Source organism: Pseudomonas sp. S2_B10 (assembly GCF_054668425.1).
This window is the reverse complement of the sequence record NZ_CP162768.1, coordinates 5,312,676-5,424,179: the sequence shown is the minus strand read 5'-3', so window position 1 is coordinate 5,424,179 and position 111,504 is coordinate 5,312,676. Positions and strand designations below refer to the sequence as shown.

At 59.7% G+C, this 111,504-nt stretch carries 113 protein-coding genes and 1 pseudogene (1 of these 114 cut by a window edge); 55 read left to right on the top strand and 59 right to left on the bottom strand.

What is annotated here, in order from left to right; translation table 11 throughout:
- The 3 genes from AB4O45_RS24270 to AB4O45_RS24260 all read left to right on the top strand — a co-directional run.
- A protein-coding gene (locus AB4O45_RS24270; RefSeq protein ID WP_095179669.1) for a class I SAM-dependent methyltransferase crosses the window boundary here: on the top strand, positions 1-1,499 show its 3' portion. Its footprint begins 40 nt before the window's first position; the window shows 1,499 of its 1,539 coding nt (coding positions 41-1,539); the start codon falls outside the window, past its left edge; the stop codon is at positions 1,497-1,499.
- A 281-nt stretch (positions 1,500-1,780) separates the two neighbouring features.
- Positions 1,781-2,662 carry a manganese catalase family protein gene (locus tag AB4O45_RS24265; protein ID WP_041480494.1) on the top strand — a complete coding sequence of 294 codons (882 nt, stop codon included), beginning with the start codon at positions 1,781-1,783 and terminating at the stop codon, positions 2,660-2,662.
- A gap of 51 nt (positions 2,663-2,713) precedes the next feature.
- Positions 2,714-2,926: a hypothetical protein gene (locus AB4O45_RS24260; protein ID WP_252869279.1), complete on the top strand. Its 213-nt coding sequence runs from the start codon at positions 2,714-2,716 to the stop codon at positions 2,924-2,926.
- 73 nt (positions 2,927-2,999) lie between these two features.
- On the opposite strand, the gene AB4O45_RS24255 is transcribed toward AB4O45_RS24260, so the two are convergent.
- A complete protein-coding gene (locus AB4O45_RS24255; RefSeq protein ID WP_460093543.1) occupies positions 3,000-3,431 on the bottom strand; it encodes an HhH-GDP family DNA glycosylase in 432 nt (143 codons plus the stop codon).
- A 160-nt stretch (positions 3,432-3,591) separates the two neighbouring features.
- Between AB4O45_RS24255 and AB4O45_RS24250 the strand changes: the two genes are divergently transcribed.
- Complete coding sequence (locus tag AB4O45_RS24250; protein WP_406228870.1) at positions 3,592-5,163, top strand: sensor domain-containing diguanylate cyclase; 1,572 nt, start codon at positions 3,592-3,594, stop codon at positions 5,161-5,163.
- A gap of 10 nt (positions 5,164-5,173) precedes the next feature.
- Here the strand turns inward: AB4O45_RS24250 and AB4O45_RS24245 are convergent, their stop codons facing one another.
- Complete coding sequence (locus AB4O45_RS24245; RefSeq protein ID WP_056784956.1) at positions 5,174-6,268, bottom strand: GNAT family N-acetyltransferase/peptidase C39 family protein; 1,095 nt, start codon at positions 6,266-6,268, stop codon at positions 5,174-5,176.
- Between the two features lie 94 nt (positions 6,269-6,362).
- On the opposite strand from AB4O45_RS24245, the gene AB4O45_RS24240 reads away from it, so the two are divergent.
- Together AB4O45_RS24240 and AB4O45_RS24235 are read left to right on the top strand one after the other, a co-directional pair.
- A complete protein-coding gene (locus tag AB4O45_RS24240; protein ID WP_323621000.1) occupies positions 6,363-7,943 on the top strand; it encodes a RimK family protein in 1,581 nt (526 codons plus the stop codon).
- 3 nt (positions 7,944-7,946) lie between these two features.
- Positions 7,947-8,858: a magnesium transporter CorA family protein gene (locus AB4O45_RS24235; protein ID WP_150635616.1), complete on the top strand. Its 912-nt coding sequence runs from the start codon at positions 7,947-7,949 to the stop codon at positions 8,856-8,858.
- 42 nt (positions 8,859-8,900) lie between these two features.
- Here AB4O45_RS24235 and AB4O45_RS24230 read toward each other — a convergent pair whose 3' ends face one another.
- Positions 8,901-9,167: a hypothetical protein gene (locus AB4O45_RS24230; protein WP_460160665.1), complete on the bottom strand. Its 267-nt coding sequence runs from the start codon at positions 9,165-9,167 to the stop codon at positions 8,901-8,903.
- Between the two features lie 133 nt (positions 9,168-9,300).
- On the opposite strand from AB4O45_RS24230, the gene tspO reads away from it, so the two are divergent.
- Both tspO and AB4O45_RS24220 read left to right on the top strand, forming a co-directional pair.
- On the top strand, positions 9,301-9,744 hold the full coding sequence (tspO, locus tag AB4O45_RS24225) for a tryptophan-rich sensory protein TspO (protein ID WP_041480509.1): 444 nt from the start codon (positions 9,301-9,303) through the stop codon (positions 9,742-9,744).
- Positions 9,741-10,724, top strand: coding sequence for an alpha/beta hydrolase (locus AB4O45_RS24220; RefSeq protein ID WP_460160664.1), 984 nt, complete (start codon positions 9,741-9,743; stop codon positions 10,722-10,724). Before tspO ends, AB4O45_RS24220 begins: the two co-directional genes overlap by 4 nt.
- Here AB4O45_RS24220 and AB4O45_RS24215 read toward each other — a convergent pair.
- Positions 10,682-11,257, bottom strand: coding sequence for a TetR/AcrR family transcriptional regulator (locus tag AB4O45_RS24215; RefSeq protein WP_375123488.1), 576 nt, complete (start codon positions 11,255-11,257; stop codon positions 10,682-10,684). The genes AB4O45_RS24220 and AB4O45_RS24215 overlap by 43 nt on opposite strands.
- A 141-nt stretch (positions 11,258-11,398) precedes the next feature.
- Here AB4O45_RS24215 and AB4O45_RS24210 point away from each other — a divergent pair, with 141 nt between their 5' ends.
- Complete coding sequence (locus AB4O45_RS24210; protein ID WP_252887741.1) at positions 11,399-12,094, top strand: glutathione S-transferase; 696 nt, start codon at positions 11,399-11,401, stop codon at positions 12,092-12,094.
- Between the two features lie 48 nt (positions 12,095-12,142).
- Here the strand turns inward: AB4O45_RS24210 and AB4O45_RS24205 are convergent, their stop codons facing one another.
- Entirely contained in the window at positions 12,143-13,153 is a 1,011-nt protein-coding gene (locus AB4O45_RS24205; protein ID WP_056784940.1) for a zinc-dependent alcohol dehydrogenase family protein, read from the bottom strand.
- A 157-nt stretch (positions 13,154-13,310) separates the two neighbouring features.
- Here AB4O45_RS24205 and AB4O45_RS24200 point away from each other — a divergent pair, with 157 nt between their 5' ends.
- Entirely contained in the window at positions 13,311-14,225 is a 915-nt protein-coding gene (locus tag AB4O45_RS24200; protein WP_460160663.1) for a LysR family transcriptional regulator, read from the top strand.
- Between the two features lie 37 nt (positions 14,226-14,262).
- Here AB4O45_RS24200 and AB4O45_RS24195 read toward each other — a convergent pair whose 3' ends face one another.
- On the bottom strand, positions 14,263-14,655 hold the full coding sequence (locus AB4O45_RS24195) for a carboxymuconolactone decarboxylase family protein (protein ID WP_370593534.1): 393 nt from the start codon (positions 14,653-14,655) through the stop codon (positions 14,263-14,265).
- Between the two features lie 70 nt (positions 14,656-14,725).
- Positions 14,726-15,112 carry a MerR family transcriptional regulator gene (locus AB4O45_RS24190; protein WP_056784936.1) on the bottom strand — a complete coding sequence of 129 codons (387 nt, stop codon included), beginning with the start codon at positions 15,110-15,112 and terminating at the stop codon, positions 14,726-14,728.
- Positions 15,113-15,393: 281 nt separating this feature from the next.
- Between AB4O45_RS24190 and AB4O45_RS24185 the strand changes: the two genes are divergently transcribed.
- From AB4O45_RS24185 to AB4O45_RS24150, 8 genes are all read left to right on the top strand, one after another.
- Positions 15,394-15,750, top strand: a complete 357-nt coding sequence (locus tag AB4O45_RS24185; protein ID WP_056784934.1) for a metalloregulator ArsR/SmtB family transcription factor — start codon at positions 15,394-15,396, stop codon at positions 15,748-15,750.
- Positions 15,751-15,814: 64 nt separating this feature from the next.
- Entirely contained in the window at positions 15,815-16,285 is a 471-nt protein-coding gene (locus AB4O45_RS24180) for an arsenate reductase ArsC (protein WP_256808740.1), read from the top strand.
- A 46-nt stretch (positions 16,286-16,331) separates the two neighbouring features.
- Positions 16,332-17,045, top strand: coding sequence for an arsenical resistance protein ArsH (gene arsH, locus AB4O45_RS24175; protein ID WP_150635624.1), 714 nt, complete (start codon positions 16,332-16,334; stop codon positions 17,043-17,045).
- Positions 17,046-17,113: 68 nt separating this feature from the next.
- Positions 17,114-18,187 (top strand): ArsO family NAD(P)H-dependent flavin-containing monooxygenase, encoded by a 1,074-nt coding sequence (locus AB4O45_RS24170; RefSeq protein ID WP_460160662.1) that lies wholly within the window; start codon positions 17,114-17,116, stop codon positions 18,185-18,187.
- 211 nt (positions 18,188-18,398) lie between these two features.
- Positions 18,399-18,650, top strand: a complete 252-nt coding sequence (locus AB4O45_RS24165) for a hypothetical protein (RefSeq protein ID WP_056784925.1) — start codon at positions 18,399-18,401, stop codon at positions 18,648-18,650.
- Between the two features lie 189 nt (positions 18,651-18,839).
- A complete protein-coding gene (locus AB4O45_RS24160) occupies positions 18,840-19,664 on the top strand; it encodes an oxidoreductase (RefSeq protein WP_460160661.1) in 825 nt (274 codons plus the stop codon).
- Between the two features lie 232 nt (positions 19,665-19,896).
- A complete protein-coding gene (locus AB4O45_RS24155; protein WP_056784919.1) occupies positions 19,897-20,838 on the top strand; it encodes an AraC family transcriptional regulator in 942 nt (313 codons plus the stop codon).
- 119 nt (positions 20,839-20,957) lie between these two features.
- Entirely contained in the window at positions 20,958-21,371 is a 414-nt protein-coding gene (locus AB4O45_RS24150) for a PaaI family thioesterase (RefSeq protein ID WP_056784917.1), read from the top strand.
- A 69-nt stretch (positions 21,372-21,440) separates the two neighbouring features.
- On the opposite strand, the gene AB4O45_RS24145 is transcribed toward AB4O45_RS24150, so the two are convergent.
- Together AB4O45_RS24145 and AB4O45_RS24140 are read right to left on the bottom strand one after the other, a co-directional pair.
- A complete protein-coding gene (locus AB4O45_RS24145; protein ID WP_460160660.1) occupies positions 21,441-23,018 on the bottom strand; it encodes a GMC family oxidoreductase in 1,578 nt (525 codons plus the stop codon).
- A 26-nt stretch (positions 23,019-23,044) separates the two neighbouring features.
- A complete protein-coding gene (locus tag AB4O45_RS24140) occupies positions 23,045-23,818 on the bottom strand; it encodes an alpha/beta fold hydrolase (protein WP_460160659.1) in 774 nt (257 codons plus the stop codon).
- Between the two features lie 88 nt (positions 23,819-23,906).
- On the opposite strand from AB4O45_RS24140, the gene AB4O45_RS24135 reads away from it, so the two are divergent.
- A complete protein-coding gene (locus tag AB4O45_RS24135; protein WP_460160658.1) occupies positions 23,907-25,346 on the top strand; it encodes an HD domain-containing phosphohydrolase in 1,440 nt (479 codons plus the stop codon).
- 13 nt (positions 25,347-25,359) lie between these two features.
- Here the strand turns inward: AB4O45_RS24135 and AB4O45_RS24130 are convergent, their stop codons facing one another.
- Positions 25,360-26,259 (bottom strand): LysR family transcriptional regulator, encoded by a 900-nt coding sequence (locus tag AB4O45_RS24130; protein WP_076563309.1) that lies wholly within the window; start codon positions 26,257-26,259, stop codon positions 25,360-25,362.
- Between the two features lie 208 nt (positions 26,260-26,467).
- Here AB4O45_RS24130 and AB4O45_RS24125 point away from each other — a divergent pair, with 208 nt between their 5' ends.
- Positions 26,468-27,244, top strand: a complete 777-nt coding sequence (locus tag AB4O45_RS24125; protein WP_460160657.1) for an SDR family oxidoreductase — start codon at positions 26,468-26,470, stop codon at positions 27,242-27,244.
- Between the two features lie 48 nt (positions 27,245-27,292).
- On the opposite strand, the gene AB4O45_RS24120 is transcribed toward AB4O45_RS24125, so the two are convergent.
- The gene (locus AB4O45_RS24120; RefSeq protein ID WP_095179644.1) at positions 27,293-28,186 is read right to left on the bottom strand and encodes a LysR family transcriptional regulator; all 894 of its coding nucleotides are present in this window, start codon (positions 28,184-28,186) and stop codon (positions 27,293-27,295) included.
- A gap of 95 nt (positions 28,187-28,281) precedes the next feature.
- On the opposite strand from AB4O45_RS24120, the gene AB4O45_RS24115 reads away from it, so the two are divergent.
- Positions 28,282-29,448, top strand: a complete 1,167-nt coding sequence (locus tag AB4O45_RS24115; RefSeq protein ID WP_460160656.1) for an MFS transporter — start codon at positions 28,282-28,284, stop codon at positions 29,446-29,448.
- A gap of 12 nt (positions 29,449-29,460) precedes the next feature.
- On the opposite strand, the gene AB4O45_RS24110 is transcribed toward AB4O45_RS24115, so the two are convergent.
- The gene (locus AB4O45_RS24110) at positions 29,461-30,636 is read right to left on the bottom strand and encodes a XylR family transcriptional regulator (RefSeq protein WP_016774329.1); all 1,176 of its coding nucleotides are present in this window, start codon (positions 30,634-30,636) and stop codon (positions 29,461-29,463) included.
- A 289-nt stretch (positions 30,637-30,925) separates the two neighbouring features.
- Here AB4O45_RS24110 and xylA point away from each other — a divergent pair, with 289 nt between their 5' ends.
- From xylA to AB4O45_RS24090, 4 genes are all read left to right on the top strand, one after another.
- Positions 30,926-32,242, top strand: coding sequence for a xylose isomerase (xylA, locus tag AB4O45_RS24105; protein ID WP_460160655.1), 1,317 nt, complete (start codon positions 30,926-30,928; stop codon positions 32,240-32,242).
- Between the two features lie 147 nt (positions 32,243-32,389).
- Entirely contained in the window at positions 32,390-33,391 is a 1,002-nt protein-coding gene (xylF, locus tag AB4O45_RS24100; protein ID WP_016774327.1) for a D-xylose ABC transporter substrate-binding protein, read from the top strand.
- Positions 33,392-33,548: 157 nt separating this feature from the next.
- Entirely contained in the window at positions 33,549-35,105 is a 1,557-nt protein-coding gene (gene xylG, locus AB4O45_RS24095) for a D-xylose ABC transporter ATP-binding protein (RefSeq protein WP_039758957.1), read from the top strand.
- Entirely contained in the window at positions 35,106-36,242 is a 1,137-nt protein-coding gene (locus AB4O45_RS24090) for a sugar ABC transporter permease (protein ID WP_076563313.1), read from the top strand.
- A 168-nt stretch (positions 36,243-36,410) separates the two neighbouring features.
- Here the strand turns inward: AB4O45_RS24090 and AB4O45_RS24085 are convergent, their stop codons facing one another.
- Positions 36,411-37,493 (bottom strand): alkene reductase, encoded by a 1,083-nt coding sequence (locus tag AB4O45_RS24085; protein WP_406228845.1) that lies wholly within the window; start codon positions 37,491-37,493, stop codon positions 36,411-36,413.
- Between the two features lie 28 nt (positions 37,494-37,521).
- A complete protein-coding gene (locus tag AB4O45_RS24080) occupies positions 37,522-38,262 on the bottom strand; it encodes an SDR family oxidoreductase (RefSeq protein ID WP_056784894.1) in 741 nt (246 codons plus the stop codon).
- Positions 38,263-38,381: 119 nt separating this feature from the next.
- Between AB4O45_RS24080 and AB4O45_RS24075 the strand changes: the two genes are divergently transcribed.
- Entirely contained in the window at positions 38,382-39,326 is a 945-nt protein-coding gene (locus AB4O45_RS24075) for a LysR family transcriptional regulator (protein WP_256808770.1), read from the top strand.
- Positions 39,327-39,664: 338 nt separating this feature from the next.
- On the opposite strand, the gene dctA is transcribed toward AB4O45_RS24075, so the two are convergent.
- Together dctA and AB4O45_RS24065 are read right to left on the bottom strand one after the other, a co-directional pair.
- Positions 39,665-40,972, bottom strand: a complete 1,308-nt coding sequence (gene dctA, locus AB4O45_RS24070) for a C4-dicarboxylate transporter DctA (RefSeq protein WP_423661696.1) — start codon at positions 40,970-40,972, stop codon at positions 39,665-39,667.
- A 102-nt stretch (positions 40,973-41,074) separates the two neighbouring features.
- The gene (locus tag AB4O45_RS24065) at positions 41,075-42,244 is read right to left on the bottom strand and encodes a mandelate racemase/muconate lactonizing enzyme family protein (protein WP_024012582.1); all 1,170 of its coding nucleotides are present in this window, start codon (positions 42,242-42,244) and stop codon (positions 41,075-41,077) included.
- A gap of 98 nt (positions 42,245-42,342) precedes the next feature.
- Here AB4O45_RS24065 and AB4O45_RS24060 point away from each other — a divergent pair, with 98 nt between their 5' ends.
- Positions 42,343-43,218: a LysR family transcriptional regulator gene (locus AB4O45_RS24060; RefSeq protein WP_056784881.1), complete on the top strand. Its 876-nt coding sequence runs from the start codon at positions 42,343-42,345 to the stop codon at positions 43,216-43,218.
- 181 nt (positions 43,219-43,399) lie between these two features.
- Here AB4O45_RS24060 and AB4O45_RS24055 read toward each other — a convergent pair whose 3' ends face one another.
- Positions 43,400-44,368, bottom strand: coding sequence for an oxidoreductase (locus AB4O45_RS24055; protein WP_460160654.1), 969 nt, complete (start codon positions 44,366-44,368; stop codon positions 43,400-43,402).
- 88 nt (positions 44,369-44,456) lie between these two features.
- On the opposite strand from AB4O45_RS24055, the gene AB4O45_RS24050 reads away from it, so the two are divergent.
- Positions 44,457-45,377, top strand: coding sequence for an AraC family transcriptional regulator (locus AB4O45_RS24050; RefSeq protein WP_460160653.1), 921 nt, complete (start codon positions 44,457-44,459; stop codon positions 45,375-45,377).
- 51 nt (positions 45,378-45,428) lie between these two features.
- Complete coding sequence (locus AB4O45_RS24045; RefSeq protein ID WP_460160652.1) at positions 45,429-45,881, top strand: thiol-disulfide oxidoreductase DCC family protein; 453 nt, start codon at positions 45,429-45,431, stop codon at positions 45,879-45,881.
- Here the strand turns inward: AB4O45_RS24045 and AB4O45_RS24040 are convergent.
- Together AB4O45_RS24040 and AB4O45_RS24035 are read right to left on the bottom strand one after the other, a co-directional pair.
- Positions 45,864-46,361, bottom strand: a complete 498-nt coding sequence (locus AB4O45_RS24040) for a DUF2269 family protein (RefSeq protein WP_460160651.1) — start codon at positions 46,359-46,361, stop codon at positions 45,864-45,866. The genes AB4O45_RS24045 and AB4O45_RS24040 overlap by 18 nt on opposite strands.
- A gap of 1 nt (position 46,362) precedes the next feature.
- Positions 46,363-47,490, bottom strand: coding sequence for a saccharopine dehydrogenase family protein (locus AB4O45_RS24035; RefSeq protein WP_460160650.1), 1,128 nt, complete (start codon positions 47,488-47,490; stop codon positions 46,363-46,365).
- A gap of 169 nt (positions 47,491-47,659) precedes the next feature.
- Between AB4O45_RS24035 and AB4O45_RS24030 the strand changes: the two genes are divergently transcribed.
- Both AB4O45_RS24030 and AB4O45_RS24025 read left to right on the top strand, forming a co-directional pair.
- The gene (locus tag AB4O45_RS24030; RefSeq protein ID WP_041480553.1) at positions 47,660-47,875 is read left to right on the top strand and encodes a PLD nuclease N-terminal domain-containing protein; all 216 of its coding nucleotides are present in this window, start codon (positions 47,660-47,662) and stop codon (positions 47,873-47,875) included.
- A gap of 254 nt (positions 47,876-48,129) precedes the next feature.
- Entirely contained in the window at positions 48,130-48,606 is a 477-nt protein-coding gene (locus AB4O45_RS24025) for a hemerythrin domain-containing protein (protein ID WP_016774305.1), read from the top strand.
- Between the two features lie 373 nt (positions 48,607-48,979).
- Here AB4O45_RS24025 and AB4O45_RS24020 read toward each other — a convergent pair whose 3' ends face one another.
- The 3 genes from AB4O45_RS24020 to AB4O45_RS24010 form a co-directional block, all read right to left on the bottom strand.
- Entirely contained in the window at positions 48,980-49,906 is a 927-nt protein-coding gene (locus AB4O45_RS24020) for a LysR family transcriptional regulator (protein ID WP_460160649.1), read from the bottom strand.
- Positions 49,903-50,877, bottom strand: coding sequence for a quinone oxidoreductase family protein (locus AB4O45_RS24015; protein ID WP_460160648.1), 975 nt, complete (start codon positions 50,875-50,877; stop codon positions 49,903-49,905). The genes AB4O45_RS24020 and AB4O45_RS24015 overlap by 4 nt, the downstream gene beginning before the upstream one ends.
- A gap of 153 nt (positions 50,878-51,030) precedes the next feature.
- Complete coding sequence (locus AB4O45_RS24010; RefSeq protein ID WP_460160647.1) at positions 51,031-51,522, bottom strand: anti-virulence regulator CigR family protein; 492 nt, start codon at positions 51,520-51,522, stop codon at positions 51,031-51,033.
- Positions 51,523-51,650: 128 nt separating this feature from the next.
- On the opposite strand from AB4O45_RS24010, the gene AB4O45_RS24005 reads away from it, so the two are divergent.
- The gene (locus AB4O45_RS24005) at positions 51,651-51,809 is read left to right on the top strand and encodes a DUF2986 domain-containing protein (protein ID WP_081932631.1); all 159 of its coding nucleotides are present in this window, start codon (positions 51,651-51,653) and stop codon (positions 51,807-51,809) included.
- 1 nt (position 51,810) lies between these two features.
- Here AB4O45_RS24005 and AB4O45_RS24000 read toward each other — a convergent pair whose 3' ends face one another.
- The gene (locus AB4O45_RS24000) at positions 51,811-53,022 is read right to left on the bottom strand and encodes an MFS transporter (RefSeq protein WP_460160646.1); all 1,212 of its coding nucleotides are present in this window, start codon (positions 53,020-53,022) and stop codon (positions 51,811-51,813) included.
- A 131-nt stretch (positions 53,023-53,153) separates the two neighbouring features.
- On the opposite strand from AB4O45_RS24000, the gene AB4O45_RS23995 reads away from it, so the two are divergent.
- Positions 53,154-54,047: a LysR family transcriptional regulator gene (locus AB4O45_RS23995; protein ID WP_460160645.1), complete on the top strand. Its 894-nt coding sequence runs from the start codon at positions 53,154-53,156 to the stop codon at positions 54,045-54,047.
- A gap of 369 nt (positions 54,048-54,416) precedes the next feature.
- On the opposite strand, the gene AB4O45_RS23990 is transcribed toward AB4O45_RS23995, so the two are convergent.
- The 3 genes from AB4O45_RS23990 to AB4O45_RS23980 are packed head-to-tail and all read right to left on the bottom strand — an operon-like array spanning position 54,417 to position 56,304.
- On the bottom strand, positions 54,417-55,229 hold the full coding sequence (locus tag AB4O45_RS23990) for a DUF3618 domain-containing protein (protein ID WP_150635647.1): 813 nt from the start codon (positions 55,227-55,229) through the stop codon (positions 54,417-54,419).
- Positions 55,226-55,654, bottom strand: coding sequence for a phage holin family protein (locus tag AB4O45_RS23985; protein ID WP_052392217.1), 429 nt, complete (start codon positions 55,652-55,654; stop codon positions 55,226-55,228). The genes AB4O45_RS23990 and AB4O45_RS23985 overlap by 4 nt, the downstream gene beginning before the upstream one ends.
- Positions 55,654-56,304, bottom strand: a complete 651-nt coding sequence (locus AB4O45_RS23980) for a hypothetical protein (protein ID WP_460160644.1) — start codon at positions 56,302-56,304, stop codon at positions 55,654-55,656. Before AB4O45_RS23980 ends, AB4O45_RS23985 begins: the two co-directional genes overlap by 1 nt.
- Before the next feature lie 298 nt (positions 56,305-56,602).
- On the opposite strand from AB4O45_RS23980, the gene AB4O45_RS23975 reads away from it, so the two are divergent.
- A complete protein-coding gene (locus AB4O45_RS23975) occupies positions 56,603-58,459 on the top strand; it encodes an ABC transporter ATP-binding protein (protein WP_256808792.1) in 1,857 nt (618 codons plus the stop codon).
- Between the two features lie 39 nt (positions 58,460-58,498).
- Here AB4O45_RS23975 and AB4O45_RS23970 read toward each other — a convergent pair whose 3' ends face one another.
- From AB4O45_RS23970 to AB4O45_RS23920, 11 genes are all read right to left on the bottom strand, one after another.
- Positions 58,499-59,644 carry a sensor histidine kinase gene (locus tag AB4O45_RS23970; protein WP_256808794.1) on the bottom strand — a complete coding sequence of 382 codons (1,146 nt, stop codon included), beginning with the start codon at positions 59,642-59,644 and terminating at the stop codon, positions 58,499-58,501.
- 274 nt (positions 59,645-59,918) lie between these two features.
- Positions 59,919-60,620 (bottom strand): DUF695 domain-containing protein, encoded by a 702-nt coding sequence (locus AB4O45_RS23965; RefSeq protein WP_056784847.1) that lies wholly within the window; start codon positions 60,618-60,620, stop codon positions 59,919-59,921.
- Between the two features lie 164 nt (positions 60,621-60,784).
- Positions 60,785-61,126 (bottom strand): antibiotic biosynthesis monooxygenase family protein, encoded by a 342-nt coding sequence (locus AB4O45_RS23960; protein ID WP_150635651.1) that lies wholly within the window; start codon positions 61,124-61,126, stop codon positions 60,785-60,787.
- Positions 61,127-61,154: 28 nt separating this feature from the next.
- Entirely contained in the window at positions 61,155-62,129 is a 975-nt protein-coding gene (locus tag AB4O45_RS23955; protein WP_236169179.1) for a zinc-dependent alcohol dehydrogenase family protein, read from the bottom strand.
- A 62-nt stretch (positions 62,130-62,191) separates the two neighbouring features.
- Positions 62,192-62,494 (bottom strand): ArsR/SmtB family transcription factor, encoded by a 303-nt coding sequence (locus AB4O45_RS23950; protein ID WP_024012559.1) that lies wholly within the window; start codon positions 62,492-62,494, stop codon positions 62,192-62,194.
- A gap of 196 nt (positions 62,495-62,690) precedes the next feature.
- Positions 62,691-63,521, bottom strand: coding sequence for a hypothetical protein (locus AB4O45_RS23945; RefSeq protein ID WP_236169178.1), 831 nt, complete (start codon positions 63,519-63,521; stop codon positions 62,691-62,693).
- Between the two features lie 389 nt (positions 63,522-63,910).
- Positions 63,911-64,351, bottom strand: coding sequence for a hypothetical protein (locus tag AB4O45_RS23940; protein WP_236169177.1), 441 nt, complete (start codon positions 64,349-64,351; stop codon positions 63,911-63,913).
- Between the two features lie 189 nt (positions 64,352-64,540).
- Positions 64,541-65,302 (bottom strand): hypothetical protein, encoded by a 762-nt coding sequence (locus AB4O45_RS23935; RefSeq protein WP_236169176.1) that lies wholly within the window; start codon positions 65,300-65,302, stop codon positions 64,541-64,543.
- Between the two features lie 199 nt (positions 65,303-65,501).
- Positions 65,502-65,897 carry a nuclear transport factor 2 family protein gene (locus AB4O45_RS23930; RefSeq protein WP_236169175.1) on the bottom strand — a complete coding sequence of 132 codons (396 nt, stop codon included), beginning with the start codon at positions 65,895-65,897 and terminating at the stop codon, positions 65,502-65,504.
- A gap of 49 nt (positions 65,898-65,946) precedes the next feature.
- Positions 65,947-66,543, bottom strand: a complete 597-nt coding sequence (locus tag AB4O45_RS23925) for an NADPH-dependent F420 reductase (RefSeq protein ID WP_236169241.1) — start codon at positions 66,541-66,543, stop codon at positions 65,947-65,949.
- A 7-nt stretch (positions 66,544-66,550) separates the two neighbouring features.
- Positions 66,551-67,303, bottom strand: coding sequence for a 3-oxoacyl-ACP reductase family protein (locus AB4O45_RS23920; RefSeq protein ID WP_236169174.1), 753 nt, complete (start codon positions 67,301-67,303; stop codon positions 66,551-66,553).
- A gap of 112 nt (positions 67,304-67,415) precedes the next feature.
- On the opposite strand from AB4O45_RS23920, the gene AB4O45_RS23915 reads away from it, so the two are divergent.
- Together AB4O45_RS23915 and AB4O45_RS23910 are read left to right on the top strand one after the other, a co-directional pair.
- Positions 67,416-68,342, top strand: a complete 927-nt coding sequence (locus AB4O45_RS23915; protein ID WP_095179622.1) for a LysR family transcriptional regulator — start codon at positions 67,416-67,418, stop codon at positions 68,340-68,342.
- Positions 68,343-68,510: 168 nt separating this feature from the next.
- The gene (locus AB4O45_RS23910; protein ID WP_056784828.1) at positions 68,511-69,470 is read left to right on the top strand and encodes an EamA family transporter; all 960 of its coding nucleotides are present in this window, start codon (positions 68,511-68,513) and stop codon (positions 69,468-69,470) included.
- Between the two features lie 64 nt (positions 69,471-69,534).
- On the opposite strand, the gene AB4O45_RS23905 is transcribed toward AB4O45_RS23910, so the two are convergent.
- The 7 genes from AB4O45_RS23905 to AB4O45_RS23875 all read right to left on the bottom strand — a co-directional run bounded on the left by AB4O45_RS23905 (position 69,535) and on the right by AB4O45_RS23875 (position 75,136).
- Positions 69,535-69,825 carry a hypothetical protein gene (locus AB4O45_RS23905; protein WP_236169171.1) on the bottom strand — a complete coding sequence of 97 codons (291 nt, stop codon included), beginning with the start codon at positions 69,823-69,825 and terminating at the stop codon, positions 69,535-69,537.
- 80 nt (positions 69,826-69,905) lie between these two features.
- A complete protein-coding gene (locus tag AB4O45_RS23900) occupies positions 69,906-70,562 on the bottom strand; it encodes a DUF2931 family protein (protein WP_150635657.1) in 657 nt (218 codons plus the stop codon).
- Positions 70,562-72,103, bottom strand: a complete 1,542-nt coding sequence (locus tag AB4O45_RS23895) for a phospholipase effector Tle1 domain-containing protein (RefSeq protein WP_375123469.1) — start codon at positions 72,101-72,103, stop codon at positions 70,562-70,564. Before AB4O45_RS23895 ends, AB4O45_RS23900 begins: the two co-directional genes overlap by 1 nt.
- A 138-nt stretch (positions 72,104-72,241) precedes the next feature.
- Positions 72,242-72,601: a DUF6124 family protein gene (locus tag AB4O45_RS23890; protein ID WP_041480573.1), complete on the bottom strand. Its 360-nt coding sequence runs from the start codon at positions 72,599-72,601 to the stop codon at positions 72,242-72,244.
- A gap of 444 nt (positions 72,602-73,045) precedes the next feature.
- Entirely contained in the window at positions 73,046-73,453 is a 408-nt protein-coding gene (locus tag AB4O45_RS23885; RefSeq protein WP_460160643.1) for a hypothetical protein, read from the bottom strand.
- A 131-nt stretch (positions 73,454-73,584) separates the two neighbouring features.
- Positions 73,585-74,145, bottom strand: a complete 561-nt coding sequence (locus AB4O45_RS23880; protein WP_095179616.1) for a nucleotidyltransferase family protein — start codon at positions 74,143-74,145, stop codon at positions 73,585-73,587.
- 124 nt (positions 74,146-74,269) lie between these two features.
- On the bottom strand, positions 74,270-75,136 hold the full coding sequence (locus AB4O45_RS23875) for a LysR family transcriptional regulator (RefSeq protein ID WP_095179615.1): 867 nt from the start codon (positions 75,134-75,136) through the stop codon (positions 74,270-74,272).
- A 143-nt stretch (positions 75,137-75,279) separates the two neighbouring features.
- On the opposite strand from AB4O45_RS23875, the gene AB4O45_RS23870 reads away from it, so the two are divergent.
- Complete coding sequence (locus AB4O45_RS23870) at positions 75,280-76,254, top strand: hypothetical protein (RefSeq protein WP_095179614.1); 975 nt, start codon at positions 75,280-75,282, stop codon at positions 76,252-76,254.
- Between the two features lie 143 nt (positions 76,255-76,397).
- Positions 76,398-77,165, top strand: a complete 768-nt coding sequence (locus tag AB4O45_RS23865; protein ID WP_056784810.1) for a sulfite exporter TauE/SafE family protein — start codon at positions 76,398-76,400, stop codon at positions 77,163-77,165.
- Positions 77,166-77,177: 12 nt separating this feature from the next.
- On the opposite strand, the gene AB4O45_RS23860 is transcribed toward AB4O45_RS23865, so the two are convergent.
- Complete coding sequence (locus tag AB4O45_RS23860; RefSeq protein WP_095179613.1) at positions 77,178-78,122, bottom strand: GlxA family transcriptional regulator; 945 nt, start codon at positions 78,120-78,122, stop codon at positions 77,178-77,180.
- 116 nt (positions 78,123-78,238) lie between these two features.
- Here AB4O45_RS23860 and AB4O45_RS23855 point away from each other — a divergent pair, with 116 nt between their 5' ends.
- Positions 78,239-79,003, top strand: coding sequence for an SDR family oxidoreductase (locus AB4O45_RS23855; protein ID WP_460160642.1), 765 nt, complete (start codon positions 78,239-78,241; stop codon positions 79,001-79,003).
- A gap of 57 nt (positions 79,004-79,060) precedes the next feature.
- Here the strand turns inward: AB4O45_RS23855 and AB4O45_RS23850 are convergent, their stop codons facing one another.
- Complete coding sequence (locus AB4O45_RS23850; RefSeq protein ID WP_460160641.1) at positions 79,061-84,523, bottom strand: trifunctional serine/threonine-protein kinase/ATP-binding protein/sensor histidine kinase; 5,463 nt, start codon at positions 84,521-84,523, stop codon at positions 79,061-79,063.
- Positions 84,524-84,579: 56 nt separating this feature from the next.
- Positions 84,580-85,251 (bottom strand): response regulator transcription factor, encoded by a 672-nt coding sequence (locus AB4O45_RS23845; protein ID WP_056784803.1) that lies wholly within the window; start codon positions 85,249-85,251, stop codon positions 84,580-84,582.
- A gap of 199 nt (positions 85,252-85,450) precedes the next feature.
- On the opposite strand from AB4O45_RS23845, the gene AB4O45_RS23840 reads away from it, so the two are divergent.
- The 6 genes from AB4O45_RS23840 to AB4O45_RS23815 all read left to right on the top strand — a co-directional run bounded on the left by AB4O45_RS23840 (position 85,451) and on the right by AB4O45_RS23815 (position 90,025).
- Positions 85,451-86,455 (top strand): GlxA family transcriptional regulator, encoded by a 1,005-nt coding sequence (locus AB4O45_RS23840; protein WP_056784802.1) that lies wholly within the window; start codon positions 85,451-85,453, stop codon positions 86,453-86,455.
- Positions 86,456-86,551: 96 nt separating this feature from the next.
- Positions 86,552-86,908: a response regulator transcription factor gene (locus AB4O45_RS23835; protein ID WP_460160640.1), complete on the top strand. Its 357-nt coding sequence runs from the start codon at positions 86,552-86,554 to the stop codon at positions 86,906-86,908.
- 223 nt (positions 86,909-87,131) lie between these two features.
- Positions 87,132-88,334, top strand: a complete 1,203-nt coding sequence (locus AB4O45_RS23830; protein ID WP_095179611.1) for an NAD(P)/FAD-dependent oxidoreductase — start codon at positions 87,132-87,134, stop codon at positions 88,332-88,334.
- Positions 88,335-88,374: 40 nt separating this feature from the next.
- Positions 88,375-89,307 carry an MBL fold metallo-hydrolase gene (locus AB4O45_RS23825; protein ID WP_252877893.1) on the top strand — a complete coding sequence of 311 codons (933 nt, stop codon included), beginning with the start codon at positions 88,375-88,377 and terminating at the stop codon, positions 89,305-89,307.
- Between the two features lie 178 nt (positions 89,308-89,485).
- Positions 89,486-89,692: a hypothetical protein gene (locus AB4O45_RS23820; protein ID WP_370593551.1), complete on the top strand. Its 207-nt coding sequence runs from the start codon at positions 89,486-89,488 to the stop codon at positions 89,690-89,692.
- An 84-nt stretch (positions 89,693-89,776) separates the two neighbouring features.
- Positions 89,777-90,025, top strand: a complete 249-nt coding sequence (locus AB4O45_RS23815) for a DUF6555 family protein (protein ID WP_041480580.1) — start codon at positions 89,777-89,779, stop codon at positions 90,023-90,025.
- 169 nt (positions 90,026-90,194) lie between these two features.
- Here AB4O45_RS23815 and AB4O45_RS23810 read toward each other — a convergent pair whose 3' ends face one another.
- Both AB4O45_RS23810 and AB4O45_RS23805 read right to left on the bottom strand, forming a co-directional pair.
- A complete protein-coding gene (locus tag AB4O45_RS23810) occupies positions 90,195-90,704 on the bottom strand; it encodes a nucleoside deaminase (protein WP_041480581.1) in 510 nt (169 codons plus the stop codon).
- 33 nt (positions 90,705-90,737) lie between these two features.
- Entirely contained in the window at positions 90,738-92,078 is a 1,341-nt protein-coding gene (locus AB4O45_RS23805; protein WP_315435622.1) for a nucleobase:cation symporter-2 family protein, read from the bottom strand.
- Between the two features lie 202 nt (positions 92,079-92,280).
- Between AB4O45_RS23805 and AB4O45_RS23800 the strand changes: the two genes are divergently transcribed.
- Positions 92,281-93,195 carry a LysR family transcriptional regulator gene (locus AB4O45_RS23800; protein WP_256808833.1) on the top strand — a complete coding sequence of 305 codons (915 nt, stop codon included), beginning with the start codon at positions 92,281-92,283 and terminating at the stop codon, positions 93,193-93,195.
- Here the strand turns inward: AB4O45_RS23800 and AB4O45_RS23795 are convergent, their stop codons facing one another.
- Together AB4O45_RS23795 and AB4O45_RS23790 are read right to left on the bottom strand one after the other, a co-directional pair.
- The gene (locus AB4O45_RS23795; protein WP_150635660.1) at positions 93,196-93,621 is read right to left on the bottom strand and encodes a VOC family protein; all 426 of its coding nucleotides are present in this window, start codon (positions 93,619-93,621) and stop codon (positions 93,196-93,198) included. It lies immediately after the preceding gene.
- A gap of 170 nt (positions 93,622-93,791) precedes the next feature.
- Positions 93,792-94,244, bottom strand: a complete 453-nt coding sequence (locus AB4O45_RS23790) for a winged helix-turn-helix transcriptional regulator (RefSeq protein WP_252869232.1) — start codon at positions 94,242-94,244, stop codon at positions 93,792-93,794.
- 108 nt (positions 94,245-94,352) lie between these two features.
- Here AB4O45_RS23790 and AB4O45_RS23785 point away from each other — a divergent pair, with 108 nt between their 5' ends.
- Positions 94,353-95,579: an MFS transporter gene (locus AB4O45_RS23785; protein WP_315435620.1), complete on the top strand. Its 1,227-nt coding sequence runs from the start codon at positions 94,353-94,355 to the stop codon at positions 95,577-95,579.
- Positions 95,580-95,691: 112 nt separating this feature from the next.
- Here AB4O45_RS23785 and AB4O45_RS23780 read toward each other — a convergent pair whose 3' ends face one another.
- The 5 genes from AB4O45_RS23780 to AB4O45_RS23760 form a co-directional block, all read right to left on the bottom strand.
- Positions 95,692-95,838 (bottom strand): hypothetical protein, encoded by a 147-nt coding sequence (locus AB4O45_RS23780; RefSeq protein WP_177434183.1) that lies wholly within the window; start codon positions 95,836-95,838, stop codon positions 95,692-95,694.
- 108 nt (positions 95,839-95,946) lie between these two features.
- Positions 95,947-96,174, bottom strand: coding sequence for a PLD nuclease N-terminal domain-containing protein (locus AB4O45_RS23775; protein WP_024012535.1), 228 nt, complete (start codon positions 96,172-96,174; stop codon positions 95,947-95,949).
- Positions 96,175-96,260: 86 nt separating this feature from the next.
- The gene (locus tag AB4O45_RS23770; RefSeq protein ID WP_016774256.1) at positions 96,261-96,716 is read right to left on the bottom strand and encodes a DUF421 domain-containing protein; all 456 of its coding nucleotides are present in this window, start codon (positions 96,714-96,716) and stop codon (positions 96,261-96,263) included.
- A gap of 7 nt (positions 96,717-96,723) precedes the next feature.
- Complete coding sequence (locus AB4O45_RS23765; RefSeq protein WP_252869229.1) at positions 96,724-97,242, bottom strand: hypothetical protein; 519 nt, start codon at positions 97,240-97,242, stop codon at positions 96,724-96,726.
- A complete protein-coding gene (locus AB4O45_RS23760) occupies positions 97,239-97,748 on the bottom strand; it encodes a CinA family protein (RefSeq protein WP_150635663.1) in 510 nt (169 codons plus the stop codon). Before AB4O45_RS23760 ends, AB4O45_RS23765 begins: the two co-directional genes overlap by 4 nt.
- Before the next feature lie 165 nt (positions 97,749-97,913).
- On the opposite strand from AB4O45_RS23760, the gene AB4O45_RS23755 reads away from it, so the two are divergent.
- The gene (locus AB4O45_RS23755; protein WP_236169561.1) at positions 97,914-100,295 is read left to right on the top strand and encodes a DUF3772 domain-containing protein; all 2,382 of its coding nucleotides are present in this window, start codon (positions 97,914-97,916) and stop codon (positions 100,293-100,295) included.
- A gap of 5 nt (positions 100,296-100,300) precedes the next feature.
- Here AB4O45_RS23755 and AB4O45_RS23750 read toward each other — a convergent pair whose 3' ends face one another.
- Positions 100,301-101,314 (bottom strand): LacI family DNA-binding transcriptional regulator, encoded by a 1,014-nt coding sequence (locus AB4O45_RS23750; protein ID WP_095180279.1) that lies wholly within the window; start codon positions 101,312-101,314, stop codon positions 100,301-100,303.
- Positions 101,315-101,520: 206 nt separating this feature from the next.
- On the opposite strand from AB4O45_RS23750, the gene AB4O45_RS23745 reads away from it, so the two are divergent.
- Genes AB4O45_RS23745 through AB4O45_RS23735 form a run of 3 tightly spaced genes read left to right on the top strand, consistent with a single transcriptional unit; the run spans position 101,521 to position 105,037 of the window.
- Positions 101,521-102,684, top strand: a complete 1,164-nt coding sequence (locus AB4O45_RS23745; protein WP_460160639.1) for a Gfo/Idh/MocA family protein — start codon at positions 101,521-101,523, stop codon at positions 102,682-102,684.
- Positions 102,674-103,756 (top strand): sugar phosphate isomerase/epimerase family protein, encoded by a 1,083-nt coding sequence (locus tag AB4O45_RS23740; RefSeq protein ID WP_252883584.1) that lies wholly within the window; start codon positions 102,674-102,676, stop codon positions 103,754-103,756. The genes AB4O45_RS23745 and AB4O45_RS23740 overlap by 11 nt, the downstream gene beginning before the upstream one ends.
- A gap of 42 nt (positions 103,757-103,798) precedes the next feature.
- On the top strand, positions 103,799-105,037 hold the full coding sequence (locus AB4O45_RS23735) for a nucleoside permease (RefSeq protein WP_460160638.1): 1,239 nt from the start codon (positions 103,799-103,801) through the stop codon (positions 105,035-105,037).
- Between the two features lie 79 nt (positions 105,038-105,116).
- On the opposite strand, the gene AB4O45_RS23730 is transcribed toward AB4O45_RS23735, so the two are convergent.
- Positions 105,117-105,413: a hypothetical protein gene (locus AB4O45_RS23730; protein ID WP_056784752.1), complete on the bottom strand. Its 297-nt coding sequence runs from the start codon at positions 105,411-105,413 to the stop codon at positions 105,117-105,119.
- Positions 105,414-106,441: 1,028 nt separating this feature from the next.
- Between AB4O45_RS23730 and AB4O45_RS23725 the strand changes: the two genes are divergently transcribed.
- Both AB4O45_RS23725 and AB4O45_RS23720 read left to right on the top strand, forming a co-directional pair.
- Positions 106,442-107,278, top strand: coding sequence for an AraC family transcriptional regulator (locus tag AB4O45_RS23725; RefSeq protein WP_460160637.1), 837 nt, complete (start codon positions 106,442-106,444; stop codon positions 107,276-107,278).
- Between the two features lie 54 nt (positions 107,279-107,332).
- Positions 107,333-107,926, top strand: a complete 594-nt coding sequence (locus AB4O45_RS23720; protein ID WP_353188065.1) for a LysE family translocator — start codon at positions 107,333-107,335, stop codon at positions 107,924-107,926.
- Here AB4O45_RS23720 and AB4O45_RS23715 read toward each other — a convergent pair.
- Positions 107,923-108,693 carry an AraC family transcriptional regulator gene (locus AB4O45_RS23715; protein ID WP_110599539.1) on the bottom strand — a complete coding sequence of 257 codons (771 nt, stop codon included), beginning with the start codon at positions 108,691-108,693 and terminating at the stop codon, positions 107,923-107,925. The genes AB4O45_RS23720 and AB4O45_RS23715 overlap by 4 nt on opposite strands.
- Positions 108,694-108,914: 221 nt before the next feature.
- On the opposite strand from AB4O45_RS23715, the pseudogene AB4O45_RS23710 reads away from it, so the two are divergent.
- Positions 108,915-110,513 (top strand): annotated as a pseudogene (locus AB4O45_RS23710) (APC family permease); the annotation flags it as partial.
- Between the two features lie 48 nt (positions 110,514-110,561).
- The gene (locus tag AB4O45_RS23705) at positions 110,562-111,488 is read left to right on the top strand and encodes a 4-hydroxyproline epimerase (protein WP_256808854.1); all 927 of its coding nucleotides are present in this window, start codon (positions 110,562-110,564) and stop codon (positions 111,486-111,488) included.
- Positions 111,489-111,504: the final 16 nt, after the last annotated feature.

The following is a 111,504-nucleotide window of genomic DNA, read 5'->3' as shown; positions in this document are numbered from 1 at the left end:
GCTACACCTACAGCTATAGCCGGGAGATCAATCCGGTGTTCCTGCGTTACTGCCTGTTGTTGCGCGGGTTCGCCACGCTGGAAAGCAACGAAGGCGTGCACTGCGAACTGGGCTTCGGTCAGGGCGTGTCGATCAACATCCACGCCACCGCCAACCCGGGTTCGTTTGTCGGCACGGACTTTCACCCGGGTATGGCGGCCCATGCCATCGAACTCGCGACTGCCGCCAACAACGGCGCCCGCCTGTATGACGACAGTTTCGAACAGCTGCTCGCACGCAATGATCTGCCGCAGTTCGACAGCATCAGCCTGCATGGCATCTGGACCTGGGTCAGTCGCGACAATCAAAAATTGATCGTCGAATTCGCCCGCCGTCACCTGAAACCGGGCGGCATGCTTTACGTCAGCTACAACTGCTTCCCCGGCTGGTCGCCGTCGGCGCCGCTGCGCAATCTGTTCAGCCTGCACGATCGTTTCGCCAATGCATCGTCGCGCTCCGACCAGCGCATTGACGCCGCGCTGCAATTTTCCGAAGCACTGCTCGCGGCCAACCCGAAATACGCCGCGGCGGCGCCGAGTCTCGGCGCGCGGCTGCAGAGCATCAAGGGTCAGGATCGTCACTACGTCGCCCACGAGTATTTCAACCGTGACTGGAATTGCATGTACTTCGCCGACATGGTCGACGCGCTGGCCCCGGCCAAGCTCGACTACGCCACCACGGCAGTGCCGCTGGATTCGGTCGCCCCGCTCAACCTGAGCGCTGAAGGCATGGACTTTCTGGAAACCATCGAACATCCGATCATGCGCGAGCAAGCGCGGGACTACTTCGTCAACCAGCACTTCCGCCGCGACCTGTACGTGCGTGGCGCGACGCGCCTGTCCGCTGCCGAACGCCGCGCGAGGATGCTGCACAGCCGTTTCGTGCTGCTGCAACCCTGGGAAACCGTGGCGGGCTCGGTCAGTGGTCCCGCCGGCGAAGCGACGCTGCAACCGGAGATTTACGGCCCGGTGCTCGATGCACTGGCGGCACAGAACTATGCGGCCAAATCGATGCGCCAATTGCTGTCCGAGGCTGCGCTGGCTTACGACGACCTCGAACAAGCCCTGGCCGTGCTGATCGGTATGGGCGCTGTCGCTCCGTGCCAGAGCGAGGCCGCCGAGTCGCAGGTCAGCGGTCGCTGCGCCGCGCTCAATCTGCAACTGTGCAAACGCTCGCTGTACGGCGCCAACATCCAGACCCTGGCCAGCCCGGTCACTGGCGGTGGCGTGACGGTCAGCCGCTTCCAGCAGTTGTTCCTGATTTCGATCAAGCAAGGCAAACAGCAGCCAGCCGAGTGGGCGCAACTGGCGTGGAGTGTGATCAGCGAACAAGGTGAAGTGCTGGTAGAGAACGGCCAGCCGCTGCTCACTGCCGAAGCCAATATCGCCGCGCTGACCGCACAGGCGCAGGTCTTCGCCGAGCAGACGCTGGTGGTGCTGAGGGCGTTGAAGATCGCTTGATTGCCAACGAACCATTGTAGGAGCGAGCCTGCTCGCGATAGCGCTGGATCAGCCGCCAAATCGGTGACTGACGTACCGCATTCGCGAGCAGGCTCGCTCCCACATTGGTCGTGGAACAGGGTCAAGCCAACCGTCCTGTTTCCGGAACTTTCCGCCCTCTGCCGTCCGTCCAGCCGGCCTGCAATAAACGAAATTTCCGCTCCACCCACTCCTCACAACTATGCATGCGCTAACGCCCACCCGGGGAAAAAGCGCGATAGCCTGGTCTGAGGAAAATTTGAATGTTCATACATAACAAGCGACTTCAGTACACCGTTCGCGTGGCCGAGCCCAATCCGGGTCTGGCCAATCTGCTGTTGGAACAATTCGGGGGCGCCAATGGCGAACTGGCCGCAGCAGCGCGCTATTTCACCCAAGCCTTGGCTGAAGAAGATCCGGGGCGCAAAGACCTTCTGCTGGACATTGCCACCGAAGAATTGAGCCATCTGGAGGTGGTCGGCTCGATCATCGTCATGCTCAACAGAGGTGCCAAGGGTCAACTCGCCGAGGGCGTGCAAGAGGAAGGTGAGCTGTACCGTGCGCTGAATGGCGCCGGTAATGACTCGCACATCACCAGCCTGCTGTACGGCGCAGGCGCGCCTCTGGTCAATTCCGCTGGCGTACCGTGGACAGCGGCGTATGTAGATTCGATCACCGAACCTACTGCCGACTTCCGTTCGAACATCGCAGCCGAAGCGCGGGCGAAAATCCTCTACGAACGCTTGATCAACATCACCGATGATCCGGGCGTGAAAGAGGCGCTTGGCTTCTTGATGACGCGGGAAATCGCCCATCAGCAGTCCTTCGAAAAAGCCCTGCATTCGATCCAGCCGAACTTCCCGCAGGGCAAATTGCCTGGCATGCCGGAGTTCACCAACAAGTACTTCAACATGTCTGGCGAGCCTAATGTGCGCGGCCCCTGGAACGAGGGCGGTGCGTGGGAGTACGTGGAAAACCCAGAGCCTGCGGTCGACGGCGGCGACGGTCTGGCGACCGTCAGCCTTCCGGCCGAAGACGAACAGGTGCTGGAAGCGATGAAGACCCGTACAGCCTCTGACCCACTCAGCGAGCCGGTGACCGGTGCTGACCTGGGCTCCGGTTATGTACAAGGTAAAGATGTCTGAACCCGTCCGGCGGCCCCGGACCGGGGTCGCCACTTGCTCAAGGAAAACCACATGAAAAGCAGCAAAGTCCTGGCACTGACCTCTGAACATTTTCAACGTTTGATGGAGAAGGCATACGCCGGTTTTGAGCTGGACTGCAAACAGGCCTGTCGAGGATTGAAAGTCAGCATGGCGGTGAATGTATTCGGCTTGGGCACCCTTCTCCCGAATAATTTTGCCGATCAAGCCACAGTCCAGCAATCGGAGGTGGCAGCCATCCATTGACCGCGAACTGGCGGGAAGACTTGCTGCTCTGTGAGCCGAGTGTTGCCACCGTCTTCAATGCCGAACCGGGCCTTCAGAAAAGTACCGCCGCCGCTTCCCTCATGAAGATCTCGACGGTCTTCGGCCCTATCCCCTCGAACTCGGACAGGCGCTTCTCCAGCGCCTTACGGTCCGCGCTCGCGGCCACGATGTTACTGACCTTACCGTCGTACTCGGTATTGAGCTTGTTGGCCAACGCGAGCAGTCGCGACGCCGTGCTTTCGTCGTAACGAACGTAACGCGCCTGCCCCAGCATCGACACCAGTTGACGGTGCGTACACTGCGCGAGCTTTTGCGGGGTGTCTTGGTGATGCTGCTCTACTATGACTTGATACGCCTTGGCGGCAATGGCGCCCTGAATCCTTTTGCCCATCAGAAAACTCGCCAGCAGCCATTTGAACAGGCCGGTTTCGTTGGCATTGCGCAGGTCGATGTTCAATTCACCGGCCGTGATGATATCGCTCACAAGTCTCACCTCAAGGCGCGCTTCAATTACAGATGTTGACCCGGCACGGCTTTGAACGATCCAATCGCGACCGCCTGGCCAAGGCAGTAAATTGAATTCCAGGTGGAAAAGGATGGTCATCTTTCAAGAGATGAGAGATGACAAGCATAAGGACCCTCAGATGCTCGGTCGTAAGATGCCCAAAACCAAGGGGCATGACGCCGCAGAAACCGCTCCCATCAAAGCTGCCAGCGAGATAGCCGCTTTCCGCCTGACAGTCATCTTCATGCTGACGGTCATTCTGGCGTTTCTCGGCGTGGAGGGATGGCGAACCTGGCGTGACTATCATGCAGCCTTCTCGTCGGCGCGTGATTCGGTCACCAACCTCGCGCGGGCAACCGCGCAACATGCCGAAGACGCCATCCGCCAGGTCGATGTGTTGACCGCCGCCCTGGGCGAGCGCGTCGAAGGCGACGGTCTGCAGAACATCGACGTACCGCGCATCCACAACTTGCTGGTGCAGCAGGCCAAATTGATGCCGCAGTTGCATGGACTGTTTATCTACGGCCCGGACGGCAAATGGATCGTCACCGACAAGGAAATGATCCCGGACCCGGCGAACAATGCCGATCGCGACTACTTCCAGTATCACCGCGCCAACACCGATCGAAACGTGCGTATCGGTGATGTCGTCAAAAGCAAATCCACGGACGACCTGATCATTCCGATTTCCCGCCGCTTGAATAACCCGGACGGCTCCTTCGCCGGCGTGCTGCTTGGCACCATCAAAGTCAGTTACTTCGTCGATTATTACGGCGATTTCAAGATCGACGACAAGGGTGCCTTGGTGCTGGCGCTGCGCAACGGCACCATTCTCGTGCGTCGTCCCTTCATTGCATCGGTAATCGGTCAGAGCCTCGCCGACAGTGAGGTGTTCAAGAACTACCTGCCCTTTTCCAGTCAAGGGATCGCCGAGGTCCGAGCGGTCGTCGACGGCACCCAGCGTCTGTACGGTTACAGAGCTTTGAGCACCTATCCGTTGGTGGTCGAAACCGGCCTTTCCCGCGAATCGATCATTGCGCCGTGGCGCTGGGACCTGATCAAAACCGGTTTCGTGTTGATGTCGGTGATTACCGCGTTCACGGTCTTCGGATTGATCGTCTTGAGGCAGCTGCGCCAACGGATGGTGATGGAAAAGGATCTGCGCCGGGCACACCAGGCCATGAAGGACATGGCCTTGACCGACAGCCTGACTGGACTGGCCAACCGTCGGCGACTGGACACTGCCTTGATTGACGAAATTCGCCTGGCCAGACGCCAGGGTTCGTCGATCTCACTGATCATGATCGATGTCGATCACTTCAAGCTCTACAACGACAGCTATGGGCACGCGGCAGGTGATGATTGCCTGAGCGCTGTCGGACAGGCCATTGCGCAAGCAGTAAAACGACCGGGTGATCTCGCCGTGCGCTATGGCGGCGAGGAGTTTTCCGTGTTGCTGCCCAACACCGATATTCGCGGGGCGGCGCTTGTGGCTGAGGAAATTCTTGAGGCCATTCGATCCTTGCGGATGGAGCACAGAGCCCATCCGCTGGGTCACGTCACCGCCAGTGCAGGTATTGCGGTTGGCAAACCGGCCGAACATGAAGTGAGCCCCGCCACTCTTATCGAGTCGGCTGACAAAATGCTGTATGCCGCGAAGCAGAAAGGCAGGGATCGCTACTGTATCGGCGAGGAAGTGCTCGGCGCCTAGCCTCCGCTCTTCAACGGGAGCGCAGCATCACGGCTGCGCGAACCCGCTGTACGCCAAACACCGTCATGCGCAGGAATTCCTGGTGACTGACCGGCAAGTGCTGGCAGTCCAGGCCGCGCTTGAGTTTGCTGTGGTCAACATCAGGATCATGCAAGTAGACGAAGTCCTCGTCACACCCGGTGATGATGACCCAATGCGGCGCTTTCAAGCGGGTGAATCGGTAGCTGCTGATCAGCACCAGCGGTTTGTATCCGGCCGCCAACGCAGCGCCGATCTGCAGATAATCACCCAGCACCTGCTCGACTTGCGTGGCAGCCAGTTCCTGGGCAAACCCATCCTCGACCAGTTTCATGATCGACTTCTTCTCCGTGCTGCGTACGCCGTGAAGAAAAAGCGAGCCCGCGTGACTGACCTCAAGGCGCACATCGAAACCGCGCCGCCAGGCCGCCAGTGCGAGGCCCTGAGGACTGCAGCCACCGTGCCCCGCCGTCATGAAAATGGTGGTTGCCTCGCGCCACAGCTGGATTTCCTCCGCTCGGGTCATGGCACGGCTCGCGTCGATGGCAGACATGGCCATCAGCAGGCACGCGGCGCCGCAGGTGAACTCGGTGGTCTGCTGGTAATACGGCACTTGCCGGGCGGGGGCAGGTGTTTCGCGCAGGATGCGTTTCTCGTAGCGCAACGCCTCGCAGTGGTCTTCGTAGTAGTCCTCGACGCTGGCAAAGCGCTGATAGCCATTGGCTTCGTAGAGGCGGATGGCAGCGGTATTGTCAGCGCGCACCTCCAGGCGCAGCCATGCGCAGTTGCGCGCCAATGCGCAGGCCTGGGCCTGTTCCAGCAGACGCTGGCCAAGCTCATGTCCGCGCCATGCGGGGCTGACCGCAATCGAATACAGGCGTCCAAGTGAGGTGCCACGGTGAAAAAGCACCAGTGCGTAACCGCAAAGGATTGCGCCTGAGGTGACGACAATCAGCGCGGCATTGGCTCTACTGAGCATCCAGCTGAAGTTGCGCTGGTTCAACCGGTCGAGGGTAAAACACATCCGCTCCAATTCGACCAGATCGTCGATATCGTCAGTGGATGCAAAGCGAAAATCAAAAGACATGACCGCACCGTAAAGTTTGAGTAACGAACCGGGACAGACCGAAAGGCCCGTGATTTATTGAAGCGGCGTCTTCTTCAACAGGGATTCATTACTCATGTCAGCGGTGCAAGCCAACGTGAACGAAGTATTAGACAAAACCGAGCATTCGACAATCTCCCTCAGCGAGGAACCTCCCAGTATCAAGCCCTCGGGAAGTCGATTGCTCATACTGGTCGAACGCAAGGATGACTGGGCTGATTACCTGCCCAGCGAGAGCCTGATGCTGGCTCAGGATTACCTTGAACACAGCGATGATTTTCCTCATCGCACCCAGGTCATCAACCTCTGCCGCAATTACAAATACCTCGGTCAGGGCTATTACTGCTCATTGCTGGCCGAAGCGCGCGGACACAAGGTTTTCCCCTCGGTACGCACCGTCAGCGAGCTGGCGCGCAAAGCGCTTTACGGGGTCGGGCTGAATGATCTGGAGCGCACCCTGGAGCGGGCGCTGGCCAACCATCCATACGGCGAAACCGAAGCCTTCACGCTGTCGCTGTACTTCGGCAAGGCCTCGATCGAGCCGCTGCAAGAGATCGGCCGTCAGCTGTTCGAGGCGTTCCCCTGCCCTATCCTGCTGGTGGAATTCCGCCGTGGTGAGACCTGGCAGATCGCAGGCATCAAAGCCGGTGCACTGCACAAACTTCGCGATGAACAGCAGCATGTTTTCGCCGACGCACTGGACGCGTTCAATCGCAGAACGTGGCGTCAGCCCGCCTCCAAACGTGTGGCCCGCTACGACCTGGCCATCCTGCATGATCCTGACGAAGCCCTGCCGCCGTCTAACCCCGAGGCATTGCAGCGTTTCATCGCTGCGGGCGAACAGCTGGGTATCGATGTCGAGCTGATCGAGAAAAAGGACTACGCACGTCTCGCCGAATTCGACGCGCTGTTCATCCGCGAAACAACGCGAGTGGATGATCACACCTATCGGTTCGCGAAAAAGGCTGAAAGCGAAGGCCTTGTGGTGATTGACGATCCGTCGTCCATCCTGCGCTGCACCAACAAGGTTTATCTGGCCGATTTGCTGAAGCGTCGCGGGCTGGGCATGCCGGCAACGGAAATACTCTACAAGGATCGTCCGCAGGAACTCGAAAACGCAGGGCGTCGCCTCGGTTTTCCCTTGGTATTGAAAATCCCCGATGGCTGTTTTTCACGGGGTGTGATCAAGGTCGCCGATGCACAAGCGCTGGCCACGGCCGCGCAGGAGTTATTCGAACACTCGGTGCTGCTGCTGGCGCAGGAGTATTGCTACACCGAATACGATTGGCGCGTCGGGGTGCTCAATGGCGAAGCGCTGTATGCCTGCAGGTATTTCATGTCCAAGGGGCATTGGCAGATTTACAACCACAAGGCGCTGCCCGGCGAGATCAACGGAATGTGCGAGGCGGTGCCGGTCGAGCAAGCCCCGCCCGCAGTCGTGCAGCTCGCCGTACAGACGGCGCGGCTGATCGGCGACGGCCTCTACGGCGTCGACCTCAAGCAGGCGGGCGATCGGGTACTGGTGATCGAAGTGAACGACAACCCCAACCTCGACGCCGGCATCGAAGATGCGGTGCTGGGCGACGAATTGTACCGGCGCGTATTACAGGCTTTTACCCAAAGGCTTGAGCTCAAACACCGTGGCCAAGCGTGGTGAGCAATGATTGAAGGCTATTGCATTGATTGCGGCGCCCTGCACAGGACATCGCAGGACCAGGCGACTGTCTGGCTGTGTGTCGCCCCGGACGCAGCCGAGCAACTGGATTTGCACAGACGCCTGGGCATCGGCGCGCAAGCGATAGAGTCGTCGCTGGACCCTGATGAAGTCGCCCGCATCGAGGTCAAGCCAGATCACCTGTTCCTGATCTGGAAGCGCCCGGAAAGCTTCGACGGGCGCGCATTCAACGTCTCGTCGTTCGGAGTGGTGCTGAGCGAAAAACGCCTGGTGGTCATTTGCGCGAGCAACTCGCTGCTTTCGGGTCTTGAGCACGATGCGCAAATGACCGGGCCGCTGGACGTGCTGATGGCGTTACTCGCAGAAAGCGTTCACCACTATCTCGGGCATTTGCGCGTGGTCAAACAGATCGCTCGGGAGATCCAACAGCAATTCACCCGGGCGATGGACAATCAACAATTGGCGCAGATGTACAACCTGAGCGAAAGCCTCGTGTACTACGTCAATGCGATTCAAAGTAACGGAGCAGTGCTGACGCTGCTGCGCAACCACGGCCAGCGTCAGGGCTTCAGCGACAGTCAACTGGCTGCGCTGAACGATCTGATCGTGGAAAACGAACAAAGCTTTCAGCAGGCCAGAATTCACGCCAAGGTGTTCGCCAACCTCATCGAATCCCATGGCAACCTTGCCAACAACAGCATGAACCGGGCCCTGCGCAAGCTGACACTGATCAACGTCGTATTCCTTCCTTTGAACCTGATCGCCGGCATCGGTGGCATGTCGGAGTTCAGCATGATGACGTCCGGCGTCCCATGGTGGATGTCCTTTCCCGTGCTGATCGCCTGCATGGGCCTCGTGGGCGCGGGGATGGTGCTGGTATTGCGGCGCATGGCCTGAATTCAGAGCACATTCTGCTAACGCCTGCGCCGCATGCGGGCGTCAATTGGTGCGGCTGACCACCCGGATATGCGTAATCCCTACCCGCTCAGCCTGCTCGAGAATCTGCTCTGGCGTCGAATCCACCGTGGGCATGACCAGGCTGTTTTCGGCATCGCCCAGATGCAGTTCGAGCAGATGCATCGCCGCGTCGTGCTCGGCCAGTTGCGCTTCCTTGAGTTCGAGCAGATAAGTACGAGGCTCGCCGTTGAAACGGTATTCGATGTGATAGGTGTACATGATGTCGTCCGCGTCGGTGGGAAAAGGCACTGTTTATCCTGACGCAGCGGTCAGCTTTTAGTTCAACCTGACTGCCAAATTGCATTTGCGAACAAACTTTTTGCGCAGCGAAGCGTCCTCTTCTTAACTCTCCACAACAGCTGATCACAGCTAAGGACTGGCAATGACCTTTTTCATCTTCCTCTTGGCCTGCGCGGCGGCGGCAACCACTGGCGTGATGTTCAAACCCGGCCCGTGGTACGAATCGCTGACCAAACCCTCCTTCACCCCGCCCAACTGGGCCTTTCCCGTAGCGTGGACGATCATCTACCTGCTGCTGGCCTGGGCCGGTTATCGCCTGAGCCTGATTCCCGGCAGCCAAACGGTGCTGGCCTTGTGGGCCGCGCAAATCGCCCTGAACACGCTGTGGACGCCGGTGTTCTTCGGCGCGCATCAGGTGCTGGCGGCGCTGGTGATTCTGGCGGTGCTGTGGGTGGTGGTCGCGGTGATGGTCGTGCTCGCCCTGCAACTGGACGTGGTCACCGGACTGATTCTGTTCCCGTACCTGGCGTGGCTGTGCGTTGCGGCGGCGCTGAACTGCTCGATCCTGATGAAGAATCGCCTGTGAGCGACTTCCCATGGCCGCACGGCGAGCGCGAACTGGCACAGGTTCGCGCGTTCAACAAAAAGCTCGCCTGGCTGCCGCGTTTCAAGATCCGCAATCGCCTCACCCCACGGCTGATTCAGGCGTTGCTGCGGGCGGGTCAGCTCGGCGGCGACGGCAAGCTGCGCCAGCATGGGCTGACCGCCGAACGGAAGATCATCGACACGGTGCCCGTGCGCATCATCCGCCCCAAGGGCAAAGCCAGAGGCGTGGTGCTGGATTTCCATGGTGGCGGTTGGGTGATCGGCAATGCGCAGATGAACGACAACTTCAACATCGCCATCGTCAACACTTGCGACGTGGCGGTGCTGTCGGTGGATTATCGGCTGGCGGTGTCGACGCCAATCGAGGGCTTGCTGGAAGACTGTCTGCGCGCCACTCGCGGCATCTTGAACGATGGCGAATTTGCCGGACTGCCCGTGGTCGTCGTCGGTGAATCGGCCGGTGGGCATCTGGCGGCGGCCACCCTGCTCGCCCTCAAATCTTCGCCGCAACTGCTGCAACGGATCTGCGGCGCGCTGCTGTATTACGGCGTCTACGACCTGACCGGCACGCCCAGCGTGCGCGCCGCGCCAGCCGATACCTTGGTGCTCGACGGCCCCGGCATGGTCGAAGCGTTGCGCCTGCTCACGCCGGATATCAGCGACGAACAACGACGCCAGCCACCGCTGTCGCCGCTGTACGGCGATTTCAGCGGACTGCCACCAGCACTGCTGTTTGCCGGCGACCTCGATCCGCTGCTGGATGACTCGCGACTCATCGCTGAGCGCTGGCAGCAAGCGGCGCCGGTGGAGATGTACGTGCTGCCAGAGTGTCCGCATGGCTTCATTCACTTCCCGACCGCCACTGCTGACCATGTGCTGGCTTACAGCAGGCAGTGGATTTCGGCACGAGTGGCAAGCTACTCAGCGAAATCCGCCGAAATCAGCCCGGCGTTTTCGTAGCTGCCGATCAACTCATCAAACAACGCAATATCCCCTCGGCTGCGTGCAATCAACTGCGCACCGGCCACCGCCGCGTAAATCGCCCGCGCCCGCGCCTCGCAGCTGTCTTCGTCGGCAGCTCCTGCAGCGATCAACACCTGGGTCAGCCACTCGATGTTGACCTCTGCGAACTTCTTCACCTGGTCCTTCACCGGGTCTGGCAGATCCTGGTATTCGGCAGCCATGAAGCTGACCAGGCACAGCCGATTACCGTTCTCCAGCGAAGTGCGGAATATCGACGGGTACAGCTTCAGGGATTGATGCGGCTCGGGATTGGCCTCACGAATACCGTCCAGCGCCTTGGCCGCGTCTTGCCAGTAACGCTCGGCAACTGCCGCGCCGAGGTCGGCCTTGCTGGGAAAGTGATAGTAGATGCTGGCGTTCTTGATACCCACCACTTCACCGATGCTACGGAAGTTGATGCCGTTGTAGCCGTGGGTCTGCGCCGCTGTTTTGGCGGCGTCCAGAATAGCTTCGCGTGCGTTCACGCTCATGTCTGTGTCCTCGCTGACTATCGGTCAATGGGGCGGAGTGTACCCGCGAAAGATTTACCTGCCAATTGGCAGGTAGGGGATTGACAGGAATAAATTCTGGTCGCAGTCTTTGCCTACCAACTGACAGGCAGGGCAACTGAAATGACCGCTAACTCGACTCAAAACGACGCTCACTCCATTTCCGCATTGAAAATCTACGACTGGTACAACGGCCCCTACCCGGCGCGCGTGCGCATCGCCCTGGCGGAAAAATCGCTATTGGCCCGCACCGAATTCGTCTCGGTAAATCTGTGGAAAGGCGAACACAAGAACCCCGAGTTCTTGCGCTTGAACTACTCCGGAACGCTGCCAGTGCTGGAGCTGGAAGACGGCACGCTGCTCGCCGAATGCACGGCCATCACGCAATACCTGGACGTTCTCGATGGCAACCCTGTCCTCACCGGCCGCACACCGATTGAGCAAGGACGAATACACATGCTGACCAAACGTGCCGAGATCGAATTTCTCGATGCCGTCAGCGTGTATTTCCACCATGCAACCCCGGGACTCGGCCCGAAAGTGGAGCTGTACCAGAACGCTGAATGGGGCATGCGCATGCGGGACAAGGCTGTGCGCGGCATGCGCTATTTCGACAACTTGCTGCGTCAGCAGCCGTTCGTGGCCGGCACCAGTTTTTCCATGGCGGACATCGCCGTGTTGGGCGGGATGATCTTCTCGGCGCTGGTTGAGCTGGAAGTCCCGGAAGACTGCACGGCACTGCGCGAATGGCACGCGCGCATGCAGCAACGTCCGAGTGTGCAGCAATGGCGCGCGATGGTTGAGCGAGGCGAGCCGTAAAAAACCAGACCAGCAAAAAAGGCGCCTTGATCGGCGCCTTTTTCGTTGTCAGCCTACCTTGATCACAACCTTGCCAAACGCCCCCTTCGCCAGATGCTCATAGGCATCGCGCGCCTTTTCGAATGGATAGACATGGTCGATCACCGGCCGAATATCGTGCTCGGCGAGGAACACGTTCATCCGGTCGAACGATGAACGCGGTGCCACCGCAATGCCGCGAATGGTGGTCTGGCGGAAGATCAGCGGCATCAGGTTCAGCTCGACGGTCTGCCCTGTCAGAAAGCCAATCTGCGCTATCCGCCCCGAGGCCTTGGTCGCTGCTACCGACTGATTGATGCCATTGCCTCCCGCCACATCGAGCAGCAGGTCCACACCCTTGCCCTCGGTGAGTTTCAGCACCTCGTCCGCCCAGTTCGGCGTGCTGCGGTAGTTGATGCCGGCGACCGCGCCCAGACGTTTTACCGCGTGCAGGTTTTCATCGCTGCTTGAGGTAGCGATGACTTTGGCGCCCAGCGCGGTGGCGATCTGCACGGCGAAAATCGATACGCCGCCGGTACCCTGCACCAACACAGTCTGGCCCGGTTGAATAGCGCCGAAATCCACCAGCGCATACCACGCAGTCAGTGCGGCGATCGGCAGTGTCGCCGCCTCTTCATCGCTCATGTTGGCCGGCGCGCCGACGGCGCTGTCCTGATGAATGATCATGTACTCGGCGAGGCCACCGGGCAGCGGCGAACCGAAGCAATAATCCGGCTCGCTCGGCCCCGGCTCGCCATCCAACCAGCGCGAGTACAGATGTGAATTGACGCGGTCGCCAACCTTGAAACGAGTAACACCGGCGCCGATTGCAACTACGGTACCGGCGGCATCGCTCACCGGAATCAGCGGTTTCGGCACCAGGTGCGGCTCGTAGATACCGTCAACGATGGCCTTGTCACGAAAATTCAGCGAGACCGCGCCGACCTTGACCAGCAGCTCGCCAGCCTTGGGCTGCGGGGTTTGCGTCTCGCCCAGTTGCAGATTGTCGAGCCCGAAATCTTTCAGTAACCACGCTTTCATGATGTGTCTCCAAATGCATTATTGGCCGCAAACCCTCAGCGGGCTTGCCTTGGGGCAATGATTGGCTTTTACATCAGCGCAATAAATACTTGGAAACAGACATGATTGTTCTATTCTCAGGCAACAAATCCAGATACTGAAGCTCACCGGAAAAGTCATGGAATTACTGCAATCGATGCGCCTGTTCGCCCGACTGGCGGAGCTGGGCAGTTTCACCAAAGCCGCTGAGTCGCTGGACATCGGCCGGCCGCAGGTCACTCGCTATATTCAGGAACTGGAAACATCGCTGGGCGTGCGCCTCTTCCAGCGCACTACGAGGAAAGTCGCACTCACCGCCGAGGGTGAACTTTTCTATCAGCGGGTCCAGGAAATTCTGGCCGAGATCACCGCCGCCACCACAATGTTCGATCGCACCGGAGCCACGCTGTCCGGCCGCCTGCGCATCGACATTCCCACGGCGTTCGCGCAGCTGGAATTCATCAAAAGCCTGCGCGAATTCACCGACACCTACCCCGGCATCGATATGGTGCTGGGCGTCACCGATCGTGCGGTTGATCTGGTCGGCGAAGGCATCGACTGCGCGCTGCGCATCGGCGAGCTGCCCGACTCAACCCTGATCGCCCGCCCTATCGCCTTGGCGACCATGGTCACCTGCGCCGCGCCCGAATACCTGCGCGAGCACGGCACACCGGAAACGCTTGGAGATCTGGCGAACCATCAAGGCGTGAACTTTCTCTCGGGCCAGAACAACCGCACCTTGCCCTGGCAGTTTTCAGTTGAGGGCAAACAGAAATCCTACGTCAGCCGCCAAGGTATTACCGTCACCGAGTCGAACGCCTACGTGCAGTGTGGCGTGTCGGGCTTCGGCATTATTCAGGCACCGGGTATCGCGGTGGCAGAGCATCTGGCTAACGGTGCTCTGGTGGAAATTCTGCAACTGCTGCGCCCGCTGCCTCGGCCAGTGACGCTTTTGTACCCGAGCCGCACGCATTTGCCGGCGCAGGTGCAGGTGTTTATCGAATGGCTGCAGGTGCGGTTTGTGCAGTTGCATGGGGGGTGGGTGGTAGGTTGAATCTGGCTTTATCCCGCAGTTTCTGCAGCGTGCGCACCTAGGATTTAACACTGATCCCGCGAGCAGCAAAGACTTCACGCGCAGCCGTTATACCGTTCAAGGCGCTGGGAAATCCTGCGTATACGGTCATTTGCAAGATCACATCGACCACCGCCTCCGGTGTGCACCCGACGTTCAGGGCGCCGCCGATATGCACTTTCAGTTGTGGCTGTGCATTGCCCAGTGCGGTCAGTGCCGCAACGGTTGCCAGCTCACGAGTGCAGTGATCGAGCCCGGGGCGGGCGAAGACATCGCCGTAGGCAAAACTCAGAATCCAGTCCGCAAGCTCTGGAGCAGTATCCTTCAATGAATCAACCACTGCCTGACCAGGTCCGCCAGTAATCTGCGTCAGAGCGGCTTCTCCGCGCGCTCGACGATCAGTCATGTCCACGGGCGCTGCCACACTGGTCACGCTTGCGCCAATCAATGTGGCGGACAGCAAGCGGTTGAAACCGGGAAGTTTACGGATCATGGTGATGCTCCTTTTGCTCGAGTTGGTGATAGATCTGAATCTTGTTATCCAGAACCTCCAGGGACTGGCTCAACTGGCTGATCTGCGCTTGCACGTCCCGGCGATGCTGCTCGAGAAGCTCGCGGCGTTCTGCCAGGGTCGAGTCGCCTGATCGGCGCAGTTCGGCATACCGCAGCATTTGCTGGATCGGCATTCCGGTCGCCTTCAACCGGAGCAGAAACTCGGCCCACAGCACATCCTTCTCGGCGTACACCCGGTGGCCATTGCCACCGCGCCCAACCGGGTCGAACAGCCCGATGCGCTCGTAATAGCGGATCGTGTGAGCGCTCAAATCAAGGCGCTTGGCCAACTGTGAAATTGTCAGTTCTGGATTCATGTCATCACCGTAAAGGTTTGAGCGTGCTCTAAGTCAATGGCTATTTTCAATCAGTTGGAATCAGACAAATCGCGGGCACTATCCGCGCGGTCCGTCGCTATCAGTCTCGACGGTTCAACCCCTGTTATATTCGCTTTACCAGATATATGACTATGCGTATATTCGGTTATCCGTATCCATTGCTCGGCAATCATCCCGCCGCCTTTCACCCTACGCGTCACGACATCCGCAAGCGCATCAGGCTCTTCGTTTTGGTCAAGACACAAGCTTCTGGAGGATGTATGACAGAACCCATGACCCCCACCACTTTGTTCAAGTGTCTGGCCGATGACACCCGGGCCAAAATTTCCCTGCTTGTCGTGCGCGAAGGCGAGTTGTGTGTATGCGAGCTGACGGCAGCACTCGACCTCAGTCAGCCGAAGATTTCTCGCCACTTGGCGCTGCTGCGCTCCGCCGGTTTGCTGCTGGATCGTCGCCAGGGTCAATGGGTGTACTACCGGCTGAATCCTGATGTGCCCGCGTGGGTGGCAGCAGTTCTGAAGGAAGTGGCAGACGCCAATCAGCCATGGCTGGAAACCGAGGCCAAGCGCCTGTGCTGCATGAGCGACCGACCGATCAATCAGGCCATGTGCAGCTGATTCATGCCCACCGGATCAACCACCCTGGCACTGCGCCTCAGTTTCTGAATCAAGGAATCGTCTGATGAAAATCTTGTTCATGTGCACCCACAACAGCTGCCGCAGCATTCTGTCCGAGGCGCTTTTCAACCATTTGGCGCCCGAGGGCGTAGACGCTGTCAGCTCAGGCAGCTTTCCCAGTGGCCGGGTGAATCAACGGGCACTGCAAACGCTGGAGGCGGCGGGTATTTCCACAGTGGGCTTGAGCAGCAAGGCTTCGGATGCTTTTGAGGGCTCGCCTCCGGACATCGTGATCACAGTCTGTGATCGGGCTGCGGGAGAAGCATGCCCGATCTTTTTCGGCCCAGCCCTGAAGGCGCATTGGGGTCTGGCCGACCCGTCTGAGGCTAGCGGGTCGGAAGCCGAGATCACCGCAGCGTTTGAAAGCACACTGGCCAAAATCCAGGAACGCGTGAGTGCGTTTCTTGCACTGCCGCTCAAGACCATGAGCCCTGACCAACTGCAAGCTGAACTGAACCGCATCGGTTCGCTTTGAAGATCAACCGAGGCGCCCCCCTACAGGTGCCGCCGCAGGAGTTCATATGCAAGACACATTGCCGAACGTACACGCCGACCTGATCGACATTCCTACGCTGGAGCAGCTGTCTCCTCGTAATCCTTCGCCCCACAAACCTCGCATTTTGCTGCTATACGGATCGACGCGAGAGCGCTCGTTCAGTCGTCTGGTCACGCAAGAAGCGGCACGCCTGCTGAATGAGTTTGGCGCCGAAACCAGGATTTTTGATCCTGCGGGTCTGCCGCTGCCTGATGACGCACCCGACACGCATCCCAAAGTCGTGGAACTGCGCGAGCTGATGCAATGGTCCGAGGGTCAGGTGTGGTGCTCTCCTGAGCGTCACGGCTCCATGAGTGCCGTGTTCAAAGCGCAGATCGACTGGGTTCCGCTGGCGCTGGGCGCTGTACGACCTACGCAAGGCAAAACCCTCGCTGTGATGCAGGTCTGCGGCGGCTCGCAGTCATTCAACGTGGTCAATCAGTTGCGGGTACTTGGCCGCTGGATGCGGATGTTCACCATCCCGAACCAGTCTTCCGTGGCCAAGGCCTTCACAGAGTTCGATGAGGCCGGTCGTATGAAGCCTTCCGCCTACTACGATCGCCTGGTGGACGTGATGGAAGAATTGATGAAGTTCACGCTGCTCTTGCGCGATCGTCAGGATTACCTGGTCGACCGTTATTCCGAGCGCAAGGAATCCGCCGAAGAGCTGTCCAGACGAGTCAACCAGCGTTCCATTTGATGCCTGTGCGGGGCAACGGTATGGCCCGACCCCGATCTTTCACTCGTTGAGGCCTTTGCGCCGGGAGGATGCTGGTGAGTCAGAATTCGACACTTGATGTTGTGGTCATTGGTGGTGGCCAATCCGCGCTGACTGTCGCTTATTTTTTGAAGCGCACAGGCTTGTCTTACGTGCTGCTCGATGCCGAGCCGGGACCGGGAGGCGCCTGGCGGCATGGCTGGGATTCGCTGCGACTCTTCTCGCCGTCGGCATGGAGCTCGATTGCAGGCTGGCCGATGCCGGCCATAACCGAGGGGACGCCCGGGCGGGACGATGTTGTCGAATACCTGACTCAGTACGAGCGCCGGTATGACTTCCCCATCATCCGCTCCACGCGGGTGACCGGTGTCGAGAAGATCGAAGGCGGGTTGCGCGTTATCTCAAAGGACAATTACTGGGACGCCAAAGCGGTTATCAGTGCAACAGGCACCTGGAGCCGCCCGTTCGTACCGGACTATCCCGGCCAGGCGTTGTTTGCAGGCAGGCAGCTTCATTCCGCTCATTACGTCGGGCCGAACGGGTTTGCGGGTAAAAACGTCCTTGTCGTCGGTGGCGGCAACTCCGGCGCCCAGATTTACGCCGAGGTCTCCAAAGTGGCTCAGGCAACCTGGGTCACGCAACAGGCCCCAACGTTCTTACCTGATGAGGTGGATGGACGAGTCCTGTTCGAACGCGCTACTGCTCGACTGAAGGCGCAGCAGGATGGCGTGGAGCCTCAACAGCCCGTTGGAGGGCTGGGCGACATCGTCATGGTGCCGCCGGTGAAGGAAGCTCGCGAACGCGGTGTACTGAACGCAGTACGGCCGTTCACGCGTTTTACTTCGACGGGGGTTGTGTGGTCATCGGGCATCGAGACAAAGGTGGACGCTGTCATCTGGTGCACGGGTTTTGCTCCGGCGCTCGACCACCTGAACAGCCTGGGCGTTGTAGGCCGGGATGGCAAAGTGATTGTGGACGAAAGCCGAAGCGTTGCGATGCCCGAACTGTGGCTGGTGGGTTATGGCGACTGGACGGGGCTCGCTTCTGCCACATTGATCGGCGTAACCCGCACCGCCCGGGATGTAGTCAGGCAAGTGCAAAGCTATCTCACTGGCGGAACCTGATTGCTCGCGGCGCCGTGAAGCCATAAGGTCGCTAGCCTGTAAATCATCTTCAGCGAGCAGAATCAGGCAAGTCGCCAACAGTATCCGCCTAACGCCGACACCGCCCTGCCCCCTAATCTGAACCCATGCAGAACACACCACTGCAACGGGTTAACCAGATACGGATCTGAACGACCCGGACCTCAATCTCAACTTGACCGGAGTCACCGCCATGAAAACTGTAAGCCAACTGATCGCCGTCGCCACTTTCGCCCTCAGCGCCAGCGCATTCGCCGTACCGAGCAATCAGGAAGATCGTTTCTTCACCCAGGTCAACGAACCACAGCAGACTGTTGCTGCCGATGGCTCGGAACGTACGCCGCAGGGTCAGGCCATCGCTGCCGACGGCTCAGACCGCACCTCAATGGGCCAGGCCCTCGCCGCTGATGGATCAGACCGGACCCTAGGTCGTCGCGCAGCATAAGCGCGTGTCGCTGAAACAAGAAAAGTCCTGCAGGTTTGAAACCTGCAGGACTTTTCCGTTTTTTGAGGCAAGACCTGATCGAAAACCCTATTGATAGGAACAGGCAATACTCCGATCCGATTCGGCATCGTCCGCCAGCGTTATCCGCCCTAGCATGGCCTCTCCAATTGCCTGCTGGAGTACAGATCCATGAAGACTCTTTTCATCACCGGTGTCAGCAGCGGCTTCGGCCAGGCGCTGGCCAAGGAAGCACTTGCCCAGGGCCATAAGATCATCGGCACAGTGCGCAGCGAATCCGCGCTGGCAGCCTTCGAAGCGCTGTCGCCCGAACGCGCTCATGGGGTGGTGCTGGACGTTACCGATTTCGATGCCATCGATGGGGTGGTTGCGGCAGTGGAGGATCGCCACGGCCCGGTGGACGTGCTGGTCAACAACGCAGGTTATGGCCACGAGGGGATTTTTGAAGAGTCGTCGCTGCAGGAAATGCGCCGCCAGTTCGACGTCAACGTGTTCGGCGCGGTGGCGGTGGCCAAGGCGTTCGTCCCGTATTTTCGCCAGCGCCGCGCGGGGCATGTTCTTAATATCACGTCGATGGGGGGCCATATCACCATGCCCGGGATCGCGTATTACTGCGGCAGCAAGTTTGCGCTTGAGGGCATCTCCGACACCTTGAGCAAGGAGCTTGCGCCCTTCAATATTTTTGTCACCGCTGTGGCGCCGGGGTCATTTCGCACCGACTGGGCAGGCCGCTCGATGCAACGCACGCCGCGTAGCATCAGTGACTACGACGCAAGCTTCGATCCGGTGCGCAAGGCCCGGGAGGAGAAAAGCGGCCAGCAGCTGGGCGATCCGCAGAAAGCTGCACGGGTCATGCTGACCATCATCGACAGTCCAGATCCGCCGGCCCACCTGCTGCTTGGCAGTGACGCTCTGGCGTTGGTGCGCGACAAGTTGCAGCAGACGGCGGAGAGTATTGAGCAATGGGCAGCGCTTAGCCGTTCGACGGATGGCTGAAAGATCAAAAGCACCCTCACCCCAGCCCTCTCCCGGAGGGGAGAGGGAGCCGATCCGGGTGGATTCAACCCCCGCGTTCGGCACAATATTACAGGTCGGCGTAGTACCAGAAAGCACCACGGTCAGTCCCCTCTCCCCTCTGGGAGAGGGCTAGGGTGAGGGCTCTGTCTGACACTCCGCCAATCAGCCAGACAGGTTCGAACGCGCCTTTTCACAAGGAAACCCACAGCCCATGCCGAAACCGAAAGACCCAATCACCGCGCGCATGGTCCAGCTAATGAGCCAGCTCGCCCCGCTGGAGGGCTACAACCTGAGCCCGCTGGACGATGTACGTTTCCTGCGTTCCAACCGACCGCTGACCCGCACGCCGGTGCTGTATGAACCGGGCATCGTCATCCTCTGTCAGGGGCGCAAACGCGGCTATCTCGGCGATGAAATCTACGTCTACGACGCTCAGCACTATCTGGTGGTGTCGGTGCCGGTACCCTTCACCATGGAAACCTGCGCCAGCGAAGCCGAGCCGATGCTCGCGGTGTACGTGCGTCTGGATTTCGCCCTGGCTGGCGAGCTGATTCAGCAAGTGGATGAGCTGTGGGATTTCCCCACAGCGCAGCCGATGGGCATGTACGCCTCGCCTCTCGACGAACCGCTACGCCAATCGACCCTGCGCTTTCTTGAAGTGATGAGCAACGATGCCGACGCGCAAATCCTCGGCCCGGCGATGCTGCGCGAGCTCTACTACCGTATCCTCACCGGCGAACAAGGTGGCACCCTGCGCGCCGCCATTGCCCAACAAGGCCAGTTCGGCAAAGTGACCCGCGCCATCCACAAGATCCACAGTTGCTATCACCAGCATCTCGACGTAGAAACCCTGGCCGAGGAAGCGCAGATGAGTGTGCCGAATTTTCATCTGCACTTTCGCAAGGTTACCGATTCCTCGCCGATGCAGTATCTGAAGTCGACGCGGCTGCACCAGGCGCGATTGCTGATGCTGCGTAACGACCTGACCGCGGCAAAATCTGCGTTTCTGGTCGGTTACGAAAGCGCCTCGCAATTCAGCCGCGACTTCAAACGCCTCTTCGGCCGCACACCGCTAGCGGAAGTGGCGTGGATGAAAACGGCCTATGCGCTGCCGGCACCGACGAGTGCTTCGCCGTTTGTGTCGTCGCACTGATTTTCAGTGCCACGCTCCGCGCACTTATTGCAGCAAATTCCCCGTTCGCATAGTGCTTGCCCCCTCCTGCGTTTCCTCGCCCAATCATGCAGGTCAGCCACCTGCATCAGGATGGGATCATGAACACCACAGCCATTCCCGAAGGTTTTACTCCGTTCACCCGCAGCAGTCCGTTGCTGGATCTGCTCGGCCCGATCTACGCCAGGGGTCAGGGGCTGCACTTGGAACTGGGTTTACTGACCGACTCCCGCCACGCCAATGGCCGTGGCACTTTGCATGGCGGTGTATTGGCGACACTGGCGGACGTGGGCATGGGTTACGCCATGGCCTTTTCCAGCGATCCGCCGCAGCCGTTGATCACGGCGAGCATGACCCTGGATTATCTCGGCGCGGTGCAAATCAACGAGTGGCTCGAAGTGCGTCTTGAGCACTCCAGAAAGGGCCGCCAATTGGCGTTTGCTGGCGTCAGTCTGCACGTCGGTGAGCGAACGGTTGCGCGCGCCAGTGCCGTGTTCGCCGTGCCGATGAATTGAATCGACTGACTCGACTCATCGTCACATCTGGACGGCAGGCCGGGATTTGCCGCCCCGCCCGCACGGTCATTACCTTGAAGGCATTGTGTTCGCCATCGTCACCCCATACGCAGCCAGAAGCATATCCGCCGCCCGCTCACCAATAACGACACACGGCGCCATCGTGTTGCCAACGGTAATGCGCGGCATGATCGAGGCATCTGCAACGCGCAGCCCGTCGATCCCGTACACGCGTAATTGGTGGTCAACCACCGACAGCGCATCGCGGCCCATTTTTGCCGTGCACGACAGGTGCCAGTAGGTCACGGCCGAATTGCGGATGAACTGTTCCATAGCGCGACGCTCTCTGGGACCGGGCACGACTTCGCGCTTGATCAGCGCATTGAATGCCTGGCTGTTGCCGAGTGCGCGGCACAGTTCGATCGACGCATGGGCTGCGGCCATGTCCTCGGGCTCGCTCAGGGAGTTCGGCTCAATGATCGGTGCATCCAGCGGCCCAGCACCCGACAACCGCAAGCGCCCACGACTGGCCGGTCTGGCCAGCCCGGCGAACATGGTCCAGCCATGCTCCGGCGGCTCGATGGCGACCTCAGGCGGAGACGGTACCGCGAATGCCAACTGGCACTGCAACAGGTCCGGGGCTTCCAGGCGGCTGTCGCTTTTCCAGTACAAGGTGGTTTCGCATCCACTGCCAGCGACGGCCTGGGGTTTTCGATACTCCCACGTGCAAGCGAACGCCAGATGATCCTGCAAATTCTCGCCCACACCGGGTAGATGAACGACCGGTGCGATGCCGTGTTTTCGCAGTTCATCCGCCGGGCCGATGCCCGACTGCATGAGCACTTTCGGTGATTGCACCGCGCCCATGGACAGGATGACTTCTGCTGCGGCATGAAAGCAGCGCCGCTCGCCGGCAATCAACACTTCGACACCGACGGCCCGGGTGCCGACCAGCAAAACGCGAGTCACTAAGGCTCCGGTCAGCACCGTCAGGTCGGGACAATGCAACCTTGGCTGGATGTAGGCGTCGTAAACCGATTCGCGCTTGCCCTGTTTGATGCGCAGGTCGGTGACAGCGATCCCACCTGCGCCTTCCATCATCTCGCCATTGGGACTGTCGAATCGGGGGATGCCCAGATCGCTGGCCGCCTCCAGCGTTGCCCACGCAAGGGGTTGAGGCGTGGCCGGCTGTTCGACATGTACCGGCCCACCTGAACCACGCCGAGTGGCGTCCGGGCTGCCTTGCCAGTTTTCGATCCTGCGGTAGTAATCGAGAACCGATGCGTAGCCCCAGGCCGGGTCGCCAGACTCGGCAGCAAAATGCTCCCAATCGGCGCGATGGCCGCGCGACCAGACCATCACGTTGATGCTCGAACCTCCACCGAGCCCCTTGCCCATGCTCAGCGGGAGCCGTCGACCGTTGAGGCGTGGATCGGATTGCCCCTCGAATGCCCAGTCGCGCGCGGAGCCGAGGTTCAGCGGCCATTGCGCCGGTTCGGTCACCTCGGGGCCTGAGTAACGTTCGCCGGCTTCAATCAGCAGAACCCGTGCGCCTGACTGATCGGCAAGCCGCGCAGCGACCACGCAGCCCGACGTGCCGGCACCACAGACAATGAAATCGTAGTCGTGAGCGCTTCGAGGGTTCATACGCCCACTCTCCTTCGATGCCGCGATCACTGCTCAGCAACGCCGTGCACGGCCTTGAGAATCACCGCCGCGACTTGCGCCGGCTGCGACTGCTGCGGGACATGGCTGGACTTCACCTCGGCGAGGGTCGCACTGATGCGCTTGGCGGCAGACCGCTGGACGTCGGGATGAATCATCCGGTCTTCGGTAGCGAGCAGGTACCAGGACGGCTTGGTTTTCCAGGCCGAAACGGTGGTTTTATCTTCGAAAGCCGAGGCCTTGATCGGCCCTTGCGTGGCGGTCATGACGGCGGTCTGCGCGGCCGGCAGATCCTGAGCGAAATCCTTGGCCATGCCTTCAGCGGTGAGATAGAGGAAGCCGTTACCGTCGGCCTTGATCTGACTGATGCCCGGCGGCGTCGGCGCGCCTTTACCCTGTTCGCCACTGGTTTGCCCGGCGTCTGGCGCGAAGGCGGCGACATACACCAGAGCGCTGACTTTCTGGTCGCTGCCAGCCTCGGTGATCACCGTGCCACCCCAGGAGTGACCGACCAGCACCACCTTGCCCTGCTGGTTGTTCAGCGCGCGGCGCGTGGCGGCAACGTCGTCGGCCAGTGAGGTGAGCGGATTTTGCACAACGGTAACGGCCACGCCTTTGGCTTGCAGCAGTGGCACCACTTTGGCCCAGTCGGAACCGTCGGCGAAGGCGCCATGTACGATCAGCACCGAAGGCGTTGTATCCTGCGCGTGGCTGGCGCCGGCCATGAAGGTACTGGCCAGGGCAAAGGCGACGGTGGCGAATTTCGATTTGATTGTTTTCATTGGATGAGCTCCTGTTCGGGAGTTCAGAGTGTGCTGGCCGGCCTGCGATGTGGGCATCGGTCAATTATCCGACCCCGGGGCATTTTTCATGGATAGTGGCTTGCAACTGGACATCTCACTGGACGGCGCACTGGCAACCATCGCCCAGGTCGGTGACCTCAGCATGGGGCAACCGCTCGGTCACTCGCGGCGCGTTGCCGCTTTGGCGCGGATGCTCGCGCAGGCATGCCACGGCGCCGGTGAGCATCTGCAGGTTGCAGAGCAGATTGCCTTGCTGCGCTGGTCTGGGTGCACGGCCAACGCCGAAGGCTTTGCCGACCTGCTGGGTGACGACGTCGATGGTCGCCGCGCAATGCTCGATCTGACCTTGGGCAGTGAGCAGATGAACGCGGTGCATCAGGCAACCCCGCTGGCCGTGGTGCACTGTGAAGTGTCCGGTGCAATCGCCAAAACCCTCCAGCTCGGAACCGCCGTCGAAGCGGGCCTGTGTCGGGTGTTCGAAACCTACGACGGCACTGGCCGACCGCTCGGCGTTGCGCATGAACATATCCCAGAGGTCGCCTATCAGGTGGTCATGGCCGGTGATCTGGATATTCTCACTCGCGCTCACGGTCTGGACGCGGCGTTGCGCTGGATCAACGAGCAGTCGGATCGGCGCTATCCAGCGTCGCTGGTGTCGTTGCTGGTGGCCAATGCCAAGGCCTGGCTGGCGGATCTGGAAACGCCTTGCACAAAAGTTGAACCCGCGCCTGAGCAGCGTCGTGTCTCGCTGACTTTGGTCGGAGACGTCATTGACTTGAAGCTGCCATGGCTGGCCGGGCATTCGCGTCAGGTCGCGCATGTTGCCGTGGAAGCGGCACGCCTGTGGGGGCTGGGTGAGCCGGCTTTGGCAAACATTGGCAAGTCCGCGCTGATTTACGGTCTCGGCCGCGCAGCCGTTTCCAATCACCTATGGAATAGCCCGGGGTCGCTGCCCTACGGTGCGGCAGAGCGAGTGCGGCTGGTGCCTTACTGGACGCAACAGGCGCTCCGACCGGTTCCTGAACTGGTCGCGCCCGCCGAGATAGCCACCCACGCGTATGAACGGCTCGATGGCAGCGGCTATTTTCGCGGCGTGGCCGGTGATGCACTGAATGCCGAACATCGGCTGTTCGCCACCTCGGTCGCCTGGGTAGCGTTGAGGCAAGCCCGGCCATGGCGAGCAGCCCACGACGAAGCCGCAGCCGCCACGCTACTCAAACAGGATGCTGGTCGTGGCCTTTTCGATCACGATGTCTGCGAAGCGGTCATTGCCGCCGCCAGTGGCGAGCGCCGCCTGCGGCAACCCAAGCCTTCGCTGCTGACAGCCCGTGAGTGCCGCATTCTTCTGGAGATCAGCCGTGGCGCCAGCAACAAGCAAGTCGCGCAACTGTTGGCTATCAGTCCGAGCACGGTACGCACGCACATGGAAAGCATCTTTCGCAAATTGCAATGCTCGACCCGTGCAGCCGCCACTCTGAAGGGGCTGACACTGGGCTTGATCGCCTGAATACCGTGCCGGGTCAAGCCTGACTGGCGCGCGCCAACTCAATGAATGCCCTGGCGGCCGCAGAGGGATTGCGGCGGTTCGGGTAGTACAGGCACAACCTGTCTCGGGGCGGGGTCCAGTCCTTGAGTACCTGCACGAACTCGCCGCTGCGGATTTCGTCACGAACGTCCTGCTCCATGAAAAAGCCCAGCCCCATATCCGCCTGCACCGCCACCTTGACCACGCTCGATTCATCCAGGGTCAGCGGCCCGTTCACATCCAGACGAATGACTTCGCCGTCGCGCTCGAAATACCAAGGGAAAATCGCCCCGTTCGGCAGTCGTACGCGGATGCATCGATGCCCGGGCAGATCGGACGGCGAGCGCGGTTTGCCGTGTTGTGCAAAATACCCCGGCGAACCGACCACCGCGTAACGTTGCGGCGGGCCGACTGGCACCACAATCACATCGTTGGGCACCAGGCCTGCCGAGCGCACGCCGAAATCGAAGCCGTCAGCCACGATATCCACCAGCCGGCCTTCGGTCACAAGGTCAATGTGGACTTTCGGATGCTGCTGCAAAAACTCGATCACCAGTGGCAGCAGCGCCGAACGCGCAGCGCTGGCGAAGGCATTGATGCGCAGCGTTCCCGAGGGTCCGGCATTCTGCGATCGCACTGCATCCAGTGCCGCGCGCAAGTCGTGCAAGGCTGGCCCCACTTGCTCGAGAAACACCCTGCCCGCTTCGGTGATGGCGACGCTGCGGGTGGTGCGGTTGAACAGGCGCGATTCGAGGCGCGCTTCGAGTTGCGCAATGGTGTTGCTCAGCGCGGTGGTCGAAACGTCGAGATCAATGGCAGCCTGGCGGAACGACCCCCTGCGTGCCACCGCTATAACGGCATCCAGTTCATTAAGGGCTAAGCGATCCTGGGCCATGAATTGTCCTGTTTTCCGGGATGGGTCATTACGATTTGTCCCAGTTGAACAAACTATCTGCAGCGCAGCAAGATGACTCCAGACCATCAATCAGGAGTCAGGCAATGAACCTTCAACTTTCCAACGTCGTGCAAACGTATCTCACGGTCACCGACGAGAAAAAAATCTCCGACGCAATCCATCAATTCCTCGCGCTGGAGATCTCGCCATGCTGAATTCAGGATTGACTGGCAAACGGGTGCTCGTCACCGGCGGCACCAAGGGAATCGGCAAAGCAGTGGTCGAGTGGTTCCTGGCCGAGGACGCAAAGGTCATCACCTCGGCTCGGCAAGTGGACGTCAAAATGCCGGGCGCACTGCTGGTCGCGGCTGATCTTTCGACCCGGGAAGGTTGTGACGCACTCATCGCTGCGGTCGAACAGCAACTGGGCGGCGTCGACATAGTGATCCATGTCCTGGGTGGCTCGTCGGCCCCCGGTGGTGGTTTTGCGGCGCTGGACGAGGAACAGTGGCAACGCGAGCTCAACCTGAATCTGCTGCCGGCGGTGCGCCTTGATCGCGCCCTGCTGCCGGACATGCTCGAGCGTCGTAATGGCGTGGTGATCCATGTCACATCCATCCAGAGTAGGCTGCCACTGCCGGAATCAACGACGGCGTACGCGGCGGCCAAGGCTGCGCTGTCGACCTACAGCAAAAGCCTGTCGAAAGAAGTGTCACCCAAGGGGGTTCGCGTCGTGCGGGTCTCGCCGGGCTGGGTTGAAACCGAAGCGTCGGTGGCATTCGCCGAGCGACTCGCGCAGGAGGCAGGCACTGACTATCAAGGTGGCAAGGACATCATCATGCAGGCCCTGGGCGGTATCCCGCTCGGCCGCCCGTCGACGCCAGTTGAAGTGGCTGAGCTGATCGGGTTCCTGGCATCGCCGCGAGCAGCGTCGATCACCGGGAGTGAATTTGTGATCGACGGCGGCACCATCCCGACCATTTAGCCGCCAGTCTGCGGGTCATGGACGACCCGCAGAATCCGCACAGCACGTCTACATCCGATGCTGCTCCAGCAAAAAATCCACAAACAAGCGCACCCGCACCGGCATCGCCGCGCCGCCGACGAACACCGCATGAATCGGTTCCTCATCGCCCGGGTTGAACGCTTGCAGCAGCGGGATCAGCGCGCCGCACTGCAAGTCTTCCCTGACGGTGAACTCGCCAATCCGCGCAATTCCGGCGCCGAGTCTGGCGAACTGGGCCAGTGCTTCGCCGCTGCTGCATTCGATGTTGCCGCTGACTTTCAGCGAGAACTCCTTGCCGTCGCGGATGAACGGCCAGTTGGCTTCGGCGCGGCGGAAGTTGAAGCGCAGGCAGTTGTGCTTGAGCAGGTCTTCGGGTTGCTGAGGCGTGCCATGACGTTCCAGATAGTCGGGCGATGCCACGACCACCTGGCCGGTGTGGCCGAGCCGGCGCGCGGTCAACGGGCTGTCGGGCAGATGGCCGAAGCGTATGGCGACGTCCGCCTGGCCGGCGAGGATGTCAACGACTTCGTCGCCAAGGCTGAGGTCGACGACGATGTTCGGGTAGCGGGCGGTGAAGGCTGCGACCAGCGGCACAATGGTCAGCCGTCCATGGCCAAGGGCGGCACTGACGCGCAAGCGGCCCTTGGGTACGCCTTGATCGGTGATGGCCCCTTCCACTTCGTCCATGTCGGCGAGAATCCGCCGGGCACCGCGCAGGAAGGCCTCGCCCTCGGCGGTAAAAGTGAGTGCGCGGGTGGTGCGCAGCAGCAAGCGGGTACCAAGTCGTTGTTCCGCGCGGGCGATGATCCGACTGACCGCCGAAGGCGTCAGCCCCAGCGCACGCGCAGCTGCTGAGAGGCTGCCCTCCTGCGCCACAGTGACGAACACGCTCATTTCCCCTGACCTGCCGTTGAAGTCCATTCGTGCCTCTTGCGCAAAGGTGATTGCCAAAATCGCCATCTACCGCCTAAAAACGATGGATCGTAGCATTGGCAGCATAGATGAGGAGACTTTCCATGCGTATCAACCCACCACTTGTTGCACTCGCTGTCGGCGCCTTTGGCATCGGCGTCACCGAGTTCGCGCCGATGGGCATGTTGCCCGGCATTGCCGCCGATCTCGGCGTTTCCATTCCCGCTGCGGGGTTGCTGGTCAGTGCCTACGCCTTGGGCGTGCTGCTCGGCGCGCCGCTGATGACCCTGACCACTGGCAAGATCCCGCGGCGCTATCTGCTGATCGGGCTGATGGCGATTTTCACCCTGGGTAACCTGATGTCGGCGTTGGCCACCGATTACTCCAGCCTGATGGTCGCCAGGGTGATCACCTCGCTCAATCACGGCGCATTCTTCGGGGTTGGCTCGGTGGTGGCCGCCAGCGTGGTCGCGCCGGAAAAACGTGCCGGCGCAGTCGCGGCGATGTTCATGGGCCTGACCCTGGCGACCATTGGCGGTGTGCCGCTGGCAGCGTGGTTTGGTGAGCTGTTTGGCTGGCGCACGGCGTTCTGGGGCATTACCGGCCTCGGTGTGCTGACCATGATCGCCTTGTGGTTCGCCCTGCCCAATCTGAAAGCAGAGCAAGGCCCGGGTGCGCTGGCGGAAATACGGGTATTGGGCAGAGGTCCGGTGTTGGCCGCGCTGGCCCTGACCGTGGTCGGCTCGAGTGCGATGTTCACCGTATTCACTTACATCGCGCCGATTCTCAGCAGCGAGACCCATGCCTCCGCCGCGTTCATCACCGCCATGCTGGTACTGTTCGGCGTAGGCTTGACGCTGGGCAACATGTGGGGTGGCAAGGCTGCCGACCGTTCGATTGACCGCACCCTGATCGTGTCGCTGAGCGCATTGATTGTGGTGTTACTGGCGTTCACGGTGCTGATGCGCTGGCCGCTGCCGGCCGCCGTGGCGATTCTGATCTGGGGTATCGCCAGTTTCGCCCTGGTGCCACCGCTGCAAATGCGCGTGATGGAAGCGGCCAAGGATGCGCCCAACCTGGCTTCGGCGGTGAACATCGGTGCCTTCAATTTCGGTAACGCGATCGGCGCGGCGCTGGGTGGCGCGGTGATCAATGCCGGGCTGGGTTATCCGGCGATTTCCCTGGCCGGCGCGGCGATGGCTGGTCTGGGGTTGCTGATGGTGCTGACGTTCGCCTGGCGCTCCAGAGCCAGTGCCGCTGCGCTGGCGTAAGTCTTCGCAGCGCTACGCCCCGCCCTGCTGATACTCGCGGGGCGTGCAGCCGAACTCGCGACGGAACACCGTGTGCAGATATTGCGCAGACTTGAAGCCGCAGGCCTGGGCAATATCGGCAATCGCCGCATCGGTGTTCTTCAAACCGCTGGTAGCCGCCGCCAGTTTGAAACGCAAAATTTCGTCATGCACGCTGCAACCGCGCTCGGCGCGGAAATGCGCTTCCAGCGATGAGCGCGACACGCCGACATACGCCGCCACTTGCGCGGTCTTGATGCCCTGGCAGGCATATTGGCGGATGAACAGCAGCGCTTGCATGACGTACGGATTGCCCAGCGGTTGGTGCAGGCTCGACACCTGCACATTGACCGCATCAGGCGGAATCAGGATTTGCGTGCCGGTGGACGGCATGCCGTGGAGCATCTGGTGCAGCAATTGCGCGGCGGTGCGGCCCATGGTTTCGGTGCCCTGAATCACCGAACTCAGCGGTACGCGAGTCAGGCTGCGGGTCAGCGGGTCGTTGTCGATGCCGATCAGCGCGACCTGCTCCGGCACGGCAATGCCGGCCGTCAGGCAGGCTTGCAGCAACTGCCGAGCGCGGGCGTCGCTAACGGCGATGATGCCGATCGGTTTGGGCAGGCTGTGCAGCCAGGCGATCAGTTGCTCGACGGCACTGTCCCACAACGGTGCGCTGGTGCCCATGCCGCGATAGATCTCGGCGTGCAGGCCGTCGCGCTGCATCAGTTTGCGAAAAGCTTTTTCCCGCTCCTGCGCCCAGCGATTGGCCTGCGCTTCCGGCAGGCTGAAACAGGCAAAGCGCTGCAACCCCGCCTCGACCAGATGCGAATAAGCCAGAGTGATCAGTGCGTTGTTATCAGTGGCAACGTAGGGGATCGCTTTCGGATAGGCGCGCGCATCCTCGTAAGAACCGCCGACCGCCACCACCGGCAAATGAATGTCGGCCAGCGCCTCGCCAATCAGCGGATCGTCGAAGTCGGCAATGATGCCGTCACCCTGCCAGCGCTCGATGCCTTTCAAGCGGCAGAGAAAGTCCTCTTCCAGAAACAGGTCCCAGGAAGCGCGGGTGCTGCTCAGGTAGTTGCCGATGCCGCTGATGATTCCACGGTCGTAGATCTTGCTGCCGTTGAACAACAGGGCGATGCGGTGCACGGGCGGTAGGCTTTTCATTCAGTATCCGGATTTTGCGTAAAGCCATTCGCGAGCAGGCTCGCTCCCACACGGTTTTGTGCACGACACGAATCAAATGTGGGAGCGAGCCTGCTCGCGAAAGCGGCCTCAAATTGTTTTTGTACTGTTCCGGGCCGCCATGTTGCGGCGACGATGGACACAGACTAGGCCTGCGAGCGCTGAAGCTCAATACGCAAAATCGCACTCACGGTTGAGGCTTTTCATAATCAGCGGGCACGGGGGCGTTGCTAGTATCGAGACACCGCCAAGAACAACAAGGACAAGGTCCATGCAGTATTTCCCCAATATCGAGCCGGTTCGCTACGAAGGCCCGAACAGTGATTCGCCCCTCGCTTTTCGTCACTACGACGCCGACAAACTGATCCTCGGCAAACCCATGCGCGAACACCTGCGCATGGCCGCCTGCTACTGGCACACCTTCGTCTGGCCGGGCTCCGATGTGTTCGGCGCCGGCACCTTCAAACGCCCCTGGCAACGCAGCGGCGAGCCGATGCAACTGGCCATCGGCAAGGCTCAAGCCGCATTCGAGTTCTTCAGCAAACTGGGCATCGATTACTACTGCTTTCACGACACGGACGTCGCCCCCGAAGGCAACTCGCTGAAGGAGTACCGCGAACACTTCGCGCAAATGGTCGACCGCCTCGAACAGCATCAGGAACAAAGCGGCATCAAGTTGCTCTGGGGCACTGCCAACTGCTTCAGCAATCCACGTTTTGCCGCCGGTGCCGCGAGCAATCCCGATCCGGAAGTGTTCGCCTGCGCCGCTGCGCAAGTGTTCAGCGCAATGAACGCCACCCATCGCCTCAAAGGCTCCAACTACGTGCTGTGGGGCGGTCGTGAGGGCTACGAAACCCTGCTCAATACCGACCTGAAACGTGAGCGCGAACAACTCGGGCGCTTTATGCGCATGGTGGTCGAGCACAAGCACAAGATCGGTTTCACCGGTGACCTGCTGATCGAGCCCAAGCCCCAGGAGCCGACCAAGCACCAGTACGATTACGACAGCGCCACGGTGTTCGGCTTCCTTCAGCAGTACGGGCTGGAGAAGGAAATCAAGGTCAACATTGAGGCCAACCACGCGACCCTGGCCGGCCACAGCTTTCATCACGAAATCGCCACGGCCGCCTCGCTGGGAATTTTCGGCAGCATCGACGCCAACCGTGGCGATCCGCAGAACGGCTGGGACACCGACCAGTTCCCCAACAGCGTCGAAGAAATGACCCTGGCGACCTATGAAATCCTCAAGGCCGGCGGTTTCAAGAATGGCGGTTTCAATTTCGACTCCAAGGTGCGCCGGCAGAGCCTCGACGAGATCGACCTGTTCCACGGCCACGTCGGCGCCATTGACGTTCTGGCCCTGTCGCTGGAACGCGCCGCTGCGATGGTTGAGAACGATCAATTGCAAACCCTCAAGGACCAACGCTACGCCGGCTGGCGTCAGCCGTTCGGGCAAGCGGTGATGGCGGGCGACTTCAATCTCGAGTCGCTGGCCGAGCACGCGTTCACCAACGAACTGAACCCGCAAGCCGTCAGCGGCCGTCAGGAAATGCTCGAAAACATCGTCAACCGCTATCTCTATCGCTGATCGCCGAGACCCTCTGCCGACGCAACGACGCTGTGACAATTGCACGACAATTCTGTGCCTGCTGCGTCGGCAGATTCTCTACAGTTCTACCAGCCCGATTCATCGTCAGGCCGTGTCTTTCCAACAAAAATAAAAGGACGCACCACCATGAAGAACTTGAAACGTACGCTGTTGGCCAGTGCCCTGGCGTTGTTGGCCCTGCCGGTAATGGCCGACGCTACCCACCCGAAAATCGGTTTCTCCATTGACGATCTGCGTCTGGAACGCTGGTCTCGCGATCGCGATTACTTCGTCGCGGCGGCAGAAAAAATGGACGCCAAAGTCTTCGTGCAATCGGCCGACGCCAACGAGCAGAAGCAGATTTCGCAGATCGAAAACCTCATCTCTCGCGGCGTCGATGTGATCGTCATCGTGCCTTTCAACGCGACAGTGCTGACCAACGCCGTGGCCGAGGCGAAGAAAGCCGGAATCAAAGTGGTGTCTTACGACCGGCTGATTCTCAACGCCGATGTCGACGCCTATATCTCCTTCGATAACGAAAAGGTCGGCGAGATGCAGGCCGGCGGCGTGCTGAAAGCGGCGCCCAAGGGCAATTACTTCTTGCTGGGTGGCGCGCCCACCGACAACAACGCCAAGATCCTCCGTGAAGGCCAGATGAAGGTGCTGCAACCCGCCATCGACAAGGGCGATATCAAGATCGTTGGCCAGCAGTGGGTCAAGGAATGGAACCCGACCGAAGCGCTGAGCATTGTCGAAAATGCCCTGACCCGTAACAACAACAAAATCGACGGCATCGTCGCCTCCAACGACGCCACCGCCGGCGGCGCCATCCAGGCACTGGCCGCGCAGCAGCTGGCCGGCAAGGTGCCGATTTCCGGCCAGGACGCCGACCTCGCAGCAGTCAAACGCGTAATCGCCGGCACGCAAACCATGACCGTGTACAAACCGCTGAAACTCATCGCCTCCGAAGCGGCCAAGCTCTCGGTGCAACTGGCACGCAACGAAAAACCGGCCTACACCTCGCAGTACGACAACGGCAGCAAAAAGGTCGACACCATCCTGCTCACGCCAACGCCGTTGACCAAGGACAACATCGACTTGCTCGAACAGGACGGCTTCTACACCAAGGCGCAGATTGCCGGGCAGTGATCCGGTCGTAAATCTTGATCAGACCTGTGGGAGCGAGCCTGCTCGCGAAAGCGGAGTGTCAGTCAGTAAAGCTCTGTCTGAAAAGGCCCCTTCGCGAGCAGGCTCGCTCCCACACAGGTTCAGTGGTGTTTGAGTCCCTGGTATACGAGCCTTTTCCATGTCCGACTATCTGCTGCAAATGAACGGCATCGTCAAAACCTTCGGCGGTGTCAAAGCGCTCAACGGCATCGACATCAAGGTCCGGCCCGGCGAATGCGTGGGGCTGTGCGGCGAGAATGGTGCCGGCAAGTCGACGCTGATGAAGATCCTCTCGGCGGTCTATCCCCATGGCACCTGGGACGGTGAAATCCTCTGGGACGGGCAACCGCTCAGGGCGCAATCGATCAGCGAAACCGAAGCCGCCGGCATCGTCATCATCCATCAGGAACTGACGTTGGTTCCCGACCTGTCGGTGGCGGAAAACATCTTCATGGGCCATGAGCTGACGCTGCCCGGCGGGCGCATGAACTACCCGGCGATGATCCACCGTGCCGAAGCGTTGATGCGTGAATTGAAAGTGCCGGACATGAACGTGTCGCTGCCGGTTTCGCAGTATGGCGGCGGCTATCAGCAACTGGTGGAAATCGCCAAGGCCTTGAACAAACAGGCGCGTCTGCTGATTCTCGACGAACCCTCCTCGGCCCTGAGCCGCTCGGAAATCGAAGTGCTGCTGGACATCATCCGCGACCTCAAAGCCAAGGGCGTCGCCTGCGTCTACATCTCGCACAAACTCGATGAAGTCGCCGCCGTGTGCGACACCATTTCGGTGATCCGCGACGGCAAACACATCGCCACCACCGCCATGGCCGACATGGACATTCCACAGATCATCACGCAGATGGTCGGCCGCGAAATGAGCAACCTCTACCCCAGCGAGCCGCACGAGATTGGCGAGGTGATTTTCGAGGCGCGCCACATCACTTGCTACGACGTCGACAACCCCAAGCGTAAACGGGTCGATGACATTTCCTTCAGCCTCAAGCGCGGCGAGATTCTTGGCATTGCCGGGCTGGTCGGGGCCGGCCGCACCGAACTGGTCACCGCACTGTTCGGCGCCTACCCCGGCCGCCACGAGGGCGAAGTCTGGCTGGACGGCCAGCCAATCGACACGCGCACGCCGCTGAAAGCGATCCGCGCCGGCCTGTGCCTGGTGCCCGAAGATCGCAAGCGCCAGGGCATCATTCCGGATCTCGGTGTCGGTCAGAACATCACCCTCGCCGTGCTCGAGAGCTATTCGAAAATGACCCGCATCGATGCCGAAGCCGAGCTGGGCTGCATCGACCGGGAAATCTCCCGTCTGCATCTGAAGACCGCAAGTCCATCCCTGCCGATCACCAGCCTGTCGGGCGGTAACCAGCAGAAAGCCGTGCTGGCGAAAATGCTGCTGGCCAAACCGCGCGTACTGATTCTCGACGAGCCGACCCGAGGCGTGGACGTCGGCGCCAAGTACGAGATCTACAAATTGATGGGCGCGCTCGCCGCCGAAGGCGTGTCGATCATCATGGTTTCATCGGAACTGGCCGAAGTGCTCGGCGTCTCCGACCGCGTGCTGGTGATCGGCGAAGGCCAGTTGCGCGGCGATTTCGTCAACCATGAGCTGACCCAGGAACAGGTACTCGCCGCCGCCCTCAGCCAGCCGGGCAGCCATAACAATAATGATCGGAAAACCGCGTAAATGAATCAGGTCAAACAACTGTTCACCCGCTACAAGATGCTCGCGCTGGTATTTGCCGTGGTGCTGATCTGGCTGTTCTTCAGCTGGCAGACCGAAGGCGGTTTCCTCACCCCGCGCAATCTTTCCAACCTGCTGCGGCAGATGTCGATTACCGGAATCCTCGCCTGCGGCATGGTGCTGGTGATCATCAGCGGCGAGATCGATTTGTCGGTGGGTTCATTACTCGGTCTGCTCGGCGGCCTCGCGGCGATACTCGACGTGGTCTATCACATTCCGCTGCTGGCGAATCTCAGTCTGGTTGCCCTGTGCGGTCTGGTCATCGGGCTTGCCAACGGCTACATGGCGGCGTACTTGCGCATCCCCTCATTCATTGTCGGCCTCGGTGGCATGTTGGCGTTTCGCGGGATTTTGCTGGGGATCACCGGCGGCACCACCATCGCCCCGGTATCGCCGGAGCTGGTCTACGTCGGCCAGGGTTATCTGCCCCACGCGATCGGCACCGGCCTGGGTGTGCTGCTGTTTGTGCTGACGGTATTTCTGACCTGGAAACAACGACGCAATCGCGCCCTGCATGGCCTGGCGGCGCATTCGCTGGTACGTGATGTTGTGCGCGTGCTGGTAATCGGCGCGGTGCTGGCGGGTTTTGTTCAGACCCTCAACAGTTATGACGGTATTCCCGTGCCGGTGCTGCTGTTGCTGATTCTGCTCGGCGTGTTCAGTTACGTCACCAGCCAGACTGTGTTCGGCCGCCGGGTCTATTCGGTCGGCAGCAACATGGAAGCGACGCGCCTGTCAGGCATCAATGTGCAGGCGGTCAAGCTGTGGATTTTCGGCATCATGGGCGTGATGTGCGCCCTCGCCGGCGTGGTCAACACCGCACGCCTCGCCGCCGGCTCACCGTCCGCCGGCAGCATGGGCGAACTCGACGCCATCGCCGCCTGCTTCATCGGCGGCACCTCCATGCGCGGCGGCTCCGGCACCGTCTACGGCGCCCTCCTCGGCGCACTGGTGATCACCAGCCTGGATAACGGCATGTCGATGCTCGACGTGGATAGCTACTGGCAGATGATAGTCAAGGGCAGCATTCTGGTGTTGGCGGTCTGGGTGGATGTGAGTACGCGCACGGCGCGGCGTTGAAACGTTGCAGGTGAGTTGGTAAAACGCAAATGAGGCCTGATCACAGGCCTCACTTTTTCCTATCAACGGCGTGAACCGTCTCTTGCGACTGGCTTAAGCGTGCTTTTCCGGGTTCTGGCCAGCCCGTCAGGGCATCCACTGCCACGGCGGCTGGCACCGACGCTACATTCAAACGCCATCCACCGCCGGATAATCCCCATACCCTTCCCAACCCTGGCTGAACCAAGTGCTCATTTCGCTTTCCGCCAATGGCAACTGCCGAGCGAATCTCAGCGGCAGATCCGGATTGGCTATAAACGGCCGTCCAAACGCAATCGCATCGGCGAGCCCGGCATCCAGTTGCGCTTGTGCCCTGGCGAAACCGTAGTCCGAATTGAGGATCAGCACGCCTTTGAACACGTCGCGAATCATCCCGGCCAGTGGCGGGCGTTCGGACTTGCCGAAGGTGCCGTCCGGCGGTGGTTCGCGGACTTCCAGATGAGCGATGCTAATCGCTGACAGCACTTCGGCGGCGCGGATGAACAGCGCTTCGGGATCGCTGTCGCGGATGCCCTGCTCGTAGCTGCTTGGAGTCAAGCGCACGCCAGTGCGGTCGGCGCCGATGACTTCGGCGACCGCCTCGGTCACTTCCTTGAGCAAGCGGATACGGTTGTTGATCGAGCCGCCGTACGCATCGGTGCGAAAATTGTCGCTGTCGCGCAGGAACTGGTCGAGCAGATAGCCGTTGGCGGCGTGGATCTGCACGCCATCGAAACCCGCCTCGATTGCGTTGCGAGTGGCCTGACGAAAGTCTTCCAGCAGTGCGGGAATTTCTTCCAGCGGCAACGCACGCGCCGGTGTATACGGCTGCTTGCCGGCGTACGTATGCGCCTGTCCCGGCGCGGTGGTGACCGATGCGGAAACCGGCTGGCCGCCGCCAAGGAAACTCGGGTGCACGACCCGGCCCATGTGCCAGAGCTGCGCGATGATCCGGCCGCCAGCGCCATGCACGGCATCGGTGACCTTGCGCCAGCCGGCGACCTGTTCGGCCGACCAAATGCCTGTCGCATACGGCCAGCCCAGACCTTGCTGGCTGATGCCGATCGCTTCGGAAATGATCAGGCCGGCACTGGCGCGCTGGCGGTAATACTCGACCATCATCTCGGTCGGGACGTGCTCGCGAGTGCCGCGCGCGCGGGTCATCGGTGCCATCAGGATGCGGTTGGGCAAATCGAGCGCGCCGAGGCGCACGGAATCAAATAACGATGTCATGTTCAGGCTCTCAAAAAGGTGGGCAGGATCAAACCAGGCGTGCGCCGCCGTCGATGTTGAGCACGGCGCCGTTCATGAAGGTGTTGCTCATCAGGAAAACCACTGCCGCGCCCGCTTCTGCAGCTGTGCCGAGGCGATGCAGGGGCAGCACCTGCTCAAGAGAAGCGACAAATGCATCCCGCCCCTCGCCCAGTGCCTTGCCCAGAATCGGGGTGTTGATCGGGCCGGGCGAAAGCGTGTTGACTCGCACCGGTGCCAACTCAAGGGCCAGACCGCGAGCCAGTGCTTCCATGGCTGCCGAGGCGGCGGCGAGTACGGCGGTGCCGTAGGCATTCGGGCGATCAGCGAGAGAACCGGAGATAAACGTGATCGAGCCGTCTTTTGCCAGCCTGTCGCCAAGGACCCGAATCGCATTGATCGATGCCCAGATGCGTTCGTCGAACGCGCGGTGCAGATAATCGAGATCAGCCGCGCGCACGGTGCCAGCGACAAACGTGCCGGCGAGCAGAACGAGGTGATCGACCTGAAGGATATCGGCCAGTGCAGTATCGAGAGCCTGGCTATCGGTCACGTCGGCCGCGCGCCAGCCATCGAGCCCGTGCTCGCTGGCGGCCTGCTCGGCACGTGCAGCGTTCGAGCCGATGACGATGACCTTGGCGCCAGCGGCTTTCGCTTGCACCGCAGCGGCCAGGCCGATGCCGGAGGTGCCGCCGAAAATGACCACGGTTTTGTCGGTGAGTGTGGAAGGCAGGGTTTGGCTGATGTTCATGCTGAGTCTCCGTCTGGAACACCTGAATGGCGTTCGATGGGCAAAGACTACGTTTTGGAAGCCACATTGATAATTGGGCCAGAAGTCGCTTTACTAGTGCCATGAAGGCACAAATTGGATTGGATCGTTTAACCGGGCTCATCGCCTTTGCACGGGCGGCTTCGCTGGGCAGCTACACGGCTGCCGCTCGGGCACTGTCGGTGTCGCCGTCGGCCATCAGCAAAAGCGTGCAACGGCTCGAAGAGCATTTCGGCCTGATGCTGTTTACTCGCACCACGCGCTCGCTGGTACTCACCCCGGAGGGCCGTGATCTATACGAACGGGCGCTGCGGATTCTGCGCGAAGTCGAAGACATCGATCAGGCCGCCGTTGCTTCACGCGCTGAGCCATCGGGCGTATTGAAGGTCACCGCGCCGTTGCCGATTGGACTGAATATCCTCGCGCCGGCCCTGCCGAGATTTCGCGAGCAATATCCAAAGGTGACGATCGATCTACGACTCGGCGATCAGTATGCCGACCTCATCGAACAAGGCATCGACGTCGCGGTTCGGGTTGGCAATCTTGCGGATTCGCGACTGATTTCTCGCCCGCTGGGCCCGCATCGAATCGGTGCGTTCGCATCACCGGACTATCTGCAGCGCAAGGGTACTCCGCTTACGGCCGAGGATCTCGCCGAGCATGAGTGCGTGAATTTCCGCTATCAAAGCACCGGGCAGAGTTTGCGCTGGCCGTATCTAGCCGGTGACAGACAGTTGGAACTGGCACCCGACGCGGCCTTCACCGTTGATGCCAGCGATGCGGTCGCGGCGGTGCTGGCTGCCGGCGGCGGCATCGGTATTTCGCCGCACTACGTAGCGGCGGCGTATGTTCGTCGGGGCGAACTGGTCCCGGTGCTGCCACAGTTCACCGTCGAACGCTTCGCCATTACCGCGTTGTGGCCGGAGAGCCGTCGCGGTAGCCCGAATGTCAAAGCGTTCACGGCGTTTTTGCTTGAGTTGTTCCCTGCAACGCCGCCTTGGGATGAGGTCATCCAGACGTACGTAGAGGGTTCAGGTCCGGCCTGACGGTTCATAGCGAACGTTTTGCAATCCACTGCTTGTACTGTCCGGTGCGAAAGAACATCGCCAACTGTTGTGACAGCAATCGCGCAACCTACTGTGGAAACTGGCTTGCTCGCGAAAGCGCTCTGCCGGTCGCCATCCGTGTTGACCGTTCTGGCCCCTTCGCGAGCAAGCTCGCTCCCACAGGTTTTTTGGCATGGCTGGGGATTGGTGGCGTGCCAGCACCGACTGGTTTTCGTCAGTGCGCCAATTCTCATCGTCCCGCCCCCAGTCCATAACCTTTGAACTGACTTGAAACCTGTACGCGTCGGCAGGCCAATCAAGCGCTCACGTTGCCCGAATCACTTATGCACAAGCAGCGACTTGCGCGCTGCCTTGTCCTGCTTCATGGCGGCGATTTCCCGCTCGCACGCTTCGACATCGAAGGAGTTGTCCCACTTGGCAATGGCAATGGTGCCGATGCCGTTGCCGATCAGGTTGGTCACCGCTCGCGCCTCGTTGAGGAAGCGGTCGATGCCCAACAGCAACACCAGGCCCACCAGAGGTATGGAGTGAATGGTGGTGAGCGTGGCCGCCAGGGTCACGAACCCTGCTCCCGCCACCCCGGCCGAGCCCTTGGACGTGAGTAGAAATACGCCAAGCAGAATCATCTGATCCATGAAGGTCAGCGGCGTGTTGGTCGCCTGGGCGATGAAGATCGCCGCCATGGTCAGGTAAATGCAGGTGCCGTCCGCGTTGAAGGTGTAGCCCGTCGGCAGGACCATGCCGACCACGGATTTCTTGCAGCCGAGCTTTTCCAGTTTGACCATCATTCGCGGCAGTACCGCTTCGGTCGAACAGGTGCCCAGGGTGATCAGGATTTCATCTTTGAAATAACGCAGAAACTGCATCAGCGGCATGCCCGACCATCGCGCCACCGCGCCCAGTACCACGACGATGAAGATCAGCGTGGTGATGTACAGCGCGACCAGCAACTGCCCCAGCGACAGCAGAGTGCCGATGCCGTATTTGCCGATGGTGAATGCCATGCCGGCGCCCGCGCCCAACGGCGCCAGGCGCATGACCATCGCGACGATTTTGAACAGACCTTGCAGGAACAGATCGATGGTGTTGATCAGCGGTTTGCTGGTTTCGCCCATTTGCACCAAGGCGACGCCCATCAGCACCGACAACAGAATCACTTGCAGCATAACGCCATTGGAGAAAGCGCCGAGGAATGTGTGCGGAATGATATTGAGGAAGAATTCGACGAGGCCGCCCTGCTCGCTCGCCGCCTGGCTGTATTTGTTGACAGCGCTGCCATCGAGGGTGCCGGCGTTGATGTTCATGCCGGCGCCGGGCTTGACCACGTTGACTACGATCAGGCCGACCACCAGAGCGATGGTGGAAAGAATCTCGAAGTAGATCAGCGCTTTCACACCGATCCGTCCGACCTCCTTGATACTGCCCATCTTGGCGATACCGACCACCACCGTGCCGAAAATGATCGGCGCCAGAAGCATCTTGATCAGTTTGATGAAACCGTCGGCAAACGGCTGCAGCTTGGCGCCGATGTCCGGCACGAAGTACCCGATGGCAGCGCCGATGACGATGCCGATCAGCACTTGCACATAGAGCTGGCTGTACCAGCGTGATTTTGAAGTTTCCACGGAAGCACCTCATTTTATTGTTGTGGTGGGCATGTGGCTTTGGCGTCGAGGAAGACGCCCGAAGATGCGGCCTCGGAAATCGAGGCCGCAGATGAAACCGAATCAGCCCTCGCCCAGTTCGCGCATGACGGCATACAGCGCAGACTTGGCTTCGAAGCCGACGCCCGGAATATCCGGCAGCCCGACGTAGCCGTTTTCTACGCGGATGCCATCGGCAAAACCGCCGAAGGGCTGGAACACGTCCGGGTACGATTCGTTGCCGCCCAGGTGCAGACCAGCGGCGATGTTCAGCGACATCTGGTGACCGCCATGTGGCACCACGCGGCGCGAAGACCAACCCAGCTCTTCCATCACTTTCAGGGTGCGCATGTACTCGACGAGACCGTAGGACAGCGCGCAGTCGAATTGCAGGTAATCGCGGTCAGGACGCATGCCGCCGTGGCGCAACAGGTTGCGGGCGTCCTGGTGAGAGAACAGGTTTTCGCCGGTGGCCATCGGCAGTTCGTAGTGATTGGCCAGCTCGGCCTGGAGCGCATAATCCAGCGGGTCGCCGACTTCTTCGTACCAGAACAGGTTGTACTTCTTGATCGCTTCGGCGTACGCGATACCGGTCTGCAGATCGAAGCGGCCGTTGGCATCGACCGCCAGGCGCTGGCCGTCGCCCACCACTTCGAGCACCGCCTCAATGCGGCGGATATCTTCGTCCAGCGGCACCGCGCCGATCTTCATCTTGACCACGTCGTAGCCACGGTCCAGGTAGCTCTGCATTTCGGCCTTGAGTTTGCTCTGGTCCTTGCCTGGGTAGTAATAACCGCCCGCCGCATACACCCAGACTTTGTCATCGGCCACACCGTTGCGATAACGATCGGCGAGCAGGCGATACAGCGGCTTGCCTTCAATCTTCGCCACCGCATCCCACACCGCCATATCGATGGTGCCGACCGCTACTGAACGCTCGCCATGCCCGCCCGGTTTTTCGTTGGTCATCAGGGTTTTCCAGATGGCGAACGGATCGAGGTTATTGTTCTCGTGATCGATCAGGGTTTCCGGGTCGGCTTCAGTGATCCGCGCCAGAAAACGGTCGCGCATCAATGCGCCCTGGCCGTAGCGACCGTTAGAGTTGAAACCGTAACCGATGACCGGCTTACCATCGCGAATCACGTCGGTAATGACCGCGACGACCGAGCAGGTCATCTTCGAAAAGTCGATGTAGGCATTGGCGATCGGGGAAGCGATGGAGACGGTTTTTTCACGGATATCGACGATACGCATGACGGGTTCCTCTTGTTGTGGTGGGCCAACGTTATGCGTTGCGACGACACCCGCCCAATGCTATTAATGCCGCGCCCTATGCACAGGAGGCATTGCCCTTGGAACTGGTTTGGCTTGAGGATTTTTCAGCGCTGGCCGAATACGGCAGCTTTGTCCGGGCCGCCGAAGCGCGCCATGTGACGCAGCCGGCGTTCAGTCGCCGAGTGCGCTCGCTGGAGAACTGGATGGGCGTGGAATTGTTCGTGCGCACTCCGCAGGGCGCGACGCTGACCGAGGCCGGCAGGCAGATTTTGCCCAGCGCTCAGGAAGCGGCCAGACGCCTGTACCGCATGCGCTCCGAGGCTCAGGAAGTGGCTGGCATGGCGGCGAAAACCTTGCAGTTCGCTGCCACTCACTCGCTGTCATTCACCTTCTTCCCGCGCTGGTTGCGCAGTGCCGAAAGTGGCGCGCCGATCGATGCGGTTCGCCTGCATTCCGACAGCATGGCCGTGTGCGAACAGATGCTGATTCATGGCCAGGTGCAGTTCCTGCTATGCCATCGCCACCCCGACGTTCCGCCATTACTGGCGCCTGATCAGTTCATTGGCAAGAAGGTCGGCGAGGACGTACTTGTGCCGCTGGCGAGTGCTTCAGCCCAGTTCGGCACGTCGCCTGAAACCCTGCCCTATCTGGCCTACACCCACGAATCCGGCCTGGGCCGAATCGTCGCCCACAGGCTACACGGCAAGGCCGATTATCTGCATTTGAAACCGCTGTTCAGCAGCCATCTGGCGGCAGTGCTGATGTCGATGGCGCTGGAAAGCAAAGGCGTCGCCTGGCTGCCGAAAAGCCTGACCGAACAGGAAATGGCCGACGGGCGCCTGGTCAGGGCGCTGGATGACAGTTGGGACATTCCACTGGAAATACACCTGACTCGCCCGACCGCACCGATCAGCCCTTCGGCGGAGGAATTCTGGGCGAAGCTGGGAGAGTAACTCTATCGAGCAGCCCCTCACCCCAGCCCTCTCCCGAGGGAGAGGGAGCCGATTTGGGTGCTGTTCAAGAACTGAGTTCGACCCGGTATTTCAGGTCGGCGAATTTCTACTAAACACCTCGGTCAGTCCCCTCTCCCTCCGGGAGAGGGCTAGGGTGAGGGGCTTTGGGCCTTTGATTCGATTAGGCGACCGTCAGCCCCGTCCATTGCTCCGACAACCCCCAAAGTCGCTCAGCCAGCTCAGCATCCGCCGCCCATTTCGCAACACCCTTGCGGCCTGCTTCCGGTTCATTGACCGGCGCAACATTGCAGTCTTCGCAATACACGCCGCCCAAATCCGCAAGCAATGCACTGGTCGCACACCACAATCCCGTCGCGGCGCCCTGCTCCAGCGTTTTCAGACCGTTGTGGGCATCCAGCCGTGGCCGGCCCTGCTCATCCAGCGCATCGAATGCGGCAAGTTCCGCCGTGCTCAAGTGCCGTGCCAGATCCGTCAGAATCTGCCCCGGATGCAATGAGAACGCACGAACGCCATGACTGCGCCCGCGACGATCGAGCGCCATGGCGAACAAGGCATTGGCCGTTTTCGACTGACCATACGCGACCCATTTGTCATACGGCCGTTGCAGGAAATCAATGTCGTCAAAGTCGATCCCGGCAATCTGGTGCCCGCGCGATGACACTGACAGCACCCGCGCCTGTCCAGCTTTGACCAGCGCCGGCCAAAGGCCGCAGGTCAGGCGATAGTGGCCCAAGTGATTGGTCGCGAACTGGCTTTCATGGCCATCGGCATCGCGCAGCAACGGCGCGGCCATGACTCCGGCGCAGTTGATCAGTAATGACACTCGCTGACCCGCGCTGACCACGCTGTGGCTGAACGCCGCCACCGATTCAGCCTGCATGAGGTCCATGGGCAGCACGCGGACACCGTCAACACCCGCCAATGCCACCTCTGCCCGCTCCGTATCTCTGGCCGGCACAATGACCTGCGCTCCTGCCGCCGCGAGGCTTTTCACCGTCAGCAGACCCAGGCCGGAATAGCCGCCGGTGACCACCGCGAGCTGCCCGCGCAGATCGATGCCGGCCATGACTTCAGCCGCTGTGCTCGCGGCGTTGAACGGTGATTGCACAGGTTGTTGGAGCGTAGCCATGAGCCTTAATCCTGAGTGAGCTATCGAAGGCCTTCATTCTTGGCTAAGCTCTCGGGACAAACCAGTCTGATAAATCCAGGTTTCTGTCGTGATCATCCAAAATCCTGCTGGCGATCCGCTTTCTGCCGTATTGGCGCTCTCCGAGTTGCAAGCAGCCTGCTCGGTTCGCTTGCAAGCGGGAGGCGTCTGGGCGCTGCGATTTCAACCCATCGAACTGAAATTCAACGTGGTGCGACGAGGCGAATGCTGGTTGCGCATGCAGGGCTTGCCGGCGCAGTTGCTGCGGGCCAGCGACTGCTTTGTGGTGTCGCGCACGCCGTTTATTCTGGCCAGCGGCGCCGACGTCGAGGCGGTGAATGCAGCGGATGTTTTTGCCCATGACGGCGTCTCGGCGACGTTTGGCGTCGGCGAGGAAGTCGAGCTGCTGGGCGGCAGCGTGTCGCTATCGGGACCCGGCGCAACCGAACTGCTCGACGTGCTGCCGACCTCGCTGATCATTCGCGCCGAGGCCACAGGTGCCTCGTCGTTCGGTTGGCTGCTGGATGAACTGGAGCGCGAGTGGCCATCACACCAGGCCGGCTCGCAGGCGATGTGCAACGACCTGCTGCGGCTGATCTTCATCCATGCGCTGCGCCATCACATCAACAGCGCGGATGCCGAACAATTGTCCTGGCTGGGCGGGCTACGGGAACCGGCGATTGCCGGCGTCTTGCGCGCCGTTCACGCTGCCCCGGAAAAACCTTGGCGCCTGACGCAAATGGCCGAGATTGCCTGCATGTCGCGATCGGGTTTCGCCGCGTTATTCAAAACTTGCATGGGTGTAGCGCCGGTCGAATATGCCACGCGCTGGCGGATGCGCGTGGCCGCGTTTCGCTTGCGCAATGGCCGGGACACTGTGGCGACCATTGCTGCTTCACTGGGCTATCTGTCCGACGCGGCGTTTGGCGCGGCCTTCCGCCGCGTGCACGGCATATCGCCGGGCCAATACCGCCGCGATCCACTCCTGTAGCCCAATGATCAAGGTTATGATCGCGACAATTGCCGCCAGGGACATCCGCTGATGCCTGCCATGAAAACCCGCCCTACCCCCGCGCCATTGCTCAAGCCAGGCGAAACCGTGGTGCTGTTCGACGGTGTGTGCAAACTGTGCAACGGCTGGGCGCGCTTTCTGATTCGCCATGACCATCAACGCCATGTGCGTCTGGCGACCGTGCAATCGCCCGAAGGCCAGGCCTTGCTGGCGTGGGCCGGCTTGCCCCTGGATGAGTTCGACACCATGGCGGTGATCCGCGACCGCAATTATTGGGAGCGATCAGATGCATTCCTTGAAGTGGTCGGGCAACTGCCGATGCGCTGGCAGCCGTTGAAACTGCTGTGCATCTTCCCGCGTCGTCTGCGCGACTGGGCTTACGATCGGATCGCGCTGAACCGCTATCGGCTGTTCGGCAGGTACGACACTTGTCTGCTGCCAACAGCGGATGATGAAAGCCGCTTTCTAAAAGCCCACGGCTGACCCGACCAGTTGCACCGGTGTCATCTTCGTCACCATCATCAGCACGATGACAAACATCCCGGCGAACCCGGCGATGCCCATCCAGAACCACCAGCGGTAAGTGCTTGCAAAGCGATCATCCAGAGGCAGGCCACTCTCGCCCGCGCTCAGCGCCATCTTCTGCAGACGCTTTTGCAATACCAGTACAGGCAGCCACAGTGCGCCTACGCAGAAGAAAATGATCAGCGACGTCAGCAGCCACTCACTGCTCATCGAAAGCCCGGAAAGCCGCATCAGCAGATAGCCGGTAATGACCTGAACAATCCCTGCCGGCGTGGTGATCCACGTATCGAAACGCACCACCATCCTTGCGACATGGGCGATCACTTGCGGGTTGCCGCTGCGGCTGGCGGCGATCAGGTAGAGGTAGGAACCCATGCCGAATCCGAAGAGGAAAATCGCCGCGATTACATGCAGGTACTTCAGGCAGAGATAGAGCATCTCAACGCTGTCCATCGGAGAATTGAACCGACAGGCTCAAGTTGGCCGGATCGTTGATCGCCGCCAGATATTCCTCAACGCTGATTTCGCCAACACACGGCCGCGCGCCGGCCTGCGGCACATAACCCCGAGCCATTTTGGTTGCGAGGGCGACGGCGGCGCAGCTGGGGATTTCCGGGCCTTTGTCATTCAGTGCGGTGAGTTGCGCGGTCATGCTCAGCGGCTGGTCGTCAACCCCGATGCCTTGAACATCGATGTACATCGCGCTTTTGCCATCACCGAAGCGTTCGAACCACGTGCCCAGTCGATGCAGACGCGCCGCCCAGCGCACATGATCGCGCACCAGCCCGAAGCGCAAGGCTTTCGCCAGCAAGGCATTGGCGACGCCGCCGAGCTTCAGGCCGGCGCCAGCCTTGAAGCGCAGCGTCTGTGCGCCATAGCGGCGTGCGAAAATATCCATGTCAGGCACATCGACATTGGCCAGCACCCGCGTGCCCAGTTGCGGCATGCTGCGCAGGGTCAGATCGAGCCAACCCAATACTTCGTGATCCTGGCCGTTTTTCAACTGCCTGATCGGTTTGCCGGCATAAGCGAGCACGCCTTCGACCGTGGACAGCCCCGGCATTTTTGCCGAGGAAGAAATGCCATGCTCGATCGAGTCGATTCGCGCAAAACGTGAGCGCTGCTGATCGATGATCGCCGAAGACAAGGTCGGCACCGAACTGCAACCGCTGAGCACGGCCACACCAGCCTCCCTGGCGCGGGCGTCGAGCACATCAATGCCGTTGACGAAGGTGCGGCAGTCAGCCAGATCGCAATAATTCACACCGGCGCCGATGCAGCTTTCAGCAACTGCGTAGGATTGCCCCTGAAACGGCCCGCCGGTGTGCACCACCAACTGAACATTCAACTCTCGCAACGCCGCTTGAAAACCTGCGCCCATTGCATCGCCGCACCACCCTCCGCACGGACGGCCTGATTGCGCTTGCAGCTCAGCGACCTTGATTTGCAACTTGCGTGCATCGCGGCCCGACAACAGCAGTTCAATCTCTGGCATGAGCGCCAGATGCCGACACACGATACTGCCGAAATTGCCGTAACCACCGACAACCATCACCCTGAATGCCATTGCCCTGTCCCTGTTTCAGCCCAAACGTGGCGCAGAGGATATAGGCCGCAGCGGCGATCAGACATTTATTTTGCAACCGGGTATCACCCCGCCCGCTTGTCCAAGGCAAAAAGAATGAACCCAACGCCCCTATCGTCGCCTAACGCACAGACCATCAGGAGCTAAGCCTATGCAAATCGAAACCGTGTGGATCGTATTGGCGGTCATTCTTGTGCTGATCGAGCTTTGGGCCATCAATCGGGTGCGTAAAAGCGAAGGGAAATCCAGTAGTAAAGGCGTGTGGATCGTGCTGATCGTGTTCGTGCCGCTGTTCGGCCTGATCGCCTGGGCACTGGCGGGACCCAAGCATGTCGGTCGCATTTCGCCTTCCCAGGCTAACCGGTGACCCACGGGCGCAGGCCCGTCTCAAGTATCACCACAGCCCGGCTTTTGCCGGGCTTGTTATATGCAATGCCCGCCACGCGGATTTCTTGCAGGCTGCACGAAAGCATTGTGCCTGCTTCGATGCCAGCCCTTGATTTAGAAGGGTTGCGCTTGATCGGCGAGTTGGCATGAGTCCTGCGATAGCCTCTTCCTGAATACACAGCAGCGCGAAAAAGAACGCTGTGTTCAATCCGTGAAAAGCAGAGGCCTCAAAAAATGAATGCCATCGACCTTCTCAAAGCCGACCATGAAAAAGTAAAAGCCATCCTCAGCCAACTGAGTGAGTCCACCGACCGTGCGCTGAAAAAACGCGTCGAGTTACTGGGCAAACTGGAAATGGAAATCACCATCCACACCCGCCTCGAAGAAGAGATTCTCTACCCTGCGTTCAAGGAAGCCGGCAGCAAGGAAGAAGACATCATGTACTACGAAGCCAAGGAAGAGCACCGCACCGTGGATTCGCTGGTGCTGCCTGATTTGAAGGAAACCGATCCGGGCAGCCCGGAATTTGCCGGTCGGGTCAAAGTGGTCAAGGAGCTGCTGGAGCATCACATCGAAGAGGAAGAAGAGGAAATGTTCCCGAAAGCGCAGAAGCTTCTGGGTAAGGCGAAGCTCGAGGAGCTGGGCGCACAGATGGAAGCCATGAAGGCGAGCCACAAAAAGGAAATGGCGGCCAACAAAATCGCTGCGTAAAGCGCTGAAGACACGGAAGCCCGGCAGCAATGCCGGGCTTTTTTTGTGCGCCCAAACAGGCCCCGGCTCCCACATTGGATATACGTATGTCCGGCAATTCCTGAGCAAGCCACGAAACCTGTGGGAGCGAGCCTGCTCGCGAAGGCATCAGGTCAGCCACATCATCCATGACTGACACTGCGCTTTCGCGAGCAGGCTCGCTCCCACACTGGATATACGTATGTCCGGCAATTCCTGAGCAAGCCACGAAACCTGTGGGAGCGAGCCTGCTCGCGAAGGCGTCAGGTCAGCCACATCATCTATGACTGACACTGCGCGTTCGCGAGCAGGCTCGCTCCCACAGGGCCAGTGTCGGTCTTGAGGCAGGTTGTTATCAAACCGCCCAAGGTGGCCTGGGATCGAATTTAGTTTCAATCCACTCCTTGAACGCCACCACTGCGGCCGCCGGAAATCGCGATGACGGTCTGACCAGATAAACACCGCCCGCCGAATCCAGATGCCAGTCGGGCAGCACGTGAATCAGCCGCCCTGCCGCCAGATCGCGGCTCATCAGCCAGTCGCCGGCACCGAGTATGCCGGCGTCGGCGCGGGCGGCGGCGAGCAGGGATTCGCTGTCGCTGGCGGTCAGGTTGCCGTGGGGCGTGATGATCTGCACCTCGTTGCCGCGATGCAGGCGCCACAGCGGGAACGAGGCCAGCCCACTGAAGCGCAGGCAATTGTGCTGCAGCAGATCCTGTGGTGTCTGCGGCATGCCATGGGCCTCGATGTACGTCGGTGATGCGCAAAGAATCCGCCGATGGTCACTGAGCTTTTTCGCAATCAGCCGATTGTCCTCAAGCTCGCCGATGCGGATAGCCGCGTCGAAACCCTGCTCGATGATGTCGACCAGGCCTTCGCTGTAATCGGCGATTACCGAAACATGCGGATGAGCCTTGAGAAATTCCGGCAGCAGCGGTCCCAGCCACAAGCGCCCCATCGCCGCCGGCAACGCCAGGCGCAAGGTGCCGCGCACTTCGCTGGCGCCCTGCAACGCTTGTTGCTGCGCTTCGTTCATCAACTCGACGGCCGCGCGCAAGCGTTGTTCAAGTTGCAGGCCGGCCTCGGTGATGCGCACGTGTCGCGTCGAGCGCTCCACCAATCGCACGCCCAGTCGCTTTTCCATCGCCGCCAGGCGCTTGGAAACAATGGTCGGATGGCGCTGCAACAAACGCCCCGCCGCGACAAACGAGCCTTGCGCGGCGACGGCCAGGAAAGCAGCGATTTCATCGCTGTGCGGGTTGCTCAGAACATCCAGAATCATGGTTTTAAAATGATCGCCCCTGATGATCTGCCCGATTCAAGATCGGCGTGCGCTTGTGCCACGTCGGCCAATGAATAACGCGCGCGAATTTGCGGGGTGATGATACCGGCGGCCACTGCGGCCAGCACATCTTGTGCGCGCTCCTGATATTCGGCTGTCGTAGCAGTGTGCGCGGCCAGCGACGGACGGGTCAGGAACAGCGAGCCCTTGGCGTTCAGCGTGGCCATTTCCACCGCCGCCGGCGCGCCGGTCTGCGCGCCGAACGAGACCATCAATCCGCGTGGGCGCAAGCTGTCCAGCGAGGCCTGAAAAGACACCCGACCAATCGGGTCATACACCACATCGACCTTGCGCCCCTCGGTGATACGCACCACATCGGCGGCGAGAGTCTCGGCATCGAACACCAGCACTTCGTCACAGCCCGAAGCGCGAGCCTTGTCGACACTGGCCTGCTTCGACACCACACCAATCACCGTTGCGCCAAGGTGTTTGGCCCATGGCACCATGATTTCCCCCAGACCTCCCGCGACACCGTAAAGCAGCATCGTCGTGCCCGGCCCGACCGGGTAAGTCGCCTTCAACAGATACTGCGCGGTGATGCCTTTGAACAAAACCGCCGCCGCATCTTCGAACGACAACTCATCGGGGATCTTCACCAGCCGCTCTGCCGGAAACAGCCGCGCCGAGGCGTAACCGCCCAAGGGGCCGGTGGCGTAAGCGACCCGATCACCGACGCGCACGTTGCTCACACCGGCACCGACCGCCGCCACCCGACCCGCGCCTTCCAGCCCCAGCCCCGACGGCAACGCCACCGGTACCGCACCTTTGCGCTGGCTGACATCGAGGTAATTGACGCCCACCGCCGCTTGCTCCAGCCAGACCTCGCCGGACCCGGGGGTCTGTTCGCTGACAGTGTGCAGTTGCAGGACGTCCGGTGCGCCGGTTGCGGTGAAGCGAATTGCGTTGGCCATGGTCATCTCCATTCATTCGTTAGCCGTTGAGCTCAGTCTGAAAGCTCAGCATTCAACGAACAACCCAACCTGAATGCAGTTCATTGCTGCATCTGATGCAGCTATGCGTGAATAAAAAAGGAGCGGCAGGTGCTGCCACTCCTCTTTGCAGAATCAATCGAACGCGCCGTTGAGCACCTCGTAGATCAGCCCGGTAGCCAGCGCGACGAGGATCAGGTCGGTGCCAACCTGTTGCCATTCGTAGCCGTCATAGTGAGGCAAATGGCCGAGCAGCCGCCCGTCCAGCTTCTTGGCGATGCCCGGTGGCAGCGGTTTGCCCCGCGCCAGATTCTTCTGAGCGCCAGGCGGCAGCGCTGGCCCCGGATTCCAGTATTCGCCGCGATAGCCGTCGACGATGCCGAGAATATTGCCGCGATCAATGCTCGGAGCACCGCCGCCATTGCCAGAGTGTTGCTGGCCTTTATTGCCATTGCCCTGACCGCCCCCACCCTGTTTACCATGATCCTGCATGTTCTGCGGTTTGCCCTTGCCGTTGCCCTGGCCGCCCTGCCCCTTGCCATTGCCGGGGTCAGCCAGTGCCGTCGTGCTGCCGATTACCAGCGCGAGGCAAGACAACGCGACAATCAATCTGCGAGCTTTTCTCATGTGCGATTCCTTCGGTTGGGGGATGCTCTCGAGTATGGGCGAATGTGCTCAGCTTAGTGGATTTCTTCTTGCTGACCACTCGGCCTTGCGTCAGGATTCCCACCCTCTCCACCCCTGATCGAAAAATCATGAATCGTCAAAAGAAGCTGCAGCAGTTGTTCAAGGAAAAAGCCAAAAAGGCCAATGCCAAACTGGCGCCGAAAAAGCCCAAATACATCTGCAAGGCCGACCGCCTGAAGCTGGAAGCCGAAGCCGCGCAGGCTTCAGTGGAAAATACCGAGAGCTGAGTCAGGCTTTCTGCCGCGACGTCAGCCACGTCATCAGCGCCGCCAGCACCAGCAATGCCGCGCTGGCGAAGAAGGTCAGCCGATAGCCACTGCCGTCGAACAGCAGACCACCGACGGTCGACCCCGAAGCGATCGACAACTGCACCACCGCCACCATCAGCCCACCGCCGGTTTCGGCATCGTCAGGCAGCGTGCGCGCCAGCCAAGACCACCAGCCTACCGGCGCCGCCGTGGCGATCAATCCCCACAAGCCCAGCAACACGAACGTCGCGACCACTGAACTGCCCATCCCAATGAGCGCCACTGCGATCATCGCCATCAACAGCGGGATGGCGATCACCACGCGATACAGCCCCTTCTTCAACACGGAACCGATGACCACGGTGCCGATAAACCCGGCCACACCAATGACCAGCAGAATCATCGACAGCACCGAAACATCGACCCGGGTCACGGTTTCCAGAAACGGTCGCAGGTAAGTGAACAGCACAAACTGGCCCATGAAGAACAGGCCGGCGCCGAGCATGCCGAATGCCACCCGGCGGCTTTTGAACAACGCAAAGACATTGCCTGCGCTGGACTTGCGCGGCGCGGCCGGCAGCGCGGGCAAGCTGATCCACTGCCAGAGCAGCGCAATCAACGCCACCGGTATCAGGCAGAAAAACGCCCCGCGCCAGCCAATCACGCTGCCGAGATAACTGCCCAACGGCGCAGCCACGACGGTCGCCAGTGCATTGCCGCCGTTAAAAATTGCCAATGCCTTGGGCACGCTGGCGGAGGGCACCAGACGCATGGCCAACGCTGCCGACATCGACCAGAAGCCGCCGATTACCACGCCGATCAATGCGCGACCGATCATGTAAACCGTGTAGTTGGGCGCCAGGCCCACGACTAGCCCAGACGCACACATCAGCGCCGTCAACAGCACCAACAGGCGCTTGCGATCCATCGAACCGGCAAGCCTGGTGATCGTCAGGCTGGTCAGCACCGCGAACGCGCCGGAGATGGCGATGCCGTAGCCGGCCAGGCCTTCGCTGATGCGCAAGTCCGTGGCCATGGGCGTGAGTAGACTGACCGGCATGAATTCGGAGGCGATCAGCGCGAAGACACACAAGGTCATGGCGAACACGCCGCTCCAGTACGCCGGTTGCTCGCCGGCAGTGGACACGCCCATGGGCTGGTTTGTCGGGTTGTCGATTGCTTGGGCCGTCATGCAAAAACCTGTTTGGAAGAACAAATGGTCGAGGCACTTCTGCCCCGCTACTCAGGCTGCAAAGCTTGACGGATCGGGCTTAACTTGATTAGTAGCGGTAATCTTCATGTGCTTTTGAGAAAAATTCAGCAATGAGCAACGCCAAAGTCAATGACCTGCAGGCCTTTCTGGCGGTGGCCCAGGATCAAAGCTTCACCAAAGCCGCTGCTCGCCTCGGCGTCACGCCTTCTGCGTTGAGTCATACGGTCCGCGCGCTGGAGCAGCGTCTGGGTATCCGCTTGCTGGCTCGCACGACGCGCAATGTCTCGCCGACCGAGGCTGGCGAGCGCTTGATGCATTCGATTGCGCCGCTGTTCGAGCAGATCAGCGCCGAGCTCGAAGCCCTTGGCGAATTGCGCGACAAGCCCAGCGGCATCATTCGGATTTCCTGCACGGACGATCAGATTGAGTTGTGCATTCGGCCGATGCTTGCAAAGTTTTTGCAGGACTATCCGGACATCACCTTGGAGTTTTACGTCGATTATGGTTTCACCAATGTGGTCAAGGAGCGCTTCGATGCTGGTATCCGTCTCGGTGAGTCAATCAGCAAAGACATGATCGCCGTGCGCATCGGCCCGGACTGGCGCCTGGCCGTGGTCGCCTCGCCCGATTACTTCGCTCGTCACCCGGCACCCGCCACGCCGCATCAGTTGACGGAGCACACCTGCATCAACATCCGCCATCAACCGGCCGGCGCGATATACGCCTGGGAGTTTGCGCACAAGGGTCAGGATTTCAGCGTGAAGGTCGATGGGCAACTGGTGTTCAACAGCATCATGCACGTGCTCAATGCCGCCGTGGATGGCATCGGCGTGGCGTACGTGCCCGAGCAATTGGTCGCGCCGTATCTGGCGGACGGGCGACTGGTGGAGGTGCTGGAAGAGTGGTGCCCGACGTTTCAGGGCTATCACCTGTACTACCCGAACCGGCGCCAGGGCTCGGCAGCGTTTGCAGCGTTTGTCGAAGCACTGAAATACAACCGCTGACAAACGCAACTCTTCAATCCAAGCCAAATCCCTGTGGGAGCGGGCTTGCCCGCGAAGGCGTCGGCACATTCAACCTCATCATCGCCTGACCCAGTGCTTTCGCGAGCAAGCTCGCTCCCACAATGGTCCGGGGCAAGGCCAAAATCTTCAGCGCAACCAAAATCCCCGTGGGAGCGAGCCTGCTCGCGAAGGCGCCAGATCAGATACATCCACATTGAATGACACACCGCTTTCGCGAGCAGGCTCGCTCCCACAATGATCCGGGTCAAGGCTACGTTTTCACAGGCTGGCTCACCACAGCGGCAAACCGAATCACCGCCGCACAACGACGAAGGGAGGCCCATTAAAGACCTCCCTTATCTCTCCCCGTCAGGATGTACCCAGACCCTGCGACAGATCCGAAGAAGACGGCCGCGCCGGATCCGGTTTGGTCTCGACTTCGGTTTGTTCAGTGGTTCGGGTCACCGTGTCACGCACGGCTTCATAACCTTCCTGAGCTTTTTGCTTGGCTTTGTCGACCATGCCAGCGCTGGTGCGGCCCATGTAGCGCTGTTCAGTGGAGGTGGTCGGCAACGCCGCGCCGAGCAAGGCACCCAAAGCGACCCCAGCGGCAGCCACCATCAGCGGTTGCTCCTTGAGCAGGTGACTGAACTGCTGGCCAAGCACTTGCGAATTACGCGACAGTCGATCACTGGCGTCATGCATCGCATGGCTCAGATTTTCCTTCGCCGCACCGACGTTTTCCCCGAGGTGGCTGGCCTTGCCTTTCAGCGACTGGTAGCCGTCCTTCAGCGAGTCAGTGGTCGAATGCAAATGCGCGCGCGCACTGTCGATGCCGTCGGCCAAACCATCGGCCCATTCGCCGGCCTTGTCTTGGTCCGGGCCGCTGCGATAGGTCGGCTGCGGCACCGGTGGGCGATTCTGGCTGATCATCAGCCAGAGCAGGCCCACGGAAGTCAGCACCGCTGGCACGGGATTATTGCGCACGCTGGTGCCGAGATTGGTGAAGAATGTCGAGCCGTTGCTCTGCATCATCCCCCAGGCCTGATCGATCATCTGCCCGGGGGTGAACTTGCTCTCCAGTTGATCGACGATGTTGCCGATGCTCGCGCGCTGCGCATCGATTTCGCGCTCGATCTGCTCCGGGCTTTTTTCCGCTTCGATATCCAGTTCGCTTTTCATGAGACTTTCCTCCGCAGCGCTTCCTGATCCTTGTTCAAGGCGTCGAGGGTGCGATCAGGTTTGAAGTGAGATGGCTCGAATTGCTTTTTCCCGGATTGCAGCATGGCGAAGCCGATGATCATCACCACCACGCCGACGATCAGCGCGGCCAGCCATGGCGCCATGAACATGCTCAGGCCGTACACCGCCGACATCAGCAGAATGATGAAGCCGGCGAGGAACACGATCGCGCCGCCGGCCACCGCAGCGATGCCCGCCTTCAGCGTGCTGAGGCTGTTGTGCAGTTCGGCTTTTGCCAGTGCCAGTTCCTTGGTGAACAAGGCCGGTACCTCGCGGGACAGTTGCCGCAACAGGCCGACCACGGAGGCGTCATCCGTTTGGCCGAGGGGCCTTGCCCCGCTCAGATCAGATTCATCTCTGTTCATCACAGTTCTCCTTTGGCGTCGGGTGCGTGCGGTACGGAAGCCGCGGCAAAATCAGCGGGGTGATCGCTGTCACTGGGCGAGGTCGGCGTGATGCCGGTGGCCAGTCCCGGATTGGCGTGGGTCGACGACGGCATCGACGATTCATAGGGTCGCTGCGCGCCGTAATCGGCTGGCGGTGGCGTCGAGGTGGAGCCCGCCGCCGGATCGTATTCGGCACTGACCGTCGCTGCTGCAGAGGTGCCTGCTTTGAGAAACCGCGACAGGCCGAAACCGATGGCAATGCTGCCGGCGATGAACAATCCCGGATTGCTGCGCGCCAGATCCGCTGCATCGTGCAGTAACTGCTCGGCACTCTTGCCGCGCAGATTGCCCGCCAGCCCGGTCATGGAATCCGCCATGTCGGTCAGGTAGTCGGACATACCCAGCGTGTCCTTGTCCTGCAGCTCCGAGACAAAGCTTTTCGCCCCTTGCGCCAAGGCTTCGATCTGCTCGGCCGCCGTGTCGCGATACTGGCCGAATTGCGCATCGGCCTGCTGCCGCGCACCGCCCAGTGCTTCGCTGACGTTGTCCTTCAAATGATCAAAATTTTGCTCAGGCTTGCCGTTGGGATCACCTGATTCATACCCTGACCTGCTGTCTGAAGTATTCATGTCGCCCCTCGCCTTCTCACTGAAAACGCAAAAACGGAGCTACACGGCAACATTGCCTCGAGCCCCCACATAGGAGATGACGGAGCAGCTTGCGCGAGAGTTCAAACAGGTTGATGAGCGTGCAGCATCAGGTCTGGATCAGCGACGAAAGGTTGCGCTTGGCAGGATTGTGTTGAGCTTCTGCGCCGGTCTGCGGTCAAGACAAGGCACGGGGGGGCATCCAGATGATGGCAGTGAAACCCTCAACGCCGCCGATAGATGGCAGAATCCCCACACCCTGATCACTTCGGAGACCGCAATGCTTCGCCTGTTTGAAGAAAGGCTCGACCCCTTCCCGCCCGACGAGGCGCCGCCACCGCCAGTCGGCCTGATGCGTTTCTTGTGGGCCTGCACCCGGGGCGCGCGCGGTTACATCCTGGCCTTCGCCCTGCTCAGCGCCAGCGTGTCGATCTACGAGGCATGGCTGTTTTCGTTCCTCGGGCAAGTGGTGGATCTGCTCTCGACCTGGCAATCCGGCGGCGCTGCTGGTGATGAGGAAAGCCGCGTGTTGTGGGGCATCGGCATTGTGCTGGTGGTCAGCATCGGGCTGGTGGCGCTGCGCACGATGGTCCAGCACCAGATCCTCGCGATCAATCTGCCGCTGCGTCTGCGCTGGGACTTCCATCGGTTGATGCTGCGGCAAAGCTTGTCGTTTTTCTCCGACGAGTTCTCCGGCCGGGTCACGACCAAGGTCATGCAAACCGCGCTGTCGGTACGCGAGGTGCTGTTTACCCTGATCGAAATCCTCCCCGGCATCGGCGTGTACTTCATCGCGATCATTGCGCTGGCCGGTGGCTTTGCGCTGAAACTGATGCTGCCGTTCCTGGCGTGGATCGTTTTGTTCGGGCTGGCGATGGTGTATTTCGTCCCGCGTCTGGGCAAGGTCGGCCAGGAACAGGCCGATGCACGCTCCTCGATGACCGGGCGGATTGCCGATGCCTACACCAACATCACCACGGTCAAACTGTTCTCGCACTCCAAGCGTGAAGCGCATTTTGCCCGTGCGGCGATGGAAGATTTCAAGCTCACCGGGTTCCGCCAGATGCGTCTCGTCAGCCAGTTCGAGATCGTCAATCAGGCGCTGGTGGTCGCGCTGATTCTCGGTGCCGGCGGTTATGCGTTGTGGCTGTGGCATCAGGGCGAAGTCGGCACCGGCGCTGTCGCGGCGATCACCGCCATGGCGTTGCGCATCAACGGCATGTCGCACTGGATCATGTGGCAAATGACTTCGCTGTTCGAAAACATCGGTACCGTGCAGGACGGCATGGCCACCCTGACCAGCGGCCCGAAAGTCCAGGACGCGCCGGATGCCAAAGTGCTGGAGCCGGCCGGCGGCGAAGTGGTTTTCGACAATGTCAGCTTCAACTACAACGGCGAACGCCAGGTGCTCGACGGCTTGACTCTGCACATTCGCCCCGGCGAAAAAATCGGCCTGGTCGGCCGCTCCGGTGCAGGTAAATCGACGCTGATCAACCTGCTGCTGCGCTTCTACGACGTTGATCGCGGCGAGATCCGCATCGATGGGCAGAACATCGCCGAGGTCACCCAGGACAGCTTGCGCAGCGTGATCGGCATGGTCACCCAGGACACGTCACTGCTGCACCGCTCGATCCGCGACAACATCGCCTACGGACGCCCGGACGCCACCGACGAAGACATCCACCGCGCTGCGGTGAACGCCCAAGCCGATGATTTCATCAGCCAGTTGAGCGACAAGCAGGGCCACAGCGGTTACGACACGCTGGTCGGCGAACGCGGCATCAAGCTCTCCGGCGGCCAGCGCCAGCGCATCGCCATCGCCCGGGTAATGCTGAAGAACGCGCCGATCCTGCTGCTCGACGAAGCCACCAGCGCACTGGACTCGGAAGTCGAAGTCGCGATCCAGGAAAGCCTCGATGAAATGATGCAGGGCAAAACCGTGATCGCCATCGCCCACCGCTTGTCGACCATTGCGGCGATGGACCGGCTGATCGTCATGGACGAAGGCCGCATCATCGAGCAAGGCACCCACGCGCAATTGCTCGAGAAGAACGGCACTTATGCGCGGCTGTGGCAGCACCAGAGCGGCGGCTTCCTCGGTGAGGATCGCGGTTTGGTTGAGGTGATGGAGGAGTGATCAGGCTGGAGGGCCGGGGCCGGCTCTCCATCGATTGGCCTAGATGGAGACGGGGCTTTCGGCACCAACCGGAAGCTTTACGCGAAACACGGTTCCGCCGTCCAGGTCAGAGCTGACCTCAATCGAGCCGGCATGCGAGGCGACGATTTCCGAAGCGATAAACAGGCCTAGACCGAGCCCGGCAACCGGCCCGTGATCAACCACGGAGCGCTGCGAGAACCGCCCCATCGGGTTGAAGATGAACGGCAATACATCCTCCGGGATCGGTTCACCGCCGTTATGTACGGTGAACACCGCGCAATCCTCGCGGACCTGCAACTCGACCGAGACCGGAAACTTATTGTCGCCGTGGGTCACCGCATTGCTGATGATGTTGGAAAAGACCTGTTCCATCCTGGCGCCATCGAAGGCTCCCATCACCGCTTCCTTCACATCGAACCGCACGTTGGCCTGCGGATGAAAGGCGCGGATTTCCTCGATCACCCGCTCGCATACAGGGCTGAGATCGATCAGGGATTTTTTCACCGGAATTCCCGGCCCCATCTGGCAGCGCGTCAGATCCAGCAGGTCGCCAACGATCTCGCTGGCGCGCTGCACGCTGGCGTAGATCTGCCGGGCCACCTTGCTAGTGCGTGGGTCGGCAGTCTCTGTACGCCGCAACATATCCGCACCAAGCAGAATCGCCCCCAGTGGCGTGCGCAAGTCATGGCCGAGAATCCCCAGAAACACATTGCGCGACGCCTCGACGGCGCGTGAATAGCTGGCAATCGACTCGGCGAGCGCCTGATCGATGGCTTCGTGAAAGCGTGTCATGTCGTCGACATTCACTGATTTGCCATCCTTGACCTGGCGCAGCCACTGGCTAAGCACGCTGGTTCGCAGCGCGCGGTATTCGGAAACCATCTGATCGATGGTGAAACCGGCCATCAGCCGCGTCACGGCGTGGGTTTCCGCAGCCGTTTCTTCATCGTCGCGCGGCGCATGCCCCTGGGCCTTGGCAATTTGCTCGCTGATGGTCTGCTTGCTCCGCAGATCGATAACGATGGCGCGCAACATCTGCTCGGCGTGATCGCGCAGTGCGACGTTATCGAGTTCCGCACCAGGTGTCTCAATGGTGCGGGCGAAATCTTCCCAGGCCTGCAGTATCGGCTCTAGGTTTTCGAGAATGAAATCTGGCAGGCGCATGGCTGTAGTCCGCAGGGGAAATCCATCAACGCCAGCAACTGAGCCGGCGCAGATTTCGGAAAGGGAAATTCAGGAGTACAGAAAGTACGGCTGAGGGGATGCAGCCTACCACCAAAGCGCTGGGCTAACGTCGGAGGAAAATCGGTATGCTGAAGAGGTTGCGGTCGGCATGAGATGATCGCTGCGCCCGCAACGAACGCCTCTGAAGCGACTACGGCTACGGACTCCTTGCGATGAGAGAAGTCCGTTTGAAGAGGTTATCCGTTGAGAGTCTTCACTCCAGGCATCGCTTGGGCGTCAGTCGAGTTTGCTCGGTGTTCGGCACCTCAGCATTCACATCCGTCTGTTTACGGCTGCTGAACTCGATCGGATAGGGCCCGGTCTGCGCCAGAGCTGCCTGCACACGGCTGACAAAGGCCGCGTCGTCCAGGGTGTAGAAAACCCACACCTGACGCTTTCCGCCGGTGACCGTGCACCCCCACTTTGCGAACCCATCCGCCGTTACGGCCGCCTTAATCAGGCGGTCTACCCGCATCATCCGCGCGGATTCCTTTGAACTCGGCAGGAAGCGATCCGACACGTATTTCCAGCTGATGCGAGCCTTGTAAGGAAATGCCCGGGTATCCTTGAGATTCAGGTCGGAAGGCATGCGAAAACTCGCTGGCATTGGGTCGTCAGGAAAATCAGACGGTTGGAAATCGCTGTCGCCTGTCACGGCCACTTGCCGTTGCGGATTGTCAGCAGGATCATCACTGAGCAGTATTCTGAGCGCTTCAGCGCGGCGCTCTTCCCGCTCGCTCACGCATTTGTTGTAGGCCGTTGTATGCGCTGGACCGGAATCCAGACACGGATCGCGCTCCACCAATTTTGGAGAATGGGAGCGCGTGCAGCCGGACGTGATCAGGCTTGCCAGCACCAATAAAACAACGGCTGGCCAGATTTCAGGGCGCAGGGAAGCGTGGGGAATGACTTTCAAGTGGCCTTCCTTGGATGAGTTGCAGTACGAGACATATGGAAAACGGCGCATTTTGCCTGCCACCCCTGCTCCATGAACAGGCCGAGGCGGAATTAATGTGGCAATTCATCACAAGCAGTGCTCGACCAGCCACAGCCGCTTCTGACGAACAGCCACATACTCACTCAGAGGCCTACGCTGGCTCCGCTGTCCGATACGCCAAAGTCGCCCCCCGGAAAAGCACCACCCTCAATGTGATACACGCTCGGCTCTGCGGAAAAATAATCCTCCAACCCCAGCATGAACCGCTGGTGGTCTTCACTCTGCTCAAACCCCGGCGAGTGATCCTCAAGTGACTGCCAGCGCACGATCAGATTGAACTGCTCGGGAGTTTCAATACCTTGCGCCAGCAAGTGGCCGCCGTATCCCTTGGCGCGGGTCAGCAACGGTTCGACTTCGGCAAATGCCCGTCGAAAGGCTTCAGTCTGTTGCGGGTGAACGGGCAGGACTGCGATTTCATAAACCATGATGCTTCTCCAAAATCAGTGAGCAGATTCAGACGATGAGCGAAGGCTCGACGGCGATGGCGATTTTTCCCAGCAGACCGTTGTTGGCGCTCTCCAGTCGAGCGTGGGCGAGCGGGATGTCGGCGAGCGAATAGACGGCGCCCACATGTGGCCGCAACTGGCCGCGCTCGACCAACGCGCTCAATTCATCGAGCTTGCCGCGATTCTGCCGGGTGAAGACGAAGTGGTAGCTGGCGTTCTTGCCCCAGGCCTGGACGAGGTTTTGTGGCTGCGCGATGTCGACGATCGAGACCACGCGGCCAAGCTGAGCGAGCACGTCGGCGCTGCGGGACAGGGTATCGCCGCCGATGGTGTCGAACACCACATCAACGCCATGCCCGGCGGTTTCGCGCATGATCGCTTCGACGTAGTCCTCTTGGGTGTAATCGATCACCACGTCAGCGCCCAGGCTGCGGACGAAATCGGCGTTGGCCTCGCGCACGGTCGTAAAGACCTTGGCGCCCATGGCTTTGGCCACCTGAATCGCCACATGGCCGACGCCGCCCGCGCCGCCGTGGATCAGAATGCTTTCGCCAACGCGGAGCACGGCGCGCACGGTCAGCGCTTCCCAAACCGTACCGCCGACCAGACTCAGACTGGCCGCCTCGAGGTGGCTCAGTGACGCAGGCTTTCTGGCGATGATGCTTTCGGCTGCGACGTGGTACTCGGCATAGCTGCCCTGCCCGTCGAATATCTGCGGCGTGTACCAGACTTCGTCGCCCGGCGCGAAAGCGCTGACGCCCGGGCCGATGGCCTCAACCACACCCGACACGTCGTGACCGGTAATGGCTGGAAGCGGCACCAGGTCGGGATAGTCACCGCGGCGAACCTGGTAATCCAGCGGATTGATGGAAGTGGCGTGCACTCGGACCAGCACTTGGCCCGCTTGCGGAACCGGTTTGGGCACATCGTTGAGTTCGAACGAATCAGGGCCGCCGAAGGATTTCAAAATCATCGCTTTCATGGAAAACCTCGTATCGATAAAGAGGGATATCGAGAATTCTCGATATCCTGTAGTAAAAAAATTTACAGCTCTTTCCCTATGATCTCTGCAAGCGCGCTGATTGCTGCCTCATTGCGTTTGTAGTAGGTCCATTGACCGATGCGCCGCACCTCCACCAGCCCCACCCGCTGCAAAGTGGCCAGATAACTCGACACCGTCGACTGCGACAGGCCGATACCTTCCTGGATACTGCTGACGCAGACACCCTCAACGAGAACGTCACCCTCATCCTGCGGGGGGAAGTTCTTCACGGGATCCTTCAGGCCTTCAAGGATCTTGAGGCGCGTCGGGTTCGAGAGGGCTTTGAAGATTTCGATCAGTTCCATGCGCCGAGGATATCGAGATTATTCGATATGTCAATGCCCGCGTGCAAAGCGTCCAGATAATAGCGAGCAGTCACACCACCAGCCATCAGCAGTGACTACTCTATTCAGGACATGGGAAGCGCGCTGCCTTATCAGTCGAGACCAATGCGGTTCGCTAGTAAATTAAGAGGCCGTTAGCGTTAGGGCCAATGAGGCACTATTTACCATGATCGGTTGGAAGTCGCATCATCATTGACTCTGTAAGAAATATGAAAATTCGCTTTTTGAAACCGGTTTCGACCAACAGGTATGTGTCATTTACGTTCAAAAGCACATGAACCTGCCCTCGAAATCTCTCGCTCTCGAAATTAACCAAGTCTTCAGTCATCATTTTGTCAAATCGCAGCATTCCTGTATAAAAAGAAATTGCCACAACTGATCCAGCGAGCAAATAACTGTAGTCACGCATTAGCGACCTTCTAAGAGCGATTCTTTTTTTATCAAGGATTCGTTGAATCTGGGTTTTAGGGCGAATAAGTATACCGGACTTCAATATAGACGCTATAACCACACCAATGACACCCATCCATGTTAGTTGGCCGACAGTTGAAAAATCAAAATCCAGATATGCAAAATTGAACATGACAGTGAATATCAGAAAAAAGAAGACCCAGTAAATCAGCTTTTCTGCAATATTGGTTTCTCTGTGCATTTTTTTGGCAGGTTTAGCTAACCATTTGGGAAATCGTTTACTTGCCGCGATTGTTAACGCTGCTAGAGGAGCGAGTGCAGAATAGTAGAACTGAGAAATTGCAAAGGAAAAAACCTTAGTAACCATATAGCAAAACATCACATAGAAGGTGAATGTCGCTACAAAGCTCGTAACAAACCTCAGCGAGGCTACTGATACTATCTCAAACGGCACCTCTATAAGAAACCCAATGTAATGAACCGTACCCAATGAGAGAAACGCCATTACTGCCTTTAGCATTGAGATGAAGGTTTTATTTTTCGGTAACTTTGCGTGTGCCAAAATCTGTTTTAGCAATGGAAAATCTCTGCAGTCATGAACGTGGTAGGAAATTCGTTAAAAGCGTATTGGGGTTTTAAGCTTCCCTCAGTAGATAACCATTACAACATGGCCGCGCGGCCTTGAGCCATTACCTAGAGCGGTTGTTTTTCAGCAGCGGTTGGGGTTGGGGGTTGCGCTACTGGCGGTTCCGCATGCGCCGCTTTACCTGCAGGAACGCATCCTGGAAAGGGCTTTGCAGGATTGGAATGTCGGAGGCGGGCAGATTTTTTGTATTTTCTCCAGTCAGAAACTGTTACCGGCGAAGGCCCGGGCTTTGGTGCGGTTTCAGGGCAATTTCCGGCGCCGTGAGATCAATCAGCAATGATTGCCACTCGGAAATCGCCGGATGCACTTTCCAGTTTGAATTATCCGTGCAGAAACGGACTTAATACCGCACTTTGAATACTCATGATGAAGACCACGCTTATCGCCGCCTCCGCAACGGTCATGACCAAGACCATTCTAAACACCGCAAGCTTATGGTTTGACCAGGCATTGACTAGCAATGCCCAAATCCGCTTGGCACCACGCATGTCTTCCGTAGCAACCATAGCGCTTGCTTTGTTACCTTTGAACTCCTCGAGCGACTCTTCGAGAAAAGTCGACAAGTTCGCAATAAGCGATATAAAGAAAACCAACATGCACATCGCAAACGGTAGCGTCCGCTTTAAACCAGCGAGGCTGAGATCGAACTTTCCAAGATCTAATTTACTACCAGCCACTAATGCGATTGTCAGCATAATTATTTGCGGCGTGAGATTGCGCAGGAAATCCAACAACGGTTTACGACCAAGACCAAAGAACATGAATCCTCCTTAAAAATAGCCAGCCATTCTCTCAAAGAATAGAACTCGATGACCACCGATTACCATCAGTCCTTTTGCTAGTTTGACGAGCTGGGAAATAACGTCAAATATCAAAATCCAAACGCATATAAAATCGGGAGCGGACTGATGAAATATCCGCCCTTCGATCAAATCGTTATCGAGTAAATATCAGGACTCGACAAACTCCTTTTCAATCATGCATGCAATCAACCACACCAACGCCGCAGGCAGGATCCAAGTGAGCACGACAAGGACCAGAACCACAGCAACTTCCAGCGGACTTTGGCTCTGAAAAGAGTTTGAATATGATGAAAACATAGTTGCAGAGAACAAAAATAACCCCAAAACGACTTGAAAGAACAGAATTCCAAACGCGTTACCATGCTCCCGCAGATGTCTATATGAGTCCACGATACCCCCTTTCGCGCTCGATCGCTTGTCCGCCAGTTTTTCATAAAAGGCGTACAGGTCTGAGCTTCGCAAAAGACATTTGACTATTATAAAGAACTGCGCCAAAACCACAGCCACTGCCAGAAAAATCACGACAGCAAACCAAATTCTCAGCAGGGCACTCATTGCACTCAATGAGAGAAATGCAACTGGAATGATCGAGGTCAATCCCAAAAACCACACCACCGACTTGCTAGGGCGTTGCAATCGGAGTGTGGAGCGCTGAATAAGGAACCGGCCAGCGTGGAGAACTAAAATAGGTGCACTCGCCACATAAGAGAAAACCAACCCAGCCGCCAGGAAAATTCCGACCTGAATGAGATCGATGGGTTCTCCAGCTTTAACGAACACAAGACTTGAAATGGGTTGACTTTGTTGAACGAGCAAAAACAGAATCAACCCGCCTAAAACGGCGCCTACGCTATACCTAAGAGCGTAGAACTCCCAGAATCGTGATGAGCTTTCATCTTTTTGGTCCATTTGTTCCTCCTTGATTGGTGAAGACGTTCCAATAGCCCACAATAATGGCATTAAGCCGCTATACAGTAAACCCATGCGCGCGGCGCTCTGCCAAGCAAGTGATTACGTATCAGCATCTAAAAAAGCGAAATGCGAACGACATCAGTGAAGAACAGCCGCGCCTCTGCTCGCTAGCGATTCTGCGTAACATTCACGTTCATCAGTTTGAGGCATCCAGCAATACCCACAACCGCACGATTTTCCCTTCGCTGATTTCCGCCACGTCGACACCGCTGACAACAGTTGGCCCATCGCCCGGGCCCGCATGCCAGCGCAGGTAACCCAAGCCATGATGCCCAACCGCCGGCCCCTCCGGAACAAAAACGAAGTCCGGCCCGAACTGATCCAGCAACGCACCGGCCACTGCCGAAATCGCCGCTTGCCCGGTGACGATGCCAGCCGGTTCATACATCGTCGGTGCTTCTGCAAAAAGCTCCTGCACCGCCGCCAAGCGCCTTTGTGCATCGCGTTGGTTGAACACCCGCTGCAGATTGGCCCGTAGCAAGGCGTCGTAGTTTTCAACTTCATCAGTATTTCGCGAATCTGAGCCAGCCATTTTTGATTCCTCGATTTGTGTGTGAAGCCCGGTTGCCCGGGCTCAGCGATTAACCATGTTTGACCAGGTTCAAGGCTGGCAGCGGTCCGCCCGGAAACTGCGCAAGCATTCCCTGCTGCACACCGCCGAGATCGATGCCGTAAAAACCCAATTGATCAATCAGCTCTGCAACTTGGGTTTTGCTCGCGGCATCTTCACCGGAATAAAACAGCACACGCTTGCCGCCCTCGGCGGTGGGATCGCTCAGCAGAGCCGCGAGCAGGTGGTTGAAGGCCTTGACCACGTGCGCACCGGGCAGCATCTGCGCCACCACTTGCGAAGACGGCTGGCCGCCCAGATCGAAAGGCTTGAACAGCGGCGCTTCAATGGGGTTGTTGGCATCGATCACGATGCGCCCATCCCAAGGCCCGAGATCGCGCACCGCGTCAGGGATTTTCGACCAGTTCACCGCCAGAAAAACGATGTCCGCCTGGCTTGCTTGCTGAGCCGTCACCGCTTGTGCGAGTGGACCCAATTCGTCGACCAAACCGGCAAGGCTCTGCGGCCCGCGGCTGTTGGCCAGGCTGACCGGCAGGCCTGCGTTGACGAGCAACCGAGCGATGGCGGTGCCGATGGAGCCTGTACCAATGATGCTGATAGTCATGATGCTCTCCTTACGCGGTGAAGCCGCCGTCGACGATTAATTCTGCGCCGGTGACAAACCCTGCCTCTGCACTGGCCAGGTACGCCACCGCACTGGCGACATCCTTGCCCTCTCCGTACCGCCCCATGGCGATGTTCGGGCGTAGGAAGTCCGCAATAGGCCCGTCGGCCGGGTTCATGTCGCTGTCGGTCGGGCCGGGATGGACGGTGTTCACAGTGATGCCGCGCGGCCCCAGATCGCGCACCAGTCCACGACTGAAACCGGTCAGCGCACCTTTGCTCAGGGTGTAGACGGAGGCGGTAGCGAACGCAGCGTATTGCACCATCGAGCTGCCGATGTGAATGATGCGGCCGCCCTGCCCCATGTGTTTGAGCGCTTGCTGAGTGGCGACGAAGACGCCGGTCACGTTCACCGCAAGGATGCGTTGAAAGTCCTCAAAGACGATGTCCTCGGGGGCACCGAGCAGGCTGATACCAGCGTTGTTGACCAGAATGTCGATCTTGCCAAAACGCTGTGCAACCTCGGCAATCGCAGCACGTACAGCCTCGGGGTTGCCCGCATCGGCCGCCAGCGCCACAGCCTGGCCGCCCGCCGCAACGATTTCCTGCACGACCGCTGCGGCGCGATCTGGCGATGCGTTGTAGGTGATAGCGACGGTTGCGCCATCTGCCGCGAGCCGTTTGGCGATGGCTGCGCCGATGCTGCGTGAGCCACCGGTAACGATGGCGATTTTGCCGGTCAGTGGAAGCGTGGATGTGTTCATGGTCGAGCCTCTGGGTGGTTGAAGTTGATGAGGCTATGAGACGCTTTTTGATCTTCCACCAGTAGTGGAAGACAACTAGAATCACTTTCAATCATTAGTTGAAGGTGCGCGGATGGAAACGTTGGGTAATTTGCTCTCATTCGTGCGCAGCGCCGAGGCAGGAAGCTTCTCTGCGGCGGGGCGCCGCCTGGGCCTGACACCCGCGGCGGTCAGCCGCAATGTCGCGCAATTGGAGGCTAACCTCGGCGTACGCTTGTTTCAGCGCAGCACGCGCAAACTCACGCTGACCGAAGCGGGAGAACGCTTTCTGGCCAATGTCGGTTCAGGACTGGAAAGTGTTCAAGCGGCGATCGCCGATGTGGCCGGCAATGCCGGAGAGCCTTCCGGCACCCTGCGTCTAAGTGCGGCACCGGGTTTTGCCAGGGATTTCCTGCTGCCGCTGATGCCGGAATTTCTCAATCGATATCCCGCCGTGATCCCCGAATGGCATGTCGACAATCGCCAGGTCGATCTCATCGCGGACGGCTTTGATGCGGCTATCGGCGGCGGCATCGAACTCGCGCAAGGTGTGGTCGCCAGAGCCATCGCCCCGGCGCATCTGATTCTGGTGGCCTCGCGGGAGTATCTGTCGGGGCGCCCGCGCGTCCAGCGCATTGAAGAGCTGTCGACGCTGAATCACCTGGCCATGCGCTCGGTGCAGACCGGCAAGGTGCGCAGCTGGATGTTGCAAGGCCCCGACGGGCAACGAGCGCCCCTCGAGTTGACGCCGCGCCTGTTGGTCAACGATCCGCAAGCGCTGTGTCAGTGCGCGCGACTGGGGTTGGGGGTTGCGCTGTTGGCAGTTCCGGATGTTTTGCCTTATCTGCAGGACGGTACGCTGGAAAGGGTTTTGCCCGATTGGTATGTCGATGCAGGGCAGATCTATTTGTACTTTTCCAGCCAGAAACTATTGCCAGCAAAAACCCGGGCTTTTGTGGATTTTCTGGTCGGTCAGGCTCGAGAGGATGGGTGGGCAATTCGACTCGATGCTCGGGTTTAACGAGCAAGTTATACGACCTCTAAGATCTAAGCAGCACCACAACCAAGCGATTTTACAAGCCTTTCAAGCTTGCCGGCCCCGCTCGATTACGGTACAAATCTGGCAGTTGTACGACAACATAATAAAAACCTGAGCCACCCCGAGTGGCTATCATTTTTGAGATCTGCCATGTCCCGTCCTGAGTTTGCGCCAACCGTACCGCCGCCCTTCCCCCGTTATCTCGCCGTGATCATTCTGTTGTGCATGGGTTGTGCGTTCGCCGGCAACCACGTCGCGGCACGGGTCGCTTTTGATGATGGCGCGGGCGTGTTGCTGGCGATTCTGATGCGCTCGGGCGGGACCTTGCTGGTGCTTGCCATTCTCGTTCTGTGGCAGCGGCAAAGTCTGCGTCTGCCGGCGGGCGCGTGGCGTTGGCAGTTACTGTTGGGGCTGTTGATCACCGCGCAGAGCCTATGTCTGTATTCCGCCGTAGCACGGGTGCCGGTTGCTTTGGCGCTGCTGGTGGCCAACGTGTTTCCGATCCTGCTCGCCTTGCTGACCTGGGCGATGGGCGGCCCACGACCAAGCGCGCGCACCGCGATGTTGATGGGCTTGATTCTCGTGGGATTGGTGTTCGTACTGGACGTCCCCGGACGTCTGTCAGACAGCGCCAGCGTCGGTCCGGAATGGCTGCTGGGCGTCGCACTCGCCTTCTGCGCCGCCAGCGTATTCGCCTGCGCGCTGTGGATCACCGATCACAAACTGTCGCAAGTGCGCGGCTCGGTGCGCAGCCTGCTGACCATCTTCATCGTCTTCAGTAGCGTCAACCTGGCCGGCCTGACCGGCGCCCTCCCCGGCGGACTCAACCTCCCCGCCACCTCAACCGGCTGGCTGGCCCTTGCCACGCTCGTCGTGCTCTATGGGACCGGCTTCATTGTGTTGTTCATTTCCGTACCCAGGCTGGACATGCCACGCAACGCACCGGTGATGAACATTGAGCCATTGGCGACGTTGTTGATGGGCTGGATTGTGCTGGATCAGATGCTTAGCAGAGGACAGATCATCGGTGGCGTGATTGTGGTGAGCGGGATTGTTTTGCTGACGTATCGCAAAGCGGCGTTGAAGGTTGGGGTGAAGGCTGAGGTTTGAGGGGGTGTGGTGGCGGGACTCTTGGTTGGCGAGTCCTGCTTATCGCCCCCGGCTCGATACCGGATCAGCAAAATTGCAGGCTCTCGAGGTCTACCTTGGCATAGCTTCCTATTTCACCCTTGTAGAGATAAATCGCAGTTACCTCCAGCTCCGTTCGTAAGAATTCCGCCAGCGTTCTGAGTCTGGTGCTTGTGGTCATGGCAGGGCGTACAACCGTCGCGCCACCGGGTTGGTCATCGTAAGTTCTGACGAAAAACTGATCGACACCATCCAGAATCAGGTAATTGAAACCTCGATACTCATAGCCTGCGCCGTAGTCGACATCATCGAAACGGTCGACCTTTTCTATTCTCAAGACGCCGCCCCGCTAATTCGACTCAGCGAAATTGAAACGGTCTGGCGCCTGAAAAGTAGATGGCGCTCCATCCACGTCGTTTACCAGCTACCGTACGGGATGCCGAACTTATCAATGTATCGCTTGGCCTTTTCACTCACGGGATAGGCATACTGACCACCGTTCTTGCCCAACTCCGGCCCCAGCGGTTCCAACTCTGCTTGGGTGCGGGCGACTTTGATCGGGCGTCGACACTGATCTCTGACCCAGACCTGGACTATGCCACCTGGTGCGAGTCCCAAATACACAGAAGCCATGAAGCGCGCTGTCCTGTCGGGAGTTTCGGCGCAGCGCTGATGGGTAGATGTCACCATTACTCGTCTGGCTTCCTCAGGAAAATCCACCCAAGCCCGGTAGGTTTTTTGCTCGGGTATAGACTGCCAACGGACGAAAATTCGCTTGGGCAGATCTGCGCCAATAACCGGTTTCCCCGTACCTCCCACACCTACCCAACCGCGCGCGGATTCTTTGTCGTCATTTGGTTCAGCGCCGCTGGCGTTTCCTCCCCCGGCTCGCAGAAACGTTCGACCGTTGATGTCTTCCACTGAGCTGTCTTCGACCCAAACGTTCATGAAATTGGGCTTGATAAACGCCAGTTCCCACCAAGGATATTTGGGATCGTTTTCACCTGAATTGGAGCCTGTCGCGTGACAGCCGGTAAAGGCCAAAACGCCCAGTAGAGCCAAGAATATTCTCATTACCAAAGCTTCCAGTCAGCTACATGAGGATGCTGCATGCGAATGCCATTTTCCGTTGGTGAATTGATATAAACAGCTTTCAGGCCGCTGCCGTCCCGCCTTCCTTGCGGGTGATTCCAGTTGGCAGATGTGTGGATGTATTTCAATTGCAGCAATTTCTCCTCTTCAGCTGTGGTGCTGAAGTCACCGGCGATGAATCTTTCACAAAGCGGTTGCAGCTCCTGGGGAACGGCGTACTCGGGTCGTTCGGGAATATCGTGGAGAGGAACACCTTTTTCTTTGGCCAATTGATACATGACTCTCAAATAAACCCTTGAGAGTTTGCCACTGACCGGGCGTTTGAGCTGAAGCCCAGCGTATACACGTTTGTGTTTAGGCCCGAAACGATCTTGCGGATCGGGCGGCAAAGCAAGCGCGGGGGGCGTTACGATTTCCAACAGATCGGCAGGCCATCCTTTGGCGACCCATTGTTTTTTCACCATCGCGGCGTCCTGATAGATCGAAGTTGATTGAACGTCAGTGTTGCTCCATACATCAAGTCTCTGCATGGGACTGACCAATACGCATTCCTCGACTTCGTCGAGATAGCTACCACCGATATCCGAATGCACGCCCGGAAAAACATATTCTGGATAATCGGGATTGACATTGCTGAGGGCGAAATTGGCACGACATTCATCGCGCGCCACCAAGTGGACAACATCCTTGAAGAAGCGAGGGTCGAGATACAGTTTAATGCCCGGAGCAATGGGGCTTTGCACTCTACCGAAATTAGTGAAACCGGCAATAGACGGCACGGTGTCGAATAGACCGATGAAGCCCATTCGGATACTGCTGCCATATTGATCTAGAAAGGTGCGGCTGAAATCATGGGCGTAAGTGCTAAGCAGATCCCTTAACGGCCCCTGCTTGCCTCGTACAATTTCATTGCAGAAATGACGTGCCGCCGCTGCACCTCGACTGAATCCAAAAGTGTCAAAAGTTAGCGAGGCAATTTCACTGTTCGGATTTTCTTGCAGGGCGTCTTCAACAACCTGTTTGATGAACGTAAACGAAGTCTGCACCCTACCGGCTACTCCCGTCTCTCCACGTCCCGTGCTTTGACCGACGATACTGTCTTTCTCGTTGGATTGAGTACCGATGCCTTCGATATATAACGGGCGTGACACCTGTTTTATAGGCCCTTCTCCATCAGCAATCGGAGCCTCGTAATACAGATCGGCAAGTTTTTTGATATTCGTCGCGCCAGAGCCATAACTGCTGTCCGGATCTCCCATATAGGGCTGACAACTGGGAGGAATATCCTCAGGCGCAATCGGATGCTGAGCACCACACAACAACCCCGCAGCAGAGTTGTTCGCATTGTTGCCAGTGCCATCAAAGAAAACCCCGATCCTCAACGCAATGCCTATCTTCTCAGGCTCGCGCGCGGGCTCTTTCCCGTGCTTCTCATATTCGGCCCAGTGCTGGGCGTGCAGGTCGACGGGTTTGGCTTGTTCGTAGCGGTAGTTTTTCGGCGGGTTTGGAACGTAACCACTCAATCCTTGATTCCTTGTTCTGATCCTTGAAGAACGGCCCGAAGGGTGACAGTCGAGCCCGGGTGGTGCAAGCCGTGGCCGTGTGCCAGCCGTGGTGCGCCCGGGTGTTGCGACGAGGTTTTGCGCTCGTCGCATTGCGGGTTATTTGGCTATTTCGACTTTGTCCAAAGCCTGATTGACCGCGATTTCGCCGAGCATGACGACCTGGGCGATGCCTAGAAGGGTTTTGCGGCGCGGGTTGTCGAGCAGCGCGGCGAAGTCGTAGAGCATGGTGGTGGCCGAGCCGAGGGATTCGCTGGCGTTGGCCAGCAGGGATTCGGTGTCGTATTTCGGGTTGGCGAGGAACATCTGTTCCGGGGTGTTGGTGCTGGCCAGGATGTCTGCCGGGCCGAGGTAGTGATCGAGGGCGCGTTCGGCGGCTTCGTGTAGTTTTTTCGATGCACCGGATTCGTAGGGTGATGCGGGGTCGCTGGTTGGGGGATTGGGTGTGACTTTGAACATGGTGAAACTCCTGATTATTCGTCTGGAGCTGCCAACATCACTTGCAGATGATGGGTGGCAGCTGTGTGCGGGTCTGCAAGACCGGGAAATCAGGAACCCGGCAGACCCGAAGGTCTCCCGCACAAAGCCGCCATTGAGCGGACACGAACGAATGTCCTTTGGCAGGGGTATGCGACTGATTTCCGACGGGCTTGCAGACCCGATCACTGATGAGCAGTGACAGGAATCAAGTTACGGAGGGAACGGCAGACGCACAAGCCGGCGGATTCTGGCGTAGTCGTAGGGAATGGCGCAAGGCGTTGTAGCCGTTTGCTTAAGGCTGGAGTTACTGTTTAAACGGGCTGAGGGTGTTCTGTTTATGTGGCGGTGATGGGCCTGGCGTCATCGCGAGCAGGCTCAGTCCTACAAGGGCTTTGTGCTTAGGTTCCCGGCGATCCTTGCCTATCACGATCCTGAAATTTCCCGTCTAACCTGAAGAGCAATTACAGCGAAACCTTTACCAGTTCCGCGCTGGGAAACTGCATGGTTCTGAATTGAAGTTACATCTTCCCATCGCTCTACAGTTTCCACGCATTGGTGATCAATGTCGGTGTCGATTTCAAAGGCTATGAACCGTTCTGCCTGATTCAGGATCAAGCCATGCAGCCGTGGCATGCCGGGGAAATCGACTTCCAGTTCAAGTACCACGGTGCCCGCCCAGTCGATGCCCTGGCTTTCGCCATAACCAACCAAGGCGACGGGAAGACCGGCGTTAAGCCAGAATTTTGCGGTCGTCATCAGGCGATGGGCAGTCACAGCATTCTGCTCCTGCACATTCAACTGTCGCTTCTTAAGCAGCGGGTCAATCTCCATTTTGCTCCTCGGTCGTGTGCCGCTAGTTGTCCCTGGTACTTCAAAGCCTCAATCAAAAACCCGAGCGCTCTACGAAAGGTCGGGATGCATAAAGATTTCCTTATCGGTTTAAACGATCAATCGGGGCGGCATCAACCCTGCGTTACGAGCGTCAATTTCGGCCAGATCTCGAGCCATCTCTTCGACTGCAGGCGCTCCAGAAACACCACGTATTTATCACTTTCAAATCGGGCGGTTGGCCGCACTTTCAGCGCAAACAAATCCTCCAGCCCCAACGGCGCCGAAACCTCTATCGCACCATGCCGATCAAGCCTGACACCTACTGCCGTAGCAGTTTCCGGCCAGAACGTCATTGCATCCGCAGCCGCCCCATAAGGCGCATCGGCGTTCCGCTGGTGCATGCGTGCCTGGTTTTTCACCGACCACTTCAAGTCACTGCACAGTGCTGCAAGCTCGACCTCCACGGCCAAATCCGTTTGATCACCGGGACGTGTTCTGTCAAACCATATGACATCAATGTCCTCGGGCAACGGCGAAGGTTGGCGCTGATGCAGATGATCCCAAACCAGGCTGCGCACAAAACCTGCGGCAACCCAGCAGTCCGGCAAGTTGAGATCCCTGACTATGCGCAAGATGTGCATGCGGACGAGATCTTCAGCAATCAGATCCCGCAGTTGCGCTTCCAGATTCATTTATTTCAATCCAATGACCATGGTTGCGAGAGCCTATCAGTGGTCTCTGTAAGCGCTCGGTCCCTTGTGCTGAATGACGAGTGCAGGCGAACTTTGCAGGATAGGGCCAACTGCCGCCCACTTCTCAAACCTTGAACTCTTCCTTGAGCAAATCGGCAAACTTGTCTTTTGCGCGATGAGATTCAACGTGCCTGTTCCAGATAAAATAATTCTGCACAGGCTTTAAGTCATTGAAGAAGAATCCTTGAATACCGCCGAGCTGGCGGAACTGTTCAAACATGCCTCTGGGCACCAACGATATCCCGGCGCCTGAACTTACGCAGCCAAGGATGGTGCCATAACTGGCTATGCTTGTTATCGGATTGAAAACTTTGTACCGCTCCAGCCAGGTTACCAAAGCCTTTCTGTAGGGACATCCTTCAGGCCACATGAATAAATCCACACCGCGCAGGTCCTCTGGCTGGTTTATCACCCCCGCGGACGGCGAGGCAATCACCACTAGATCCTCTTCATAGATCTCCAGACTCTCGATGTCCGGATGTTCTGGCCTGACGGCAATTATTGCCCCGTCCAACGTGTAGTTGACCACTTCTGCGGATAATTGTGACCAATCGCCAGTGCTGAATTGCATTTGTACAGCCGGATAAAGTTGATGAAACCTGGATAGCACTTTGGGTAACCGGCCGGTAGCGGATGATTCTATGGCACCAATCCTGAGTTCTCCCGAAGGAGCTGACGACGGATCAAGCGCTCGTTGCGATTCTTCGCACAAAGACAGGATTTTGTTGGTATAGCCGAGAAAAAGCCGACCTGAAGGGCTGATGATCAATCCTCTGCCTTTCCTTATAAACAGGTCAACTCCAAGCTCACGTTCCAGAAGCTTGATGCGGTTGGTGATGTTGGACGGCACGCAGTGCAATCGCTCCGAGGCACGGACGATACTGCCCAGATCGGCTACTGCCTTGAACATGACCAGTTGCGAAAACTCCATGTAAACGCTCATTAAAAATGAATGATTTGGTCAGTATAAGTCACTTGTCGCAGGCCAACAAATCGGGCTAATTTCGCCGCTGCAAGGCAAGAAAGTGCGTTAAAACCAAACATTTCATAGGTCTTTAGGGAGAAGGACACATCATGAGCTCAGCATCGCCACAGAGTCGTTTGGAACCGCTTGAACATAAATCCATGCAAGAATTTGGCGAGACATTTATCCAGGCCCTGCCCAAGCACATACGCAACTTGAAAATTCCCGGACGTACCTTAGAAGAAAACCAACGGCGTCAACCGTTGCTGGCCTGCGTCGGCAACGTTGCTGAGATACAGGACGCCATGCTTGAGGTACTCAATCATTCCATCACGCAAGACGCGCAACTGGCGGCTGAAAGCGCATTCAGGGCGTTCCTCGAAAAGCCAGTAATAGACTCGTCGGTATTGAGCTTTTTCAATGGGTGGAATGAAACCCATAAAACCACCAGCCTTGTCTCGGCAAAAATCATCATGCGCCTGTCGGCGGATGCGATATCGGTATCTGCCGACAGACGTGAGGGTTACCACAATGTCATGGCGCATATGCATGAAGTGGCGAAAGATGATTTCGGTCTTGGACATCAGGGCCATGACGGAATGTACAACTACATGACTGCAGCTTTTGGTGCGTCAGCCTGGGTTGAAGAACAATTCAAAATTGCTGAATGCAATGACTTCGCGGACTTCCTATACAACACCGGGGTCGCCAAGCATAAAACGGCACTAAACTCGCAGGAACACAAATCTTCAATTATGGATGCGATGATGGTTTCAATCTCATCTGAACTGTGGAACGGTCGTGAATACAATTTCATCGCTCAATATATTGAAGCAAAGCTCCTCGCGGCCAATCCGTTCTTGAGGACAAACACGCAAAACCTGCGTAACGCCAAAGGCTACGTAATGGGGCACTCCGGAGAAGTTGAGAACAAACACGGATTGCATGCCTTGGCGGCCGCGCAAGCTTACGGTCAGACGGTAGGTCTGGAATTCAAGCCTGCGCGACTGAAGGGCATCATGCTCAATTACAATGAAAGAGTCGGCAATGCATTCTCCGCCATGCATCGGATTATGACCTGTTGATCTCTATGGATTAACGAAGCATGCCGATGAACTCTCATAATGTGAGCTTGGAGAATGATCGGCATGTTTTGACGATATTTAAACCAAACCACGAGCGACTCATGAACCTTCCGGCCAAATGACGTTCCGCAGGGATCTATCGCATGGATGTTGAACACGCTGTTCTTGCATTGGGTTTCTTCGCGTTTTGTGGTGGCCTGATAGACGCTGCGGTCGGTGGCGGGGGCCTGGTACAGGTGCCGGCACTTCTACATGCTCTACCCCAGTACAGCCTTGCCACCATTTTCGGCACCAACAAACTGGCCGTTCTGGCAGGCAATATTTCATCAATATCGGGTTACCTGAAGCGCATAAAAATTCGCTGGAATTTAATGCTTCCGACCATGCTCGCCGCTTTTTTATTTTCTTTTCTCGGAGCTCTCTCGGTATCCCTTGTTCCTAAAAGATTGATGGAGATCGTTGTCTTTTTCATATTGATAGTCATGGCTATCTACACGTTTATGGAAAAAAAACTTGGTTTGGCAGGCAAAGACCGCCACTTCGGAACGAAAGACATTTGCCTTGGAGTTTTCTTTGGCAGCCTGATCGGTTTCTACGATGGTGTCTTCGGCCCGGGCAGTGGCAGCCTGCTGCTGTTTATCTTCGTCAAGGTCTTTGGCTTTGATTTCCTCAATGCATCAGCCTCTGCAAAACTGGTCAACCTGGGGACGTTCAGCGCTGCGCTCATATTTTTTATCCCCTCCGGTAATGTCTTGTGGGCGATTGGCGGCATAGTTGCTTTATGCAATATGGCCGGTGCACTGACCGGTGTCTTTTTGGCATTACGTTATGGAAGCAGTTTCATCAGAGTTTTTTTCCTGATCCTGCTCGTATTCCTGATCGGCAGAATGGGGGTCAACATTTTTTCGTAGACCCTGGTCACGTCATACCATCCGCCGCGAATCGCGCCGCACCGCCTGCGGCGGCACGCCAAACCCGCGCATGAACACCTCGCGCATGTGCCGGCGGTCACGAAACCCGGTTTCTCTGGCGACCACATCCAGACTGTGACTGCTTTGCTCGATCAGCAAACGCGCTGCTTCCAGCCTTAGGCTCTCTATCGCCTTGGCTGGAGACTGGCCGGTTTCGGCGGTAAACACCCGGGTGAATTGCCGCGGACTCAGGTGCACCACCTCGGCCAGTTCTTCGACACTCAGCGGGCGATTGAGGTGCTTGCGCGCGTAATCCAGCGCACTCTGAATGCGATCGGATTTGGGTGACAGCGACAGCAATTCCGAGTGCTGCGACTGCCCGCCCGAGCGGCGCTGATGCATCACCAGCCGATGGGCCACCGAGCGCGCAATGTCGCTGCCCAGATCTTTTTCAACCATGCCCAACGCCATGTCGACACCAGCGGTCATGCCCGCCGACGTCCACACCGGGCCGTCGATAATAAAGATCCGGTCGTCTTCGACATTCACCGAGGGATGCATCCTGCGCAGCGCCGGGGCGAACGCCCAGTGCGTGGTCACGCGGCGATTATCCAGTACACCGGCCTGCGCCAGTACGAACGAGCCGGTGCAGATGCCGGCCACGCGGCGTGCGCCGTCGGCGAGCCCGCGCACGCTGTGCAGCACGTCAGCATCGGGCGGCGTCATCGGTGTCAGCGTTCCCGCCACCAGCCAACTGTCGGCCAGCCCCGCTTGCGTCAGCGGCAACGTATCGACGTGCAAGCCCAGCGAGGAGCTGACGATGCCGCCGGCCTGGGAAAAGTTCTGCACCTTGTACACGGCTTTGCCGGTGACGATGTTGGCGAACTCGAACACCGACTGGGTCGCCAGCGCCATGACCTGAAAACCTTCCGTGAGCAGATAGCCGACTCGATGCATGGTCGCGCTCCGTTTGTTGAATGTCCTGAAACACTACCACATACGTCATTCAGGTCGGAGCAGGTTTTCTCCATCATGGTTCACATGCCAATCAATCCACTTGCGGGACGCAGCTCATGAAACTTGAAGCCAACACGATCTTCATCACCGGCGGCACTTCCGGCATCGGCCGCGCACTGGCCGAGGCCCTGCATCAGCGCGGCAACAAGGTCATCATCGCTGGCCGTCGCCAGGCCCTGCTGGCAGAGATTGCCCAGGCCAACGCGGGCATCGATACCGTGCAGCTGGACATCAACGATGCGCAGCAGATCAACGACGTCGCCGCCGAAGTCATCCGCCGCCATCCGTCGTTGAACGTAATCATCAACAACGCCGGGATCATGCCCTTCGACAACGCGGGTTCCGGCGCCTACGACGATGAGCAGGCAGTAGGTCTGTTGCAGACCAACCTGCTCGGCCCGGTGCGCGTCAGCGCCGCGTTCGTCGAACACCTCAAGCGCCAGCCCGAGGCCTACATCATCAACAACAGCTCGGTGCTGGCCTACCTGCCGCTGGCGACCACGGCGCTGTATTCGGCGACCAAAGCGGCGATCCATTCCTACTCGCTGTCGCAACGTTTCATGCTGCGCGACACCAGCGTCAAGGTCCTGGAAATCGCGCCACCTTGGGTCGATACCGACCTGATCCACAAGAGCGGCGACGAGCGCGCCATGCCGCTGGACGAGTTCATCGAGGAAACCCTGATCAAGCTGGAAACCGCCACCACCGAAGTGCTGGTCGACCGAGTGCTGCCGCTGCGAGCCAACCAGGGCGCGAACGAGCACGGGTTGATCGAGCAGTTCAACCTGTCGCTGCTGGAAAATCCTATTCCGGTGGCCTGAACTCACCGACAGAAACATCCGGGCTCAATGCCCGGGTAGCCTGGCTGTTGATCATGTTCATTCACAACGCGGCAAGCCAAACACCACCCGCGCCCCCCTCGGCTCATTGCGCTCGGCCCACAATTTGCCGCCATGTCCTTCAATGATCGTGCGGCAAATCGACAGGCCCATGCCCAGCCCGGTGGATTTGGTTGTGAAGAACGCCGTGAACACTTGCTCCGCCCGCTCGCAGGCAAAGCCCGGCCCCGAATCGCTGACGCTGATGTGCACGTTATCGCCCAGCGCCTCACTGCGAATCAGCAGACGTCGCTGCCCCTCTGCCATGATCGTCATGGCTTCGAGGCTGTTGATGATCAGGTTGAGCAACACCTGTTGCAGTTCGACCCGGTCCGCCACTACGAAAGGCAAATCTGCCGCCAGCTCAACGCTGACTTCGGCGCCGTGCTTGAGCGCTTCGCCCCGGCTGAAACCGACCATTTCTTCAATCAGCAGATTGAGGCTGACAGGCTGACGCTGCGGTGGCGTTTTGTGAATCAGCGCGCGGATGCGCCCGAGTACGTCGGCGGCGCGGTTGCCGTCGAGAATGATATGCCGCAGGCCCTGCTCGACCTCGTTGATATTTGGTGGCTTTGCACCGAGCCAGCGCAACGCGGCATTAGCATGGGTCACCGTGGCGGCGATCGGCTGATTGACTTCGTGGGCAATCGATGCGGCCAACTGACCCATGGTTGCCACACGATTGGCGTGGGCCAGTTCCGTTTGCACCTGACGATAACGACGCTCGCCTTCGCGCACTTGCTCTTCAGCCAGCTTGCGTTCGCTGATATCCAGCACAAAGGCCAGGCCCTGTTGCTGACTCGCTTCGAAGGCAGCCAGACCGACAATCACCGGCAGCCGACTGCCGTCCTTGCGGATGTACTCCTTTTCGAATGGCTGGGCCCGGCCAGTGTGGATCGCCGTTGCCAGTGCAATATCGCTGTTAGCGCGCATCGCCGGCGGGGTCATGTCACGCCAATGGACACTGCCCGAAAGCAACTCATCACGGGTGTAACCGACCATGCGCAGGAACGCGTCATTGGCCTCGATGATTTCCCCTTCCACGCCCCAGACGATGATGCCGATGATGTTGGCGTCGACCAGCCGACGGATCTTCGCTTCTCGCTCGGCGAGGTCGCGGTACAGGCGCGCGTTGTCCAGCGAGATCGCTGCCTGCGACGCCACCAGGCGCAACACGGCGAGACGCGTCGGGCTGAACACCCCGGCGGACAGGTTGTTTTCCAGATACAGCGCCCCGGCGACCCGCGCCTGATTCATCAATGCCAGGCACAGGATCGAGCGCGCGCCTCGTTGCTGAACGTATGGATCAGCGGCGAACAGCGGATCGGCAACCGCGTCGTCCAGGCACAGGTTTTCGCCGGTGCGCAGCGTCTGGTAGAGCACTGACTCTGCCAGCGCCACCGTGTGCAGCGGCGCGTTGCACAGCTGCGTGGCACCGTCGCCGATACGGGTTCGCGCAGCGACATAGGGAATGTCGGCGTTCAACAAAATGAGCAGGCCATGCTCGGCCCCGGCCTGTTCGATCGCGGTGCGCATCACCGTTTCGATCAAACGGTCCAGGACGATCTCGCCGGAGACTGCTTGAGAGACCTTGAGCACCGTTGCCAGGTCGAGATGTTCAACTGGCGTAATGAGCGTGGTGACCAGATTCGGTTGCGCCTCTTCGGCACGCAGAAAACGATGACGTCGCTCCAGCTCCCGCACCTTGCCAGCAGCCCCCCAACGCAGATAGGCGTAGCGTGCGTCGCGCAGGTAAACCCGGGATATCCTGACCAGCCCGCGAGCGCCGTAGAACCGTGCGGCCAGTTCGTTGGCCAGCGCTTCGATATGGAGCAAACCATTGTCCTGAGCCAATTGAATGGCTTGCTCGTACTGCAATTCGGCTTCGAGCAACTGTCCGGTGACGCGCGCCATTTCCGCGCCGACCAGCGCCACCTGACTGGCGAAGGTCTCTGCACACAAGCGCGCCCACGTCTGCAACTGTTCATGATGTTGACCCAGACGCTGCAAAGCACCGGCGTCAGTTTCGCCGTGGGCCGCCAAGGTCAACGCCGCGTAGAAATGGTATTCGGCCTCCTCGAAAAACGCCGAAACCACCCACAAAAGTCCCTGCGCCTGGGCCGCGCACTCAGCGGCCGCCGCGTAATCCCCGGCCAGATAGCGCGCCTGCAACTTGCGTACCCAGTACTTGCCGCGCGCCAGCGCCAGATCCGCCGAACCGGCCAGATGCGCCTCGACAGCTGTTTCATCGAACCCGTCATCGTCGAAACAGCCGAACGTCGGCGTCTGCCCGCGCAGCATGCGGATCAGCGTCAACTGGCAGCGCATGAAATCCGCCACCAGACCGAAACCGACCTTTTGTGCATAGACCAGCCCTGATTCCGCTTGCGCCTGCACCTCGGCCAGCGGCTCGCCGATAAACAACAGATCGGAAATCAGGCTGTTTCCGGCGAACGCGGCATACGGCAGATCGCCGCTGCGATGGGCCGCGTTGAGCGCACGGCGCAACAGTTCGCGGCACTCGCGCACTGGCCGCATCCAGCGCACCACGAAGATCGAGAAGCACAACCAGGTGCTCGCCTCATAACGCGTGAGCCCGCGCCGATCAACCAGATCGCAGCCCAGACGGCCAAATCGATAACCAGCGGCATAGTCGCCAAAACGCGGCCCCGACACGCGCCCGAAGTTGGCATAGAGCAGGCAGGAGGCGTCGCAGTTGCCATATTGCAGGCTCAGGCTGATCGCTTTGCAAATGGTCAGGCTGGCGAGGTTCAGATCCGACTGCACCGCCGGCGCGAAGAGTTTGCCCAGCGCATCGAGGGTGGCCCGCGCGGCAGGATCCTCCATCAGCGGCAAGTCGATCATCTGCTCGATACTGCGCCCGCGCAGGCTGGTCCAGACCTGCTGATATTCGTCGCGCACCTGAATATCGTCCGGACGCGCTGGCCAATCGATGCCGACCTGACGCAGAAAGGCCAGACACACCGTCACCGCCCGGTCACTGCGATCAAGCAGCAAGTAGACATCCATCTGCAGGCACGCCACCGCCGCGCGCTCGACGGTGGTCACGGCGCGCTCGGCCAATGTCGCCAGGCGCGAGTCGGCAAGCTGCAGTTGGCCGGTGAGAAATTCGCACTCGGCACGGTTCAGCTCCAGAGCGAAACCCAGTTCATGCCGACTGTCATAACCCTGCTCGCCCAACAGTTCTGCGCCGGCGCCCAGATAGGTCAGTGCTGAGGTATAAGCGGTCGAGGCCTTCGCTCGCTGGCCGGCGAGCAGGTTGAACTCGGCCAGTTGCTCGCGCTCGGCACGCAGGCTGATCAGATGCGCACCGCGATTGAGCTGGCCGACAATCTCGAAGATCGCCTCCTCGCGCCGCTCACCCTGGGTTTGCAGTGCCAGCAGCCGGCCGATGCGCAAGTGCATTTGCGCCCGTTCGGTTTCAGCGATCAGCGAATACGCCGCCTCATGGATGCGATCATGCACAAACCTGTAGGCACCGTCCTGACGCTCGACCAACTCAAGCCGCACCGCCGGCCACAATGCGGAGTGAACGTGAGGCACCGGCACATCAAGGACTGTGGCCAGCGTGTCGAGACGCGCGACGTTGCCCAGGCAGGCCAGTTGTTGCAGCGCCTGGCGGGTTTCCTGGGGCAGCCGCGCCAGTTTGCCGACCATCAAATCGACGACATTGTCGGTGTAGCCCTTGCCGTTGATCAGGTGCACATCCCACCGCCAGCGCTGGCACGCAGGCTCGTATGTCAGCAGCTTCTCCTCGGCCAGGGCGTGCAGAAACTGGATGACGAAGAACGGATTGCCAGCGGTCTTGTCCAGCACCAGCCGCGCCAGCGCGACAATGCTCGCCGGCGGGCAGCGCAGTGACTCGCTGATCAGTTGTTCGATGTGCGCGCCAGCCAGTGGCGCCAGACGAATTTCGTCAATGTGTACGCCGGCGTGATGCAGGGTCTTGAGTGTGCGGCTGAGTGGGTGATCGCCATCTACCTCGTTGTCGCGATAAGCACCGACCAGCAGCAGATGAGGGGTCTCTGCGCGACTGAGCAAATCTTCGAGCAGATCAAGGGTGGCCGCGTCGAGCCATTGCAGGTCGTCAAGGAACAGCGCCAACGGATGCTCGGACTGAGCGAACACGCCGATAAAACGCTGCAAGACCTGAAGGAACCGCTGCTGCGCCTGTTGCGGCTCCAACTCAGGCACGGGCGGCGGCTCGCCGATGATCAGCTTGAGTTCGGGGACCAGATCGGTGATCAACCGCGCATTCGCTTCCAGTGCCCGCAACAGTGCTTCGCGCCAGCCCGCCAGTACGTCGGTGCGCTTGCCCAACAGCGTCCGCACCAGCCCCTGAAAGGCCTGAACCAGAGTCGAATAAGGCACGTCGCGCTGGTACTGGTCGAACTTGCCGGCGGCGAACAAGCCACGCGACGGCACCAGCACCTTGTGCAGTTCACTGACCACCGACGATTTGCCGATGCCGGAATAGCCGGATACCAGCACCAGTGTCGGCGCGCCTGTCTGCACCACATTGGCGAAGGCATCGATCAACGTTTGCACTTCGTGTTCGCGGCCGTAGAGTTTTTCCGGAATCAGCAAGCGCTCGCAGGCGCCCTGCTCGTCCAACGTGAACGTCTCGATCTGCCGCATACGGCGCCAGTCATCGAGGCAACGGCGCAAGTCATGCTCGACACCGACTGCGCTCTGATAGCGCTCCTCGGCAGTTTTCGCCAGCAGTTTCATGACCACTCGCGAGAACATCGGCGGCACCGTCGCCACCCGTTCACACACGGGCATTGGCAGCCGCGCGATATGGCAATGCACCCACTCCATCGGTTCACTGGCACTGAACGGCAGCGAGCCGGTGAGCATCTGGTACAGCGTCACGCCAAAGGCATACAGATCACTACGCGAATCGATCGAACGATTCATCCGCCCGGTTTGCTCCGGCGCCATGTAAGCCAGCGTGCCGGCGATAGATTCCGGTGGCGTGGGCGCTTGCCGTTCCCGTGGCAAGCGCGTGGCCAGGCCGAAGCCGGTCAGCCGCGCCTGCCCGTCATGGCAATGGACAAAGACATGCTGCGGTTTCAGGTCTTTGTGCACCAGACCACACTGATGCATATGGCCCAGTGCCTTGGCGATGTTCGTGGCCAATTCCAGACAGGTTTCGATATCCAGCGGAGCGACCAGCAATCGCGACAACGGCTCGCCACCCGGATCGTCGAACAGCAGACGAACTCGGGTGCCCGTACGCTCGAAAGCTGTCGGCTGCAACGCCCAGGCAGGATTGAGGTCGTCCCTGAGGCTGTATTCATGCGCCAGACGCTCCAGGGTGCTCGGCAATGGCTGGCCCATCGCCGGACGCACCGCCAGTAGGCTGCCATCATTCGAACCGCGCTCACGGGACAGCACCCGCTCGCCGTCGTCCCACAAAATCTGTTTTCTGCTGGCCATCTGCGTCAACACTGCTCAGGTTTTTTGCCGCACGGTGAGTTGCACGTCGCCAGCGCTCAGGGGTTGCGCTGGACAGGCTCGATGCCCAGCGCTTCTGCGATACGCACCAGATCGGCCACTGAACGTGCGGCCATTTTGCGCATGACCTGGCCACGGTGGACCTTGACCGTGACCTCGCTGAGGTTGAGCTGTCCGGCAATCTGTTTGTTCATCAGCCCGGCAATGACGAAGCCGAGCACTTCGCGCTCACGTGCGGTCAGGGTTTGGTAAGCCCGACACAAAACGGCGCCGGAGTGTTCGGCTGCTAGCCGCGCACGGTCGCGAGCCAACGCACTGGCCACGGCGTCGAGCATGTCCTGATCACGGAACGGCTTGGCCAGAAAATCCACCGCGCCGGCCTTCATCGCCTTGACGCTCATGGCGATGTCGCCGTGGCCGGTCATGAACACCACAGGGATGCGCAAGCCATTTTTTTCCATCTGTTCCTGAAACGTCAGGCCACTTTCGCCGCGCAGGCGCACGTCGAGCACCAGGCAACCGGGTACCTCACGTTGCGCTTGCGCGAGAAAATCTCCGGCGCTGTCGAAGGTTCGCACCTGCAAGCCGATCGAGCGCAGCAAGCTGTCGAGCGCCTGGCGCATCGAGGCATCGTCATCGACCACGTACACCACTGGTTCGCCGAGCACATCGGGACTTTGCGCAGGGCTGGAATGCGACCACAAGGTCATTGTGTCTCCTCGGCGAGATCGCAGCACGCATTGGGCTGGTCAATAAATCTAGTTCAGGATGGCCACCGCAGCCAGACACCGGCCGGACGGTCAGCAATCAGGCTAACAGTCAGCACCATTGCCGGCCGGCCAGAAACCCCTGAAAATCGGCCAGGCTGAGGCAGTCCCGCCTCTAGCGCTGCAAACAGGCAGGCCCGCGATGTCCACTCATCCCGCTTTTACAACGGCCCCGCGCGACGTGGTGTTTATCGCCTACCCACGGCTGAGCCTGCTCGATCTCAGCGGTGCGCAGACCGTGTTCTGGGCGGCGAGCAAAGCCTTGGTCGAGCGCGGGCAGCCCGGTTATCAACTGCACACCGCCAGCCTCAGCGGCGGCTTGATCCCGACCGTCGAAGGGCTGGCCATCGACACCCAAGCGTTAACAACGCTCGACACCACCGCGCTGGACACGCTGGTCGTGCCCGGCGCCCCTGACATCTGCCAGACCCTTGAGGAGCACCGCGAACTGAGCGACTGGCTGCAGGACCATGCTCACCTCGCCCGCCGCGTGGTCTCGGTGTGCAGTGGTGCGTTTCTGCTGGCTCAGGCCGGATTGCTCGACGCCCGCCGCGCTGCCACTCACTGGGCGATGTGCGACGCTTTGCGCGATCGCTTTCCAGCGGTCGAGGTAGATGCCGACGCGATCTTCATTCAGCAAGGCAAGGTCTGGACCTCGGCCGGAGTCACCGCCGGGATCGATCTGGCGCTGGCGCTGGTAGAGGCCGATTACGGCCGTGAAGTGACGTTGCAAGTCGCGCGGGAATTGGTGGTGTACATCAAACGCCCCGGCGGCCAGGCGCAATACAGCACGCTGCTGCAATCGCAGGCGCAGGACGCTGCGATGTTCGATGATCTGCACCTTTGGCTCATGGAGCGCCTCGGCGACCCGAATCTGACGGTGGAGCGCCTCGCCGAGCAAGCCGCAATGAGCCTGCGCAACTTCACGCGGGTCTATAAAGCGCGCACCGGGCGCACACCGTCGAAAGCGCTCGAGCTGTTCCGGCTCGAAGCGGCCAAACGCCTGCTGGAAAACTCCCCGCACAAAATCGAACGAATCGCCCGCCTCTGCGGCTTCAACGATGAAGAACGCCTGCGCGCCTGCTTCCAGCGCCACCTGTCGATCTCCCCGCGCGACTACCGCAGTCGCTTCAGCCGCGATGGCTGAACCGCTATACCTACGTATAGTTTTGCCCGCTGGCCATCAGCGTATGGTGCAAGAACGACAGGAGTCACCAGCTCGGCCGCCCGGCCCGGGAGCTTTATGTACAAGACGCATGTCATTGCGGTAGTGGACGACGACGAGGCAATGCGCACATCGCTGAGCAGCCTGCTGCGAGCGTCGGGGTATCAGGTGTTCTGCTATGCGGCGCCAGCGGACTACCTTGACTCGGACGGGCCGGCGCAGACTGATTGTTTGATTTCCGATATTCAGATGCCGGGCATGGGTGGTTTGCAGATGCTGGATGCACTGCGGGCGCAAGGCTGGCGGATGCCGGTGATTTTTGTGTCGGCGCATGCGGGCAAAATGCCCATCAGCGTACCCGGGGTCATCGCGTGTCTGGCCAAGCCATTTCAGGCTGAACGTTTGCTCGCCTGCCTGGAAAAAGCGCTGGGTTGATCCTTTTTCCCCATACCTTCGTATACCCCCCTTCCACCCATGCGTACCCCACGCACACCGATGGACAACTGCGCTCGTAGCCTCCCCGCCCTAGCATGGCTCTACACAGCGGGCGATTGAGCGCCAGGCAGTACGGCAAGCAGTTACGGCGGCCAGTGATCGTCACGCCAGAGTCCGCATCGGACTCGGGTGTCATCCATCCATCAGCGTCAGGGAGCACATTATGAAACAGCAATTATTGGTGATCGGTGCAGGGTTCGGCGGGCTGTGGAGTGCGCTGAGCGCTGCGCGTTTGCTGGATATGCATGCCCGTCAGGATGTCGAGATCACGCTGCTCGCCCCGCAAGCGGAATTGCGTATTCGCCCGCGCTTCTACGAGCCGGACGTGCACAGCATGTACGCGCCGCTCGACGCGCTGTTCGATGCGGTGGGTGTGCGCTTCGTCAAAGGCACCGCTGAAAGCATCGACGCCCGGGCGCGCCGAATCGGTTACCGCGACGAGGCCGGGCGTCCGGGTGAACTGGCCTACGATCGGCTGGTTCTCGCCAGCGGCAGCCAGCTCGCTCGGCCTCCGGTGGTTGGCCTCAAGGAGCATGCGTTCGATGTCGATCAGATCGAATCCTCGGCGCGTCTGGAACGCCATCTCATCGCCCTCGGCAACCAACCGCCCAGCGTTGCGCGCAACACCGTGGTGGTCGCCGGTGGCGGTTTCACCGGGATTGAAACTGCGACGGAAATGCCGGCGCGCCTGCGCGCGATTCTCGGTGAGGATCAAGACCTGCGCGTGATCATTGTCGATCGCAGCAAGGACATCGCTGCGACCATGGGCGATGGCATTCGCCCGTCGATCATCGAGGCGTCCAATGACCTGGGTATCGAATGGATCGTCGATGCCAGCGTTGCCGCTGTGGATGCCAATGGCGTCACCCTCGCCGATGGCCGCCACATCGAAAGCCACACCGTGATCTGGACCGTAGGTTTCCGCGCCAGCCCGCTCACCGAACAACTCGACGCCGAACGCGATGGCCAGGGCCGCTTGCATGTCGATGGCAACCTCAAGGTGCACGGCATCGATCACGTCTTTGCCGCCGGTGATGTCGCTCGCGCCGCCACTGACGACCTCGGCAACTATGCCGCGATGTCTTGCCAGCATGCGATCAGCCTGGGTCGCTACGCCGGCAACAACGCCGCCGCCGATATCCTCGGCGTCGCTCCGACAATGTATCGCCAGCCCAAGTACGTGACTTGCCTGGATCTGGGCGCCTGGGGCGCGGTGTACACCGAAGGCTGGGATCGTCAGCTGAAACTGGTGAAGGCCGAAGCCAAAGAGCTGAAGACGCAGATCAACACGGTGTGGATCTACCCGCCCGCCGCCGAACGTCGCGCCGCCCTCGCGGCCGCCGATCCGCTGATCCCTGTAGCCTGATTTCACCCTCCGCTTTAGCCCTGAGAACAAGGAGAACACCATGACCCTGCATCTGGATTCCTTCACCGCCAACCGCGCGGTGGCCCTGCAAACGCAAAGCGAAGAACTGGTGCCGTCGCGCTACGCCCTGCGCCTGGGCGACATTGACGTGATGGTGATCAGCGACGGCGTGTTGCCGTTGCCGACCCAGACCATGTCAACCAATGCCGCCCCCGCCGACCGTGCCGCCTGGTTCAAGGAAATGTATCTGGGCCCTGACGCCTTCGACTGGGCGCTCAACGTGCTGGTGGTGCGTAGCGGCGAACAAGTCATCCTCGTCGACGCCGGCCTCGGTGGCCAATTCCCCGGTTTCCCGCGCGCCGGGCAGTTCCCCAAGCGCCTGGCCGCTGCCGGGGTGGACCTCGCCGACATCACTGATATCGTCATCACGCACATGCACATGGACCATATCGGCGGCCTACTGGTCGACTCGGTGAAGAGCCGTCTGCGCCACGACGTGCGCATCCACGTCACCGCTGCCGAAGTGAATTTCTGGTCCACGCCAGACTTCACCAGCACCGACATGCCCGCACCAGTACCAGACGTCCTGCGCAGCACCGCCAACGCGTTCATCAACCACTATGAAAGCAAGTTGCACATATTCGAAGACGAATGTCAGGTTGCACCGGGCGTAGTTGCAAAACTCACCGGTGGTCATACGCCAGGGCACTGCGTGGTCTACGTCAACTCCGGTGGCGAGCGCCTGACCTTTGCCGGTGACGCGTTGTTCCCGGTGGCGTTCGATCACCCTGACTGGCACAACGGTTTCGAACACGATCCGACCAAATCGGTGGAAGTGCGCGTGCGCATGCTCAAGGAAGCCGCCGCCAGCGGCGAGCTGTTTGTCGCCACGCATCTGGCCTTCCCTTCGGTGGGTAGGGTCGCGATCAATGGTGCTGCTTTCCGTTGGATACCTGCGATTTGGGATTACTGATTGCGCGCCTGAAATCTTCGTCCGGCTTCTGCCGGGCGAAACCTTTTTCACCGCCATTGCTACGCAGAACCGTGCGGGCGGTGACCATACTTCGGTTGCTGTGTACCCTTTCTGCATCAAGCAAATCTGAGCAGAGGATGGAGTGTTGGCATATCTGGATTGGGTGCAATGGCCGGCGATGCTGGTCACCGTTCTGGCCGCCTGGCTGATCGGTTCGCAACGACCGCAACGGCGCATGAGCGGCTTCGTTTGTTTCAGTCTGAGCAATTTGCTGTGGGTGATCTGGGGCGTCCATGCCGGGGCTTACGCGCTGATCGTTCTGCAGCTTTGCCTGTTCCTGATGAACCTGCGCGGCTTCATGAAGAACCGCGTTTCAGAGCGCTGAGTGACGATGATCATCTGGCCAGAAAATCCTTTGAATTTTTCTTGTCGGACAAAATCATTTACGTATGAGCGTAAGGAGGAACTCATGCGTAGCACCGATATTTTCGTCATCGAATACAAACATCACGACCAGCCAAAATCATTCGTCATCCGCGCCAAGAGTATGCGCAACGCCGACGCTTGGCATTGGGCGAGCTGTGACGCCGGTATTGCGCCGATTCCGAAACCGGGTAAACCACCGTTGAAAGTGGTTTCCAAACCCCAGGCCGAGCGCTATGGGATTACGGAGGTGAAGTGGCGCGAGACGGCAGCGCTGGACTGGACGGAGGCTTAGGCAAATCGGGTCGCCTGGCTGAGCTTGCAAGTCAGCCAGGCGCCCCACAACAGACCATGGGGGGCATTCCGCTGGGGAATGTGCGGTTATCGTCCCGGTGAAGTGACCAGTACCTGACCGCGCGAAACTGATCGTTCCTCACGCTCCGCGTGGGAACGATCCATATCAACTAAGACCAGAACCCTTTATGCGGCTCAGCCGCCTCTTCCTCCAGCATCGGCCCGAAAACGCTCACCGTGCGCTGCCCTCTGGCAAACACTTCGCGACACGGCAACGAGAACGTCGGGTTCTCGGGATGATCGCCGGTCAGCCCGAGCAAAGCATGTTCCGATAACGCGTACACCACTCGCCCGACACCGGTCCAATACACCGCGCCCGCGCACATGCAGCAAGGTTCGGCGCTGGTGTACAGCGTGCACGCCTCCAGCTCCGTGGGTGACAACCGCTTCGCCGCCGCAGCCACCGCGACCAGTTCGGCATGCTGAGTGGGATCACCTTCCGGCGGCATCGAATTGTTGCCCGCTTCGGCAATGACCTTGCCGTCGCGGTCCGCCACCAGCGCCGCAAACGGGTGCCGGCCACGTTGTTTCGACGCCTGCGACAGGGCGATGGTCTGGCGCAGCAATGCCAGGTCCAGATCGCTGACGCCGGCCGGAACAAGCTGAGTGAATTGATTCATGGGTAACTCCTGGGCAGTGAGAAAAGACAAAAGTCAGTCGGCCAGTTTGGCCGTGGAAGCGCCGACGGCGTCGGTCGATGGTTTTTGTTTGTTGAGCAAGAGGTTGAGCAGAATGGCGGTGATCGCACCGAGGAAAATGCCGCTGTCGAGCACCAGTTTCAGCGTCGGGCCGACATGTTCGAACAGGGCCGGAAACGACATTGGCAAGACGCCGACGCTGACCGACACCGCAACAATGATGGCGTTGCGTGTGCCCTCGAACTGCACCCGTGACAGTTCCTGAATGCCCGCCACCGTGGTCATGCCGAACATGACGATCGCGCAGCCGCCCAGCACCGGCGTCGGCACCGCCGCAATCAGCGCGCCGAGCTTGGGGAACAAGCCCATCAACACCATGATCGCGCCAGCGGTCGCAACGACGAAGCGGCTCTTGATGCTGGAAAGCGCAATCAGGCCGGTGTTTTGCGTGAAGGCGTTATAGGGAAAGCTGTTGAACAGACCACCGAGCATGGTCGACAAGCCGTCGGCGCGGAAGGCGTTACCGAGGGTCTGCTGCGTAGTCGGTTTGCCGACCAGTTTGCCGATGGCCAGGCAGTTGCCAGTGGTCTCGGCCATGATCACCAGCATCGCCAGGGTCATGATCAGAATCGGTACCAGAGAAAATTCCGGCGCACCGAACGCCATTGGCGCGCTCAACTCGAACCACGCCGCCTCGCTGACCCGACTGAAGTGCGTCATGCCGAATGCGGCAGCGATCAGGCTGCCGACAAACAAGCCGATGAGCACACTGAGGTTACCGATGAAGCCGCTGAATTTCGCATAAATCACCAGCGTCACACTGACCGTGGCCAGACCCAGCAGCAGATTGGCCGGGCGACCGAAGTCAGGCGAATCAGGATTGCCACCACCCAGCCAGATTGCCGCCGCCGGCATCAGTGAAATACCGATGATGGTGATCAGGCTGCCAATCACCACGGGCGGAAAGAATCGCAGCAAGCGGCTGAACACCGGCGCCAGTGCGATGGTCAGGAAGCCGGCGGCGATCACCGCCCCGAAGATCTGGCTGAGGCCAAATTCTTTGCCGATCATGATCATCGGCGCCAGCGCAATGAACGAGCAGCCCTGAATCAATGGTAAACGCGCGCCGAACTTCCAGAAGCCGAGGGTCTGAATCAACGTCGCCACACCGGACGTCAGCAGGTTGGCGTTGATCAGTAAAACCACCTGAGCCGACGTCAGCCCCATCGCACTGCCGAGAATCAGCGGCACCGCCACCGCTCCCGCATACATCACCAGAACATGCTGCAGACCGAAGGTGAAAAGCTGCCGCAGGGGCAACACCTCGTCGACCGGGTGAACGCGTTGTGTAGTCATGGCACAAGCTCCTGAAGGGGCAGCGTTGGTTGTAATCGCGGGCGCTCAGGGACAGACGCACAAACAGAATCGGCCCCGGCGTTCGAAGACGCGGGGTCATCCTTGAATGTTTTTAACGATGAAACAAATTGGCAACCATCGCTTTTTTCGATGGCAAAGACGCGGCACAATCGCCGTCTCGCTCAAGCTCGGAGTACACCGCGTGCGCTTCTCACTCGATCAGTTGCTGATGTTCGTCCAAGTGGTGAAAAGCGGCTCGTTCTCCGCCGCCGGGCGCAAGCTGGGCAAGACGCAATCGACCATCAGCGCGGCGATCGCCAATCTGGAAACCGACGTTGGCGTCGAGTTGTTCGACCGCAGCAATCGCAGCCCTGCCCTCACCGCCAGCGGGCATAAATTGCTGGTCCAGGCAGAGGCGGTACTGGAGCGCTGCATGACCTTCGAGGCCCACGCCGATTGCCTTTCCGATAGCGTCGAACCGAGCCTGACCCTGGCGATTGAAACGCCGTACGGCCCGATCATGCCGGTGCTGCAAGCGTTCGAGCAGGCCTTTCCGTTTGTCGATCTGATCATTCGCCACCCGGTCTACGGCGATGTCAGCGAACTGGTCAGCAGTGGCGAGGCGGTGCTGGGCGTGGCGTTTTCGCAGCCGGGCTATCCCCGGGAACTGGCGTTCCAGCAACTGGGCAAACTGATCATGCTGCACGTCTGTCATCCCGATCATCCGCTGGCGCAACTGGACAACGTCACGTTCGACGATTTGCACGTGCATCGGCGCCTGGCGTTCAGTGCGCACGCCAGCAAACTGCCGAGCAGTGAATACCTGCGTTCGACGCAACTGTGGCAAGCGGAAAGCTATCTGGCCCTGCTCGAAATGGTCCGCGCCGGCCTCGGCTGGGCGACCCTGCCGCGCCAGCTGATCCAGCGTGAACTGGGCAATGGCGAACTGGTCGAGTTGCAGCTGTCGGCGTACCCGCATACCGACTGGCAAATCGGCGTCGACCTGTTATGGGCACGCCAACGGCCACTAGGGACGGCCGAGCGCTGGCTTAAGGAAAAGCTCCAGGCCAACAAGGTTTATGAACGCGATCGCAACGGTCAGACCACTACGCTGTGATTACTTGGCGAACACCTGGCCCATGTCCTTGAACGCCTTGAATTCCAGCGCATTACCGCAGGGGTCGAGCAGAAACATGGTCGCCTGTTCGCCGACCTGACCCTTGAATCGAATGTAGGGCTCGATCACGAATTGCGTGCCGAATGACTTCAGTCGCTCGGCCAGTGCTTCCCATTGCTGCCACTCTAAAATGATGCCGAAGTGCGGGACCGGTACGTCGTGGCCGTCGACCGGGTTGCTGTGAACGCTTTCCTGGGCAGCTGTCTGCGGCTGTTCATGGATGACCAATTGGTGGCCGTAAAAATTGAAATCGACCCACTGCGCGCTGGATCGGCCCTCGTCCAGACCGAACACTTCACCGTAAAAACGGCGGCAAGCGGCAAGATCGTAAACCGGGATGGCGAGGTGGAAAGGCGAAAGACTCATCAGGCACTCCGGCAACCGCGTTGATTAAACCAATCTGGCAACGGCGCACCGCTGCTGATCGAGGATCGAAAACAGCCTAGATCAAAAACCCTGCGAATGCCGGCTCGACTTTTCATGCCATGGAGATAGCGCGGCTGTGAATACGCGCCACGACTATCTGCTCGGCTTCCTTACCGGCGCGTCACCACTTTTCGGTGACAGTCCGCCGGGGCCAGCACCTCGCCCGCCCTGGAGCGCACGACGATAGTCTCGACGGGCTCGGCCCGTTCGTTGTCGAGCAGGATCGAGTGCTCCTCCCCCTCGACAAACAGAAAACGCTCGCCCCACTGCCGCAGGCTGACGACGATGGGGAACACCGCGCGGCCCATGTCGGTGAGCACGTATTCCTTGTAGGCGCTGCCATCGGACGCGGGCTGAATCTGCAACACGCCGAGCTCGACGAGCATTTTCAGTTTGACCGTGAGGATGTTCTTGGCCAGGCCCAGACGTTTCTGGAATTCACTGAAACGGCGCACGTCATCGAACGCATCGCGAATGATCATCAAGGCCCAGCGATCGCCAATGGCTTCGAGGGTTCGGGCCACCGGGCATTCGCTCTGCGCCAATGTTTGTTGTCGGGCCATGTGATTCCTGATGGACTCGGCTATTGAATGTGGTTGCATTTAACAACCCGAATGAATAAAGATCAACGCATCGGTTTCAATTCAAAACCACACTACGAGGAAGCAAGGATGCCGTGTCAGACGCAAAACCTGATCAATGCGCAAGCCGCAACTGACAGCGCAACGACCGGGCTGAGTCGTTTGCAGACTTTTCTCTTTGCAATCACCTGCGCGATAGCAGTGGCCAATGTTTATTTCGCACAGCCATTGTTGGAATCGATGGCCGCCAGCCTCGGGGTTTCACCCGGTGCAATCGGCGTTGTGGTCACGGCCACGCAAGCCGGGTATGCGGTCGGGCTGCTGTTCATTGTGCCGCTGGGTGATCTGCTCGATCGAAAGAAACTCATCGTCAGCCAACTGCTTTTGTCTGCAACGGCGCTGTGTGCCGTGGGCCTGTCCGAGAGCTGGGGAGTGTTGCTCGGCGCCATGATGCTGGTGGGATTGCTGGCGGTGGTGGTGCAAGTGGTGGTCGCCTGCACCGCCAGCCTTGCTCGTCCGGAACAGCGCGGCGCCGCCGTAGGCACCGTCACCAGTGGCGTGGTGCTGGGCATTTTGCTGGCGCGTTTCGTTTCCGGCGTAGTGGCTGATCTGGCCGGTTGGCGCGGCGTGTATTTTGTCTCGGCAGTCATGATGATCGGCATGGCTCTGCTGTTATGGCGCACCCTGCCCGCCTCGGCAAAACCGCCCGCACAGGGCAGCTATCGGCAATTGCTGCGCTCGATGTTCCAACTTTTTTTGACTGAGCGGGTATTGCGCATCAGAGGTATCTTCGCCCTGCTGATCTTCGCCGCGTTCAGTGTGTTGTGGACGTCGATGGTGCTGCCGCTCAGCGCCCCGCCCCTGTCGTTGTCCCACACGCAGATCGGCCTGTTCGGACTGGCCGGAGTGGCGGGCGCGCTCGCCGCCGCACGGGCTGGGCGCCTGGCCGATCGCGGCTTGGGCAATCGCACCACCGGCATCACCCTAGCGCTGTTGACGCTGTCCTGGCTACCCATCGCATTTGTCGACAGTTCGCTGCTGGCGATGGCCGTCGGAGTGATCCTCCTCGACTTCGCCGTGCAAGCGGTGCACGTCACCAACCAAAGCCTGATCTTCGCCGCACGGCCCGATGCGCAGAGCCGACTGGTCGGTGCGTATATGTGTTTTTACTCGGTGGGCAGTGGTTTGGGCGCCATCGCGGCGACGTATACCTATGCGCACTCTGGCTGGGTGGCGGTGTGTTTTCTCGGAGGAGGGATCAGTGCTGTGGCGCTGATGTATTGGGTGTGGCTGGAGTACGTTTATTCACACGACTGAACCAATGTGGGAGCGAGCCTGCTCGCGAAGACGGAGCATCAGTCAGCACAGAGTTGTCTGACCTGACGCCTTCGCGAGCAGGCTCGCTCCCACAGGGATTACTCGCCAGCAGCTACTTGCCGTCCTCGGGCTTCTCGGTCTGCATCTGCACCGACGGTTTGCTTTTGTCACCGTCCTTGTTGGGTGCATCGTTGGAATCGAAGCAGCCGCTCAACAGAAACATTGAGCAGAACCCCAGACATACGCAGATTTTCTTCATGACAATCTCCTTTCAGCAGTGGTATTGCTACCCGGTTCAAGCTTGACCTAGCATCGTTTACCTTCTTCCGGGATGTGCGCAAATTCATTGCAGGACTGCATCGGGCTCTCAGCCCTTACTGTGCTCCGGCGACGAAGGCCCTTCCTTGACGCCGCGCGGGCCGGCGATGCCCCACACGATCAGGCCGAGCACCGGGAACACGATCAAGCCGATCGCCCAGGCGGCTTTGACGCCGACGCTCTTGTTGCTGCGAAACACGCTGACAATCGCCCACAGGTCGACCAGCAGAATGATCACCGCCACGGCGATGGAGAAGTAACTCGCTGCCTCGTTCATTTCGCAATCCTCCGATGACTTGTAAGCATTGGGCTGCGGGGCTTTTTCAGCGTTCAAAAAAATTGCGCGTGCGCGGCGCCAAAGCCTCAGCCACCTTCCGGATCCTGGCGGATCACGGAAATCTTGCCGTTGCGCTCGATGATCGCGAACTTGATCTGGTCGATGGTTTCAATGCCCTGACTGGAGCGCGCCGCCTCCATGACATCCGCCTCGACCAGCCGCGCATGGCGCAGACGCCGCTGCAACAGCTTGCCGTTCTCGACAATGATCGTTGGTTCACCATCGATCAGCCGCGAGATCCAGCTGGAACGCTGCTTGAGCAAAGAGAACCCAACGTCGATGGCGATCAGGGTGATGATCACCAGAAACGCATTGGTCAGGGAAAAATCATCACCAAGCAGCGCTTGCTGGGTGGCTTCACCGATGATCATCAGCAAGACGAAATCAAACGTCGTCAGCTCGGCCAACGAACGCCGACCGGCAATTTTGAACAGCACCATCAGTGCCAGATACATCGCGAGTGCGCGCAACACCGAGTCCATGGGTCACCTATGGATAAATGAATTGAATGAGCTTCACTTCGCTCGAGCCCGGCGCGCCGATATGGCTGCGAAACAGGCCCAGTCCGTCACCGCGCAGGGTCAGATAAAGCGTTGCCTGGCCCTGCGCATCCGCCTGCAACCACAAACGCATGCCCTGCGCTGAACTGCGCATACGCACTGGCGCCGGTTGCATGGTTTCGATGCTGAAGCCATCGAGCATCTCGCCGCCGATGTCCAATTCGACGATAGCTTCAGGTGTCGCGTGCACGCTGAGTTTCAGCGGGTTGGTCGAGCCGTTGCGGTGGAACATCTCGTACTCGACCTGGACTTTGCCATCGTCGCTGCGGGCGTCCTGCGAACTGAGCACGCCCCGGGAAAACAGCCCCAACAGACCCAGCAGCATGCACAGCACCAGCAGATACCAACCGATGCGCTCGAAGCGCCAGACCTTCAGTTGATAGGCCATGTCCTCCTGCACCGGGAACTGCCGACTGCGCAGATCGGGATGCTCAGCGTCAGGCTTCATCGGCGCCACCCTCCTTCGCCGCGCAAGGCGCGACGGTGATAGGCCGGCAACTGCTGCAAGGCGAACTCACAGGCCAGGGTCTGCACTTCACTGCGCGATCCGGGAAACCATTGCCGGGTGCTGAACAGAAAATGTTGGTCATCGAACTGGAATGCCCAGGCGAAACACACCGTACCGGCCTTGATGCCGTCCATATCATCGGGTCCGAGAATGCCGGTGGTGGCGACCGCGACGTTGGCCGTGCTGTCGCGCAACGCACCAATGGCCATTTCACTGGCAACTTCCACGCTGGTCAGATTGAAGGTTTCCATGGTCGCCGGGCTCACGTGGAGCAAGCGCTGCTTGGCTTGCGGCGAATAGACCACGTAGCCGCATTCGATCAGCTCGCCGCTGCCGGGCACTTCCGACAGCAACATGACGATTTCCCCGGCCGTGCAGGATTCGGCGGTGGTGATGATCAGCGAATGTTGGCGCAGGTATTCAATCGTTTCCTTGGCGATGGACATGGCACGCTCTCGAAGCTGTTATTGCCGGTTGACCGCTCGCTGTGCGGATCATTCCGCTGGACTGGATGAGCGTATACCCGCCTCTTCCAGTGAAAGTTTTCCGCCCTGTTCGGCACGATCACCTACCCTCATAGACTGTGTGATCCACTCGAGCCCGCCGCCCCCATGCGCTGTTCATTCAAGTCGTTGTTTTTGGTTCTGTTGCTGCTGCTGATGCCGGGCAGCGCTGCGCCGTGGGCAGCGGACCTTGCCGCGCCGGCGAACTCAGGCGCAGCGCCGCTACCTGTGATTTCGCAAAGCGATCTGCAAGCCCTGCAACAACGCCTCGACGGGCTCAAGCAGCAGATCTCGGCAGCGAACAATTACAACCAGCTCGAAGGCCCGCAGGATCGGGTGCAGGCGTTCATTCTCGATGTCGATCGGTTGTCGGCAGCGCTGTTGCCGCAACAGGCGCAACTGGCGGTGCAACTGGGCGTGCTCGGCACCGCTCCAGACGCTGAGGTGGCTGCCGAGCAAGCCGATATCGTCGCGCAACGGGCTGCGCTGGCGGAACAGAAAAGCAAGGTCGACGGCACCCTGAAAAGCCTCGCCGCACTGAAACAGAATGCCGCCGACCTGATCACGCAAATCGCCGGCATCCGCCGCACGCTACTGGAAAGCGAACTGACCCTGAGCACGCGCAGTGTGTTGAGTCCGCAGTTCTGGGCGCCACTGATCAATCCAAGCGAGGACGACCGCCAGCGCCTGCGACTGTTCGTCGAGCAGGTGGCTGACGTATGGGCCACGGTCTGGGCGCCGGGCGAGCGGTTTTACACCTGCGTACTGGTGCTGCTGGCGCTGCTGATCTGGACCTTCGGCCGACGTCTGGCTGAGCGCGGGCTGACCTGGTTCTGCATTCATCGCGTGGCGGAGGGCCGACTGCGCCGCAGTGCCTTGGCCTTCGCCTCAGCCATAGCGACCTTCATCACCACCGCCATCGCCCTGAAGCTGCTGTTCTACGCCTGCACCCGCCACGACGCCCTGCCGCCGGTGCTGGAAACCTTCTCCGAAGAGTTCGAAAAAGTCGTCTATGCCTGCGTGCTGATCACCGGGCTCAGCCGTGCATTGCTGTCCACCGAGCACCCGTCGTGGCGCCTGCCGGCAATTGCTGATCCAGTGGCGCTGGCCCTCAAGCCTTATCCGCGAATCCTCGCCTGCGCGTTGCTGGTGTTGGTGACGCTGGTGCAAGTCGCCAATGCCACAGGCATGAGCAGCCACATCGTGATGGCCGGGCGCGGCGTGATTTCCATGGTGGTGCTGGCGATCATCGGCACGATGCTGGTGCGCGTGGGCAAAGTGCGCAAGGCCTTGGTCGCCGCCAACGACGCTTCGGCGACGAACAGCGTGTTCGCCGGGCTGATCTACAGCGTCGCCAGCGTCTCGATGTTTGTCACGGCCATTGCCCTGCTTGCCGGCTATGTTTCGCTGGCGCGGTTCATCAGTTATGAACTGGTGTGGAGCTACGTCGTGCTGTCGGGTTTCTATTTGCTCATTCAGTTGGTCAAGGACGCCTGTGAACACCTGTTTTCACCGAAACACGCGAGCGGCCAGGCGCTCAAGCAATTGCTCGGGGTCAGCGATCGACGCCTTGAGCAAACGTCGATCCTGTTGTCCGGCGTCAGCCGCGCCGGCCTGATGCTGATGGCGCTGATTTCGTTGTTTGTCGGCGGCATCGGCACCACGCTCGGCCAACTGGTCACCAACATCATGTCGATTCTTGGCGGCGCCGGTTTGCGCAAGCTGAATATCGTCCCCGGGCACCTGCTCAATGCGCTGCTGGCGCTGCTGATCGGCATCTGGCTGATCCGTACATTGAGCCGCTGGCTCGACAACGAATTCCTGCCCAAGACCGACATGGACCCGGGCATGTGCGCGTCGCTGAGCACGCTGTTCTCCAATATCGGCTACGCCTTCGTGATTCTGCTGACGCTGTCGTCGCTGGGCGTGCAGTGGACCAATCTGGCGTGGATCGTCAGTGCGCTATCCGTCGGTATCGGCTTTGGCTTGCAGGAGATCGTCAAGAACTTCGTCTCCGGCCTGATTCTGCTCACCGAGCGCCCGGTCAAGGTCGGCGACCTGATCAGCATCAGCGGCGTCGAGGGCGACATCCGCCGGATCAACGTGCGCGCCACGGAAATCCAGCTCAGCGACCGCTCGATCGTGATCGTGCCCAACTCGCAGCTGATCTCGCAGAACCTGCGCAACGTTACCCTCGGCGGCAGCGCTCAGGGCGTGGCATCGCTGGAGCTGGTGTTTCCGCTGGATATCGATCCTGAGCAGGTCAAACAACTGCTGCTGGATGCGTATCACGAGAACGAAACCATCCTCGATAAACCGGCGCCATTCGTGCGTTTCAGCAAGTTGTCCCCGGACGGCATAACCCTCACGGTCACCGGCTATGTGGGCAGCCCGAGGATTGTCGGGCTGACCAAGAGCGATTTGTTGTTTGAAGTGTTGAAGCGGTTGGGCGCAGCGGGGATTGCGCTGGCGAAACCGCCAGCGGCGTGATCAGGTTAGCGCTTGCCCGTGTTGTCGATGCGGGCCGTGCTGCTGCGTGGCGTCAGCTCGAACGGCAGGACGACATGCCTTTCTGCCAGCGGCCGCTTTTCGATCAGGGCAATCAGCATCTCGACCGCCTTGGCCCCGAAGGCCTCGGCTGGTTGCGAGATGGTGGTCAGCGGCGGATCGCAGAACGCAGCCATGGGAATGTCATCGAAACCCACCAATGAAATATCCTCGGGCACACGCAGCCCGGCCTGCCGGATGCGCTTGAGCGCACCAATGGCCATTTCATCGTTTTCGCAGAACAGCGCGCTCGGCCGCTCGGCCAATGCGAGCATCTTTTGCGCGCCGGCAAAACCGGCCTCGAGGCTGAAATTGCCATGGCAGATCAGTGCTTCGTCGAAGGCAATCCCGGCCTCGCGCAGTGCCGCTTCGTAGCCTGCCAGTCGATCCAGAGTCAACGGGCTGTTTTTCGAGCCCTTGATCAGGCCGATGCGTCGGTGCCCCGATGCGATCAGATGTTCGGTCATGGCTTTGGCGGCGGCAACGTTGTCCAGGCTGATGGTTGGATAACGCCCGGCCTTGAGCACTTCGCAAGCATTGATGATCGGCGGCACATCGGCGTCGGCCGGAGCGTTTTCGAAAGGATCGTAGGCGCGCAACTGAATCACCCCGTCGGCCTGATAGGCGTACACCAGCTCGGCGAATTGTCGCTCCAGTTCTTCCCGGCCCTGAGTGTCGCACAGCAGCAGCCGATAACCGGCTGCCTGCGCCGCTTGCTGCGCGCCGCTGATGACCCGGGCAAAGAAGGTATTGGCGATGGTCGGCACCAGAATCACCAGATTGCCGGTGCGCCGCGAACGAAACTGCACGGCCATCAGGTTCGGCCGATAGCCGGCCTGCTCCACGGCCGCCATGACGCGCTCACGGGTTGGCGCGAGCACACGCTCGGGCGATTTCAAAGTCCTCGAAACCGTCGCCACGGAAACCCCGGCCAGTCGAGCCACTTCGCGAATATTGGACAAAAACACCTCGTTGATTCATGCCGATCAGACGCGGAGCTTACCGCAGGCAACGAGCGATCGAAACGCTGTCGATCATCCGCTGGCATTTGACACTCGGCTATTTCACGCCTAGATTTCGCCCACGATGTAACCGGTTACATCACTCATCAGCATTGCATCCAGCTACCGAGAGGACCGCCATGTACGCTGCCGCAAAAAAAACAAGAATGGGTTTTGTCGGAGGCGGTGAAGGTTCATTCATTGCCCGTGCCCACCGGCAAGCCGCCGGCCTCGATGGACGCTTCGAACTGGTCTGTGGCGCGTTCAGCCGCGACTCGGAGAATAATCAGCGCACCGCTGCGACCCTGGGAGTGTCCGCCGAACGTTGTTACGGCGACTGGCAAACCCTGCTCGCTCGCGAGGCCGCCCTGCCCGCCGAGCAACGCATGCAACTGCTGGTCATTGTCACCCCCAATCATCTGCACGCACCGATTGCCCGTGAGGCATTGAGCGCCGGTTTTCACGTGTTCAGCGAGAAACCCGCGGCGCTGAATCTCGCCGAGGTGCAGGCGCTGCATTCGGTGGTGATCAACAGCCAGCGAATTTACGGGCTGGCGCACACCTACCTCGGTTACGCGATGGTCTGGCAGGCCCGCGAAATGGTCGCCAGCGGCGTGCTCGGGCACGTGCGCAAAGTCATCGTCGAGTACCCGCAAGGCTGGCTCAGCACCGATGTCGCCGGGCAAGGCAACAAGCAGGCCGGCTGGCGCGACGATCCGGCGCAATCCGGGATCGGCGGCTGCATTGGCGACATCGGCACCCATGCGTTTTCCCTCGCCGAGTTCGTTGCCGGCCAGTCGATCCAGTTCATCAGCGCAATGCTCGGTTCGCATGTCGAGGGTCGGCAACTGGATGACGATGTGGCGATGCTGTTCAAAATGAGCGACGGCGCCAGTGGTGTATTGCTCGCCAGCCAGGTCTGCGCCGGTGAGGAAAACCCGCTGAAGATCCGCGTCTACGGTGACAAGGGTGGGCTGGAATGGCGTCAGGAAGAGCCGGCCAGTCTGATTCATCGACCGTTGAATGAACCGATGCGCATTCTGCGATCCGGAGTCGGTCAGCCGTGGTTGTGTGACGCTGCCAGTCAGCGCATGCGCCTGCCCGCCGGGCATCCCGAAGGTTATCTGGAAGCGATGGCCAACCTGTACGGCGATCTTGCCGAGGCGATTGTTCAAGGCGTCGAAGGCCATCAGGCCCCGGGCGTACCGGGCATCGAGACCGGACTGCGCGGCATGGCCTTTATTGAAACCGCCATCGCCAACCACCTTGGCAATGAAAAGTGGAGCGAGATTCCCGGCCAACCGACAGGAGCCCAGCACAATGAACAGTGATCAGCAAAATTCGACTGGCCTTAAAGGTCCGGGGATTTTTCTCGCGCAATTCATCGCCGACCAAGCGCCTTTCGACACGCTCGCCAACATCGCCGAATGGGCAGCCTCGCAAGGCTACAAAGCCATTCAGGTACCGACCCTCGGCACGCGTTTCATCGATTTGCAGCGCGCCGCTGAAAGTCAGGATTACTGCGACGAACTCATCGCCGTCTGCGCCCGCGCCGGTGTGGTGATCAGTGAGCTGTCGACGCACCTGCAAGGGCAATTGGTCGCTGTGCATCCGGCGTTCGACAGTCTGTTCGACGACTTCGCCCCGCCAGCGCTGCGCGGCAAGCCGCAGGAGCGCACCGAGTGGGCCATCGAGCAGTTGAAACTGGCGGCCCGTGCCAGCCAGCGTCTCGGACTCAAGGCCCATGCGACCTTCTCCGGCGCCCTGCTCTGGCCCTACGTCTATCCATGGCCGCAACGTCCGGCCGGTTTGGTCGAGCAAGGTTTCGCCGAACTGGGCAAGCGCTGGCTGCCGATCCTCGATTGCTTCGAAGAGGCCGGCGTTGATCTGTGCTACGAAATCCATCCCGGCGAAGACTTGCATGACGGCGCGTCGTTCGAGCAGTTTCTTGAGGCGGTGAATCATCACCCCCGCGCCGCAATTCTCTATGACCCGAGCCACCTGCTGCTGCAGCAAATGGATTACCTCGGCTTCATCGACCGTTACCACCAACGCATCCGCATGTTTCACGTCAAGGATGCCGAGTTTCGCCCCGATGCGCGCTCCGGCGTCTACGGCGGTTATCAGGGTTGGGTCGAGCGTCCCGGGCGCTTCCGCTCGCTGGGCGACGGCCAGATCGATTTCAAATCGATCTTCAGCAAATTGTGCCAATACGACTTCAACGGCTGGGCCGTGCTGGAGTGGGAATGCTGCCTGAAAGACTCTGCACAGGGCGCGGCGGAAGGCGCGGCGTTCATCGAGCGACACATGATCCGCAAGACCGCCAAGGCCTTCGACGATTTCGCCGGGGTCAGCGCCGATGCCGCTTCCAACCGGCGCCTGCTCGGCCTGACCGACGACTGATTCATCCGCGTTACCGACATAAAAACAATACGGTGATCTGAAATGAACGTAATGAATGCGCGACTCAGCGTGATGATGTTTTTGCAGTTCTTTATCTGGGGTGGCTGGTTCGTCACCCTCGGCACTTTTCTGGCCACCACGCTCGCTGCCAGCGGCGGCCAAGTCGGCATGGCCTTCGCCACGCAATCATGGGGTGCGATTCTGGCGCCGTTTGTCATTGGCTTGATTGCCGACCGGTTTTTCAATGCCGAACGCATTCTGGCGGTGCTGCATCTGCTGGGCGCGGTGCTGCTCTATCAGCTCTATCGCGCCGCAGACTTCAGCGCGTTTTATCCCTATGTGCTCGCCTACATGATGGTCTACATGCCGACATTGGCGCTGGTGAACGCCGTGGCGTTCCGCCAGATCAAAGACCCGGCGCTAGAGTTCTCGCGCATTCGCGTATGGGGCACAGTGGGCTGGATTGTCGCCGGTGTGGTGATCAGCTTCGTGTTCGCCTGGGACTCGCAACAAAGCATCGCGGCGGGAGGCTTGCGCAATACGTTCCTGATGTCCGCCGTCGCGTCGCTGTTGTTGGGGCTTTACAGCTTCAGTCTGCCGAACACTGCGCCGCTGAAAAGCGCAGCGGGCTCATCAAGCCTCAAGCAGATGCTCGGCGTCGATGCGTGGGGTTTGCTCAAGGATCGCAGCTATCTGGTGTTCTTTCTCGCCTCGATCCTGATCTGCATTCCGCTGGCCTTCTATTACCAGAACGCCAACCCGTTTCTCGCGGAGATCGGCGTGACCAACCCGACAGCGAAGATGGCCATCGGTCAGGTGTCGGAAGTGCTGTTCATGTTGCTGTTGCCGCTGTTCATCCATCGTTTCGGCATCAAGATCGCCCTGCTGGTCGGCATGGCTGCCTGGGCGTTGCGTTACGTGCTGTTTGCCTTCGGCAATAACGACGATCAGGCATTCATGCTGCTGATCGGCATTGCCCTGCACGGCGTGTGCTATGACTTCTTCTTCGTGTCCGGGCAGATCTACACCGATGCAAAAGCACCGGAACGCTTCCGCAGTTCGGCGCAAGGTCTGATCACCTTGGCCACGTACGGGTTGGGCATGTTGATTGGCTTCTGGATTGCGGGACGGATTACTGACCACTTCACTTCGAGTGCGGGCCATGACTGGAGAAGTATCTGGCTATTTCCAGCCGGTTTTTCCGTGGCGGTGCTGCTGTGTTTCTGGGCGACGTTCAAGGGCCGCGATCGGGACAAGGCTGTGTTGCCGAGTGCGGTTTAGAGCAGAGTTCTGATGCATGAACAGAACGAATGCCGCCTGTGGTTGAGGCGGCATTCGCTATCGATGCTCATGGTTGCGCTCAAGCGGTGCGACGTTCGAGCAGACGGTCAGCGCCACCTTCGGCGACCCGATTGCCTTGCAGATGATCGGAACCGTCAGAGGCTACTGCATCGCTGAACAGTGGATCGGTTTCGGTGGCGGCAACTGCGTCGCTGAATAGCGGGTCGGTTTCGGTGGCGGCTACTGCGTCGCTGAACAAGCGGTCCGTTTGAGTGGAGGCGATCGCGTCGCTGAACAGTGGGTCGGTTTCGGTGGCGGCGAAGGCATTCAGTGCAAAAACCGAGAAAGCGATACCGAGGATAGTCTGGCGTTTCATGATGATGTGCTCCGAGGTGCAGTGGTTGGGTATGGAGCCGATCTTACGCTGCACCGTGGATATGAGAACTTCATTGACTTAATGGTTGTTATTGACGCAATCAATGATGAGTTGAGTAAAAGCAGCTGCTTACCTAACCGTTAAGCTGGTGCTTACGCGTCCAGACGAAACGCCCTACAAAGTCTAAAGCACAAAACTGACAAATCGTATTTCTGACAGCTTTACGCAAGCAAAAAAAAGACCCGAATCGATCGAAACCGAAACGGGTCTTTCCCACTCAGACGACCCTTATTTCAAGTCGTCAAAGTGATCTCGCAGGAACTCGTAAAAGCGCAAAGCTTTCAACAATCTCCATACAAGGCTCAGCGTACGCAGCAAAAGCTTCATACGTTTTGGCCTCCAGGGCTGGCGGCCAAACCTCCAGCAAACTTACCGGACCATGCGTGCCTTCAGCCTACATGCTGGTGTGGCTAGTGAGGCGGCCGGTTGAAATACCTCCGAGACAACATTCCGGCGCAGGTGCGAATCCGCGTCAGAGGGCGTGAAACCTTTTGCGCCCCCAGCCAAACCTCACTGCTCTACCAACAAGATGAGCGCAGGCATCTTAACGCAGAAATCAGAAGAGAAAACCCGAGTAGCCAAGGTTATTCTGCGGCTACGCCTGAACCTTTGTAAAACCGTATTTCTGACAATGTTTATTGACAGACCTGAATTCAGTTACATGCGTTGGACGTTCCGAAAAAACCTCGCACACCACGCTAAAACTTCGTTGCACTGACGGGAGAAACTCAATACCATGCGCGGACATGTTGGTGTGGCTAGTGATGCACACGGCCTCGGCTCCAAACCGAGGCATGAAAAACCGCCCCGCGAAGGCGGTTTTTTTTCGTCTGCGTTTTCTGGTCCCATCCAAGGCACATTGCCTGACCTGATCCCCCCTGCGCACCTGCACAAATCTTCTAAACAATCTCCTCCTCCACGCGGTATTTTGGAAACGCCCCTGCTCAACCGCCCTATGGAGTCCTCCCATGGACAAACGCAACTGGATCTCTCTCTCCCAGGATGTCGATACCGGGATCGAGTCGATTCGTGCGCATTTCCGTGGGCATGCCTACGATCCACACTGGCATGACAGTTTTCTCGTCGGAGTGACCGAGCAAGGCGTCCAGCAATTCAACTGCCGCCGGGTGCGTCATCGCAGTACGCCGGGGCACGTGTTTCTGCTCGAGCCGGGTGAAATCCACGACGGCCATGCGCCGACGGAGGATGGCTTTACCTACTCGATGCTGTATCTCGATCCGCACTGGCTGGAGCGCGAACTGCACGCGCTGTTCGAAGAGGCGCCCGCCGACAGTCAGCCAGGCTTTGCCGACACCCTGAGCCACGATCCGCGCCTGTCGGCGGCGATCGTGCAAGCCTTCCATGCTTTGCATGACGGCGATCTGCGCATCGTCCGGCAGACTGCGCTGGATGGCCTGCTGGCGTCCCTCACCCGCCACCTCGACTGGCGCAAGCGTCAGCACTTCGATCCGCGCCTGCCATTGGTGGCGCAGGTCGCGCGGGACTATCTGCATGCCCACACTTATGAAGACATCGGCCTCGACGACCTAGCGCAAGCCTGTGGCGTTGATCGCTTTCGCCTGACCCGCGCGTTCAAGGCCGCTTTCGGTCTGGCACCCCACGCCTATCTGATCCAGTTGCGCCTGGCCAAGGCGCGGCAATTGCTCGCGCGCGGCGAGACGCCAGCGCAGGTGGCCAGCGTGCTCGGTTTTGCCGATCAGAGTCATCTCGGTCGCTGGTTCCGACGCGCCTATCAACTGACCCCGGCGGACTACCGCAAACGCTGCTCAAATCTTCCAGACTGACGCCCTCCGTCTGACGATCATGGTGTCCTGTTTCGACTTTCAGGAATTTGCACCATGGCTTCTTTACTGCCCTTTCTGCTGTTTGCTTTCGTTGCCTCGATCACCCCGGGGCCGACCAATATTCTGGTGTTGAGCCACAGTTCGCGGCGCGGATTGATTGCCACGCTGCCGATCATTTTTGGCGCGTGTGCGGCGGCCGCGTTGATCGTGCTGGTGGTCGGGCTCGGTGCTGGTGAAACCCTGCTGCGCTTTCCGCGCGTGCAGCAAGCCATGGCTTGGGCTGGCGTGCTCTGGTTGAGCTGGCTGGCGTGGCAGATCTTTCGCAGTCCGCCGCCATCCCTGGACCCGAAATCGCAGGAACAAAGCTTGAGCGTATTCGGCGCGGCGCTGCTGCAATTGGTCAACCCGAAGGTGTGGATGATGGCTGTGGCGGTGGTCAGCGTATTCGTCGGCGGCGGCGACAAGACGCTGCGCCTGTTGGTGTTGTCGCTGGCGTTTCTGCTGGTGTCGTTGCCGTGCATGACGCTCTGGGCATTGCTCGGCGTTGGCAGCACGCGGTTGCTCAGCTCACCGCAGGCGTTCAAGCGCATGAACGCGGCACTGGCCCTTCTTCTGCTGCTCTCGGCCTGGCTGGCCGTGTTGGTCTAATGCCCGGTGGCTTGCCGGTATTCGCGTGGTGTAAACCCGGTCGAGGCCTTGAACTGACGGGTGAAAGCGCTGTGATCGGTGTAGCCGCATTGCAGCGCCACCTCGGTGATCGGCAAGTCGCTGTGCAGCAATCGATGCGCATGTTCCAGGCGGACTTTCTGAATCATCTGCCGTGGTGTCAGGTGGAAAACGCGTTTGCAATAGCGCTCCAGTTGCGCCACGGAAATCCCGGCGATCCGCGTCAGTTCACCCAGCGTCACCCGCCGATTGAAGTTGCCGCGAATGTATTCATCGACCGCCGCCAGGCGCTCGAAAGCCGGATGGGTTTCGCTGGCTGACTGCAGATCCACCGAGATCCCCACCAGACCGATGATCGTCCCGTCACGGTTGTAGATCGGCCTCTTGTGGGTCAGGCACCAGCCCGGTTCGCGACTGCCATACAGATGCAGTTCGAGCTGATCCTCCAACACGAAACCTTCCTCCAGCACCTTGCGATCCTGCTCGGTATAGCCCGGCCCCAACTGCGCCGGGAACACCTGCGCACTGGTTTTGCCGAGCAACGGGCGCAGGTCCTTCAAGCCACAACGCTGCACCAGCGTGCGGTTGGCCAGCACATAGCGCGCTTGCAGATCCTTGATGAAGATCGCCGCGTTGGGGATCACATCGAGTATCGGCAACAGCTGCGCGGCACCCGCGACCATCTCTTCGAGGGTCTGCGCACGCAAGCCGTCAGTGCCCTGGCACAGGATCGAAAACGCTGACTGCATCAAAGACTTCCCCTCGAGTTGAACCACCGCAAATGTCACTCGCCAGCAGATTGCAGCAACGTCGCGGCCCTGTCGAGGCCGCGCATTCATCGGCGCCATTGTGCTGAATTCGTCATCGATCCCGGCATAAAACATCAATCGCCGCCACTGTCGAGCGGTGCAAAGTCTGCTCGTCCCCGTGACACAACTGCCTATCCAATAACTCACAAGAAGGCGATGCCATGTCAGGCCAAGGCAAGTTCAAAAAACAGCTTTCATTGATCGACCTCACCTTTATCGGACTCGGCGCGATCTTCGGCTCCGGCTGGTTGTTCGCCGCCAGCCATGTCTCGGCGATTGCCGGACCGGCGGGGATTTTTTCCTGGTTGCTGGGCGGTTTCGCCGTGTTGCTGCTGGGCATCGTCTACTGCGAACTGGGCGCGGCATTGCCCCGTGCTGGCGGCGTGGTGCGCTACCCGGTTTATTCCCACGGCCCGCTGCTCGGCTACCTGATGGGCTTCATTACGCTGATTGCATTTTCCAGTCTGGTGGCGATCGAAGTGGTCGCCTCGCGCCAATACGCGGCGGCATGGTTTCCCGGTCTGACCAAGGCTGGCAGTGGCGATCCGACGATCCTCGGCTGGCTGGTGCAGTTCGGCCTGCTCTGCGTGTTTTTCCTACTCAACTACCGCAGCGTGAAGACGTTCGCCAAGGCCAACAATCTGGTCAGCGTGTTCAAATTCATCGTGCCGCTGCTGGTGATCGGCGTGCTGTTCACCTTCTTCAAACCGGAGAACTTCCAGGTTCAGGGATTCGCTCCATTCAGCCTGTCCGGCGTGGAGATGGCCGTCTCTGCGGGGGGGATCATCTTTGCCTATCTGGGCCTGACGCCGATCATTTCCGTCGCCAGCGAAGTGAAGAATCCACAGCGCACCATTCCCATCGCGCTGATTCTCTCGGTACTGCTGTCGACCCTGATCTACGTGCTGCTGCAAATGGCCTTTCTCGGCAGCATCCCGACGGAAATGCTCGCCAACGGCTGGGCCGGTATCAGCAAGGAATTCGCCCTGCCCTATCGCGACATCGCCCTGGCGCTCGGTGTGGGCTGGCTGGCGTATCTGGTGGTCGCCGATGCGGTGATCTCGCCGAGTGGCTGCGGCAACATCTACATGAACGCCACGCCGCGAGTGATCTACGGCTGGGCGCAGACCGGCACCTTCTTCAAGGTCTTCACCCACATCGATGAAAAGTCCGGCATCCCGCGTCCGGCGCTGTGGCTGACTTTCGCCCTGTCGGTGTTCTGGACCCTGCCATTCCCGTCGTGGGAAGCGCTGATCAACGTGGTCTCCGCCGCGCTGGTGTTGAGCTATGCGGTGGCGCCGGTGTCGGTTGCGGCGTTGCGGCGCAATGCGCCGGACATGCCGCGCCCGTTCCGGGTCAAGAGCATGGGCCTGCTTGGGCCGGTGTCGTTCATCATCGCCGCGCTGATCGTTTACTGGTCGGGCTGGAACACCGTGTCGTGGCTGCTCGGCCTGCAAATCCTGATGTTTGTCATCTACCTGTTCTGTGGCCGCTTTGTGCCCACCGCTCACCTGAGCCTGGCGCGTCAGGTGAGTTCATCGGCGTGGCTGATCGCCTTCTACGCGGTGACCATCGCGCTGTCGAAACTCGGCACCTTCGGTGGCCTGGGCATCCTCGCGCATCCGTTCGACACGATCGTCGTCGCCGCTTGCGCCACCGGCATTTACTACTGGGGTGCAGCAACCGGCGTGCCTGCCCATCTGCTGCGCCTGGACGAAGAGGACGAAGAAAGCGAAAGCCCTGCGCCCTCGTCCACCGTCACCCCCGCCCTGCCGGCGCCTACTGAAATCATCCAACGGGATCTCTCCATGAAACGAGTACACGTCATCGATTCCCACACCGGCGGCGAGCCGACACGACTGGTGATGAGCGGCTTTCCCGAGTTGTCCGGCAACGACATGGCCGAGAAACGCGATGCCCTGCGCAGCCAGCACGATCAGTGGCGGCGCGCCTGTCTGCTCGAGCCACGCGGCAACGACGTGCTGGTCGGCGCGCTCTATTGCCCACCGGTATCGGCGGACGCCACTTGCGGGGTGATCTTCTTCAACAACGCCGGCTACCTGGGCATGTGCGGCCACGGCACCATTGGCCTGATCAATTCGTTGCAGCATCTGGGGAAAATCCAGCCGGGCGTGCACAAGATCGACACACCGGTGGGGCAAGTCAGCGCGACGCTGCACGACGATGGCTCGGTCACTCTGGGCAACGTGCCCGCTTACCGTTATCGCAAACAGGTACCAGTGGACGTGCCCGGTTTTGGTCGCGTAGTCGGTGATATCGCCTACGGCGGCAACTGGTTTTTTCTGGTTTCCGAGCATGGCCAGACCCTGACCATGGACAACGTCGAACACCTGACCGCGTACACCTGGGCCATGCTCAAGGCGCTGGAAGATCAGGGCATCTTCGGCGAAGACAGTGCGGTCATCGACCACATCGAATTGTTCGCCGATGACGATCAGGCCGACAGCCGCAACTTCGTCATGTGTCCCGGCAAAGCCTACGACCGCTCACCGTGCGGCACCGGCACCAGCGCCAAACTTGCCTGCCTGGCAGCCGACGACAAGCTTCAACCGGGCGCACCGTGGATACAGGCGAGCATCACCGGCAGCCAGTTCGAAGGCCGCTTCGAATGGGAAGGTGAACGCATTCGCCCGTTCATCACCGGCCGCGCCTACATGACCGCCGACAGCACCTTGCTGATCGACGACAGCGACCCGTTCGCGTGGGGCATCTGAGCCGCCACGCCGATTT

What these genes read in the sequence shown, in the direction of transcription:
- AB4O45_RS24000 (WP_460160646.1), bottom strand. Translation starts at nt 53,022, where the DNA reads ATGACGGCCCAAGCAATCGACAACCCGACAAACCAGCCCATGGGCGTG.
- AB4O45_RS23720 (WP_353188065.1), top strand. Translation starts at nt 107,333, where the DNA reads ATGGCTTCTTTACTGCCCTTTCTGCTGTTTGCTTTCGTTGCCTCGATC.
- AB4O45_RS24185 (WP_056784934.1), top strand. Translation starts at nt 15,394, where the DNA reads ATGACAGAACCCATGACCCCCACCACTTTGTTCAAGTGTCTGGCCGAT.
- AB4O45_RS23930 (WP_236169175.1), bottom strand. Translation starts at nt 65,897, where the DNA reads ATGGCTGGCTCAGATTCGCGAAATACTGATGAAGTTGAAAACTACGAC.
- AB4O45_RS23830 (WP_095179611.1), top strand. Translation starts at nt 87,132, where the DNA reads ATGAAACAGCAATTATTGGTGATCGGTGCAGGGTTCGGCGGGCTGTGG.
- AB4O45_RS24120 (WP_095179644.1), bottom strand. Translation starts at nt 28,186, where the DNA reads ATGGACTTCAACGGCAGGTCAGGGGAAATGAGCGTGTTCGTCACTGTG.
- AB4O45_RS24115 (WP_460160656.1), top strand. Translation starts at nt 28,282, where the DNA reads ATGCGTATCAACCCACCACTTGTTGCACTCGCTGTCGGCGCCTTTGGC.
- AB4O45_RS24215 (WP_375123488.1), bottom strand. Translation starts at nt 11,257, where the DNA reads ATGAGCGTGAACGCACGCGAAGCTATTCTGGACGCCGCCAAAACAGCG.
- AB4O45_RS23960 (WP_150635651.1), bottom strand. Translation starts at nt 61,126, where the DNA reads ATGGTTTATGAAATCGCAGTCCTGCCCGTTCACCCGCAACAGACTGAA.
- AB4O45_RS23940 (WP_236169177.1), bottom strand. Translation starts at nt 64,351, where the DNA reads ATGTTCTTTGGTCTTGGTCGTAAACCGTTGTTGGATTTCCTGCGCAAT.
- AB4O45_RS23755 (WP_236169561.1), top strand. Translation starts at nt 97,914, where the DNA reads ATGCGCTGTTCATTCAAGTCGTTGTTTTTGGTTCTGTTGCTGCTGCTG.
- AB4O45_RS24065 (WP_024012582.1), bottom strand. Translation starts at nt 42,244, where the DNA reads ATGCGTATCGTCGATATCCGTGAAAAAACCGTCTCCATCGCTTCCCCG.
- AB4O45_RS24240 (WP_323621000.1), top strand. Translation starts at nt 6,363, where the DNA reads ATGTCAGCGGTGCAAGCCAACGTGAACGAAGTATTAGACAAAACCGAG.
- AB4O45_RS23775 (WP_024012535.1), bottom strand. Translation starts at nt 96,174, where the DNA reads ATGAACGAGGCAGCGAGTTACTTCTCCATCGCCGTGGCGGTGATCATT.
- AB4O45_RS24125 (WP_460160657.1), top strand. Translation starts at nt 26,468, where the DNA reads ATGCTGAATTCAGGATTGACTGGCAAACGGGTGCTCGTCACCGGCGGC.
- arsH (WP_150635624.1), top strand. Translation starts at nt 16,332, where the DNA reads ATGCAAGACACATTGCCGAACGTACACGCCGACCTGATCGACATTCCT.
- AB4O45_RS24265 (WP_041480494.1), top strand. Translation starts at nt 1,781, where the DNA reads ATGTTCATACATAACAAGCGACTTCAGTACACCGTTCGCGTGGCCGAG.
- AB4O45_RS24010 (WP_460160647.1), bottom strand. Translation starts at nt 51,522, where the DNA reads ATGAGAAAAGCTCGCAGATTGATTGTCGCGTTGTCTTGCCTCGCGCTG.
- AB4O45_RS23955 (WP_236169179.1), bottom strand. Translation starts at nt 62,129, where the DNA reads ATGAAAGCGATGATTTTGAAATCCTTCGGCGGCCCTGATTCGTTCGAA.
- AB4O45_RS23950 (WP_024012559.1), bottom strand. Translation starts at nt 62,494, where the DNA reads ATGGAACTGATCGAAATCTTCAAAGCCCTCTCGAACCCGACGCGCCTC.
- AB4O45_RS23770 (WP_016774256.1), bottom strand. Translation starts at nt 96,716, where the DNA reads ATGGACTCGGTGTTGCGCGCACTCGCGATGTATCTGGCACTGATGGTG.
- xylG (WP_039758957.1), top strand. Translation starts at nt 33,549, where the DNA reads ATGTCCGACTATCTGCTGCAAATGAACGGCATCGTCAAAACCTTCGGC.
- AB4O45_RS23790 (WP_252869232.1), bottom strand. Translation starts at nt 94,244, where the DNA reads ATGGCCCGACAACAAACATTGGCGCAGAGCGAATGCCCGGTGGCCCGA.
- AB4O45_RS23780 (WP_177434183.1), bottom strand. Translation starts at nt 95,838, where the DNA reads ATGAAGAAAATCTGCGTATGTCTGGGGTTCTGCTCAATGTTTCTGTTG.
- AB4O45_RS24150 (WP_056784917.1), top strand. Translation starts at nt 20,958, where the DNA reads ATGAACACCACAGCCATTCCCGAAGGTTTTACTCCGTTCACCCGCAGC.
- AB4O45_RS24015 (WP_460160648.1), bottom strand. Translation starts at nt 50,877, where the DNA reads ATGGCCAACGCAATTCGCTTCACCGCAACCGGCGCACCGGACGTCCTG.
- AB4O45_RS23845 (WP_056784803.1), bottom strand. Translation starts at nt 85,251, where the DNA reads ATGACCTTGTGGTCGCATTCCAGCCCTGCGCAAAGTCCCGATGTGCTC.
- AB4O45_RS23980 (WP_460160644.1), bottom strand. Translation starts at nt 56,304, where the DNA reads ATGAATACTTCAGACAGCAGGTCAGGGTATGAATCAGGTGATCCCAAC.
- AB4O45_RS23885 (WP_460160643.1), bottom strand. Translation starts at nt 73,453, where the DNA reads ATGGAGATTGACCCGCTGCTTAAGAAGCGACAGTTGAATGTGCAGGAG.
- AB4O45_RS24025 (WP_016774305.1), top strand. Translation starts at nt 48,130, where the DNA reads ATGAATGCCATCGACCTTCTCAAAGCCGACCATGAAAAAGTAAAAGCC.
- AB4O45_RS23900 (WP_150635657.1), bottom strand. Translation starts at nt 70,562, where the DNA reads ATGAGAATATTCTTGGCTCTACTGGGCGTTTTGGCCTTTACCGGCTGT.
- AB4O45_RS24260 (WP_252869279.1), top strand. Translation starts at nt 2,714, where the DNA reads ATGAAAAGCAGCAAAGTCCTGGCACTGACCTCTGAACATTTTCAACGT.
- AB4O45_RS23735 (WP_460160638.1), top strand. Translation starts at nt 103,799, where the DNA reads ATGAACGTAATGAATGCGCGACTCAGCGTGATGATGTTTTTGCAGTTC.
- AB4O45_RS24205 (WP_056784940.1), bottom strand. Translation starts at nt 13,153, where the DNA reads ATGAAAGCGTGGTTACTGAAAGATTTCGGGCTCGACAATCTGCAACTG.
- AB4O45_RS23760 (WP_150635663.1), bottom strand. Translation starts at nt 97,748, where the DNA reads ATGTCCATCGCCAAGGAAACGATTGAATACCTGCGCCAACATTCGCTG.
- AB4O45_RS24055 (WP_460160654.1), bottom strand. Translation starts at nt 44,368, where the DNA reads ATGGCTACGCTCCAACAACCTGTGCAATCACCGTTCAACGCCGCGAGC.
- AB4O45_RS23995 (WP_460160645.1), top strand. Translation starts at nt 53,154, where the DNA reads ATGAGCAACGCCAAAGTCAATGACCTGCAGGCCTTTCTGGCGGTGGCC.
- AB4O45_RS24090 (WP_076563313.1), top strand. Translation starts at nt 35,106, where the DNA reads ATGAATCAGGTCAAACAACTGTTCACCCGCTACAAGATGCTCGCGCTG.
- AB4O45_RS23860 (WP_095179613.1), bottom strand. Translation starts at nt 78,122, where the DNA reads ATGCATCGAGTCGGCTATCTGCTCACGGAAGGTTTTCAGGTCATGGCG.
- tspO (WP_041480509.1), top strand. Translation starts at nt 9,301, where the DNA reads ATGACCTTTTTCATCTTCCTCTTGGCCTGCGCGGCGGCGGCAACCACT.
- AB4O45_RS23805 (WP_315435622.1), bottom strand. Translation starts at nt 92,078, where the DNA reads ATGACTACACAACGCGTTCACCCGGTCGACGAGGTGTTGCCCCTGCGG.
- AB4O45_RS24005 (WP_081932631.1), top strand. Translation starts at nt 51,651, where the DNA reads ATGAATCGTCAAAAGAAGCTGCAGCAGTTGTTCAAGGAAAAAGCCAAA.
- AB4O45_RS23795 (WP_150635660.1), bottom strand. Translation starts at nt 93,621, where the DNA reads ATGAGTCTTTCGCCTTTCCACCTCGCCATCCCGGTTTACGATCTTGCC.
- AB4O45_RS23970 (WP_256808794.1), bottom strand. Translation starts at nt 59,644, where the DNA reads ATGCGCCTGCCAGATTTCATTCTCGAAAACCTAGAGCCGATACTGCAG.
- AB4O45_RS23875 (WP_095179615.1), bottom strand. Translation starts at nt 75,136, where the DNA reads ATGGAGTTTTCGCAACTGGTCATGTTCAAGGCAGTAGCCGATCTGGGC.
- AB4O45_RS24035 (WP_460160650.1), bottom strand. Translation starts at nt 47,490, where the DNA reads ATGGCATTCAGGGTGATGGTTGTCGGTGGTTACGGCAATTTCGGCAGT.
- AB4O45_RS23985 (WP_052392217.1), bottom strand. Translation starts at nt 55,654, where the DNA reads ATGAACAGAGATGAATCTGATCTGAGCGGGGCAAGGCCCCTCGGCCAA.
- AB4O45_RS23910 (WP_056784828.1), top strand. Translation starts at nt 68,511, where the DNA reads ATGTCCCGTCCTGAGTTTGCGCCAACCGTACCGCCGCCCTTCCCCCGT.
- AB4O45_RS23890 (WP_041480573.1), bottom strand. Translation starts at nt 72,601, where the DNA reads ATGTTCAAAGTCACACCCAATCCCCCAACCAGCGACCCCGCATCACCC.
- AB4O45_RS24080 (WP_056784894.1), bottom strand. Translation starts at nt 38,262, where the DNA reads ATGAACATCAGCCAAACCCTGCCTTCCACACTCACCGACAAAACCGTG.
- AB4O45_RS23870 (WP_095179614.1), top strand. Translation starts at nt 75,280, where the DNA reads ATGAGCTCAGCATCGCCACAGAGTCGTTTGGAACCGCTTGAACATAAA.
- AB4O45_RS23880 (WP_095179616.1), bottom strand. Translation starts at nt 74,145, where the DNA reads ATGAATCTGGAAGCGCAACTGCGGGATCTGATTGCTGAAGATCTCGTC.
- AB4O45_RS23835 (WP_460160640.1), top strand. Translation starts at nt 86,552, where the DNA reads ATGTACAAGACGCATGTCATTGCGGTAGTGGACGACGACGAGGCAATG.
- AB4O45_RS23915 (WP_095179622.1), top strand. Translation starts at nt 67,416, where the DNA reads ATGGAAACGTTGGGTAATTTGCTCTCATTCGTGCGCAGCGCCGAGGCA.
- AB4O45_RS24045 (WP_460160652.1), top strand. Translation starts at nt 45,429, where the DNA reads ATGCCTGCCATGAAAACCCGCCCTACCCCCGCGCCATTGCTCAAGCCA.
- AB4O45_RS23705 (WP_256808854.1), top strand. Translation starts at nt 110,562, where the DNA reads ATGAAACGAGTACACGTCATCGATTCCCACACCGGCGGCGAGCCGACA.
- AB4O45_RS23990 (WP_150635647.1), bottom strand. Translation starts at nt 55,229, where the DNA reads ATGAAAAGCGAACTGGATATCGAAGCGGAAAAAAGCCCGGAGCAGATC.
- AB4O45_RS24250 (WP_406228870.1), top strand. Translation starts at nt 3,592, where the DNA reads ATGCTCGGTCGTAAGATGCCCAAAACCAAGGGGCATGACGCCGCAGAA.
- AB4O45_RS24210 (WP_252887741.1), top strand. Translation starts at nt 11,399, where the DNA reads ATGACCGCTAACTCGACTCAAAACGACGCTCACTCCATTTCCGCATTG.
- AB4O45_RS24110 (WP_016774329.1), bottom strand. Translation starts at nt 30,636, where the DNA reads ATGAAAAGCCTACCGCCCGTGCACCGCATCGCCCTGTTGTTCAACGGC.
- AB4O45_RS24145 (WP_460160660.1), bottom strand. Translation starts at nt 23,018, where the DNA reads ATGAACCCTCGAAGCGCTCACGACTACGATTTCATTGTCTGTGGTGCC.
- AB4O45_RS23825 (WP_252877893.1), top strand. Translation starts at nt 88,375, where the DNA reads ATGACCCTGCATCTGGATTCCTTCACCGCCAACCGCGCGGTGGCCCTG.
- AB4O45_RS24200 (WP_460160663.1), top strand. Translation starts at nt 13,311, where the DNA reads ATGGAATTACTGCAATCGATGCGCCTGTTCGCCCGACTGGCGGAGCTG.
- AB4O45_RS24140 (WP_460160659.1), bottom strand. Translation starts at nt 23,818, where the DNA reads ATGAAAACAATCAAATCGAAATTCGCCACCGTCGCCTTTGCCCTGGCC.
- AB4O45_RS24180 (WP_256808740.1), top strand. Translation starts at nt 15,815, where the DNA reads ATGAAAATCTTGTTCATGTGCACCCACAACAGCTGCCGCAGCATTCTG.
- AB4O45_RS24020 (WP_460160649.1), bottom strand. Translation starts at nt 49,906, where the DNA reads ATGATTCTGGATGTTCTGAGCAACCCGCACAGCGATGAAATCGCTGCT.
- AB4O45_RS23975 (WP_256808792.1), top strand. Translation starts at nt 56,603, where the DNA reads ATGCTTCGCCTGTTTGAAGAAAGGCTCGACCCCTTCCCGCCCGACGAG.
- AB4O45_RS24085 (WP_406228845.1), bottom strand. Translation starts at nt 37,493, where the DNA reads ATGACATCGTTATTTGATTCCGTGCGCCTCGGCGCGCTCGATTTGCCC.
- AB4O45_RS23815 (WP_041480580.1), top strand. Translation starts at nt 89,777, where the DNA reads ATGCGTAGCACCGATATTTTCGTCATCGAATACAAACATCACGACCAG.
- AB4O45_RS24190 (WP_056784936.1), bottom strand. Translation starts at nt 15,112, where the DNA reads ATGAATCCAGAACTGACAATTTCACAGTTGGCCAAGCGCCTTGATTTG.
- AB4O45_RS24170 (WP_460160662.1), top strand. Translation starts at nt 17,114, where the DNA reads ATGCTGGTGAGTCAGAATTCGACACTTGATGTTGTGGTCATTGGTGGT.
- AB4O45_RS24245 (WP_056784956.1), bottom strand. Translation starts at nt 6,268, where the DNA reads ATGTCTTTTGATTTTCGCTTTGCATCCACTGACGATATCGACGATCTG.
- AB4O45_RS23935 (WP_236169176.1), bottom strand. Translation starts at nt 65,302, where the DNA reads ATGGACCAAAAAGATGAAAGCTCATCACGATTCTGGGAGTTCTACGCT.
- AB4O45_RS23850 (WP_460160641.1), bottom strand. Translation starts at nt 84,523, where the DNA reads ATGGCCAGCAGAAAACAGATTTTGTGGGACGACGGCGAGCGGGTGCTG.
- AB4O45_RS23920 (WP_236169174.1), bottom strand. Translation starts at nt 67,303, where the DNA reads ATGAACACATCCACGCTTCCACTGACCGGCAAAATCGCCATCGTTACC.
- AB4O45_RS23740 (WP_252883584.1), top strand. Translation starts at nt 102,674, where the DNA reads ATGAACAGTGATCAGCAAAATTCGACTGGCCTTAAAGGTCCGGGGATT.
- AB4O45_RS24030 (WP_041480553.1), top strand. Translation starts at nt 47,660, where the DNA reads ATGCAAATCGAAACCGTGTGGATCGTATTGGCGGTCATTCTTGTGCTG.
- AB4O45_RS24235 (WP_150635616.1), top strand. Translation starts at nt 7,947, where the DNA reads ATGATTGAAGGCTATTGCATTGATTGCGGCGCCCTGCACAGGACATCG.
- AB4O45_RS23745 (WP_460160639.1), top strand. Translation starts at nt 101,521, where the DNA reads ATGGGTTTTGTCGGAGGCGGTGAAGGTTCATTCATTGCCCGTGCCCAC.
- AB4O45_RS23725 (WP_460160637.1), top strand. Translation starts at nt 106,442, where the DNA reads ATGGACAAACGCAACTGGATCTCTCTCTCCCAGGATGTCGATACCGGG.
- AB4O45_RS24155 (WP_056784919.1), top strand. Translation starts at nt 19,897, where the DNA reads ATGCCGAAACCGAAAGACCCAATCACCGCGCGCATGGTCCAGCTAATG.
- AB4O45_RS24135 (WP_460160658.1), top strand. Translation starts at nt 23,907, where the DNA reads ATGGATAGTGGCTTGCAACTGGACATCTCACTGGACGGCGCACTGGCA.
- AB4O45_RS24160 (WP_460160661.1), top strand. Translation starts at nt 18,840, where the DNA reads ATGAAGACTCTTTTCATCACCGGTGTCAGCAGCGGCTTCGGCCAGGCG.
- AB4O45_RS23715 (WP_110599539.1), bottom strand. Translation starts at nt 108,693, where the DNA reads ATGCAGTCAGCGTTTTCGATCCTGTGCCAGGGCACTGACGGCTTGCGT.
- AB4O45_RS23865 (WP_056784810.1), top strand. Translation starts at nt 76,398, where the DNA reads ATGGATGTTGAACACGCTGTTCTTGCATTGGGTTTCTTCGCGTTTTGT.
- AB4O45_RS23820 (WP_370593551.1), top strand. Translation starts at nt 89,486, where the DNA reads ATGCTGGTCACCGTTCTGGCCGCCTGGCTGATCGGTTCGCAACGACCG.
- AB4O45_RS24040 (WP_460160651.1), bottom strand. Translation starts at nt 46,361, where the DNA reads ATGCTCTATCTCTGCCTGAAGTACCTGCATGTAATCGCGGCGATTTTC.
- AB4O45_RS23810 (WP_041480581.1), bottom strand. Translation starts at nt 90,704, where the DNA reads ATGAATCAATTCACTCAGCTTGTTCCGGCCGGCGTCAGCGATCTGGAC.
- xylA (WP_460160655.1), top strand. Translation starts at nt 30,926, where the DNA reads ATGCAGTATTTCCCCAATATCGAGCCGGTTCGCTACGAAGGCCCGAAC.
- AB4O45_RS23730 (WP_056784752.1), bottom strand. Translation starts at nt 105,413, where the DNA reads ATGAAACGCCAGACTATCCTCGGTATCGCTTTCTCGGTTTTTGCACTG.
- AB4O45_RS23840 (WP_056784802.1), top strand. Translation starts at nt 85,451, where the DNA reads ATGTCCACTCATCCCGCTTTTACAACGGCCCCGCGCGACGTGGTGTTT.
- AB4O45_RS23785 (WP_315435620.1), top strand. Translation starts at nt 94,353, where the DNA reads ATGCCGTGTCAGACGCAAAACCTGATCAATGCGCAAGCCGCAACTGAC.
- AB4O45_RS24165 (WP_056784925.1), top strand. Translation starts at nt 18,399, where the DNA reads ATGAAAACTGTAAGCCAACTGATCGCCGTCGCCACTTTCGCCCTCAGC.
- xylF (WP_016774327.1), top strand. Translation starts at nt 32,390, where the DNA reads ATGAAGAACTTGAAACGTACGCTGTTGGCCAGTGCCCTGGCGTTGTTG.
- AB4O45_RS23765 (WP_252869229.1), bottom strand. Translation starts at nt 97,242, where the DNA reads ATGAAGCCTGACGCTGAGCATCCCGATCTGCGCAGTCGGCAGTTCCCG.
- AB4O45_RS24130 (WP_076563309.1), bottom strand. Translation starts at nt 26,259, where the DNA reads ATGGCCCAGGATCGCTTAGCCCTTAATGAACTGGATGCCGTTATAGCG.
- AB4O45_RS23855 (WP_460160642.1), top strand. Translation starts at nt 78,239, where the DNA reads ATGAAACTTGAAGCCAACACGATCTTCATCACCGGCGGCACTTCCGGC.